General features: G+C 66.4%; 88 protein-coding genes and 2 tRNA genes (1 of these 90 running past the window's edge). 71 read left to right on the top strand and 19 right to left on the bottom strand.

Going from position 1 to position 101,415, the window contains the following annotated elements; all coding sequences use genetic code 11:
• From ED208_RS12475 to ED208_RS17140, 3 genes are all read right to left on the bottom strand, one after another.
• Positions 1-127, bottom strand: a 127-nt coding sequence (locus ED208_RS12475; RefSeq protein WP_148044722.1) for a hypothetical protein, incomplete at its 3' end; no start/stop codon positions are given.
• A gap of 92 nt (positions 128-219) precedes the next feature.
• Positions 220-2,229, bottom strand: a complete 2,010-nt coding sequence (locus ED208_RS12470) for an acyltransferase family protein (protein WP_123212231.1) — start codon at positions 2,227-2,229, stop codon at positions 220-222.
• 18 nt (positions 2,230-2,247) lie between these two features.
• Positions 2,248-3,480, bottom strand: a complete 1,233-nt coding sequence (locus ED208_RS17140; RefSeq protein WP_148044752.1) for a glycosyltransferase family protein — start codon at positions 3,478-3,480, stop codon at positions 2,248-2,250.
• A 648-nt stretch (positions 3,481-4,128) separates the two neighbouring features.
• Here ED208_RS17140 and gmd point away from each other — a divergent pair.
• The 3 genes from gmd (at position 4,129) to sat (ending at position 7,626) form a co-directional block, all read left to right on the top strand.
• On the top strand, positions 4,129-5,244 hold the full coding sequence (gene gmd / locus ED208_RS12465; protein ID WP_123212230.1) for a GDP-mannose 4,6-dehydratase: 1,116 nt from the start codon (positions 4,129-4,131) through the stop codon (positions 5,242-5,244).
• A gap of 3 nt (positions 5,245-5,247) precedes the next feature.
• Positions 5,248-6,237 (top strand): GDP-L-fucose synthase, encoded by a 990-nt coding sequence (gene fcl, locus ED208_RS12460; protein ID WP_123212229.1) that lies wholly within the window; start codon positions 5,248-5,250, stop codon positions 6,235-6,237.
• A gap of 204 nt (positions 6,238-6,441) precedes the next feature.
• Positions 6,442-7,626, top strand: coding sequence for a sulfate adenylyltransferase (gene sat / locus ED208_RS12455; RefSeq protein ID WP_123212228.1), 1,185 nt, complete (start codon positions 6,442-6,444; stop codon positions 7,624-7,626).
• 90 nt (positions 7,627-7,716) lie between these two features.
• Here the strand turns inward: sat and ED208_RS12450 are convergent, their stop codons facing one another.
• Complete coding sequence (locus tag ED208_RS12450) at positions 7,717-8,496, bottom strand: inositol monophosphatase family protein (RefSeq protein WP_123212227.1); 780 nt, start codon at positions 8,494-8,496, stop codon at positions 7,717-7,719.
• Between the two features lie 41 nt (positions 8,497-8,537).
• Between ED208_RS12450 and ED208_RS12445 the strand changes: the two genes are divergently transcribed.
• Genes ED208_RS12445 through ED208_RS12435 form a run of 3 tightly spaced genes read left to right on the top strand, consistent with a single transcriptional unit; the run spans position 8,538 to position 11,226 of the window.
• Complete coding sequence (locus ED208_RS12445) at positions 8,538-9,368, top strand: RNA methyltransferase (protein ID WP_123212226.1); 831 nt, start codon at positions 8,538-8,540, stop codon at positions 9,366-9,368.
• A gap of 8 nt (positions 9,369-9,376) precedes the next feature.
• Positions 9,377-10,087 carry a serine O-acetyltransferase gene (gene cysE, locus ED208_RS12440; RefSeq protein WP_436286625.1) on the top strand — a complete coding sequence of 237 codons (711 nt, stop codon included), beginning with the start codon at positions 9,377-9,379 and terminating at the stop codon, positions 10,085-10,087.
• Between the two features lie 5 nt (positions 10,088-10,092).
• Positions 10,093-11,226 carry a cysteine desulfurase family protein gene (locus ED208_RS12435; RefSeq protein WP_123212225.1) on the top strand — a complete coding sequence of 378 codons (1,134 nt, stop codon included), beginning with the start codon at positions 10,093-10,095 and terminating at the stop codon, positions 11,224-11,226.
• Here the strand turns inward: ED208_RS12435 and ED208_RS12430 are convergent.
• A complete protein-coding gene (locus ED208_RS12430; protein ID WP_123212224.1) occupies positions 11,223-11,870 on the bottom strand; it encodes a hypothetical protein in 648 nt (215 codons plus the stop codon). The two genes, ED208_RS12435 and ED208_RS12430, sit on opposite strands and share 4 nt — an antisense overlap.
• A 275-nt stretch (positions 11,871-12,145) precedes the next feature.
• On the opposite strand from ED208_RS12430, the gene ED208_RS12425 reads away from it, so the two are divergent.
• The 14 genes from ED208_RS12425 to ED208_RS12360 all read left to right on the top strand — a co-directional run bounded on the left by ED208_RS12425 (position 12,146) and on the right by ED208_RS12360 (position 26,028).
• A complete protein-coding gene (locus tag ED208_RS12425) occupies positions 12,146-13,699 on the top strand; it encodes an aminotransferase class V-fold PLP-dependent enzyme (protein WP_123212223.1) in 1,554 nt (517 codons plus the stop codon).
• A complete protein-coding gene (locus tag ED208_RS12420) occupies positions 13,696-14,016 on the top strand; it encodes a HesB/IscA family protein (RefSeq protein WP_123212222.1) in 321 nt (106 codons plus the stop codon). The genes ED208_RS12425 and ED208_RS12420 overlap by 4 nt, the downstream gene beginning before the upstream one ends.
• A 144-nt stretch (positions 14,017-14,160) precedes the next feature.
• Entirely contained in the window at positions 14,161-14,592 is a 432-nt protein-coding gene (ndk, locus tag ED208_RS12415) for a nucleoside-diphosphate kinase (RefSeq protein ID WP_123212221.1), read from the top strand.
• Between the two features lie 19 nt (positions 14,593-14,611).
• Positions 14,612-15,748 carry a dual-specificity RNA methyltransferase RlmN gene (rlmN, locus tag ED208_RS12410; protein WP_123212220.1) on the top strand — a complete coding sequence of 379 codons (1,137 nt, stop codon included), beginning with the start codon at positions 14,612-14,614 and terminating at the stop codon, positions 15,746-15,748.
• A complete protein-coding gene (gene pilW / locus ED208_RS12405) occupies positions 15,745-16,476 on the top strand; it encodes a type IV pilus biogenesis/stability protein PilW (protein WP_123212219.1) in 732 nt (243 codons plus the stop codon). Before rlmN ends, pilW begins: the two co-directional genes overlap by 4 nt.
• 102 nt (positions 16,477-16,578) lie before the next feature.
• On the top strand, positions 16,579-17,508 hold the full coding sequence (locus ED208_RS12400; RefSeq protein WP_123212218.1) for a RodZ domain-containing protein: 930 nt from the start codon (positions 16,579-16,581) through the stop codon (positions 17,506-17,508).
• 30 nt (positions 17,509-17,538) lie between these two features.
• Complete coding sequence (gene ispG / locus ED208_RS12395; protein ID WP_123212248.1) at positions 17,539-18,627, top strand: flavodoxin-dependent (E)-4-hydroxy-3-methylbut-2-enyl-diphosphate synthase; 1,089 nt, start codon at positions 17,539-17,541, stop codon at positions 18,625-18,627.
• A 37-nt stretch (positions 18,628-18,664) separates the two neighbouring features.
• On the top strand, positions 18,665-19,942 hold the full coding sequence (hisS, locus tag ED208_RS12390; protein WP_123212217.1) for a histidine--tRNA ligase: 1,278 nt from the start codon (positions 18,665-18,667) through the stop codon (positions 19,940-19,942).
• Between the two features lie 105 nt (positions 19,943-20,047).
• Complete coding sequence (locus ED208_RS12385; RefSeq protein ID WP_123212216.1) at positions 20,048-20,677, top strand: YfgM family protein; 630 nt, start codon at positions 20,048-20,050, stop codon at positions 20,675-20,677.
• A gap of 26 nt (positions 20,678-20,703) precedes the next feature.
• Positions 20,704-21,867, top strand: coding sequence for an outer membrane protein assembly factor BamB (gene bamB, locus ED208_RS12380; protein WP_123212215.1), 1,164 nt, complete (start codon positions 20,704-20,706; stop codon positions 21,865-21,867).
• Positions 21,864-23,705 (top strand): ribosome biogenesis GTPase Der, encoded by a 1,842-nt coding sequence (gene der / locus ED208_RS12375; RefSeq protein ID WP_366512229.1) that lies wholly within the window; start codon positions 21,864-21,866, stop codon positions 23,703-23,705. The genes bamB and der overlap by 4 nt, the downstream gene beginning before the upstream one ends.
• 155 nt (positions 23,706-23,860) lie before the next feature.
• On the top strand, positions 23,861-24,430 hold the full coding sequence (gene efp, locus ED208_RS12370) for an elongation factor P (protein WP_123212214.1): 570 nt from the start codon (positions 23,861-23,863) through the stop codon (positions 24,428-24,430).
• Positions 24,431-24,551: 121 nt separating this feature from the next.
• Positions 24,552-25,568, top strand: a complete 1,017-nt coding sequence (gene recA / locus ED208_RS12365) for a recombinase RecA (RefSeq protein WP_123212246.1) — start codon at positions 24,552-24,554, stop codon at positions 25,566-25,568.
• 7 nt (positions 25,569-25,575) lie between these two features.
• Positions 25,576-26,028, top strand: a complete 453-nt coding sequence (locus tag ED208_RS12360) for a regulatory protein RecX (RefSeq protein WP_123212213.1) — start codon at positions 25,576-25,578, stop codon at positions 26,026-26,028.
• Between the two features lie 65 nt (positions 26,029-26,093).
• On the opposite strand, the gene ED208_RS12355 is transcribed toward ED208_RS12360, so the two are convergent.
• A complete protein-coding gene (locus tag ED208_RS12355; protein ID WP_123212212.1) occupies positions 26,094-26,699 on the bottom strand; it encodes a phosphatase PAP2 family protein in 606 nt (201 codons plus the stop codon).
• Between the two features lie 143 nt (positions 26,700-26,842).
• On the opposite strand from ED208_RS12355, the gene alaS reads away from it, so the two are divergent.
• From alaS to ED208_RS12255, 20 genes are all read left to right on the top strand, one after another.
• Positions 26,843-29,467, top strand: coding sequence for an alanine--tRNA ligase (alaS, locus tag ED208_RS12350; RefSeq protein ID WP_123212211.1), 2,625 nt, complete (start codon positions 26,843-26,845; stop codon positions 29,465-29,467).
• Positions 29,468-29,541: 74 nt separating this feature from the next.
• Positions 29,542-30,768: an aspartate kinase gene (locus ED208_RS12345; protein WP_123212210.1), complete on the top strand. Its 1,227-nt coding sequence runs from the start codon at positions 29,542-29,544 to the stop codon at positions 30,766-30,768.
• Positions 30,769-30,875: 107 nt separating this feature from the next.
• A complete protein-coding gene (csrA, locus tag ED208_RS12340) occupies positions 30,876-31,070 on the top strand; it encodes a carbon storage regulator CsrA (RefSeq protein ID WP_123212209.1) in 195 nt (64 codons plus the stop codon).
• A 96-nt stretch (positions 31,071-31,166) separates the two neighbouring features.
• Positions 31,167-31,260: transfer RNA gene (locus ED208_RS12335), tRNA-Ser, on the top strand.
• A gap of 25 nt (positions 31,261-31,285) precedes the next feature.
• Positions 31,286-31,362, top strand: a tRNA-Arg gene (locus ED208_RS12330).
• A 154-nt stretch (positions 31,363-31,516) separates the two neighbouring features.
• Positions 31,517-31,801, top strand: coding sequence for an FmdB family zinc ribbon protein (locus tag ED208_RS12325; protein ID WP_123212208.1), 285 nt, complete (start codon positions 31,517-31,519; stop codon positions 31,799-31,801).
• Between the two features lie 83 nt (positions 31,802-31,884).
• Positions 31,885-33,669, top strand: coding sequence for an aspartate--tRNA ligase (gene aspS, locus ED208_RS12320; RefSeq protein ID WP_123212207.1), 1,785 nt, complete (start codon positions 31,885-31,887; stop codon positions 33,667-33,669).
• A 44-nt stretch (positions 33,670-33,713) separates the two neighbouring features.
• Entirely contained in the window at positions 33,714-35,036 is a 1,323-nt protein-coding gene (locus ED208_RS12315) for a hypothetical protein (RefSeq protein ID WP_123212206.1), read from the top strand.
• Positions 35,037-35,176: 140 nt separating this feature from the next.
• On the top strand, positions 35,177-36,289 hold the full coding sequence (gene nadA, locus ED208_RS12310) for a quinolinate synthase NadA (protein WP_123212205.1): 1,113 nt from the start codon (positions 35,177-35,179) through the stop codon (positions 36,287-36,289).
• Between the two features lie 104 nt (positions 36,290-36,393).
• Positions 36,394-37,668, top strand: a complete 1,275-nt coding sequence (glyA, locus tag ED208_RS12305) for a serine hydroxymethyltransferase (protein WP_123212204.1) — start codon at positions 36,394-36,396, stop codon at positions 37,666-37,668.
• Positions 37,669-37,671: 3 nt separating this feature from the next.
• Positions 37,672-38,187, top strand: coding sequence for a transcriptional regulator NrdR (nrdR, locus tag ED208_RS12300; RefSeq protein ID WP_123212203.1), 516 nt, complete (start codon positions 37,672-37,674; stop codon positions 38,185-38,187).
• Positions 38,184-39,428 carry a bifunctional diaminohydroxyphosphoribosylaminopyrimidine deaminase/5-amino-6-(5-phosphoribosylamino)uracil reductase RibD gene (ribD, locus tag ED208_RS12295; protein WP_233575061.1) on the top strand — a complete coding sequence of 415 codons (1,245 nt, stop codon included), beginning with the start codon at positions 38,184-38,186 and terminating at the stop codon, positions 39,426-39,428. The genes nrdR and ribD overlap by 4 nt, the downstream gene beginning before the upstream one ends.
• Positions 39,429-39,541: 113 nt before the next feature.
• A complete protein-coding gene (locus tag ED208_RS12290) occupies positions 39,542-40,153 on the top strand; it encodes a riboflavin synthase (protein ID WP_123212201.1) in 612 nt (203 codons plus the stop codon).
• Positions 40,150-41,289 carry a bifunctional 3,4-dihydroxy-2-butanone-4-phosphate synthase/GTP cyclohydrolase II gene (gene ribBA, locus ED208_RS12285; protein ID WP_123212200.1) on the top strand — a complete coding sequence of 380 codons (1,140 nt, stop codon included), beginning with the start codon at positions 40,150-40,152 and terminating at the stop codon, positions 41,287-41,289. The genes ED208_RS12290 and ribBA overlap by 4 nt, the downstream gene beginning before the upstream one ends.
• A 26-nt stretch (positions 41,290-41,315) precedes the next feature.
• The gene (ribH, locus tag ED208_RS12280; protein ID WP_123212245.1) at positions 41,316-41,831 is read left to right on the top strand and encodes a 6,7-dimethyl-8-ribityllumazine synthase; all 516 of its coding nucleotides are present in this window, start codon (positions 41,316-41,318) and stop codon (positions 41,829-41,831) included.
• Positions 41,828-42,289 (top strand): transcription antitermination factor NusB, encoded by a 462-nt coding sequence (gene nusB / locus ED208_RS12275; protein WP_123212199.1) that lies wholly within the window; start codon positions 41,828-41,830, stop codon positions 42,287-42,289. Before ribH ends, nusB begins: the two co-directional genes overlap by 4 nt.
• Positions 42,290-42,317: 28 nt before the next feature.
• The gene (gene thiL / locus ED208_RS12270) at positions 42,318-43,280 is read left to right on the top strand and encodes a thiamine-phosphate kinase (RefSeq protein WP_123212198.1); all 963 of its coding nucleotides are present in this window, start codon (positions 42,318-42,320) and stop codon (positions 43,278-43,280) included.
• A 6-nt stretch (positions 43,281-43,286) separates the two neighbouring features.
• Positions 43,287-44,078, top strand: a complete 792-nt coding sequence (gene murI, locus ED208_RS12265; protein WP_123212197.1) for a glutamate racemase — start codon at positions 43,287-43,289, stop codon at positions 44,076-44,078.
• Complete coding sequence (locus ED208_RS12260; protein ID WP_233575060.1) at positions 44,071-44,577, top strand: phosphatidylglycerophosphatase A family protein; 507 nt, start codon at positions 44,071-44,073, stop codon at positions 44,575-44,577. The genes murI and ED208_RS12260 overlap by 8 nt, the downstream gene beginning before the upstream one ends.
• Positions 44,578-44,693: 116 nt before the next feature.
• Positions 44,694-46,490 (top strand): acyclic terpene utilization AtuA family protein, encoded by a 1,797-nt coding sequence (locus ED208_RS12255; protein WP_123212195.1) that lies wholly within the window; start codon positions 44,694-44,696, stop codon positions 46,488-46,490.
• An 87-nt stretch (positions 46,491-46,577) separates the two neighbouring features.
• On the opposite strand, the gene ED208_RS12250 is transcribed toward ED208_RS12255, so the two are convergent.
• Positions 46,578-49,970 (bottom strand): Rne/Rng family ribonuclease, encoded by a 3,393-nt coding sequence (locus ED208_RS12250; protein WP_123212194.1) that lies wholly within the window; start codon positions 49,968-49,970, stop codon positions 46,578-46,580.
• Between the two features lie 611 nt (positions 49,971-50,581).
• On the opposite strand from ED208_RS12250, the gene ED208_RS12245 reads away from it, so the two are divergent.
• Positions 50,582-51,652 (top strand): RluA family pseudouridine synthase, encoded by a 1,071-nt coding sequence (locus tag ED208_RS12245; RefSeq protein ID WP_233575059.1) that lies wholly within the window; start codon positions 50,582-50,584, stop codon positions 51,650-51,652.
• A 180-nt stretch (positions 51,653-51,832) separates the two neighbouring features.
• Entirely contained in the window at positions 51,833-52,498 is a 666-nt protein-coding gene (locus ED208_RS12240; protein ID WP_233575058.1) for an HAD-IA family hydrolase, read from the top strand.
• 19 nt (positions 52,499-52,517) lie between these two features.
• On the opposite strand, the gene ED208_RS12235 is transcribed toward ED208_RS12240, so the two are convergent.
• Both ED208_RS12235 and ED208_RS12230 read right to left on the bottom strand, forming a co-directional pair.
• A complete protein-coding gene (locus ED208_RS12235) occupies positions 52,518-53,540 on the bottom strand; it encodes a cation diffusion facilitator family transporter (RefSeq protein ID WP_123212192.1) in 1,023 nt (340 codons plus the stop codon).
• Positions 53,537-54,124, bottom strand: coding sequence for a Maf family protein (locus ED208_RS12230; RefSeq protein WP_123212191.1), 588 nt, complete (start codon positions 54,122-54,124; stop codon positions 53,537-53,539). Before ED208_RS12230 ends, ED208_RS12235 begins: the two co-directional genes overlap by 4 nt.
• A 34-nt stretch (positions 54,125-54,158) precedes the next feature.
• Here ED208_RS12230 and ED208_RS12225 point away from each other — a divergent pair, with 34 nt between their 5' ends.
• From ED208_RS12225 to ED208_RS12210, 4 genes are read left to right on the top strand one after another with little or no spacing between them, the layout of a single operon-like run.
• Complete coding sequence (locus ED208_RS12225) at positions 54,159-54,692, top strand: YceD family protein (RefSeq protein ID WP_158608537.1); 534 nt, start codon at positions 54,159-54,161, stop codon at positions 54,690-54,692.
• 56 nt (positions 54,693-54,748) lie between these two features.
• Entirely contained in the window at positions 54,749-54,958 is a 210-nt protein-coding gene (rpmF, locus tag ED208_RS12220) for a 50S ribosomal protein L32 (protein WP_123212189.1), read from the top strand.
• 38 nt (positions 54,959-54,996) lie between these two features.
• The gene (gene plsX, locus ED208_RS12215) at positions 54,997-56,013 is read left to right on the top strand and encodes a phosphate acyltransferase PlsX (RefSeq protein WP_123212188.1); all 1,017 of its coding nucleotides are present in this window, start codon (positions 54,997-54,999) and stop codon (positions 56,011-56,013) included.
• Entirely contained in the window at positions 56,010-57,200 is a 1,191-nt protein-coding gene (locus ED208_RS12210) for a multidrug effflux MFS transporter (RefSeq protein ID WP_148044751.1), read from the top strand. The genes plsX and ED208_RS12210 overlap by 4 nt, the downstream gene beginning before the upstream one ends.
• Before the next feature lie 13 nt (positions 57,201-57,213).
• Here the strand turns inward: ED208_RS12210 and ED208_RS17135 are convergent, their stop codons facing one another.
• Positions 57,214-57,717 (bottom strand): hypothetical protein, encoded by a 504-nt coding sequence (locus ED208_RS17135; RefSeq protein WP_148044750.1) that lies wholly within the window; start codon positions 57,715-57,717, stop codon positions 57,214-57,216.
• A gap of 137 nt (positions 57,718-57,854) precedes the next feature.
• On the opposite strand from ED208_RS17135, the gene ED208_RS12200 reads away from it, so the two are divergent.
• Complete coding sequence (locus tag ED208_RS12200) at positions 57,855-58,208, top strand: DUF4870 family protein (protein ID WP_123212185.1); 354 nt, start codon at positions 57,855-57,857, stop codon at positions 58,206-58,208.
• A gap of 15 nt (positions 58,209-58,223) precedes the next feature.
• On the opposite strand, the gene gspF is transcribed toward ED208_RS12200, so the two are convergent.
• From gspF to gspC, 4 genes are read right to left on the bottom strand one after another with little or no spacing between them, the layout of a single operon-like run.
• Positions 58,224-59,453, bottom strand: a complete 1,230-nt coding sequence (gene gspF, locus ED208_RS12195; RefSeq protein WP_123212184.1) for a type II secretion system inner membrane protein GspF — start codon at positions 59,451-59,453, stop codon at positions 58,224-58,226.
• 11 nt (positions 59,454-59,464) lie between these two features.
• Entirely contained in the window at positions 59,465-60,967 is a 1,503-nt protein-coding gene (gene gspE / locus ED208_RS12190) for a type II secretion system ATPase GspE (RefSeq protein WP_123212183.1), read from the bottom strand.
• A 13-nt stretch (positions 60,968-60,980) separates the two neighbouring features.
• On the bottom strand, positions 60,981-63,182 hold the full coding sequence (gspD, locus tag ED208_RS12185; RefSeq protein ID WP_123212182.1) for a type II secretion system secretin GspD: 2,202 nt from the start codon (positions 63,180-63,182) through the stop codon (positions 60,981-60,983).
• A 31-nt stretch (positions 63,183-63,213) separates the two neighbouring features.
• Positions 63,214-64,131, bottom strand: coding sequence for a type II secretion system protein GspC (gspC, locus tag ED208_RS12180; protein WP_123212181.1), 918 nt, complete (start codon positions 64,129-64,131; stop codon positions 63,214-63,216).
• A gap of 152 nt (positions 64,132-64,283) precedes the next feature.
• On the opposite strand from gspC, the gene ED208_RS12175 reads away from it, so the two are divergent.
• The 10 genes from ED208_RS12175 to ED208_RS12130 all read left to right on the top strand — a co-directional run bounded on the left by ED208_RS12175 (position 64,284) and on the right by ED208_RS12130 (position 77,281).
• On the top strand, positions 64,284-66,518 hold the full coding sequence (locus ED208_RS12175) for a CHASE2 domain-containing protein (protein WP_123212180.1): 2,235 nt from the start codon (positions 64,284-64,286) through the stop codon (positions 66,516-66,518).
• Positions 66,519-66,697: 179 nt separating this feature from the next.
• Positions 66,698-67,045 (top strand): ATP-dependent Clp protease adapter ClpS, encoded by a 348-nt coding sequence (gene clpS, locus ED208_RS12170; protein ID WP_123212179.1) that lies wholly within the window; start codon positions 66,698-66,700, stop codon positions 67,043-67,045.
• Between the two features lie 2 nt (positions 67,046-67,047).
• Positions 67,048-69,336 carry an ATP-dependent Clp protease ATP-binding subunit ClpA gene (gene clpA, locus ED208_RS12165; protein ID WP_123212178.1) on the top strand — a complete coding sequence of 763 codons (2,289 nt, stop codon included), beginning with the start codon at positions 67,048-67,050 and terminating at the stop codon, positions 69,334-69,336.
• Between the two features lie 75 nt (positions 69,337-69,411).
• The gene (locus ED208_RS12160; RefSeq protein WP_123212177.1) at positions 69,412-70,035 is read left to right on the top strand and encodes a DUF1134 domain-containing protein; all 624 of its coding nucleotides are present in this window, start codon (positions 69,412-69,414) and stop codon (positions 70,033-70,035) included.
• A gap of 211 nt (positions 70,036-70,246) precedes the next feature.
• Positions 70,247-71,395, top strand: a complete 1,149-nt coding sequence (locus ED208_RS12155; RefSeq protein ID WP_366512236.1) for a glycosyltransferase family 4 protein — start codon at positions 70,247-70,249, stop codon at positions 71,393-71,395.
• An 81-nt stretch (positions 71,396-71,476) separates the two neighbouring features.
• Entirely contained in the window at positions 71,477-72,742 is a 1,266-nt protein-coding gene (locus tag ED208_RS12150; RefSeq protein ID WP_123212175.1) for an O-antigen ligase family protein, read from the top strand.
• Entirely contained in the window at positions 72,720-73,820 is a 1,101-nt protein-coding gene (locus tag ED208_RS12145; RefSeq protein ID WP_123212174.1) for a glycosyltransferase family 4 protein, read from the top strand. Before ED208_RS12150 ends, ED208_RS12145 begins: the two co-directional genes overlap by 23 nt.
• Before the next feature lie 3 nt (positions 73,821-73,823).
• Complete coding sequence (locus ED208_RS12140) at positions 73,824-74,936, top strand: glycosyltransferase family 4 protein (RefSeq protein ID WP_123212173.1); 1,113 nt, start codon at positions 73,824-73,826, stop codon at positions 74,934-74,936.
• A gap of 66 nt (positions 74,937-75,002) precedes the next feature.
• Positions 75,003-76,253: a lipopolysaccharide biosynthesis protein gene (locus ED208_RS12135; protein ID WP_123212172.1), complete on the top strand. Its 1,251-nt coding sequence runs from the start codon at positions 75,003-75,005 to the stop codon at positions 76,251-76,253.
• A complete protein-coding gene (locus ED208_RS12130) occupies positions 76,250-77,281 on the top strand; it encodes a glycosyltransferase family 2 protein (RefSeq protein ID WP_123212171.1) in 1,032 nt (343 codons plus the stop codon). Before ED208_RS12135 ends, ED208_RS12130 begins: the two co-directional genes overlap by 4 nt.
• Positions 77,282-77,296: 15 nt before the next feature.
• On the opposite strand, the gene ED208_RS12125 is transcribed toward ED208_RS12130, so the two are convergent.
• Complete coding sequence (locus ED208_RS12125) at positions 77,297-78,169, bottom strand: Wzz/FepE/Etk N-terminal domain-containing protein (protein WP_123212170.1); 873 nt, start codon at positions 78,167-78,169, stop codon at positions 77,297-77,299.
• Between the two features lie 299 nt (positions 78,170-78,468).
• Between ED208_RS12125 and ED208_RS12120 the strand changes: the two genes are divergently transcribed.
• The 4 genes from ED208_RS12120 (at position 78,469) to ED208_RS12105 (ending at position 83,500) form a co-directional block, all read left to right on the top strand.
• Positions 78,469-79,242 (top strand): glycosyltransferase family 2 protein, encoded by a 774-nt coding sequence (locus ED208_RS12120; protein WP_123212169.1) that lies wholly within the window; start codon positions 78,469-78,471, stop codon positions 79,240-79,242.
• 102 nt (positions 79,243-79,344) lie between these two features.
• Complete coding sequence (locus tag ED208_RS12115; protein WP_123212168.1) at positions 79,345-80,766, top strand: mannose-1-phosphate guanylyltransferase/mannose-6-phosphate isomerase; 1,422 nt, start codon at positions 79,345-79,347, stop codon at positions 80,764-80,766.
• A complete protein-coding gene (locus ED208_RS12110) occupies positions 80,763-82,115 on the top strand; it encodes a phosphohexomutase domain-containing protein (protein WP_123212167.1) in 1,353 nt (450 codons plus the stop codon). Before ED208_RS12115 ends, ED208_RS12110 begins: the two co-directional genes overlap by 4 nt.
• A gap of 242 nt (positions 82,116-82,357) precedes the next feature.
• On the top strand, positions 82,358-83,500 hold the full coding sequence (locus ED208_RS12105) for an MraY family glycosyltransferase (protein ID WP_123212166.1): 1,143 nt from the start codon (positions 82,358-82,360) through the stop codon (positions 83,498-83,500).
• Positions 83,501-83,787: 287 nt separating this feature from the next.
• Here ED208_RS12105 and zapE read toward each other — a convergent pair whose 3' ends face one another.
• From zapE to ED208_RS12090, 3 genes are read right to left on the bottom strand one after another with little or no spacing between them, the layout of a single operon-like run.
• A complete protein-coding gene (zapE, locus tag ED208_RS12100) occupies positions 83,788-84,867 on the bottom strand; it encodes a cell division protein ZapE (RefSeq protein WP_366512235.1) in 1,080 nt (359 codons plus the stop codon).
• Positions 84,868-84,872: 5 nt separating this feature from the next.
• Positions 84,873-86,201, bottom strand: a complete 1,329-nt coding sequence (locus tag ED208_RS12095; protein WP_123212165.1) for a D-arabinono-1,4-lactone oxidase — start codon at positions 86,199-86,201, stop codon at positions 84,873-84,875.
• Positions 86,198-86,911 carry a lysophospholipid acyltransferase family protein gene (locus ED208_RS12090; RefSeq protein ID WP_158608536.1) on the bottom strand — a complete coding sequence of 238 codons (714 nt, stop codon included), beginning with the start codon at positions 86,909-86,911 and terminating at the stop codon, positions 86,198-86,200. The genes ED208_RS12095 and ED208_RS12090 overlap by 4 nt, the downstream gene beginning before the upstream one ends.
• Positions 86,912-86,964: 53 nt before the next feature.
• Here ED208_RS12090 and xerD point away from each other — a divergent pair, with 53 nt between their 5' ends.
• Positions 86,965-87,912, top strand: a complete 948-nt coding sequence (gene xerD, locus ED208_RS12085; RefSeq protein WP_123212163.1) for a site-specific tyrosine recombinase XerD — start codon at positions 86,965-86,967, stop codon at positions 87,910-87,912.
• Between the two features lie 350 nt (positions 87,913-88,262).
• Complete coding sequence (locus ED208_RS12080) at positions 88,263-89,117, top strand: DsbC family protein (RefSeq protein WP_158608535.1); 855 nt, start codon at positions 88,263-88,265, stop codon at positions 89,115-89,117.
• 67 nt (positions 89,118-89,184) lie between these two features.
• On the opposite strand, the gene clpB is transcribed toward ED208_RS12080, so the two are convergent.
• The gene (gene clpB / locus ED208_RS12075) at positions 89,185-91,788 is read right to left on the bottom strand and encodes an ATP-dependent chaperone ClpB (protein ID WP_123212161.1); all 2,604 of its coding nucleotides are present in this window, start codon (positions 91,786-91,788) and stop codon (positions 89,185-89,187) included.
• Between the two features lie 217 nt (positions 91,789-92,005).
• On the opposite strand from clpB, the gene ED208_RS12070 reads away from it, so the two are divergent.
• From ED208_RS12070 to ED208_RS12035, 8 genes are all read left to right on the top strand, one after another.
• Positions 92,006-93,307, top strand: coding sequence for an SLBB domain-containing protein (locus tag ED208_RS12070; RefSeq protein ID WP_123212160.1), 1,302 nt, complete (start codon positions 92,006-92,008; stop codon positions 93,305-93,307).
• On the top strand, positions 93,304-94,731 hold the full coding sequence (locus ED208_RS12065; RefSeq protein ID WP_123212159.1) for a GumC family protein: 1,428 nt from the start codon (positions 93,304-93,306) through the stop codon (positions 94,729-94,731). The genes ED208_RS12070 and ED208_RS12065 overlap by 4 nt, the downstream gene beginning before the upstream one ends.
• Positions 94,728-95,591 (top strand): CpsD/CapB family tyrosine-protein kinase, encoded by an 864-nt coding sequence (locus ED208_RS12060; protein WP_123212158.1) that lies wholly within the window; start codon positions 94,728-94,730, stop codon positions 95,589-95,591. The genes ED208_RS12065 and ED208_RS12060 overlap by 4 nt, the downstream gene beginning before the upstream one ends.
• Positions 95,592-95,597: 6 nt before the next feature.
• On the top strand, positions 95,598-96,554 hold the full coding sequence (locus tag ED208_RS12055; RefSeq protein WP_123212157.1) for a glycosyltransferase family 2 protein: 957 nt from the start codon (positions 95,598-95,600) through the stop codon (positions 96,552-96,554).
• Between the two features lie 129 nt (positions 96,555-96,683).
• A complete protein-coding gene (gene asnB, locus ED208_RS12050) occupies positions 96,684-98,510 on the top strand; it encodes an asparagine synthase (glutamine-hydrolyzing) (protein WP_123212156.1) in 1,827 nt (608 codons plus the stop codon).
• On the top strand, positions 98,507-99,802 hold the full coding sequence (locus tag ED208_RS12045) for a lipopolysaccharide biosynthesis protein (RefSeq protein ID WP_123212155.1): 1,296 nt from the start codon (positions 98,507-98,509) through the stop codon (positions 99,800-99,802). The genes asnB and ED208_RS12045 overlap by 4 nt, the downstream gene beginning before the upstream one ends.
• Positions 99,799-101,157 (top strand): O-antigen ligase family protein, encoded by a 1,359-nt coding sequence (locus tag ED208_RS12040; RefSeq protein ID WP_123212154.1) that lies wholly within the window; start codon positions 99,799-99,801, stop codon positions 101,155-101,157. Before ED208_RS12045 ends, ED208_RS12040 begins: the two co-directional genes overlap by 4 nt.
• Positions 101,144-101,415: the start of a WecB/TagA/CpsF family glycosyltransferase gene (locus ED208_RS12035; protein WP_123212153.1), read on the top strand. Its footprint extends 472 nt past the window's final position; only the first 272 of its 744 coding nucleotides appear in the window; the start codon lies at positions 101,144-101,146; its stop codon lies off the right edge, out of view. The genes ED208_RS12040 and ED208_RS12035 overlap by 14 nt, the downstream gene beginning before the upstream one ends.

Raw genomic sequence — 101,415 nt, 5'->3', positions numbered from 1 at the left:
CGCCACGCCGCAGCATCGCCACCTTGCGCTCGTCCACGTCCACGCACAGCACGTCGTTGCCAACCTCGGCAAAACAGACCGCCGTGACCAAGCCTACGTAGCCAGAGCCGAATATGGTGATGTTCATCGTTGAGTGTCGTCTTGTGGGATGTGGTCAAACGTGGACTGGCTCCCCTGAGCGCGAAGGCAAAGGTGAACCGGGGGGAATGCGCGCGCCTCTTACTCGCGAATAGCGGGCCAAACATCGGCCAGTTTAGCCCCCAGTTGCGGCGCCAGCGCCTTGGAGAATGTCGCTGTGATGTGATGGCGATCCCGATATACCAGCCAGTTGCCGATGATGGGCGCGCACTCGGTTGAAGTGCAGAAGAATGGGGTCATATCGATGTAGCTCGCGCCAAACGCCGCCGCAGCCGCTTTCTCGGCCTTCTGAGCTTCTGAGTGGAAGGCGTCTGTTGGCGAGCGTCCACAGACGTTGGCGCGGTCGAGGTGAGCCGACAGGCATATGGCCGGTGTATCGAGTTGCTCGGGGGTGTCTGCGATCACCGCCACTTTGGTTCCCGGCGGTACTTTTTCTAGTGTGCGCGCTAGCCCCATTTGCCACGCTTCTTCGAAAGTCTGGCCGTCCGGGACGAGATTTGTTGATTGCAGGTTTGAGATGATCAACAAATCCGGCTTGATGTAAGCGATTCTGGCGAGTGCGGCCTGCCGCCAAGACTCGCATGCAAAATAGCGGACGCCTTTGAGTGTTCGAGGCGTATCCACGGACGGACAGGCGGATTTCGTGAGGGGTATCAGCTTGATGTTGGATGCCACGGCGATTTCGTTGATTGCCGGGAACCACTGCGCTGCATGCGAATCGCCGAAAAGCACGATGGTCTTTGGGCTGAGCTCATTCCCGAATACACAATCCTTCGGTCGCGTTACCTCAAAGCCGACATGACAGCCGCTCTTGTAGAGACTGGGATTGTCCTTGCTGGCCTCCCGAAGAGACGGCTTCAGATTGCTTGGAACGAAGTCAGTGAACTGCGGCTCCGCTGAAAGCGCTGCTTCAGGAGCCTGTCGCCCGGAATGAAGATCGCCAGTCTGATCGAGCCTGCCCTTCACGTGCGCAGCGCCTGCGATCACGCCAGAAGCCAATAGCGCGCCCGTGATGATTTTCCATGGAGGCGCTTCAAGGAGCTGCTTGCTACGACGGAATGGTTCCTCCACAAGCCGGTAGCTCGCCATCGCCAGCAGCAAGGTCACTGCGGTAAGCCCTATGTAGCTCCATTCGCCCAGCGGCTGTCTCAAGGTGGCCGCAGGAATAATGAAAACGGGCCAGTGCCAAAGGTAGATGGAGTACGAATGTGTCCCCAGGAACTGAAATGGCCGAAGAGCTAGCAGGCGGCTTACATGATTTTCAGGGTTTATTAGTCCGGCGAAAATAATGGCGGCCGTCCCAAACGCCGGGATAGTCGCTGCAATGCCTGGGAACTGCGTTTCTTTGTCAAAAATAACTGCGGCGCCAAAAACAAGAGCGAGACCGACCGTAGCCAGAGCCGAACTGGTAAATCCGCTGCTTTGCAAGCGGCGGGGGCGTTGCGCCATAACGGCCACTAGGCCGCCGGTCCCCAACTCCCAAGCGCGGGTGGGTAGTCCAAAAAAGGCCCAAGAAGTATTGACGGGAGTCGCCCAGGCGCAAAGCGCTAGCGAAAGCGCGACGACCGCAGCAACCGCCCAGGTGAGCGAGGCGCCCCGTTGGCTGGTTAGCTTCCAGAAGATAGCCAGGAACAAGGGCCAAGTGAGGTAAAACTGCTCTTCGATTCCCAGCGACCAATAATGCTGGAACGGAGATGGTGAATCTTCCGCTAAATAATCTGAGCCTTTAATGGCAAGATAGATATTGGGAATGTATAGGGCGGTCGCGGCGACATTTTCAGAAATCTCAGCGGAACGCAGGGGGGGTAGGAAGGCATAGGCGAACAGGGCGCTCGCTGCCAGTACAAAAAACGCTGCCGGAATGATACGTAGAATCCGGCGTGCGTAAAACGCCGAGAAGCTGATATGATTGTTTTTCTGTAAAGAGCCGAGAAGGTGGCTGGTAATTAAGTATCCGGAGATGACAAAGAAAACATCAACACCGACATAGCCCCCGCCGAGCAGAGAAAAGTTTGCATGGAACAAAACAACGAAGGAGACGGCGACGGCTCGTAGACCTTGGATGTCTGGGCGAAATTGATCTGTTTTCATTATTATATTTTGCAACGATTAACCAGCCTGACCGCGTCTTGTCTGGCTGAGCTTGACGCGCTTAATCGTCAGCTTAATGCCCTTGAGGACATAGTACAGCGCTCGAAGAAAGCCCACCCCGGGCCGAGTCTCGATGGCGTCCAGAAAATTCTTCCATGCCTGTCGCGATGCCTCTGGGGACAGATTTTTTGAGTAGACGCTGAAGGCGTCTTTTGCAAGTTTTTCCCTGGTTTTCGGATCGGCAAGGTCATCAACTTCGATACAGGCGCCCGCTCTCTCAAGATCCTCATACTTTGCTCGATGAGTGAAGTTCTGGTTCAGGAAAACCCGCCAGTTTTCCTCGGTAATGGCCACCAGGGTTGCCGTGCCAGACGGACCAACTACGGGAACGAACGTCGGAAGCCCAAGAGCCATGGCTTCAATGGCGGACCGACCGATGCCGCAGAACGCACCAAATCCATGAAGTGCGCGTGCTGCAGAATTTACAGAGTAATCATCGTCAATAATTTTGACTGCGGCGCCAGATGCCTTATTTTTCAATTCCTCCAGCATGGGCTTGTCTTGTGAGACGCCATAATGGAAGAAGTAAAAGTCATGCGGATGACTGCATATATATTGATAGATTAGATCGAGTGGCTTCCTTTTTTCTTCGGATATTCGCATGACACAGACTAGCGTTTGCGCGCCAATCTTATTGCCGATATGCGGATAAACGGCTTTCTCCAGATACTCCTCATCTCGCGGAGGTGGGGTTACCCGCCCTGGCGCGACGAGAATGTCGTGCTTGGTACCATTGTTGGAGAACAATTTTCTGTCTTCGTCATGAAAAACTACTAACGGGACTTCTTGAAATATCTTTGTCCACTTCGGGCTGCCGCCGCCGGGCTTGATGTGGGCGAAGAGTACATCGAGGCCGCGAGCTGCAAGCATCATGGGTACGCTGCTGAATACCCAACCAACCGAGATAAAAATTGGTTTGGAAGCGGCCTGGTGGACGATCTCCTTTTCAGCGCCTGCGAGTGCTTTCAACCCCTTAATGTCGAAGGGAGAGTCCATCCGGATGTGGCGGTGATAGGACACATCGTCGAATACTGAAGAGGGCACATCGCCGAAAGTGATTACAAAGACTTCTCGATCTGATTGCAGGCTTTTTGATATTTCTTTTACTGAACGGTAGTGGCCGCCAATTCCAGTATTAATTCCCGAGAAGGAGGAAATAAAAAAAACCAAAGTGTTCTTCGACGGGATCATTTGTTGCTTTTCTTGCGGTGCATCCCGCAGTGTAATTTACAGGGATTGTTATCTAATGCCACGAGCGGTAGCCATCACCCAAGTCGGTGGGGACACAAGGGGGCGACCTAGATGTGCGCTGCGTGTTGAGGCCTGGATGGTTACATGGAGAACTATTGTGCGTTCGAATTAGTACAGAGCGTGCGCTGGCGCCCAGCAATAGTCGTTCCCTTGGCCGTTGATGGCTGGCTGCAGCACAGCGCTTTTGGTCCATGCTCGTGATCGTATAAACAGGGCACCACGGCCGCCACCGCAGCAAGTCTACCCGGTAGGGCCAAGTCGCGGACGGGCGCTCCGGCCAAATGACGAGACGGTGGTCACGTCTGGGATATGCGAAGCCCACGTCTGCGGATCACTGACCTTGAAGGCCATGTGCTCTGCCCACGAGGCTCCACGCCGATTGGCGATGTCGCTGGTCTCCTTGGAATTGGGCTGCGGTGCGCGAAAACTGGGGCTGCGCGTTGACGGACGTCGTTGGCTCCCGCCGGGAGGCCCAGGCTGGAGGTGCTCTTTTGGCTGGAGTCTTTCGTCTCTAATCCCAGGGGCTGTCACAATCCGAGCTCTTAGTCACTCACATCGCCCAATGACTGTTCCGAAGGGCCGCTATTCATGAAAAAAGCGCTAATCACCGGCATCACCGGCCAAGACGGCTCCTACTTGGCCGAGCTGCTGCTCGCCAAGGGCTACGAGGTCCATGGCATCAAGCGCCGTGCCTCCTCGCTCAACACCGAGCGGATCGATCACATCTACCAGGATCCGCACGAGCCCAATCCGAAGTTGCGGCTGCATTACGGGGACCTCACCGACACTTCCAACCTCATCCGCATCCTCCGGGAGACTCAGCCGGACGAGGTCTACAACCTCGGGGCGCAGTCGCACGTTGCGGTCAGCTTTGAGGCGCCGGAATACACGGCGGATGTGGATGCCATCGGCACCTTGCGGCTGCTGGAGGGAATCCGCTTCCTGGGGCTGGAAAAGAAGACACGCTTTTATCAGGCCTCGACCTCGGAGCTTTACGGACTGGTTCAGGAGATTCCGCAGAAGGAAACCACACCCTTCCACCCGCGCTCCCCGTATGCGGTGGCCAAGATGTACGCCTACTGGATCACGGTGAACTACCGGGAGGCCTACGGCATTTATGCCTGCAACGGCATCCTGTTCAATCACGAGTCGCCGCGCCGTGGGGAGACCTTCGTGACGCGCAAGGTGACGCGTGGTCTGGCGAACATTGCCCAGGGACTGGAGTCCTGTCTCTACATGGGCAACATCGACTCCCTGCGTGATTGGGGGCATGCCAAGGACTATGTGCGCATGCAGTGGATGATGCTGCAGCAGGAGCGGCCGGAAGACTTCGTGATCGCCACCGGAATCCAGGTGTCCGTGCGCGAATTCATTCGCCGCAGCGCCGCGCAGCTGGGGATCAGCCTGGAGTTTCGTGGTGAGGGCGTCGAGGAGCTGGCGGTGGTCGCCGCCATCGAGGGCGACAAGGCGCCGGCGCTGAAAGTGGGGAATGTGATTGTCCGCATCGACCCGCGCTACTTCCGTCCCGCCGAGGTGGAAACCCTGCTGGGCGATCCTTCCAAGGCCAAGCAGAAGCTGGGCTGGGTACCGGAGATCAGTCTCGACGAGATGCTGGCCGAGATGGTCGCGCACGATCTCGACAAGGCGCGCCAGCATGCGGTGCTCCGCAATGCGGGATTCAAGGTTTCGGTGAGCCACGAGTAGCCCATGAGTTCCGTCTCCGTGGAGCGAAAGATCTACGTCGCCGGCCATCGCGGGATGGTTGGCTCGGCCATCCTGCGCCGGCTGCAGGCCCGGCAGGCGGCCGGTGAACGACTGCAACTGCTGACGCGCAGCCACGCGGAACTGGATCTCACCGACCAGGCCGCAGTCCGTGATTTCTTCGCCAGCGAAAAGCCCGATGTAGTCGTGCTGGCGGCGGCCAAGGTGGGCGGCATCCTTGCCAACAACAACTATCCGGCGGAATTCATCTACGAAAACCTGATGATGGAGTGCAACCTCATCCATCAGGCCTATCAGGCGGGCGTGCGGCAGTTGCTGTTCCTTGGCAGCTCCTGCATCTATCCCAAGTTCGCGCCGCAGCCGATGCCGGAAAGCAGCCTGTTGACCGGCGTGCTGGAACCCACCAACGAACCGTATGCAATCGCCAAGATCGCTGGCATCAAGCTCTGCGAGTCCTACAACCGCCAGTACGGGACCGACTACCGCTCGGTGATGCCAACCAATCTGTACGGCCCCAACGACAACTTCCATCCCTCGAACAGCCACGTCGTGCCGGCGATGCTGCGGCGCTTCCACGAGGCGGTGGCGTCTGGTGCGAGCGAGGTCGTGGTCTGGGGCACGGGCACGCCCAAGCGTGAGTTCCTGCACGTCGATGACATGGCCGAGGCCTCGCTGTTCGTGCTGGAGCTGGACCGCGCCAGCTATGAGGCCAACGTCAGCCCCATGCTGTCGCACATCAACGTCGGCACCGGCCAGGACGTGACCATTCGCGAGCTGGCGGAAACCATCGCCCACATCACCGGCTTCACCGGCAGTCTGCGCTTCGATACCGACAAGCCGGACGGCACGCCTCGCAAGCTCATGGACGTGTCGCGGCTGGCTGCCATGGGCTGGCGCGCCCGGATTTCCCTGGTCGATGGCCTCCGCGACGCCTACGACTGGTTCCTCGCGCATGCCAACGAGGCGCGCGGCTGAGGGGGGCATCGGCAGATTGGGGGCCTCGGCCAAGCTTTTGGCTGCATCGGTGGTGCGCTCGCTAGCTGACGCCGCGCCCCCTTCGGTGTGACGGACGAATCTCCACATCGACCTCGTCCGTTCGAAGCTGCTCGCCCGGCACGGGCTACGTTTACCCTATGCCGCCTTTCCGGCTACTCCCAGTTCTAACCCGAGACGCGCCCGATGATTGCCCCGCACGGTTCCCCCACGCTCAACCCGCTGTATGTCGCCGATGAGCAGCGTCGCGCTGCCCTGCTGGCGGAAGCCTCGCAACTGCCCGACCTGCTGCTCAACTCCGCGGCAGCGGCCAACGCGGTCATGCTCGCGGCGGGTTACTTCAACCCGCTCAAGGGCTACATGAACCTGGCGGATGCCCTGTCGGTGACCAAGGATCTGAAGACCAGCGATGGCCTGTTCTGGCCGGTGCCGATCCTCAACCTAACCAAGCAGTCCGGCTTGAAGCCGGGTCGCTATGCGCTGCGCGACCCCAATATCGAAGGCCATCCGGTCCTGGCGATCATGGATGTGCAGGCGGTCGAGACGGTCAGCGACGAGCAGTTGCAGGGCATGGCCAAGGAGATTTTCGGCACCCTCGACGCCAAGCATCCCGGCGTGCAGACCTTCCTGGGCCTGGGCAATCAGCTGCTGTCGGGCCCCATTGAGGTGCTGAACTTCAGTTACTTCCGTGACGAGTTCCCCGACACCTTCCGCACCGCTGCCGAGATTCGCGAGGAGATCGCCCAGCGCGGCTGGAACAAGGTGGTGGCCTTCCAGACCCGCAATCCGATGCACCGCGCGCACGAGGAGCTGTGCCGCATGGCGCAGGAGCGCCTGTCGGCCGACGGCATCGTCATTCACATGCTGCTGGGCAAGCTCAAGGAGGGCGACATTCCGGCGCCGGTGCGCGATGCCTGCATTCGGCAGATGGTGGAGCACTATTTCCCGCCCAACACGGTGATGATCACCGGCTACGGCTTCGACATGCTCTACGCCGGCCCGCGCGAGGCGGTGCTGCACGCGGTGTTCCGCCAGAACATGGGTGCCGACTACCTCATCGTCGGCCGTGACCACGCTGGCGTGGGCGACTACTACGGTCCCTTCGATGCCCAGACCATCTTCGACGAGAAGGTGCCGGCCGATGCCCTGAAGATCCAGATCTTCCGTGCCGACAACACCGCCTACAGCAAGAAGCTGAACCGGGTGGTGATGATGCGCGAGGCGCCGGATCACAACCCGGAGGACTTCATCGCGCTTTCGGGCACCAAGGTGCGGCAGATGTTGGGGCAGGGCATTGCCCCACCGCCGGAATTCTCCCGACCGGAAGTCGCCAAGGTGCTGATGGACTACTACCAGAGCCTGGGCGGCTGAGTTCTGGAAGACGGGGCGGGTGCGGCGGCCGGTTTCCGGCCGCGCGCCCTGCCTTGAATGGGCGGCCGTTGTGGAGGCCGCCCGCGTTAATCAGTCGACCTTGCCCAGCAGATCCTTCAGCGGCTGTAGCAACTTGGGCGTGGCGGCAAGAATGTGGCCGTGCTCCAGCAACTCACCCTCCCGCAGGCCGGTCACGCCACCGCCGGCCTCCTGGACGATGACGATGCCGGCGGCGATGTCCCAGGGCTTGAGATTGAGCTCGAAGAAGCCATCCAGGCGGCCGGCCGCGACATAGGCGAGATCCAGCGCAGCAGCGCCGGCGCGGCGCAGGCCGGCACTGTTTTCGGCCACGCGGCGCATCATCGGCAGATAGGTGTCTAGCGTCTCCGGGTTGCGGATCGGGAAGCCGGTGCCGATCAGGGCATCTTCCATCTCCTTGGCCTTGCTGACCCGGATGCGCTTGTTGTTGAGCGTGGCGCCTTCGTTGCGGCTGGCCACGTAGAGGTCCTGGGTGCAGGGCGCATAGATCACGCCGTGCTCCAGGCGGCCGCGCACTTCCACGCCGATCGAGACCGCGAAGTGCGGCAGGCTGTGCAGGAAGTTGGTGGTGCCATCCAGCGGGTCGATGATCCAGCGCACTTCGCCATCGCGGCCGGAAGCACCGCCTTCCTCGCCGAGGATGGCGTGCTCGGGGTAGTGCTTGCGGATGATCTTGACGATCTCGCTTTCCGCGCCACGGTCCACCTGGGTCACGAAGTCGCTCTTGCCCTTGCGCTCGATCTTCAGCGCATCGACGCGGTCGTAATTGCGCATGATGAAGTTGCCGGCGGCGCGGGCGGCGAGGACGGCGATGTTGGCGAGCGGCTGCATGGCAAAAAGCGAGTGAAGGCAAGCGTTTAGAATACCACGCTATGGCTACTCTCCCTCTCGAACGCCTGCCCACGCGCAGCGATTCCCTGTTTGATCCCCGGCTCGCCAACTTCCGTGTGGTGCTGAGCCACACCCAGCATCCGGGCAATATCGGCTCGACCGCGCGGGCGATGATGAACATGGGCCTGCGCGACCTGGCCCTGGTCGAGCCGGAGCGCTATCCGCACCCGCAGGCGCGCGCTCAGGCTTCCGGAGCCCTGGTGGTGCTGGACGAAGCCCGGGTCACCAAGACCCTGGAAGAGGCCGTCGCCGACTGCGCCTGGGTGGTGGGCACCTCGGCCCGCGCGCGCCATCTCGGCGACGAACCGTTGACTCCGGAAGCCTTCGCCGAGCAGGCCGTCGCGCGCGCCGAGCATGGCCGGGTGGCGCTGGTGTTCGGTTACGAGCAGACCGGCCTCACTAACGAAGAGCTGGACCGCTGCAACGCAGTGGTCGCCATCCCGTCCAACCCCGGCTACTCCTCGCTGAATCTGGCTCAGGCGGTGCAGGTGCTCTGCTACGTGCTGCGCCGGGCGGCGATTGCCGAAGTGCCTCGGGTCTCGGCCAAGGCCGATCACCCCTGGTACCAGCCGCCCACCGCCGAGCAGGTCGAGCAGTTCTATGAACACCTGGAGCGGGTGCTCTTGGCGACCGGCTTCCTCGACCCCGACAACCCGCGTCTGCTGATGCGGCGCCTGCGCACCCTGTTCAACCGCTCGCAGCCCGACCTCAACGAGCTGAATCTGCTGCGCGGCATCCTCACCACCGTTGAAAAGCCCAAGCGCCGGCGCAATAACGCCGATCTCCTGTTGCCGCCGTTGGCCGAAGGCTAGCTTCCATCATGGGCATCCTGTCCACCATCGCTGAGGACGTCCGCAGCATCCGCCAGCGCGATCCGGCGGCACGCTCCACCTGGGAGGTGCTGACCTGCTACCCGGGACTGCATGCGGTCTGGGGACACCGGGTCTCGCACTGGTTGTGGACGCACGGCTTGAAATGGCCGGCGCGCTTCAACTCGCACCTGGCGCGCTGGTTCACCGGGATCGAAATCCACCCGGGCGCGGTGATCGGTCGGCGTCTGTTCATTGACCACGGGCTCGGTGTGGTGATCGGCGAGACGGCGGTGATCGGCAACGACGTCACCATCTACCAGGGCGTGACCCTAGGCGGCACCAGCCTGGAAAAAGGCGTCAAGCGGCATCCCACCCTGGAAGACGATGTCGTGGTCGGCGGCGGCGCCAAGGTGCTGGGCGGATTCACCGTCGGCGCTGGCGCGCGCATCGGCTCCAACGCCGTGGTGGTGAAGGCGGTGCCGCCCGGGGCGACCGCCGTCGGCATTCCGGCCCGCATCATCAGCGATCCCGACACCCAGGCCGCGCACGGCTTCGACGCCTACGGCGTGACCCGCGACATGCCCGATCCGGTAGCCCAGGCCATTCAAGCGCTGACTCAGCGGATCAGTGCCCAGGAGGCCGAGATCCGGCGGCTGACCTCGACCCTTCAGGCGTCCGGCGCGCAGGGCAACGCGGAGTTGGACGGGGCGGCGCGCTAAAGGCCATGCCCGCCTATCTGGATCACAACGCCAGCACCGCAATTGATCCGCGGGTGCTCGAGGCGATGCTGCCCTACCTGTCTGGGCCGTATGGCAATCCTTCCAGCCTGCACCGCTACGGTCGCCTGGCACGGGACGCGGTCGAAAGGGCGCGTGCGCAGGTTGCGGCTCTGGCCGGTGCCCAGCCGGGCGAGCTGATCTGGACCAGTGGCGGCACCGAGGCCAACAACCTGGCGCTCAAGGGCCTTTGCCAGGGGGCTGCCAGTGGCCGCCTGTTGTACGGCGCCACCGAGCATCCAGCCGTCATGGAGGCGGCGGAGAGTTTGCGCGCCGAGGGATGGCCAGTGGAGGTGATCGCCGTCGACGACCAGGGCCGGATCGACGGCGCGGCTTTTCGCGGTCAGCTGGTCACCGGTCCCCTGCGGTTGGTGAGCCTGATGCGCGCCAACAACGAAACCGGGGTGATCCACGATCTCGCTCCCTGGGCGACGGAGATCCACGCGGTCAGCGGCTGGCTGCACGTCGATGCGACCCAGGCGGCCGGCAAACTGCCGCTGGACATGTCGGCGCTGGGTGCCGATCTGTTGACCCTCTCCAGCCACAAGATCTACGGCCCCAAGGGGGTTGGTGCCTTGCTGGTGCGGGCGGAAGTCGAGTTGCATCCGCAATTGCACGGCGGCGCTCAGGAAAAGGGCCTGCGGGGCGGTACGGAAAACCTGCCGGCCATTGTCGGCTTCGGCGCCGCTGCGGAACTCGCGCAGCAGGAACTGGAGGCACGCATCCGCCACCAGCAGGTCTTGCGCGAGCGTCTCGACGCCGGCCTGCGGGCGCTGCCTGGGACGCGCTTGTTCGGCGAGGGCGTGCCGCGTTTGTCCAACACCAGCCAGTTCGCGCTGGAAGGCTGGGACGGCGAAGCCTTGCTGATGCACCTCGACCGTCGCGGCTACGCGGTCAGCAGTGGCTCCGCCTGTGCCAGTGGCAGCGGCGAGCCCAGCCATGTGCTGCTGGCCATGGGCGTGGAGCCGATGCTCGCGAAGGGCGCGGTGCGCGTGAGTCTGGGCAAGGACAGTCAGGCGGCCGAAGTGGATGGCCTGCTGCGCGCACTCGACGAGTTGCGCCTGAGGGGCAGCGCCGCCTAGCGGCGGTTGCTCGACTCCGGCCCGTCTGCCGCCGCGAAACGACCCTGGGTCGGACCCATTGGCGGGTTGCTCCGGGGAGCCGACTCCTGCTGCCGGCGGCTGTAATCCAGCAGCAGCAGCTTGCGACGCAGGCCCAGAGCCCGGGTGACGGCATCGCTGAGCAGGTCGCCCCGGGTGCTCAGGGTTTCGCCCTGTTCGATGCGCTCGACCAGTTGCTGGATCAGCAGGCAGGGCACCACGTCGCCGCGCAGTTGGCCGTCGGCCTCGCGGCTGAAGCGCACCAAGCCGCGCAGGGCGTCGAGGAAGGCCCGCAATTCAGCGAAGGAGCCGAGTGCCCAGACGGCCCTTGCGAGGGTTTCAGGATCGTGGCGCAGCTGGTTGGCGATGAACTCGCCCAACCTTAGCGGCTGCCCGTCGGCGTCGAGATTGCTGCTGAAGCTCAGGCCGGTCTGCAGGCCGCCCTCGCTGTCGATCAGCCGGTAGATCGCCTCGTGCGGCTTGATACTGCGCGGGTCCAGGCCGGAATGGCGGCAGGCATCGGCGACAAAGGCTTCGGAGTTGGCACTGCGCGGGGCGGCAGCGCCGGCGGCGACGAAATCGTCGAGCTGTTGTCCGAATTGGCTGAGTCCTTGACTGCTGGTCATCGCTCCCTCGCGCCCCGCTGTTGTTCTTGATTGGGCGGGGATAATTCTTATAAACGATTCATTTACAGCTGTAGGGTTCGAATTCGGGTTGACGTTCGGGACCGGTGCTGCAAGTTGCCAGGATGAGCGTCCTAGTGGATTGAAAAGATAGTGGTTTTTGTGAAAGTGCGAACTCTGTCTCGTATTTCTCTTGAGTCCCCGATCAAAGCGGGCCGCCGGCGAATTCTGGCGTAGTCCTTGACGCCGCCGCCGGCTGCCGCTGCACTGCGCGCCTCATGAATGCCATCTATCTCGATCACGCCGCCACCACGCCGCTGGCGCCCGAGGCCTATGCCGCGATGCAGCCCTGGCTGCAGGAGCAGTACGGCAATCCCGCCTCGGATCACGCCTACGGAAGGCGGGCGAAGCAGGCGGTCGAACGCGCTCGGGCGCAGGTGGCGGCCCTGCTGGGGGCGACGGCCGAGGAGATTCTCTTCACCTCCGGGGCCACCGAGTCCAACAATCTCGCGATCAAGGGGGCGCTGGAATTTCGTGGCCTGGAGGACGCGCACCTGGTCACCGCCCGCACCGAGCACAAGTGCGTGCTCGACAGCGTGCGCTACCTGGAAAGTCGCGGCCTGCGCGTCACCTGGCTCAAGCCAGACGCCAGCGGCGTGATCCCTGCCGAGGCGGTGCTGGCCGCACTGACGCCGGCCACCGCCATGGTGTCGCTGATGTGGGTGAACAACGAGCTGGGTAGCGTCAACCCGGTGCAGCAACTGGCGCCGCTGCTGCGCGAGCGCGGGGTGCTGTTCCATGTCGATGCCGTACAGGCGGCCGGCAAGCTGCCGATCAATCTGGCCGAGACGCCCATCGACCTGCTGTCGGTGTCGGCGCACAAGATCTACGGGCCCAAGGGCGTCGGCGCGCTGTTCGTACGCAAGCGACCGCGCGCGCGGCTGAGTCCGCAGATGCACGGCGGCGGACACGAGCAGGGCATGCGCTCCGGCACCCTGGCGACACACCAGATCGTCGGCATGGGCGAGGCCTTTCGCCTGGCAGGCGAGCGGCAGACTGCCGACGCCGCCCTCTATGCAGCGCTGCGCGACCGGCTCTGGGCCCGGCTGTCGGCCCTGCCGAGGGTGCTGCGCAATGGCAGCGCCGAGGGCGCGCCGCACATCCTCAATGTCAGCTTCGCCGGCGTCGAGGGCGAGGCGTTGCGGGCGATGCTGCCGGCGCTGATGGTCAGCTCCGGCTCGGCCTGTTCCAGCGCCACCCGCGAGCCCTCCTACGTGCTGCGGGCGCTGGGCCGCGACGACGCGCTGGCCAATGCCTCGCTGCGGTTCTCACTGGGCCGGGCCAACAGCGAGGCGGAAATCGACCAGGCCGCCGCGCAGGTGATCGAGGCGGTGCTCTGGCTGCGGGAGATCAACGGCGAACCGGTGGGGGAGGGCGCGGCGGCGGTTCCGGGCGACAACGTTTACGACTATCCACCGGCCATCTGGCAGCATTTTTCCAGCGCCGGCGAGCATGCCGGGTGCTTTCCCGCCGGGACTCCGGGGCTATTGAGTCTGCGGGCCGAGAATCGCGCTGCGGCTTCCACGCTGGGTCTGCAACTGCGCCTGGGCGAGGACGGGCGAGTCGAAGAGGCGCGTTTCCAGGCTCTGGGTTGTCCGGTGGGCATCGCCGTCGGCAGTTGGCTGGCGCGCCAGACGCTGGGCCAGACGCCGGCCGCATTGCGGGCTCTGGATGTCCGGCAACTGCGCGTGGCGCTTGAAATTCCCGAGGACAAGCTCCACTGTGCCCTCATGGGCGAAGACCTGCTTCGCCAGATTCCCACAGGCCCATGATCCAGCTCACCGACTCCGCCGCCAAGCGCATCACCGCCCAGCTCGCCAAGCGTGGCAAGGGCGTCGGTCTGCGGGTGGGCGTGAAGAAGTCCGGCTGCTCGGGCTGGGCCTATGTGCTCGACTATGCCGATGAAGTGGCGGCCGACGACGCGGTCTACGAGGCCGGTAGCGCCAAGGTGGTGGTCAAGCTGGAGCACCTCGACAAGCTCGACGGGCTCACCCTCGATTTCCAGCGCGAGGGCCTGAACGAGGCGTTCAAGTTCATCAATCCCAACGTCAAGGCCCAGTGCGGCTGCGGGGAAAGCTTCGCGGTGTAAGGCCGGATGTGCGCCAGGATGGTGCGCTGCATCAATATGTAGCGGTCGCGGGTTACAATAGTGAGCTAAGCGATACTTTTGGCCCGAATGGGCCTGTCCGTTTTGGACTCGCGAGTTTTCGTAACCTCCCGCAGGACTTCATCCATGGCCATTGAACGCACTCTCTCCATCCTCAAGCCCGACGCCGTCGCCAAGAACAAGATCGGCGCCATTATCGCCCGCATCGAAGACGCCGGCCTGAAGGTCGTCGCCGCCCGCATGATCCACCTGACCCAGGCCGAAGCCGAAGGCTTCTACGCCGTGCACAGCGAGCGCCCGTTCTTCAAGGACCTGGTCAAGTTCATGACCTCCGGCCCGGTGCTGGTGCAGGCCCTGGAAGGCGAGAACGCCGTGCAGGTCTACCGTGACGTGATGGGTGCCACCAACCCCAAGAACGCCGCGCCGGGCACCATCCGCGCCGACTTCGCCGATTCCATCGACGAGAACGCCGCCCACGGTTCCGACAGCCTGGAAAACGCGAAGAACGAAATCGCGTACTTCTTCCGCAGCATCGAGCTGTGCCCCCGGACTCGCTAATACGGGTCCCGCTCAGGTCGTGACCGAGACCGCGAACACGCCCAGCCCCAGCCCGAAGAGCCCGACCAATCTGTTCGGGCTGGATCGGGAGGCGCTGCGCGCGTGCTTCGCGGCGATGGGCGAAAAGCCGTTTCGCGCCGATCAGGTGATGCAGTGGATCTACCGCCGGGGTCTCGACGACTTCGACGGCATGACCAATATCGCCAAGGATCTGCGCGAGCGGATGAAGCAGCACTTCGAGATCCGTCACCCCGAGCTGGTGACCGAGCAGACCTCGAAGGACGGCACCCGCAAGTGGGTGCTTCGGCTCGACGGCGGCAATGCCGTCGAGACCGTCTACATTCCGGAAACCGACCGCGGCACGCTGTGCATCAGCAGCCAGGTGGGTTGCGCCATGGACTGCTCGTTCTGCTCCACCGGCAAGCAGGGGCTCAACCGCAACATGACCACGGCGGAGATCATCGCCCAGGTCTGGTTCGCGGCCCGCGCGCTGGGTGGCGACTTCCAGAACGAGCGGGTGATTTCCAACATCGTGTTCATGGGCATGGGCGAGCCGCTGGCCAACTACCAGCCGGTGGTGACCGCGATCCGCATCCTGCTCGACGATTTCGGCTTTGGCCTTTCCAAGCGCCGGGTCACGGTCTCGACCTCCGGCCTGGTGCCCTTCATCGAGCGGCTGAAGGAAGACGTCGACGTCGCCCTGGCGGTGTCGCTGCACGCGCCCAACGACGGCCTGCGCAACGAGTTGGTGCCGATCAACCGCAAGTACCCGATCGCCGAGTTGATGGAGGTCTGCCGTCGCTACACCGACGGCAAGAACCACAAGGCGCACATCGTCTACGAGTACGTGATGCTGGACGGCGTCAACGACAGCCCGGCGCACGCCAAGGAGCTGGCGCGGCTGCTGGGCGACATGCCGGCCAAGGTCAATCTCATCCCCTTCAATCCCTTCCCGCAGGCCGGTTACCAGCGCTCTTCCTCCGAGCGTATCGCCGCCTTTGCCGACATCCTGCGCAGCCGGCGCATCGTCTGCACCACCCGCAAGACCCGGGGCGACGACATTGATGCCGCCTGTGGACAGCTGGTCGGCAAGGTGGCGTCCAAGCAGAAGCAGCGCCTCTCCGATGTGCGGGTTCGCACGGAGCCGGCGGCATGAAGCGTCTGATCGCCGTCCTGCTGCTTGGTCTGCTGAGCGCCTGCGTCACCGAGTACGGTGCCGGCGAAAAACCGGTCGAGCCGAATTTCCGCGAGGCGGCGCGCGCCAACACCCAGTTGGGGATCGAATACGCCCGCAAGGGGCAGTTCGATCTGGCGATGGAAAAGCTCAAGCGGGCCCTGGAGCAGGACTCCGGCTACGCGCCGACGCACGGCGCGCTGGCCCTGCTCTATGCCAAGCGCGGCGAGGAGGCCCTGGCCGAGCAGCACTACCGGCGCGCGCTCTCGCTGGATCCCAAGGAACCCTTCACCCGCAACAACTTTGCAGTGTTCCAGTGCGGCCGCGGCAAGGTCCGCGAAGGCGAGCATCTCTTGCTGGAGACCGCCAACGACCGAAGCTACGGCGCCCCCGAGGCGGCCTGGACCAACGCCGGCATCTGCGTGCGGCGCAACGACCCGGCCAAGGCTGAGCGCTACTTCCGCGAGGCGCTGAACGCCAATCCCAACTACCCCGATGCCTTGCTGGAGATGGCGGTCCTGGCTGCCCAGAACCAGGACTGGCTCCGGGTGCGCGCCTTCATCCAGCGGCGCGATCGCGCAGCACCGGCGACGGCGCAGTCCTTGCTTCTGGCCTTGCAGGCCGAGCGGTCGCTGGATGACAGGGCCGCCGCCAGCCAACTCGAACTACGCCTGCGCAACGAGTTTCCCGAGGTGGCGATCCCGCGTTGAACAGCCGCCCCGGCGGCGGAACCCGGCGCTCGCGCCGGCGCCATTACTGACTACAATCGCGAGCTGACCTCGCCACGCTACAGGCCGACCTCTTCCTTCACCATGACCGATCTCAATTCCGAAGCCGGCGACCAGTCCGGCCTTGCCGGTCCGGGCCGCCTCATCCGCCGCGCCCGCGAGCAGGCCCGCCTTTCCATCGAGGACCTGGGCGCCCAGATCAAGCTCGCGCGCGGCACGCTCGATGCCCTGGAGCGCGACGATTTCGCGACGCTGTCGGAGCCGGTCTATGTACGTGGCTACTACCGCAAGCTGTCGAAGGTGCTGCCGGTCTCCGAGACCGAGTTGCTGGCGGCCTACGAAAAGCTGGTCGCCCCCCGGGTGCCGCCGCCGCCGTCCAAGCTGATCCTGGCCGGCGAGCAGGACCTCGGCGGTAGCCGTCCGGTCGGACTCAAGCTCGGCGTGGGCATCGTCCTGATCGGCGTGCTGCTCGGTCTGCTGGCGTTCTGGGGCAGCCGGCGCAGCGAAGAGACCGCCAGCGGCAGCGTGGTGGTGGTTCCGCCGCCGGCGCCGGCGGTGGAAACCCCTGGCGAGCTGGTGCCGGTGCCGACCACGACCGCTCCGGCGGCTACTTCGGCCAGCCCGGAAGCAGCGGTGTCGGTGGATCCCAGCCAGCCGCCGCCCGCCGCTCCCGCCGCCAGCCTGACCCTGGCGCCGTCATTGGCGCAGTCGCCGGTTCCGGGCCTGGGTTCGACCGTGCCCAGCGCGCCCGCCGCCGCCCGTCCGGCCGGCGGCCGTGGCGAGGTGCAGTTGCAGTTCAACGCCACCTCCTGGACCCGCATCGAGGACGCCACCGGCAAGTCCCTGCTGTCCGGCGTGATCCAGGCCGGCGACCGCCAGACCATCACCGGCGAGGCGCCGTTCGCGATCTTCCTGGGCAATGCGCCGGGCGTGAGCATCCAGTTCAACGGCCAGCCGGTGGACATGAGCCAGCACACCAAGGGCAACAACACCGCCCGGTTCACCCTTCCCTGATCACGCTGCCCTGAGGCACCCCCGATGGCGATGATGGCCAAGCACACGATCACCCGGCGGAAGTCGCGGCAGATCCGTGTCGGCTCGGTGCTGGTGGGCGGCGACGCCCCGGTCACGGTGCAGACCATGACCAACACCAAGACCGAGGACGTCGCCGCCACCGTCGCGCAGATCCGTGCCGCCAAGAAGGCCGGTGCCGATCTGGTGCGGGTTTCGGTGCCGACCATCGCCGCCTGCGAGGCTTTCGGCGAGATCCGCAAGCAGGTCGATCTGCCGCTGATCGCCGACATCCACTTCAACTACAAGTGCGCGCTCAAGGCCGCCGAGATGGGCGCTGATTGCCTGCGCATCAATCCCGGCAACATCGGCAGCGACGCCAAGGTCGCCGAGGTGATCGCCTGCGCGCGCCACCACGGCGTGCCGATCCGCATCGGCGTCAACGCCGGCTCGCTGGAAGCCGAGTTGCAGACCAAGTACGGCGAGCCCAATGCCGACGCCCTGGTCGAGTCGGCCTTGCGCCACATCGAGATCCTGAAGAAGCACAACTTCGAGGACTTCAAGGTGTCGCTGAAGGCCAGCGAGGTGTTCATGACCGTGCAGGCCTACCGCAAGCTGGCCACGCTCATCGACCAGCCGCTGCACCTCGGCATCACCGAGGCCGGCAGCCTGCGCAGCGGCGCGGTGAAGTCGTCCATTGGCCTGGGCATGCTGCTCGCCGACGGCATCGGCGACACCATCCGCATCTCGCTCGCCGCCGATCCGGTGGAGGAAGTGAAGGTGGGCTGGGACATCTTGAAGTCCCTGCACCTGCGCCATCGTGGCATCAATCTGGTCGCCTGCCCGAGCTGCTCGCGGCAGATGTTCGACGTGATCAAGACCGTTAACGAGCTGGAGTCGCGGCTGGAAGACGTTTCCGAGCCCATCGACCTCGCGGTCATCGGCTGCGTGGTCAATGGCCCCGGCGAGGCCCGTGAAGCGGCGCTGGGCGTCGCCGGTGGCCGCCCGAACTCGATCTATGTCGACGGCAGCATCCAGCACAAGGCCCACAACGAGCAGCTGGTCGACGAGCTGGAAAAGCTGGTGCGCGCCAAGCTCGCCGAGCGCAAGGCCACGGCCTGAAGCGCCTTCGCCGTCGCCTTCCTCAAAGAGTTTTCCCATGAGCAAATCCATCCAGGCCATCCGTGGCATGAACGACGTGCTGCCCGCCGATTCGGCGCTCTGGCGGCATGTCTTCAATACCGCCGCCGAGGTGTTCGGCGCCTATGGCTACGGCGAGATCCGCCTGCCCATCGTCGAGCGCACCGAGCTGTTCAAGCGCGCGGTGGGCGAGGTCACCGATGTGGTGGAGAAGGAGATGTACGCCTTCGCCGACCGCGGTGGTGAGGAGATCGCGCTGCGCCCCGAGGGCACCGCCGGCTGCGTGCGCGCCGGCATCGAGCATGGCCTCTTGCACAACCAGCAGCAGCGCTTCTGGTACGCCGGCCCGATGTTCCGCTATGAGCGGCCCCAGGCTGGCCGCTACCGGCAGTTCCACCAGATCGGCGTCGAGGCCTATGGCATGGCCGGGCCGGATGTCGATGTCGAGGTCATCGCCCTGTCGGCGCGCCTGTTCAAGCGCCTGGGCTTCCGCGACCTGACGCTGGAGATCAATTCCCTGGGGGGCAAGGAGGCGAGGGCGGCCTACCGCGCCGCGCTGGTCGCCTTCCTGGAGCGCCACGAGGCCAGCCTCGACGAGGACTCCAAGCGTCGCCTGCACAGCAACCCGCTGCGGGTGCTGGACTCCAAGGTGCCGACCACCCAGGCCATCGTCAGCGAAGCGCCGAAGCTGCTGGACTATCTGGAGGCCGACTCGCTCAGCCATTTCGAGGGCTTCCAGCAGGGGCTCGCCGATCTCGGCATCGGCTACGTGGTCAACACCCGCCTGGTGCGCGGCCTCGACTACTACACCAAGGGCGTGTTCGAGTGGACCACCCGCCAGCTCGGCGCCCAGGGCACGGTCTGCGCCGGCGGCCGTTACGACGGTCTGGTCGAACAGATGGGCGGCGCGCCGACGCCGGCGGTGGGCTTTGGTGCCGGGGTCGAGCGCCTGATCCTGCTGTTGCAGGCGCAGGCGGTGAACCTGCCTTCGGCGGGCTCCCAGGTGTATTTCTGCACCCTGGGCGAGGCCGCCGAACGCGAGGCCCGCAAGTTGGCCGAGACCTTGCGCGAACAGCTGCCCGGCCTGCGCCTGGTGCTCAATGCCGGCGGCGGCAAGCTCAAGAGTCAGCTCGGCCGCGCCGACAAGTCCGGCGCCAGCCTGGCCCTGGTGCTGGGCGAGGCGGAACTGGCCCGGGGCGCGGTTCAAGTAAAATCGCTGCGTCAGAGCCTGCCGGACCAGGAACTGGCGCTGTCCGAGCTGGTCGCTCGCCTGCCGGGCTTGCTGCCGGCGGCCTGATCGCCAATCACCTCGCGGCGCCGCTGTTCCCCGCTGCAAGGACTCCAGACAACTTTTCCGCATCCGCCCGGTCGGATGCCTTCACCACTAGACGAGAAGCACACGATGTCGCACTACGACGACGAAGCGCAGGCCGAACAGATCAAGAACTGGTGGCGCGAGAACTGGATGCCGCTGGCGGCCGGCCTGGTGCTGGGCCTCGGCGGCATCTTCGGCTGGGAACAGTGGAAGGACCATCAGCAGGTGCGTGCCGGCGAAGCCGCGCGGATGTTCGAGGACCTGAAGACCGCGCTGGTGGCCGACAAGGCCGACGAGGCGCGCAGCATCGGCGACAAGCTCAAGACCGACTACGCCAACACCCCCTATGCCGCGCAGGCGATGCTGCGCCTGGCCCAGCACGCCGTGGAGCGCTCGCGCTACGACGAGGCGCTGCCGCCGCTGGCCTGGGTTGCCGACAACGCCGCCGATCAGGAGCTGCGCCCGCTGGCCAAGCTGCGCGAAGCGCGAGTGCTGGCGCAGCAGGGCAAGTTCGACGAGGCGCTGAGCCGCCTGGACGGCGTTGGCGAAAGCTATGCCGCCCTGGTCGAGGAACTGCGCGGTGACATCAAGCTGGCCCAGGGCGACCGCAAGGCCGCCCGGGGTGCGTTCGAGAAGGCGCTGGCGGCCAGCGATGCCGCCGCCGCCAATCGTGAGACCCTGCAGCGCAAGATCGACGATCTTGCCGACGCTGCCTGAAGCCTGCTTCCAGGAAATCCCCGCACATGAAGTTCGCCCTGTCTTACCGCGCGCTGGCCCTGGGCCTGGTCGTCGCCGCCACCGGCCTTGCTGCCTGCTCCGAGAAGGTGAAGCTGCGCGAGCCCGCCAAGCTGCAGGACATCGACCAGCCGAAGCTGAAGGTCGAGCACGACTGGTCGCGGAGCATCGGCGAAGGCGCCCAGGGTCGACCCTCCGGTCTGCGTCCGCTGCTGGAAAGTGACGCCCTCTACGCCGCCGAATCCGGTGGCGACGTCTACGCCCTCGATCCGGTCAGCGGTCGCGAGCGCTGGCGCGCGCGCACCAAGGCGAGGGTGGTGGCCGGCCCCTCGGTGGTGGGTGACCTGGTGCTGGTCGGCACCCTTGATGCCGAAGTCATCGCCCTGCGCCGTGCCGACGGTAGCGCGGTCTGGCGCGCCCAGGCCTCCAGCGAAGTGCTGGCGCCGCCGGCCGGCTCTGGGGATGTCGTCGTCGCCCGCTCGATTGACGGCCGTGCCTACGGCTTCTCGGCCGCCGACGGCAAGCGCCTGTGGAGCTTCGACCGCACCGAGCCCAACCTCAGCCTGCGCGGCCTGTCGGCGCCGGTGGTGGAAGGCAACCGGGTGCTGATCGGCATGGACAACGGCCGCCTGGCGGCGGTGCGCCTCGACGACGGCCAGGCGGTGTGGGAGCAGCCGATCTCCAGCCCCAGCGGCCGTACCGAGCTGGAGCGCCTGACCGACATCGACGCCGCCCTGGTCTCCACCCTCGACGGCGTGCTGGTCGCCAGCTATGGCGGCGACGTGGCGCTGATCGAACCGGCCAACGGCGAGAGCCGCTGGCGCCGCATCGTCAAGTCCTACGCCGGCCTCGCGGTGGGCAAGGACAACGTCTACGTCAGCGACGCCGACGGCGTGGTCTGGGCGCTGGACCTCGCCACCGGTGCCGCCGCCTGGAAGAACGAAAGCCTGAAGTACCGCCGGCTGTCGCCGCCGGCCTTCTTCGCCGGCCATGTGGTGGTCGCCGACTACGAGGGCTATGTGCACTTCCTCGACCCCCGTGATGGCAGCGTGGTGGCGCGCAGCCGCGCCGGCAAGGAGCCGATCCTGGCGCCGCCGGCGGTCAGTGACGACCGCCTCTACCTGCTCAACGTGGACGGCAAGCTCAGCGCGCTGCAGGTCAAACCCCGTTGAAACTCAGCCCCAACAAAGGCGGCAAGGGACGTAGCAAGAAGCCGCGTCCGGGTGCCAAGGTCAAGGTCGCCGCGCCGCGCAAGAAGGCCGCCAAGCCCGAGACCGCCGCTGCCGCGCCGGCCGCCAAGTACCAGCCCTGGAAGAAAGCCAAGGCCAAGGTTTCGGTCGACGAGCGTCTGGCCGAAGAGACCGGCGTCAAGCCGCGCAAGCCGGCGGCGCCCAAGCCTGCCGCCAAGCCGGCCCCCGCGCCCGAGCCGCTGCCGCCGGCCCGGCCGCGCGGCTTCGTCGCCCAGGCGCTGCAGGATCTCGACCTGCTGGCGAGCGGCGAAAAGCTGGAGGACGTGATCGAGGAGTACCAGCTCGACGAGTTCGCCGAGGACGAGGAATACCAGGACGAGGAAGCCCTCGCCGAGGGCGACGACGAGTCCGCTGCGGTGGAGCTGGTGGAAGCACCGCCGCTGCCGGTGGTGGTGCTGGTCGGCCGCCCCAATGTCGGCAAGTCCACGCTGTTCAATCGCCTGACCAATACCCGCGATGCCTTGGTCTACGACTTGCCGGGGCTCACCCGCGACCGTCAGTACGGTCAGGGGCGCTTCGAAGGCAAGAGCTACATCGTGGTCGATACCGGCGGCCTGTCGCCGGCCGAGAACGATGCCCTGGCGATGCTCGCCGAGGAGCAGGCACAGATCGCCCTGGAGGAAGCCGACCGGGTGTTCTTCCTGGTCGATGCCGAGTCCGGCTGCCTGCCGGACGACGAGGCCATCGCCCGCCGCCTGCGCAAGCTGGGCAAGCCGGTGACGGTGCTGGTCAACAAGGCCGAGGGCAAGCCGGTGCTGCGCACGGCGGCCGAGTTTCATGTGCTCGGCCTCGGCGATCCCCGCCCGGTCTCGGCCGAGCATGGCGACGGCATCACCGCCCTGCTGCGCGAGCAACTGGCCGGTTTTCCCGAAAGCCACGAGTCCTATCAGGACGACGGCATCATCCGGGTGGCGGTGGTCGGTCGCCCGAACGCCGGCAAGTCCACGCTGGTGAATCGCCTGCTGGGCGAGGACCGGGTGCTGACCGCCGACGTCGCCGGCACCACCCGCGACGCCATCCGGGTGCGCTTCGAGCGCGACGGCCACCGCTACGAGCTGATCGACACCGCCGGCATCCGGCGCCGTTCGCGGGTCAGCGAGGTGGTGGAGAAATTCAGCATCGTCAAGGCCTTGCAGGCCATCGAGGACGCCCATGTGGTGATCCTGGTGACCGACGCCCACGACGAGATCTCGACCCAGGACGCCAAGCTCATGGGCCTGGTCGCCCAGCGCGGCCGCGCCCTGGTGCTGGCGATCAACAAGTGGGATCACCTGGCCGACGACAAGCGCGCCTGGATCAAGAGCGAGATCGACTTCCGGCTGCCGTTCCTGGACTTCGTGCCGCCGCACTTCATCTCCGCGCTGCACGGCTCCGGCCTGCGCGAGCTGATGGAGGACGTGGTGCTGGCCTACGAGTCCACCACCATGGACATCCCGACCCCGGAACTGACCCGGGCGCTGGAGGCGGCGGTGGACCGTCACAGCCCGCCGGCGGTGCTGGGGCGGCGCATCAAGCTGCGCTACGCGCACCAGACCGGCACCAACCCGATCCGCATCCTGGTGCACGGCAACCAGACCGAGAAGCTGCCGCTGTCCTACCACCGTTACCTGATCAACGAGTTCCGGGCGGCGTTCCAGTTGAAGGGCGTGCCGATCCTGCTCGAGTTCAAGACCGGCGAGAACCCGTTCAAGGGCAAGCGCAACGTGCTGACCAACCGCCAGCTCAAGAAGCGCCGCCGCACCCTGGAGCGGTTCCGCTGACCCCGGGAGGCCGGGCTTCGTCCTGAAGCCGGCCACCCCGGCCTCGTGCTAGCATTTCGGCCCTCGAAGTCGGGACCAGCGGCGTGTTCACAAGCGCCGTCCAGAAGCTTTCCGCGCCACGCGGACCAACCACATTTTTCAAGCAGACCCAGATCATGGCCAGCGTCAGCACCAACGAAATGAAGGCGGGCACCAAGGTGCTCATCGACGGCAATCCGTTTTCCATCGTCGACAACGAATACCGCAAGCCCGGCAAGGGCCAGGCCACCAACAGCCTGAAGATCCGCAACCTGCGCAATGGTCGCGTGATCGACATCACCCTGAAGTCCGGCGACACCCTGGAAGTCGCCGACGTCGAGGACGTGGAACTGCAGTACGTCTACAACGACGGCGAGTTCTGGACCTTCATGGACCCGGTCAGCTTCGAGCAGACCATGGTCGGCGCCACCCAGATGGAAGAAGCCAAGCTCTGGCTCAAGGGCCAGGAGACCTGCCGCATCACCCTGTTCAACGGCCAGCCGCTGCAGGTGCTGCCGCCCAACACCGTGGAGCTGCAGATCGCCGAGACCGACCCCGGCCTGCGTGGCGACACCTCGGGCGGCGGCGGCAAGCCGGCCACCCTGGAAACCGGCGCCGTGGTGCGCGTGCCGCTGTTCGTGCAGCAGGGCGAAGTCATCAAGGTGGACACCCGTACCGGCGAGTACCTCGGCCGTCTGGGCAAGTGACTTGCGCCTAGCGCAAGTCATCCCCGCGAAGGCGGGGATCCAGTTTTTGCTGTGAGCACGGCGCGTCTTTCGAGGCGCGCTCGTCATTTAAGGGAACCACGAAAGGGGACTCACCATGGCCATCGACGACAACCGCAAGAAGGCATTGGAAGCCGCGCTCTCGCAGATCGAGAAGCAGTTCGGCAAGGGCGCGATCATGCGCATGGGCGTGGACGAGCGCCCGGAGGTGGAGGTGATCTCCACCGGCTCCATCACCCTCGACTCCGCGCTCGGCATCGGCGGCGTGCCGCGCGGCCGCGTGGTGGAAATCTACGGACCGGAATCCTCCGGTAAAACCACCTTCGCCCTGCACGTCACCGCCCAGGCCCAGAAGACCGGCGGCGTCTGCGCCTACATCGACGCCGAGCACGCGCTCGACGTGACCTACGCCGAGAAGCTGGGCGTGCAGGTTGGCGATCTGCTGATCTCGCAGCCGGATACCGGCGAGCAGGCGCTGGAAATCGCCGACATGCTGGTGCGCAGCAACTCCATCGACGTGATCGTCATCGACTCGGTCGCCGCCCTGGTGCCGAAGAGCGAAATCGAAGGCGAGATGGGCGAGGCCAGCGTCGGCGTGCAGGCGCGCCTGATGAGCCAGGCGCTGCGCAAGCTCACCGGCTCGATCAACCGCAGCAAGACCCTGATCATCTTCATCAACCAGCTGCGCATGAAGATCGGCGTGATGATGCCCGGCCAGTCGCCGGAAACCACCACCGGCGGCAATGCGCTGAAGTTCTACGCCTCCATGCGCCTGGACATCCGCCGCATCGGCGCGATCAAGAAGGGCGACGAGGTGATCGGTAACGAAACCCGCGTCAAGGTCGTCAAGAACAAGCTGGCGCCGCCGTTCAAGCAGGTGGTGTTCGAGATCATGTACGGCGAGGGCATCAGCCGCGAGGGCGAGCTGATCGACCTTGGCGTCGAGCACAAGCTGGTCGAGAAGTCCGGCGCCTGGTTCGCCTACAAGGGCGAGAAGATCGGCCAGGGCAAGGACAACGCCAAGGCCTATCTGCGCGAACACCCCGAAGCGGCGGGCGAGATCGAGGCGGCGCTGCGCGCCAAGCTGCTCCCAGGCAAACGTGAGAAGTCGGAAGCCTGAGGAACCCTTGACTCCGGAAGCCGCCCGCCTGAAGGCGATGCGGCTTCTGGGCCGCCGGGAGCATTCGGCGTGGCAGCTTTCGCGCAAGCTGAAGGCCAAGGGCGTTGAAAGCGAGGTGGCGGAGGAAGTGATCGGCTCGCTGGCCGATTCCGGCTGGCAGAGCGACCCCCGCTATGCCGAGGCCCTGATCCGCAGCCGCATCGCCCAGGGCCACGGCCCGCTACGCATCCGTGCCGAGCTGTCGGTGGCCGGCCTGGACGAAAGCCTGATCCGCGAGGCCCTGGACGCCGCCGACTGCGACTGGACCGCCCTGGCGGTCGAAACCCAGGCGCGCAAGTTCGGCGGCCCGCCGACCAACCTCGCCGAAAAGCAGAAGCAGTACCGCGGCCTGGCCCAGCGCGGTTTCACCGGCGAGCAGATCCGGGCGGCGCTGAAAGGCGATTTCGACCAGGACGACTAGACACCGTGGCGAGCTGGCGACGGCTAGCCCAACCGATCCCGCTGCGGTTCGCGGCGCTCCGACAACTAGTTGTTCGAGCAGGGCGGCAGAAGCGCGGCGTACTCGTGGCTGAGCCGAGCCAGGTAGGCCTCGAACGTCGGATGCCAGTTGAGCGTGTGAAACAGCGTTGCGCCCAGAGCGGCGCCGACGATGGCCGCCAGCAGCGGAAACCGGCTGTGGTCCCGACCCCGGCTGGCCAGGCCAAACCCGAAAAGCACACTGGCGCCGATGGCGATGCCGAACAGCACCTCGGGCCCGGTATGCGCCCGCACCACCACCCGCGAGTAGCCAATCGCGGCGATCCACAGACCGCCGGCCAGCGCGATCAGGCCGGCCTGCCAGCGGGGTCGCTGGCTCTGGGCCAGTAGTGCGATGCCGCCGTAGATGAAGCTGCCGAAGCCGGCGTGGCCGCTGGGGCTGCGCATCGCCAGCTCGGTCAGCGGGCAGCCGTTGAAGTAGACCTTGAGCAGGGCGATGAGCGCGGCGCAACTGCCCAGGGCGATCAGCCAGAGCAGGGCCATGCGCCGGGCGCCGGTCCACAGCAGCCAAGCGGCGACGAACAGGCCGAGCAGGCTCAGCAGTGCGAAGTCGCCGAAGCCGGTGAGCCTGGACAGGAGTAGCTTGAGTGTCATCCGCACTCTGAGTGCACGAGGCGCGCCAAGTTCAGGCGGGCGGTCTGGCGGAATTGGGGAGCCGATCCGGGATCGTCCCCGCTGGGGCAGCACCGGCGCGCCTTGGCTTGTAAAATGCGGGACTTTTTTTGAGCCCCGCCGCCATGACCAGCAACGAACTGCGCGCGAAATTCCTCGCGTTCTTCGCCTCCAAGGGCCACGAGATCGTGCGTTCCAGCCCGCTGGTGCCGGGCAACGACCCGACGCTGCTGTTCACCAACGCCGGCATGGTGCAGTTCAAGGACGTGTTCACCGGCCAGGATCACCGCCCCTACAAGCGGGCCGCCTCCAGCCAGAAATGCGTGCGCGCCGGCGGCAAGCACAACGACCTCGAAAACGTCGGCTATACCGCGCGTCATCACACCTTCTTCGAGATGCTGGGCAACTTCAGCTTCGGCGACTACTTCAAGAAGGACGCGATCCACTACGCCTGGGAATTCATCACCAGCCCGGCCTGGCTGGGCATCGACAAGAGCCGCCTGCTGGTCACCGTCTACCACAGCGACGACGAGGCCTTCGGCATCTGGCGCGACGAGATCGGCGTGCCCGAGGCACGCATCGTTCGCATCGGTGACAACAAGGGCGCGCCCTACGCCAGCGACAACTTCTGGGCGATGGGCGACACCGGCCCCTGCGGTCCCTGCACCGAAATCTTCTACGACCACGATCCCGACGGCTCCAAGGGTATCTGGGGCGGCCCTCCGGGTTCGCCGGAAGAGGACGGCGACCGCTGGATCGAGATCTGGAACGTGGTGTTCATGCAGTTCGAGCGTCACAAGGACGGCCGTCTGGAAAAGCTGCCCAAGCCCAGCGTTGATACCGGCATGGGCTTGGAGCGCATCAGCGCGCTGATGCAGGGCAGCAACGACAACTACCAGACCGACACCTTCAAGCAGTTGATCGGTGCGGTCGCTGCCCTGGCCGGCCAGCAGCCCTACGCGCAGGCCTCGCAGAAGGTGATCGCCGACCACATCCGCGCGACGAGCTTTTTGATCGCCGACGGCGTGCTGCCGTCCAACGAGGGGCGTGGCTATGTGCTGCGCCGGATCATGCGGCGCGCCATCCGCCACGGCTACAAGCTGGGGCTGAACGAGGCCTTCTTCTACAAGCTGGTCGCCCCTCTGGTGGCGGCGATGGGCGAGGCCTTTCCCGAACTGGTCGAGAAGCAGGCGGCCATCGAGAAGGCGATCCGACAGGAGGAAGACAGCTTCGCGACCACGCTCGACAAGGGCATGAAGCTGCTCGACGAAGCCATTGCCAAGTTGCAGGGTGAGACCACCATCCCCGGGGAGGTGGTGTTCAAGCTCTACGACACCTACGGCTTCCCGCTCGACCTCACCGCCGACATCGCCCGCGAGCGCAATCTCAAGCTCGACGAGGCTGGCTACGAGCGTGAGATGGAGGCGCAGCGCGAGCGTGCCCGCGCCGCCAGCAAGTTCTCCAGTGCCGAGGGCCTGAAGTACGAAGGCGCCGCCACCGTTTTTCAGGGCTACGACCAGCTGTCGCTGAGCGATGCCAAGGTGCTGGCGCTGTATCGCGGCAGCCAGCCGGTCGAGTCGCTCGCCGTCGGCGACGAGGGCACCGTGGTGCTGGATCGCACGCCGTTCTACGCCGAGGGCGGTGGCCAGGTCGGCGATGCCGGCCGGATCGCAGGCTTCGCGGTGGCCGATACCCAGAAGATCGCCGGTGGTGCGTTCGGCCATCACGGAAAGCTGGAGCAGGGTTCGATCAAGGTCGGGGATCTGGTTGCTGCGACGGTCGAAACCAGCCAGCGCCGCGCCACCGTGCGCAACCACTCCGCCACCCATCTGATGCACCGCGCGCTACGTGAGGTGCTGGGCAGCCACGTCGCCCAGAAGGGCTCGCTGGTCAATGCCGAGCGCACCCGTTTCGACTTCAGCCACGGCCAGGCGGTGACCGCCGAGGAGATCGCCGAGATCGAGAAGCGGGTCAACACCGCCATCCTCGCCAACGTCGAGGTCGCGGCCAGGCTCATGGGCTTCGACGACGCGGTGAAGTCCGGCGCCATGGCCCTGTTCGGCGAGAAGTACGGCGCCGAGGTGCGGGTGCTGAGCATGGGCGACTATTCGACCGAACTCTGCGGCGGCACCCATGTCGCCCGCACCGGCGACATCGGCCTGTTCAAGATCGTCAGCGAAGGCGGCGTCGCCGCCGGCATCCGCCGCATCGAGGCGGTGACCGGCGAAAACGCGCTGGCCTATGTGAGCGAGCTGGAAAGCAAGCTCAAGTCTGCCGCCGGCCTGCTGCGCGCCGGCGCCAATGATCTGGGCGCGAAGATCGAACAGACCCTGGACCGCGTGAAGCAGCTCGAAAAGGAGCTGGCGGCAGCCAAGGGCAAGCTGGCGGCCAGTGCCGGCAACGACCTCGCTGCGCAGGCGGTCGAGATCAAGGGTGTGAAGCTCCTGGCGGCGGTGGTCGAGTCCGACGCCAACGGCTTGCGGACGCTGCTCGACCAGCTCAAGAACAAGCTCGGCTCCGGCATCGTGCTCCTGGGCGCGGCGGGCGAGGGCAAGGCCAGCCTGATCGCCGGCGTCACCGCCGACCTCACCGCGAAGGTGAAGGCGGGCGAGCTGGTGAACTTCGTCGCCGGCCAGGTCGGCGGCAAGGGCGGTGGCCGGCCGGACATGGCGCAGGCCGGTGGCACCCAGCCGGAGAATCTGCCGGCGGCGGTGGCCAGCGTGGCGGCTTGGATCGAGGCAAAGCTGTAGGCGCGGGCTTGCCCGCGACCTGCGGATTATTTTGGAGAGGGTGATCGCGGCCTAGGCCGCTCCTACATAAAAACATGGCACTGATCGTTCAGAAATACGGCGGCACCTCGATGGGCTCGGTGGAGCGCATCGAGCACGTGGCCAGCAAGGTTGCCTCCTTCATCGCGCGTGGCGACCGGGTGGTGGTGGTGGTGTCGGCGATGTCCGGCGAGACCGACCGCCTGCTCAAGCTGGCGAAATCCATCAACCCGCGCGGCAACCAGCGCGAGTTCGACCAGATCGCCGCGACCGGCGAGCAGGTCACCATCGGCCTGTTGGCGCTGGCGCTGGAGAAGCAGGGGCTGAAGAGCCGCTCCTACACCGGTCCGCAGGTGGCGATCCGCACCGACAGCGCGCACATGAAGGCGCGCATCCAGTCGATCGACGCCGACAAGCTGCTGGCCGATTGCGCCGCTGGCATCGTGCCGGTGGTCGCCGGCTTCCAGGGCATCGACGCCACCGGCTCGGTGACCACCCTCGGCCGTGGCGGCTCGGATACCACCGGCGTGGCGCTGGCGGCGGCGCTGAAGGCCGACGAGTGCCAGATCTACACCGATGTCGACGGCGTCTACACCACCGATCCGCGCGTCGAACCCAAGGCCCGTCGCCTGGACCGCATCACCTTCGAGGAAATGCTGGAAATGGCCAGCCTCGGCAGCAAGGTGCTGCAGATCCGCTCGGTGGAATTCGCCGGCAAATACAAGGTGCCGTTGCGGGTGCTGTCCACCTTCGTGGAAGGCCCGGGCACGCTCATCACTCTTGACGAGGAAACCAAAGTGGAAGACCCGCTGATCTCCGGCATTGCCTTCAACCGCGACGAGGCCCAGTTGACCGTGGAGGGCGTGCCTGACCGCCCGGGCATCGCCGCCGCCATCCTCGGGCCGATTGGCGACGCCAACATCGAGATCGACATGATCGTGCAGAACGTCGCTGCCGATGCCACCACCGACTTCACCTTCACCGTCAACCGGGTCGACTACGACCGCGCGCTGGAAGTGGCCAAGAAGGTTGCCGCCGAGCTGGGTGCCAAGGGCGTGCGCTCGGCGCTGGACATCGTCAAGGTCTCGCTGGTAGGCGTGGGCATGCGCAGCCATGCCGGCATCGCCAGCCAGATGTTCAAGGCGCTGGCGGCGGAGGGCATCAACATCCGCATGATCTCCACCTCCGAGATCAAGATCAGCGTGGTGATCTCCGACAAGTACCTGGAGCTGGCCGTCCGCACCCTGCACAAGGCGTTTGGCCTGGAGGGCGCGACCGCTTAGCGGCCAAAAGCCGTCGCCCGCACTTTTTTTGGTGTTTGTTGACCACTAAACGTCAGCCCGTGCGTTAGGGACACTTCACTCGATGGAACGGTCCCTGGAGAAACGGAATGCTCATCTTGACGCGGCGGGTCGGCGAAGCTCTGAAGATCGGTGACGACGTCACCGTGACGGTGTTGGGGGTCAAGGGCAATCAGGTGCGGCTGGGTATCAATGCACCGCGCACGGTGGCAGTGCATCGCGAGGAGATTTTCGAGCGCATCGCCGAAGAGGCGGGGGCGGCATTGGAGCAGCCGCGTCACTGAAAGCGGGGTGGGCCCGGAAAATAATCTGGGCCGGCGCCTTTACCGGCTGCCATGCTTTCAGTAAGATGCGCGCCTCGCTGGGGAGACCCGGTGCTCGGAGAGATGGCCGAGTGGACGAAGGCGCTCCCCTGCTAAGGGAGTATAGGGCTTTAAAACCTTATCGAGGGTTCGAATCCCTCTCTCTCCGCCATTCTCGGATTTAGTTGTTGTTGCATGCGCCCGTAGCTCAGTTGGATAGAGCACTTGGCTACGAACTAAGGGGTCGGAGGTTCGAATCCTTCCGGGCGCACCATTTGTTGTTTGGGTAAGGCGGTCTCACCGCCGACGAAGAAGCCGCCTCCGGGCGGTTTTCTTTTGTCCGCCGCCATGCAAGGGCGGGGCAGGGCTTGAAAGCCGTTTGCCGAGCCCCATCGCTGGCTCCGTCCAGTTGATTTCAGGATTGCTCCATGCCGATCTACGAATACTCCTGCCAGGCCTGCGGTGCGCAGACCGAGATTCTTCAGAAACTGTCCGATCCGCCGGCGACCGATTGTCCGGCCTGCGGCAAGCCGGCGCTGAGCAAGTCGGTGTCGGCCGCCGGTTTCCGGCTGGCTGGCGGCGGTTGGTACGAAACCGACTTCAAGACCGGCGCCAAGAAGAATCTGGCCGGCGACAGCAATACTTCCTCGGCTGCCAGCGGTGAGTCCAGCGCTGCTCCGGCGCCGGCCTGCGCCAGCGGCGCCTGCGGCTGAGCGACTGCCCAGCGGGCTGCGCGCACTGGGGGACGGGGCGCGGCTACAATGCGCGTCCCGCGTAAGTAGCCCACAAGCCCAGCATGCTGCGTTCCCATTACTGCGGCCAGGTCAATGAGACCCTGGTCGGCCAGACCGTCTCCGTTTGCGGCTGGGTGCATCGCCGCCGCGACCATGGCGGCGTCATCTTCATCGACCTGCGCGACCGCGAAGGTCTGCTGCAATGCGTGTTCGACCCGGACGCGGTCGAGGCCTTCGGCGCCGCCGACAAGCTGCGCTCCGAGTATGTCGTGCAGATCACCGGCCGCGTGCGGCCGCGCCCGGCCGGCACCGAGAACGCCAACCTCGGCAGCGGCAAGATCGAATTGCTGGGCAAGGAAGTCACGCTGCTGAACAAGGCTGAGACGCCGCCGTTCCACCCCGACGACGAGACGGTCGGCGAGGAAACCCGCCTCAAGTACCGCTACATCGACCTGCGCCGCCCGCAGATGCAGAAGAACCTGCGCCTGCGTCACGAGGTGGTGAAGCGCATCCGCAACTTCATGGACGCCAAGGGCTTCGTCGATGTCGAGACGCCGATCCTGACCCGCGCCACGCCGGAAGGTGCGCGCGACTACCTGGTGCCCAGCCGTACCCACCCCGGCAGCTTCTTCGCGCTGCCGCAGTCGCCGCAGCTGTTCAAGCAGTTGCTGATGATGTCGGGCCTGGATCGCTACTACCAGATCGCCCGCTGCTTCCGCGACGAGGACCTGCGCGCCGACCGCCAGCCGGAATTCACCCAGCTCGACGTCGAGACCAGCTTCCTCAGCCAGGCCGAAATCATGGCGATCATCGAGGAGCTGGTGAAATACCTGTTCCTCGACGTGCTGGGCGTCGACCTCGGCACCCTGCCGCACATGAGCTACGAGGAGGCGATGCGCCGCTACGGCTCCGACAAGCCGGACCTGCGCAACCCGCTGGAGCTGGTCGATGTGAAGGACCTGCTCAACGACGTCGACTTCAAGGTCTTCGCCGGCCCTGCCAACGATCCCAAGTGCCGCGTCACCGCCTTGCGCGTGCCCGGCGGCGCCAAGCTGCCGCGCAGCAAGATCGACGCCTACACCGAGTTCGTGAAGCTCTACGGCGCCAAGGGCCTGGCCTACATCGTCGTCAACGAATGGAGCAGCAAGGGCCGCGACGGCCTGCAGAGCCCCATCGTCAAGAACATCCACGACCGTGGTCTGGCCGGCGTCATCGAGCGCACCGGCGCGCAGGACGGCGACCTGATCTTCTTCGGCGCCGACAAGTCGCAAGTGGTCAGTGATGCCCTGGGCGCGCTGCGCCTGAAGCTCGGCAACGACCTGGGCCTGACCGAGAAGGGCTGGAAAGCGCTGTGGGTGGTCGACTGGCCGATGTTCGAGTGGGACGAGCGCGAGGGTGGCCGCTGGGTCTCCCCGCACCATCCCTTCACCGCGCCCAAGCAGTTCGACGCGCAGGCGATCCGGAACAACCCGGGTGAGATCGTGTCCCAGGGTTATGACATCGTCCTCAACGGCATTGAACTCGGCGGCGGCAGCGTGCGCATCCACAGTTCGGAAGTGCAGCAGGCGGTGTTCGATCTCTTGGGTATCACGCCGGACGAGCAGCAGGAAAAGTTCGGCTTCCTGCTGGAAGCGCTCAGCTACGGCGCGCCGCCGCACGGCGGTCTGGCGATCGGTATCGACCGCATGATCATGCTGATGGCCGGCGGTAGTTCGATCCGCGAAGTGATTGCCTTCCCCAAGACCCAGACCGCGCACGATCCGCTGACCAATGCACCGGGGGCGGTCGATGCCAAGCAGCTGCGCGAGTTGCACGTGCGCAGCACGGTTACCGCGCCCGCCGCCTGAGCGCCCTAAGAAATCTTGACCCAAGTTTGCCTGGAGCTGATCCGATGACGCTTTCCTCTCTCCGCCGTGGTTTCCAAGGCTTGGCCGTGGCCGGCGGCCTGATGTTGAGCGCCTGCGGAGGCGTCGGTGATGGCATCGCGCCGGTGAAATCCGCACTGTTGCCGCTGGGCGGCGTCGAAGGCGCGGCCAGCACCAAGGCCTACACCTGCCTGAATACCTCGGTGCAGTTGGTGGTGACCTTCAGCAACGGCGCGCGCGGCGACTTCAGCTCGCGGGCGGTGTGGAGCAGCAGCAATCCAGAGTTCGTCAAGGTCAGCAATGCCGACTTGCCGGTGCCCGGTCAGGAAGGTTCGTTCTACGGGCGTGGCGTGCTGATCCCGGTGGCGGCCGGCACCAGCACCATCACCGCCAAGTACCTGGATTTCAGCAGCTCGATCCAGGTGGTGGTGAGCGATCCCACCAATGTCCGGATCATCCCCGCCGAGGCGGATGTCGCGGTCGGCGCGCTGTCGGATCTGTCGCTGTCGGCCGATCTGGACGGTGTTACCGGTGCCATCGACAGCCTGGCGACCTGGAGCTTCGTGACCGCCAACGACAGCGTCGCCACCATTGCCTCCGCCACCGGCGTAATCACTGGCGTTGCCGAGGGCGGTCCGCTCAGCGCCAAGGCCAGCATTCCCGGTTGCACCGCTTCGGTGTTCAGCAACGTCACTGCTCCGGTCAGCGTTTCCAAGCTCGACAGCCTCGCGCTGACCAAGGAATTCACCGACCGCAGCCAGTTGCTGGTGGGCACCACCGAGCGCATCACTGCGACTGGCACCCTGGCCAACGGCAAGACCCAGGATCTGTCCGGGCAGGTGGCGTTCACTTCCTCCGACAGCGCCTCCATCACCTTCCTGGTCGGCAGCCTGCGCAACCTGGTTTTCGCCTCCAAGGAATCGGCCAGCCCGATCAACCTTGGCGCCACCTTTACCTACGGCCCCACCGGCAGCACGACCACCGTGACCGCGCCGACCCTGCCGATCACTCCGGTGGCGGGCACGCTCTCCAAGGTGACGGTGAGCCCGGTGACCTCGGACATCGCGCCCGGTGGCACTCTGGTGTTGAAGGCGACCGGCGAGTACACCACCACCGCCACCATTCCCACCCAGGACATCACCCGCCACGTCACCTGGAGTTCGGCGGACACCACCCTGGTGACGGTGCAGACCAACAGCGGGACCGTCAATCCGCTGGCCGGCGTCGCCCAGGCCAGCAGCACGGCGGAGACTGGCAAGACGGTGGTGATCACCGCCGCCAATTCCAACGCGACCACCCAGACCAGCGCCACCAGCACGCTGACCATCCAGCCGGCCGCCAGCCCCTGATCCGGGCCGGTCTCCACCGCCACCGGTAGGGGGTGGTGGAGGCTTCCGCTACAATAGCTAGGTTTCTCTCGGTTCCCCGGCCCGGTGCCGGCCGCCCCTATGACTGCTACGCAGGCGCTCGCGCGCCGGGGAGTGCAGCGATGACCGCCGCCCTCAAAATCGACCCCAAGCTGGACAGCTACAGCTTTCTGAGCGACGAGGAATGCGACGCCAAGATCGTCGCTGCCAAGTCCAAGCTCGGCAAGCGCCTGGCCATCCTCGGCCATCACTACCAGCGCAACGAGGTGTTCAAGCACGCCGATTTCTCCGGCGACTCCTTGAAGCTCTCGCAGATGGCGGCCAAGACCGATGCCGAGTTCATCGTCTTCTGCGGCGTGCACTTCATGGCCGAGGTGGCGGACATCGTCACCGATGGTCAGCGCACGGTGATCCTGCCCGACCTCGCCGCCGGCTGCTCGATGGCCGACATGGCCAATCTGGTGAAGGTGAAGAAGTGCTGGGAGGAGATCAGCAGCGTGCTCGACCCGGATCAGCACGTCACGCCGGTCACCTACATCAACTCCGCCGCCGACCTGAAGGCCTTCTGCGGCAGCCACGGTGGCATCGTCTGCACCAGCTCCAACGCCAAGGCGGTGCTGGAATGGAGCTTCGCGCGGCGCGACAAGGTGCTGTTCTTCCCCGACCAGCATCTGGGTCGCAACACCGCCTACATGCAGATGGGCATCCCCTTGGAGCAGATGGTCACCTGGGATTTCATGAAGCCGCGCGGCGGACTGACCGACGAGCAGATCCGCAACGCCAAGATGATCCTGTGGAAGGGCTTCTGCTCGGTCCACCAGATGTTCCACCCCAACCACATCGCCAAGTTCCGCGAGCGGGTGCCGAACGGCCTGGTGATCAGCCACCCCGAGAACGACCTCGAAGTCTGCGGGAAGAGCGACTTCGTCGGCTCCACCGAATACATCCTGCGCACCGTGCGCTCCAGCCAGCCGGGCACGCACTGGCTGGTCGGCACCGAGCTGAATCTGGTCAACCGCCTGGCCGACGAGATGAAGGCCAAGGGCGTCACCGTCGAGTTCATGTCGCCGATGGTGTGCATGTGCTCGACCATGTTCCGCACCGACCCGCAGCATCTCGCCTGGGTGCTCGACAGCCTGGTCGAGGGCAAGACCGTCAACCAGATCCGGGTGCCGCGCGAGATCGCCCAGCCGGCGCGCGCGGCGCTGGACCTGATGCTGGAAGTGGTCGACTGAATCCTATTGCGGATTGCGGATTTCGGATTGCGGATGGACGGCAATCGCGAAACCAGCGCTCCGCCTCGCTTCTTCAATCCGAAATCTGCAAACCGAAATCCGCCATGTTCAAGAACGCTCCCAGCCTCGCCGTCGCTGACCCCGAACTGTTTGCCGCCATCACCGCCGAGAACGGCCGGCAGGAAGCGCACATCGAGCTGATCGCCTCCGAAAACTACGCCTCGCCGGCGGTGATGCAGGCGCAGGGCAGCCAGCTCACCAACAAGTACGCGGAGGGCTATCCGGGCAAGCGCTACTACGGCGGCTGCGAGTTTGTCGACATCGCCGAGAACCTCGCCATCGAGCGTCTCAAGCAACTCTTCGACGCCGATTACGCCAACGTCCAGCCGCATTCCGGCGCCCAGGCCAATGCCGCCATCTTCCACGCCCTGGTCAGCCCCGGCGACACGGTGATGGGCATGAACCTCGCCCAGGGCGGTCATCTCACCCACGGGCACCCGGCCAATTTCTCGGGCAAGAACTACAAGATCGTGCCCTACGGCCTCGATCCCGAAACCGGCCTGATCAACTACGACGAGCTGGAAAAGCTGGCGCTGGAGCACAAGCCCAAGCTGTTGATCGGCGGCTTCTCCGCCTACTCGCGGATCAAGGACTGGAAGCGCATGCGCGAGATCGCCGACAAGGTCGGCGCCTACTTCTGGGTCGACATGGCACACATCGCCGGCCTGGTCGCTGCCGGTGAGTACCCGAGCCCGCTGCCCTACGCCCACGTGGTCACCAGCACCACGCACAAGACCCTGCGCGGTCCCCGTGGCGGCATCATCGTCAGCAAGGGCCAGCCGGAGGAGTTCAACAAGAAGTTCCAGTCGGCGGTGTTTCCGGGCATCCAGGGCGGCCCGCTGATGCACGTCATCGCCGCCAAGGCGGTGGCCTTCAAGGAGGCGCTGGACCCGAGCTTCAAGGTCTACCAGAAGCAGGTCGTCGCCAATGCCCGCGCCATGGCCAAGGTCTTCCTGGATCGCGGCTACAAGGTGGTTTCCGGCGGCACCGACGACCATCTCTTCCTGCTCGATCTGGTGGCCAAGAACGTCACCGGCAAGGACGCCGAGGCCAAGCTCGGCGAGGCGCACATCACCGTCAACAAGAACGCGGTGCCCAACGATCCGCGCTCGGCCTTTGTCACCTCGGGCCTGCGCATCGGCAGCCCGGCCTCGACCACGCGCGGCTTCAAGGAGGCCGAGATGGCCCAGGTCGCCGGCTGGATCGCCGACATCGTCGATGCCATGAGCGCCGGCGTGGAGGTCGATGCCACGGTCGCGCGGGTGCGCGAGCAGGTGGCGACGCTGTGCGCGCGCTTCCCCGTCTACGCGGCGAAGTAAGCGATGCAGTGCCCGTTCTGCAAGGCGCCGGATACGCGGGTCATCGACTCGCGGCTGGCCGAGGACGGGACCCAGGTGCGTCGCCGCCGCGAGTGCGAGAAGTGCTCGGGCCGCTTCACCACCTTCGAGAAGGCGCAGGTGGCGATGCCCTACGTGGTCAAGCGCGACGGCGTCAACGAGCCCTTCGAGGAAGACAAGCTGCGCAAGGGCCTGCAGATCGCCCTCTACAAGCGGCCGGTGTCGGCCGAGGCCATCGACCACGCCATCGAGAACATCCTGCGCAAGCTGCGCCAGACCGGCGAGCGCGAGGTCGCCAGCCACCGCATCGGTGAATGGGTGATGCAGGAGCTGCACGACCTCGACCACGTCGCCTATGTGCGCTTCGCCTCGATCTACCGCAGTTTCGAGGACGTCAACGCCTTCCGCGAGGAAATCGAGCGTCTGCAGAAGATGCCCAGCGCCGAGGCGCGCAAGAGCCAGTTGCCGCTGATCGACGAGCCCGAGCGTCGGCGGAAATGAAACCAGCACCGGACGCGGCCGCCCGGTTGATGGCGCGGGCGCTGCGCCTCGCCGAAGCCGGGCGCTACAGCAGCCATCCCAATCCGCGCGTCGGCTGTGTGCTCTGGCGCGATGGCGAGATCGTCGGCGAGGGGGCCCATCTGCGCGCCGGCGAGCCGCACGCCGAGGTCCACGCCCTGCGCCAGGCCGGCGAGCGCGCCCGAGGTGCCACCGCCTTCGTCAGCCTGGAACCCTGCAATCACCACGGTCGCACGCCGCCCTGCACCGAGGCGCTGATCGCGGCCGGCGTCAGCCGCGTGGTCGCCGCCATGGAAGATCCCAATCCCCTGGTCGCCGGCCAGGGTCTGGCGCGCCTGCGCGCCGCCGGCATCGCGGTGGAGGTTGGCCTGTTGCAGGCCGATGCTGAGCGTCTGAATCGCGGCTTCGTCTCGCGGATGCGCCGCCAGCGGCCGTTCCTGATCCTCAAACTGGCCGCCAGCCTCGACGGCCGCACCGCGATGGCCAGCGGCGAGTCGCAGTGGATCACCGGTGCCGAGGCGCGCGCCGACGTGCACCGCCTGCGCGCCGAGGCCGGCGCGGTGCTGACCAGCAGCGACACCGTGCTCGCCGACGATCCGGCGCTGACGGTGCGGCTGCCAGCGGACTATTGGGCGGGTCGCGGCCTTGCCATCCCTGGCGCGACCGGGCGGGGCTCGCCAGCCGCGCCGACTGCATCCCTGGCTTCGCATGCCGGAGGCGACAACGCCATTCACGGCGCCGTTGCCGGTCTGCGCCAGCCCGACCGCATCGTGCTCGACAGCCGTGCCCGCGTGCCGGCCAGCGCCAAGGTCTGGGCCGAGGGCGCGCGCCGTTTCCGCGTTACCACTGCGGCCCATGCCGCCGCACCGGTGGCGGCCGGCGTCGAAAGCCTGGCGGTGGAGCCCGACGCCTCGGGGCACATTTCCCTGCCAGCGCTGCTGCCCCTGCTCGCGCAGCGGGGCGTCAACGAACTGCTGGTCGAATGCGGGCCGCGGCTCGCCGGTGCCTTGCTGGCTTCCGGCCTGGTCGATGAACTGCTGCTCTACCTGGCGCCCGCGCTGCTGGGCCACGAGGGCAGGGCGCTGGCCGACTTGCCCGGCTTGCAGCGACTCGACCAGAAGATCGCGCTGCGTTATATCGACGTCCGCCAGGTCGGGCGCGATCTGCGCATCCTGGCGACACCGGAACCCTTGTCCCCTCCCCCGCGGGCGGGGGAGGGTTAGGGTGGGGGCGGTGACTCTCAATCGGCGCTTTGTCGTGGGGCGAAACGCCCCCATCCCAGCCTTCCCCCGCAAGCGGGGGAAGGAGTTTCGCCCACGTTCTGGATAGCTACCGCATGTTTACCGGAATCATCGAAGCCCAGGGCCGTATCGCCGCCGTTGAACCGGTCGGTGGCGACCTGCGCATGACCATCACCGAGCCTGGTGGCTACCTCGCCGACGCGAGGCTGGGTGACAGCATCGCCGTCAACGGCGTCTGCCTGACCGCCGTCGCCTTCGTCCCCAGCGGTTTCGTCGCCGACCTCTCGGCCGAGACTCTGGCCGCGACTACCGCCGGCCGCTGGGACGTCGGCCAGGTGGTCAACCTGGAAAAGGCGCTGACCCCTGCCAAGCCGCTGGGTGGCCACCTGGTCAGCGGCCATGTCGATGGCATCGGCCAGTTGGTCGGCAAGCACGAGGAGGCGCGCGGCTGGCGCCTGGAATTCGAGGCGCCACAGGCCATCGCCCGCTACATCGCCCGCAAGGGCTCGATCACCATTGACGGCATCAGTCTGACGGTCAACGCCGTCGCCGGCCGGCGCTTCGGGGTGATGATCGTGCCGCATACTTGGACGCACACCAGCCTCGGCGGCCTCGCCGCCGGCGGTGCGGTGAATCTGGAAGTGGATTTGATCGCGCGGTATCTGGAGCGCCTGCTGACCGCGCGCGAAGAGGAGAACAAGGCATGAATGCCCAGGTAAAGCCCCCAGCCAGCGAACTCAATCGCGGCCTGCACAGCATCCCCGAGATCATCGCCGACCTGAAGGCCGGCAAGATGGTGATCCTGATGGACGACGAGGACCGCGAGAACGAGGGCGACCTGCTGATGTGCGCCGACGCGGTGCGGCCGGAAGACATCAACTTCATGGCGCGCTTCGGTCGCGGCCTGGTCTGCCTGACGCTCACCCAGGAAAAGTGCAAGGCGCTGCGCCTGCCGCTGATGGTGAGCGACAACGGCTCCGGCTTCGGCACCAACTTCACGCTGTCGATCGAGGCGGCGCAGGGGGTGACCACCGGCATTTCGGCGCACGACCGCGCACACACGGTGCGCACCGCAGTGAAGTCCGACGCCAAGCCGGAGGACATCGTCCAGCCGGGCCACATCTTTCCGTTGATGGCGCAGAACGGTGGCGTGCTCAACCGCGCCGGTCATACCGAAGCCGGTTGTGATCTGGCGCGGCTGGCCGGCCGCACGCCGGCGGCGGTGATCTGCGAGATTCTCAAGGACGACGGCACCATGGCGCGCCGGCCCGATCTCGAAGCCTTCGCCAAGGAGCACGACCTCAAGATCGGCACCATCGCCGACCTGATCCGCTACCGGCTGGACAACGAGCACACCGTCGAGCGCGTCGCCGAGACCCATGTGCAGACCGAGTTCGGCGAGTTCCGTCTGGTCACGTACCAGGACACCGTCGACAACACCATCCACCTGGCGATGGTGAAAGGCGCGGTGGTGATGAACAAGCCGACCCTGGTGCGCGTGCACATCCGCAACATGCTGCAAGACGTGCTGGCGGTGCGCCACGGCGATTTCTCCTGGCCGGTGCGCCGGGCGCTGCAACGCGTCGCCGAGGAAGGCGAGGGCGTGGTGGTGCTGCTGCGCCGCCCGGAGTCGCCGCGCGAACTGGTGCAGCAGATCGTCGGCCTCAACCGGCCCGAGGAGGGCGCCGAGCCGACCGGCCCGGTGCTGCGCACCTACGGCCTGGGCGCGCAGATCCTCAACGACCTGGGCGTGCGCAAGATGCGCGTGCTGTCCAGCCCCAAGAAGATGTACGGCCTGTCCGGCTTCGGCCTGGAAGTGGTCGAGTACGTCGCCTGCGACTGATGTCCGATTCGATCCCGATTGAAACCATGAGCAAGACCGGTTACGCCGCCCCCGCCAAGCCCGATGCCGTCGAGTTTTCCGACGTGCGTATCGCCCTCGTCGCCACCCGCTGGAATGTCGAGGTGGTCGACGCTCTGCTGGCCGGTGCCCGTGCCTGCCTCAAGGACTGGGGCGTGCCCGCAGACAGCATTGGCGAGTTCCGCGCGCCCGGCGCCTACGAGCTGCCGCTGGCGGCGGCGACCCTGCTGCGCTCCGAGACCGGCTACTGGGACGGTGTGGTCGCGCTCGGCGCGGTGATCCGTGGTGATACCCCGCATTTCGACTTCGTCGCCGGCGAGTGCGCGCGCGGCCTGATGGACGTGCAACTCGCCACCGGCAAGCCGGTGGGCTTCGGCGTGCTCACCGTCAACACCCCGGCGCAGGCGGTGGAGCGCGCCGGCCCCGGCGAGGGCAACAAGGGCTACGAGTGCGCGCAGGCGGTGCTGGAGATGATCCGGCTTGCGCGCGAGGCCAATGCGGGAGCCGAGGGAGACGCCGAATGAGCGAGGAGAACGCAACGCCCTCGGCGCCGGTCAGCCGCCGTGGCCTGGCCCGCCGCGTCACTGCCCAGGCCCTGTACCAGTGGCTGGTCAACGAGACTTCGCCGGAGCAGTTGCTGCGGCAGTTCCGCGAGCAGGACGAAGGCCTGGGCCGCGCCGACCCGGCCTACTTCGAGGCGCTGCTGCGCGGCGTGGTCGAGAATGCGCAGCCGCTGACGCTGTCGGTGGTGCCACATCTGGATCGCCCGCTGCAGCAGCTCGATCCGGTCGAGCACGCCATCCTGCTGCTCGGCGCCTACGAGCTGGCTCACGAGCCCTCGGTGCCCTGGCGGGTGATCGTCAACGAGGCGGTCAATCTCGCCAAACTCTTCGGCTCCGAAGAGGGCTACAAGTTCGTCAACGGCGTGCTCGACAAGCTGGCGCGGCAGTTGCGGCCGGCGGAAGTGCAGGACGGCAAGTAGGCGCGCGGCGCCCCTTTCAGGAGCGGCGGTGGACGAGTTCGGGCTGATCCAGCGCCATTTCCAGGATCTCACCAGCGCCCGCGCCGGCGTGGTGCTGGGCATCGGCGACGATGCCGCCCTGTTGCAGGTTCCGGCCGGCTACGAACTGGTGGTGAGCACCGATACCCTGGTCGCCGGCCGCCATTTTCCGCACCAGACCGCGCCCGAAGCGGTGGGTTGGAAGGCGCTGGCGGTGAATCTCTCCGATCTCGCCGCCATGGCTGCGGAGCCGCGCTGGTTCACCCTGGCGCTGAGCCTGCCCGAGGCCGACGAGGCCTGGCTCAGCGGCTTCGCCGGCGGCTTGCGGGCGCTGGCCGAGCCCCATCGCGTCGCCCTGGTCGGCGGCGACACCACGCGCGGGTCGCTGGCGATCACCATCACCGTGCTGGGTCTGGTTCCGGCCGGGCAGGCGATCCGCCGCAGCGGTGCGCGCGTCGGTGATCTGGTCTGCGTCACCGGCACTCTGGGCGATGCTGCTCTGGCGCTGCGGCGTCTGGATGCGGCTGCGCAGGGCGACGCGGATCTGATGCTGCGCGAACGCCTGGACCGGCCGACACCGCGCCTGGCCGCCGGTCTGGCGCTACGTGGCCTCGCCAGTGCCGCGCTGGACCTTTCCGACGGCCTCGCCGGCGATCTGCGCCATCTCTGTGCCGCCAGCGGCCTGGGCGCCGAGCTGGACCCCGAGGCCTTGCCGCAGTCGCCGGCCTTCGCCGAACTGAGCCGCGAGCTGAGCGGCGACCAGCGATTTGAATTGCAGGCGCAGGGCGGCGACGACTACGAGCTGTGCGTCTGCCTGCCACCGGCGCGGCTCGCGGAGGCGCAGGCGCGGCTGGCGGCCTTGAACCTGCCGCTCACCGTGGTTGGCCTCATGCAGGCTGAAGCGGGCCTGCGGCTGCGTTACGCTGATGGGCAAAGCAGTCCAATAACCGCCACCGGCTACCGCCACTTCTGAGCTCCCATGTCCATCGCACCCATCGGCGTTTTCGATTCCGGCCTCGGCGGCATCACCGTGCTCAAGGAGCTGGTGCAGCGCCTGCCGCAGGAGGACTTCCTCTACATCGCCGACTCCGGGCACTGCCCCTACGGCGGCAAGAGCGCCGACCAGATCACCGCGCGGGCACGGGCGGTCACCGAGGCGCTGCTGGCGCGCGGCGCCAAGCTCATCGTCGTCGCCTGCAATACCGCGACCATCGCCGCCATTGAGACCCTGCGCGCCGAATACCCGGTGAGCTTCGTCGGCATGGAGCCGGCGGTGAAGCCGGCCGCCGCGCGTACCTACAGCGGCGTGATCGGGGTGCTCGCTACCGGGGCCTCGATTGCCGGCGAGAAACTGCACAAGCTGATCCGCGAGCATGCCGGCGGCGTGCGGGTCATCACCCAGCCCTGCCCGGGGTTGGTGGAGCGGGTGGAACTGGGCGATCTCAACGGCCCGCAGACCCGCGCCCTGGTCGAGGAATACACCGCGCCGTTGCTGGCGGCTGGTGCCGACGTGCTGGTGCTGGGCTGCACCCATTACCCCTTTCTGCGGCCGCTGGTCGCCGAGGTGGTGGGGCCGCGCATCGCCATCCTCGATACCGGCGAGGCGGTGGCGCGCCGCACCGAGGCGCTGCTGCAGGCCGAGGGTTTGCTGGTGGTGTCGCCGCTGCCGGGCAAGGTGCAGTGGTTCAGCACCGGCGATGCCGATGGCATGGCGATCATCGCCTCGCGGCTCTGGGGCAAGACCGTGCAGGTCGAGGCGCTCAGTGACTGAATCGCGCCAGCCGCGCGAGCCGGATGCGCTGATCCTGAGCACGCCCGAGCATCTGATCGCCTTCGGTTTCGGCACCGGCCTGGCGCGCAAGGCGCCGGGCACGTTCGGCACCCTGGTCGGACTGCCGTTCTACTTCGCGCTGCACGCGCTGCCGCTACCGGCCTATGCGCTGGCCTGTGCGCTGCTGTTCGTCTTCGGCTGCTGGATCTGCGGACGCAGCGCGCATCTGCTGCAGGTTCACGACCACGGCGGCATCGTTTTCGACGAGATCGTCGGCTTCTGCATTGCCGCCGCGCCGCTGCTGGTCTACCCGGCGGTCTCTGCGTGGTGGCTGCTGGCGGTGTTTGCCCTGTTCCGCTTCTTCGACGTGCTCAAGCCCTGGCCGATCCGCTACTTCGACGAGAAGTTGCACGGCGGCTTCGGGATCATGTTCGACGACGCCCTCGCCGGGCTCGCCTCGGCGCTGCTGCTCTGGGCTGCGCTGGCCCTGGTTTCCTAGCATTCGGTAAGCCAACTTATTCTGGTGCCTGGGCACCGGATCGTTCACACTGCGTCGGCGCTTCTGGCCCGTTGGGCGGGCTTTGAAGGCTTATTAATCAAGCAGCTGAGGGCGATATGAAGAACAGTGTGCGGATCGGCGGAGCTTCCGCTTTCTGGGGCGATACCAACACCGCAGCGGCTCAGCTGGTGTCGAAAGGAAACGTCGATTACCTGGTCTTCGACTACCTCGCCGAAATCACCATGTCGATCCTTGCCGCCAAGCGCATGAAGGATCCCAAGGACGGCTACGCCACCGACTTCGTCGAGCATGTGATGGCGCCGCTGCTGCCGGAGCTGAAGGCCCGTGGCATCAAGGTGGTGGCCAATGCCGGCGGCGTGAACCCGCTGGCTTGCAAGGAGGCGCTGGAGGCCGTCGCCGCCAAGGCTGGCATCGCGCTGAAGGTGGCGGTGGTGCTGGGCGACGACCTGCTGCCGCGCCGCAAGGAATTCGCGGCGGCGGTGGAACTCGACACCGGAAAACCGCAGCCGCCGACCCTGGTCTCCATGAACGCCTATCTGGGCGCCATCCCCATCGCCCGTGCGCTCGACGCCGGCGCCGAGGTGGTGATCACCGGCCGCTGCGTGGACTCCGCCGTGGTGCTGGGGCCGCTGATGCACGAATTCGGTTGGGCCGAGGACGACTATCCGCGCCTGGCCGCCGGCTCCATCGCCGGTCACATCATCGAATGCGGCGCCCAGTGCACCGGCGGCAACTTCACGGACTGGGAACTGGTGCAGACCGGCTATGCCGACATGGGCTTCCCCATCGTCGAGGTCGAGCCCAGCGGCGAGTTCGTGGTCAGCAAGCCCGAGGGAACTGGCGGCCTGGTGTCGGTACACACGGTGCTGGAACAGATGCTCTACGAGATCGGCGACCCGCGCGCCTATCTGCTGCCGGATGTGAGCTGTGATTTCACCCAGGTGCGGCTGGCCCAGGTGGGCCCGGACCGGGTGCGGGTCAACGGCTGCCAGGGTTCGGCGCCGACCGCCAGCTACAAGGTCAGCGCCACCTATCCGGCGGGCATGCGCTGCGCGGCGCTGTTCATGATCGGCGGCATCGACGCCGCCCGCAAAGGCCGCGCCTCGGCCTCGGCGGTGGTGGAGAAGGTGCGGCGGCAGTTGCTAGAACAGAAGCTGGGCGACTTCAGCGGCGTCGACATCCACTGCATCGGCGCCGAGGAGAGCTACGGCCCGCACGCCCGGCCGGCTGCGGCCGCCACCCGCGAGGTGGTGGTGAAGATCGCCGTCCAGCATCCCAATCCCAAGGCGCTGAAGCTGTTCGCCCGCGAGATCGCCCAGGCGGCGACCGGCATGGCGCCCGGCTTCACCGGCTACTTCGGCGGCGGCCGGCCGGAGCCGCACATGATCCCCAAGCTGTTCTCCACCCTGGTGCCCAAGGCGCAGGTCGGCGTCGAGGTGGTGGTAGGCGAGCAGCGCTTCCCGGTGGCAGTGCCCACCGGGGGTGGTCATGTCGCACCCGCCGAGGAGCCGGAACTGGCTCCGGCGGTGGACCTCAGCGATACCGTCAGCCTGCCGCTGATCCGCCTGGCGCTGGCGCGCAGCGGCGACAAGGGCGACCACGCCAACATCGGCGTCATCGCCCGCAAGCCGGAATACCTGCCCTATATCGAGGCGGCGCTGAGCGAGGACGCGCTACGTCGCTACTTCGCCCACGTGCTCGCCGGCGGTGAACAGGGCCGGGTGCAGCGCTGGCGTCTGCCCGGCAGCCACTCGCTCAACTTCCTGCTGCACCACGCGCTGGGCAATGGCGGTGCCGCCTCGCTGCGCACCGATCCCCAGGGCAAGGCTTTTGCGCAGATGCTGCTGGATTTCCCGGTGCTGGTGCCGCGTGCCCTGACGCAGGCGGACTAGCGCAGCGGATCGGGCTCCGCCAATCAGAGGGAAACAAAAAAAGCCCGCCGGGAGTGAACCCCGGCGGGCTTTGTGCTGCAGGCGCGCTTAGACCGGATCGGTCTTCGGCGCGGCCGCGTCGGCGGCTTCCGTACTCGCTTCCAGGGTAGCAGGCGGAGCTGCCTCTACCACCGGAGCCTCGGCGGGTTCCGCCGGTGCCGGCGCCGGACGCGGCGGGCGGGCCGAGGGGCCGTTCTCGCCGGTGACCAGCAGGCGCGGCAGGAAGTCGCTGCTGGCGGCGCTGGAACTGGTCAGCGGACCACTGGCGACCGGCCGCGTCACGGTGGCGTTACCCCCGGCGGAGACCAGCAGACGCGGCATGAAGTCGCTGCTGGCGCTGCGCGGCGGCAGCGGGGTGCTGGCGCTGATCACGGCCGGGCCGCTGTGGCGGCCGTCGCCGCCGCTGACCACCAGGCGCGGTTGGTAGTCGCCGGCCTCGCTGGCGCGCGCGATCACGGCGGCTCCGGCGAGCGGAGTAGCGGCGGCTGCCGCTGGGCGCGCCAGCTCGCTGCTTTCCGGACGGCGCGGACGGCCTCCGGCCCCGGCTTCCGCCGCCGGCTTGGCTGCAGCCGGTTCGGCGCTCTCCAGCAGAGAGGCTTGCACCGGTGCGGCGCTGATCGGGCTGGGGGGCGGGGTAGCGGTTTCGGTGGAGACTTCCGCTGCCACGACCGGTGCCGGCACTGCAGGAATCGCGGCGGCGGCAAGCGGCTCAGTCAGCGCGACCGGCTCTGCCGCCGGATTTTCGCTCAGCTCGCCGACTTCGACGGCGTCTTCAACCGACTCGGCCGCGTCATTGGCTGTGCCTTCGGTGCTCGTGCGCTCGCCATTGCGGCCGCGACCGCCACGGCGACGGTTGCGGCGTCCGCGCAGGCTGCGGCCACCCGGAACCGTGTTGTCACGCTCGCCAGCTTCGCCGTCGACCTCTTCACCGGTCGTGGCTACGGCTTCGGCGGTAACGCCGGCCTCGACCACCGACGCGGCGGCCGTGCTGGCGACCGGGGCGGTGCCACCGATCAGGCCCGGACGGAAGCCGGTTTCCGGCGGCAGCGGCGGCAGTTCCACCGGCGCCGTCGCGACCGGCGCGGCCTCGGCGGCCGGGTTGGCGCTCAGCGCGGCGGCGGCTTCGCTGCCCGGACGCGGCGGACGACCGCCACCGTCACGCGGCGGACGGCCGGGATTGGCGGCATTGTCCTGGCGCGGCGGACGGCCAGCGGCCTCGGCGCCATCGCGCGGCGGACGACCACCCTCATTGTTCTGCGGGCGCGGCGGACGGCCACCCTGCTCGCCGGCTTCGCGCGGCGGCCGGCCTTCCGGACGCGGACCACGCTCAGCCTGCGGCGGACGTGGGTTCTGCGCCTGCGGTTGGCCTGCGGCGGCCGGTGCTGCCGGCTGGGCCTGCTGCGGGGCGTGGCGGCCATCGCGGCGTTCGCCCTGCGGACGCGGCTCGTTGCCGTTCTGCGGGCGGCCGCCATCGCGGCGCTGCTGGTTGTTCTGGGCCTGCTGCGGCTGGCCGCCGGGCTGACCGGGACGACCGTCGCGGCGCGGCTGATCCTGGCGCTGGCCGTCGCGGCGGCCCTGTTCGTTGCGGTTGCCGTCACGGCGACCGTCGTTGCGGCCGTCCGGGCGGGCGCCGCGCTCCTCGCGCTTGCCATCCCGCTTGTCTTCGCGGCGCTTGCCCTCGATGACCGGCTTGGCGCCGAAGCCGAAGACGTAGGCAAGACGCGCCCAGAAGCCGTCCTTGGTGGTGGTCACCGCCTGCATCGCCGGCGCGGCGGCTGCCACGGCGACCGGCGCGGCCGGTGCGGCCGCCACGACCACCGGCGGCGGCGTGGCCGGCTTGATGCCCTGCACCGCCGCTTCCGCCACCGGCTTGCCGGCGGGGACGGTGACGATCGGCATGCTCAGGCGCTCGTCGGCCTTGAAGTCGGTGGGGATCTTGTAGCTGACCGCGTTGTTGTTGTCCTGGTCCAGATGGTCGCCACGGATGCGGTTGATCTGGAAATGCGGCGAGTCGAGGGTCTCGTTCGGCACCAGGGTGACCGCCACCTTGCAGCGCTTCTCGATCTCCTGAAGATTGGCGCGCTTCTCGTTGAGCAGGAAGGTGCCGACGTCCACCGGGATCTGGGCGACCACACGGGCGGTCTTGTCCTTCATGCCCTCTTCTTCGATCAGGCGCAGGATCGACAGCGCCAGCGACTCGACGCTGCGGATGTGGCCGATGCCGGAGCAGCGCGGGCAGGTGATCTGCATGTGCTCGGCGAGCGTCGGGCGCAGGCGCTGGCGCGACAGTTCCAAGAGGCCGAACTTGCTGATCTTGCCGAGCTGGATGCGGGCGCGGTCCATCTCCACCGCGCGCTCCAGTCGCTTCTCGACCTCGCGCTGGTTCTTGTTCGACTCCATGTCGATGAAGTCGATCACCACCAAGCCGCCCAAGTCGCGCAGGCGCAACTGGCGGGCGATTTCGTCGGCGGCTTCGCAGTTGGTCTTGAACGCGGTTTCCTCGATGCTGCCGCCGCCGGTGCTCTTGGCGGAGTTGATGTCGATGGAAGTCAGCGCTTCGGTGTGGTCGATGACGATCGAGCCGCCGGAGGGCAGGCGCAGCACCGACTCGTGGGCGGCCTCGATCTGCGACTCGACCTGGTAGCGGCTGAACAGCGGCACCTCGTCACGGTAGAGCTTGAGCTTGGCGAGGTCGGCCGGCATGGTCGCCTCCATCTGCTCCTTGGCCTGGGTGTAGACCTCGTGGTGGTCCACCCACACCTCGCCGATGTCGGGGCGCAGGTAGTCGCGCAGCGCGCGCAGCACGATGTTGTTTTCCTGGTAGACCAGGAACGGCGCCGGCTTCTTGGCCACCGCCTCGGTGATTGCCTTCCAGATCTCGGCGAGGTAGTTGCAGTCCCACTGCAGCTCCTCGGCACTGCGGCCGACGCCGTTGGAGCGGACGATCACGCCCATGCCGCTGGGCAGTTGCAGGGCTTCCAGGGCTTCCTTGGTTTCCTCGCGGGCCTCGCCCTCGGCGCGGCGGGAGATGCCACCGGCGCGCGGGTTGTTGGGCATGAGCACCAGGTAGCGGCCGGCCAGGCTGACGAAGGTGGTCAGGGCGGCGCCCTTGTTACCGCGCTCTTCCTTTTCAACCTGGACGATCAGCTCGGTGCCTTCGGCCACCAGCTCCTTCATGTTGCTGGAGTTGTTGGGCGCGCCCGGCTTGAAGTAGCTCTTGTGGATTTCCTTGAGCGGCAGGAAACCGTGGCGCTCGGCGCCGTAGTCGACAAAACAGGCTTCGAGCGAGGGCTCGACGCGGGTGATGCGACCTTTGTAAACGTTGGATTTTTTCTGTTCGCGAGCGGCGGTTTCAATATCCAGGTCGATCAGACGCTGGCCGTCCACGATCGCCACGCGCAGTTCCTCGCGCTGCGTGGCGTTGATCAAAATGCGTTTCATGTAAGTAAGACCTTGGGTGCGCGCCCGGGGGGCTGGCAGTGCGGATCAGTACCCGTTGCGGCACGCCTGGCATATGGGGCGTGGACGGCTCGGCACGGCCTCGGGTTCCCGCCGACGCGCGCCCGGCAGCGACGCTCAGGCCGCAGAACGCGGCGAGCAGGCTGCACAGGGCAAGCAGGGTGGGGAAGTCGGGGTGCACGTCGTTGGGTCTGGTTTCGCGCCGCGAGTGCGGGCGTTTTTTGGGGTGAAGCGAAACCCCGCGCAAAGACAGCGGCGCGGGCGTGAAATCGAATGTTGAAGCTGGCTTTGGGCTTAAGGGCTTTCGTCGCTTATGCTGCGAGCCAATCTTCTTATTGAGCCGCTGCCCGAAATCGGTGCGGCGGGTAATAGTGCCACAATCCCCCCGCTCAAAAAAACCGCAGACCCGTTCAGCCGCGCCGTCGGGCAAAAAAGCGGCTCCAGCGGCCCGTCGCGGTGCCGGTCGGCTCGAAGCCGGTGCCGGCAAGCCGCCCCGCAGCAAGCCCGCTCGCGCCGCCAAGCCAGCCGCCGCTGGCAAGTCCGCCCATGGTGCTAAGCCCGCCCGGAATGCCAAGCCGGCCCGCAGTGCTGCGTTGTCGACGCCGGGGCGGCCGAAGCCGGCCGGCCGCGCTGCCGCGGCGCCCGCCGCCGCTGCCCGCGGGCGGGCCAAGCCCAAGTCCGACGCCCTGCGCCCGGCCTACGGTTCGCTGCGCACGCCCAAGGAGCCGCTGCCGCCGCCGGAGCGCCAGGAGGTCCGCCATGTCGGCATCGACGCCAGCTCTGACGGTCAGCGGTTGGATAACTTCCTGCTCAAGCAGCTGCCGGGCGTGCCGAAGTCGCACATCTACCGCCTGCTGCGCTCCGGCCAGGTGCGCGTCGACGGTGGCCGGGTGAAGGCCGACCGCCGGCTCTCGGCCGGCGAGCAGGTGCGCATTCCGCCGATCCGCATGGCCGACCCGCGCGAGCCGGTGCGGCCGCCGGACCGGGTGCTCAACGAGCTGCGCGAGGCGGTGATCTTCGAGGACGCCAACTACCTGGTGCTGAACAAGCCGCACGGCATCTCCGCCCACGGCGGTACCGGCCAGCTGTACGGCGTGATCGAAGCGATCCGTGCCTGGGACAAGTACGAATACGTGGAGCTTTGCCATCGCCTGGACCGCGACACCTCCGGCGTGCTGCTGCTGGCCAAGACCCGGCCGGCGCTGTTGCGCGCCCAGCGGGCATTCAAGGACGGCGACATCGTCAAGCGCTACTTCGCGCTGCTGATCGGCAAGTGGCGGGGCGAGGACCGCGACGTCGACGCGGCCCTGGTCAAGACCCGCCTCGGCGACCAGCACCATGTGCAGATCGACGAGGACGGCAAGCCGTCCAAGAGCCGCTTCTCGCCGCGCGCCAAGTACCGCGACACCACGCTCTGCGAGGTGGAGATTTTCAGCGGCCGCACCCACCAGATCCGCGTTCACGCCCTGGCGCTGGGCCATCCGGTGGCCGGTGACGCCAAGTACGGACAGCGCGACGACAACCTGCCGCTGCGCGAACGCGGCCTGAAGCGCATGTTCCTGCATTCGCACTTCCTGCAGCTGCCGGCGACCGCCGAGTTCCCCAAGCTGCTGCTGAACGCGCCGATGCCGGACGAGCTGCGCAACTTCCTGCAGAAGCTCTGAATCCGGTTGCTGCCCGATGTCGCGGCCTTATGATCTGCTGATCTTCGATTGGGGTGAGCCGGATCAGACGATCTGCCTTGAATGGCAGATCGTCCCGGCGAACGCCCGGTCATGGATGGCCGGGCAGGGGGTGCGCGAGCGACTGCGGCCGCGCCAGGGATGGCTCGAACGGAGTTCGTCTTGAACCGACCCTACGACCTGCTGATCTTCGATTGGGACGGCACTCTGTCCGACTCCGCCCAGTTGATCGTCGACTCAATGCAGGGCGCGATTGCCGCGCTGGGGTTGCCGCCGCGCCAGGACCAGCAGATTCGCGAGCTGATCGGCCTGAGTCTGAGCGACGGCATGGCGCGCCTGTATCCCGAGGCGGAGCCCGGCGAGGTGCTGCGGTTGCTGGAGGGCTATCGCCAGCAATGGCTGGGTCCGGCCGGCGGCGGCGCCAACGAGGCGCCGCTGTTCGACGGTGCCCAGCGCTGTCTGGAGCGTCTGCACGGCGATGGCTACTGGCTGAGCGTCGCCACCGGCAAGTCGCGCCCCGGACTCAATCGGTCGCTGCGCCATCATGCTGAGTTGCGACCGTTGTTCATGGTTACCAAGACCGCCGACGAGACTGCCAGCAAGCCCGATCCGCTGATGCTGCGGGAAATCCTCGCCGAGCTGCAGGTGCCGGCCGAACGGGCGCTGATGATCGGTGATACCGAGTACGACGCGGCGATGGCCGCCGCCATTGGCATGCCGGCGCTGGGTGTCGCCTGCGGTGTCCACGAGGCCGGACGCATCCGCCGCGCCGGGGCGCTGGCGGTGATCGACTCGGTGCATTCGCTGCCGGACTGGCTGCGCGGCTGAGGCCGGCGCGGACGGTTCCCTAGTCGCGGTGATCGCAGGCAGCGTCGCCGCAGCCGGCCGCCGGCTCCAGCTGGATGGTGACGTGGGTGATGCCGTGGCGCTCCAGCGCGCTGCGGATCGCGGCGATCAAGGCGGCGGAGCTGACGCTGCCATCCGGGACCGCGTGCAGGGTCATCAATTTTTTGGTCTGCGACAGCGACCAGGCATGCAGATGGTGGACGCTGACCAGACCCGCGACCTCGTCCGGCAGTGCATTGGAAATCTTCTGCAGATCCATGCCGCGCGGCGTGCCTTCGAGCAGGATGTGCGCCGCCTCGCGGGTGATGCGCAGGCCGATGCGCAGCACCAGCGCGGCAGCCAGGAAGGACAGCAGCGGGTCCACCAGCTGCCAGCCGGTGGTCAGGATCACCAGGCCGGCGATCAGTGCCGCGACCGAGCCGAGCAGATCGGACAGCACATGCGCGGCGGCGCCACGGCGGTTGAGGTCCTCGGTGTCGCCGCCGTGCAGCAGGGCCAGCGAGATCAGATTGGCGGCCAGGCCGACGCCGGCGATCAGGGTCATGGTGCCGCCGTCGATGGCGCGCGGCTGGTAGATGCGGGTCGCCGCCTCGTAGGTGATCCAGGCGCTGGCGGCGAGCAGCAGCAGGCCATTGATGAAGGCGGCCAGCACCGGCAGGCGCACGTGGCCGTAGCTGTGGTTGGCATCGGCTTCGCGCAGGGCCTGGCGGGCGGCGAGCAGGGCCAGGCCCAGCGATCCGGCATCGGCGAGCATGTGGCCGGCGTCGGCGATCAGGGCCAGCGAGCCGGACATCAGGCCGCCGATCACGCCGACCACCATCGCCGCCACCGTCACCAGCAGAGCCCCCAGCAGGCGGCGGTGCGAGGCCTGCGCGGCGTGGTGGTGATGGTCGTGATGATGGTGATGGCGATGGTGGTGGCCGTGGCCGTGGTCGTGCCGTGGCGGCGCGCCGTGGGACGGGTGCGCGTCGCCGTGGTCTGGCGAGGCCGGAGGGGTAGCTTGAGGGTGCAAGGAGGAGGTCATGGCAGTCGCAATCCGGCGCCGCGCAGCAGTTCCGCGCAGGCGATCAGGGGCAGGCCGATCAGCGCCGTGGGATCGCGGCTCTGGACTTCGGCGCAGAGGCTGATGCCGAGCCCTTCGATCTTGGCGCTGCCGGCGCAGTCGTAGGCGGGTTCGGCATCGAGATAGCGCTCGATCTCGGCCTCGCTGAGCGGGCGCATCCGCACGGTGGTCTGGTCGAGCGCGGCCTGCTGCACCGAGGGCTGCCGGCGCCGGAGCACGACCGCAGTAAAGAAATCGGTGGTCTTGCCGGCCAGGAAGCGCAATTGCTCGCCGGCCTGCTCGCGGCTGCCCGGCTTGCCGAGCAGGCGGCCCTCGCAGACGGCCACCTGGTCGGAGCCGATCACCCAGGCCTCCGGGTGCCGGCTGGCAATCGCCTCGGCCTTGGCTACCGCCAGCCGCCGCGCCAGCTCCGGGCCGGATTCTCCGGGCAGGGCGGTCTCGTCCACGTCCGGGCTGGCTTGTTCGAAGTCGAGGCGCAGCCGCGCCAGCAACTCGGCGCGGTAGCGCGAGCCGGAGGCAAGAATCAGTCGGGTCGAGGAGCTCACTACAATGTCGGCCGGGCAGAAAGGTGCGAAGTGTATGCGAGACGCGGGAATTCCCTTAAAGCTGGATGTCGCCGAGGCGGTGGCGCGGGAGCTGGCGCTGCAAGCCAGTCTGCCGCTGGCCGAGCTGCCGCGCCTGGCTGCGGCGCTGGTGGATGCCGATGGCCAGCTCCGGGTTGCCCTGCGCTTTGTCGCGGACGTCCAGGCGCTCGGACGCTTGCAGGGTGAGCTTGGCGGCGAGTTCCGCCTGCTCTGTCAGCGTTGTCTGCGGCCGATGTCGTGGACCCTGGATGCGCGCTTCGATCTCTGCCTGGTCGGCAGCGAAGCCGAGGAAGAGCGCTTGCTGGAAAGCTGCGAGCCGGTGCTGGCGGAAGGCGGTCAGCTGGTCTTGCGCGAGACCCTGGAGGATGAGGCCTTGCTGGCCCTGCCAATCGCCCCGCGCTGCGCCAATACCGACTGCGCGGCCAGGCCGGGGGAGACAAGCCGCCCGGAAGTAGGCGATAATGATCGACCTGGCGACACGCGCCCGAACCCTTTTCTCGCTCTCAAGGGCAAGTTCCCGGCGCGCTAGGGAGGGCTTTCAGGGCCCGCGTTACCGCCGAATTTGCAGATTCCCCGGAGCTTCACATGGCCGTTCAGCAAGACAAGAAATCCCGCGCCCGCCGCGGTCACCGCCGCAGCCACGACGCGCTCACCGCGCCGGCGCTGTCCATCGACCCGACCTCGGGCGAGACGCACCTGCGTCACCACGTCACCGCCGACGGCTACTACCGTGGTCGCAAGGTGATCGACAAGGCGGCCAAGGCGGCCGCCGCTGACGAGTCCGCCGAAGCCTAAGCGGCCGGTTTCGCCTCGACCCACCCCAGCGCAAGCGGATGGCCGAGTCGATACACCTCAGCATTGACGCCATGAGCGGCGACCACGGTCTGAAGACCACCGTGGACGCTGCTCTTTTGGCGTTGGCCGTTGATCCTCGCCTGCATCTCGCTCTGGTTGGCGATGAAGCGCAGTTGCGTGCCGCGCTAGGCCGCAAGTCTTCGGCGCGACTGCATCTGCGGCACGCCAGCGAGGTGGTGGCGATGGACGAGTCGCCGTCCAAGGCGCTGCGCAACAAGAAGGATTCCTCGCTGCGGGTGGCCATCGACCTGGTCAAGTCCGGTGCGGTGCAGGCGGCGGTATCGGCCGGCAATACCGGCGCCTTGATGGCGACCGCGCGCTTCGTGCTCAAGACCCTGCCGGGCATCGACCGTCCGGCGATCTGCGCGCCGATGCCGGCCACCCAGGGTTGCCCCTACATGCTGGATCTCGGCGCCAATGCCGAGTGCTCGCCCGAACAGCTCCTGCAATTCGCGGTGATGGGCGCCGCTCTGGCCACCGCCATGCAGGGCATCACCCGGCCCCGGGTGGCGCTGCTCAACATCGGCGAGGAAGAGATCAAGGGCAATGACACCATCAAGGCCGCTGCCCAGCTGTTGCAGGGTTCCGGGCTCAACTACACAGGCTACGTCGAGGGGGATGGGATCTTCCGTGGCGAGGCCGATGTGGTGGTTGCCGATGGCTTTGTCGGCAATGTCGCGCTGAAGTCGGCCGAGGGCGCGGCGAAGATGATCCGCGACTTCATGAAGGCGGAGTTCACCCGCTCCAGCTACACCATGGCGGCGGCGCTGGTCGCCAAGCCGGTGTTGAACCGTCTGGCCGCGCGCATTGATCCCCGCAACTACAACGGTGCCAGCCTGCTGGGTCTCAATGGCCTGGTGATCAAGTCGCACGGCAGTGCCGACGCCACCTCTTTTGCCAATGCCATCGCGGTGGCGGCGCGCGAGGTGGAGCACGACATCAGCGGGCGCATTCGCAGCCTGCTTGCCGCCGCCCAGCCCGCCGTCACGGCGTGAGGTCCGCGACGGCTGGCCGGCTCGCCCCTCTGCTCGCTGCCCTGGCGATGCTGGGGCCGTTTTCCATCGACACTTTCTTCCCGGCCTTCCGCGCCATGGGCGCCGATTTCGGGGTCAGTGCGGCGGCGATGCAGCAGACCATCAGCGTCTATCTGATCGCCTACGCCGGCATGTCGCTGTTCCACGGCCCGATTTCCGACGCCTACGGCCGGCGCCGGCCGATCATCGCCTTCACCCTGCTGTTCGCACTGGCATCGGCCGGTTGCGCGCTGGCACCAAGCTTCCACGGCCTGCTGGCCTTCCGTGCCCTGCAGGGCGTTGCCGCCGGCGCTGGCCTGATCGTCGGCCGCGCCATCATCCGTGACCGCTTCGCCGGTCCGGACGCGCAGCGGCTGATGTCGCACATCACACTCATTTTCGGCGTCGCGCCAGCGCTGGCGCCGGTGGTGGGTGGATGGCTGCTGGGCCTCGGTGGCTGGCGCAGCCTATTCGCCCTGCTCGCCGCGTTCTCGGTACTGGTGGCCCTCTGGTGCCTGCTGGCCTTGCCGGAAACCCATCCTGCCAAGGCGCGCAGTCCCTTCGCGGCGCGGCCGCTGGCGCGCCTCTACGGGCGGATGCTGCGCGACCGGCTGACCCGTCGTTTGATCCTGGCGACCATGTTCAATTTCGGCGCGCTGTTCCTATACATCGCGAGTGCGCCGGCCTTGATCCTCGATGTGCTGCAACTCAACGAGAGACAGTTCGCCTGGCTGTTCGTGCCGGCCATTGGCGGCATGATGACGGGCGCCCTGCTGTCGGGGCGTCTGGCTGGGCGCCGCACGCCGATTCAGACCGTGGGCTTGGCCTATCGGTTGATGGCGCTGGGCACGGTCGTCAACCTCGGCGTGGCGCTGCTGCTGGCGCCAGGGCTGCCTTGGACGGTATTGCCTATCGGGCTGGTCGGTATCGGAATCTCCTGCGCCTTTCCAACCCTAGCGTTGCTACTGCTGGACCGCTATCCCGATCACCGGGGTGCGGCATCCAGCCTGCAAGCCTTTTTCATGCTGCTGTTCAACGCCATGACCGCCGGCCTGCTCGCACCTCTGCTGGCCCATCACCCGCTGGCACTGGCTGGCGCCGCTGCGGCATTGAGCCTGCTGGGCTTCATGGTGTGGCGCATGGCCCTGGGGCTGTTGCCGCCCGCCTGAGCGCTGTCCTCGATTACTTGCTCGGCAGGCGCCAGTCGCTGAGCTGGCCTTTTTCAAACAGCAACTCCGCCCGGGCGCGGGGGCCGCACTTGCCGTACTCCCATTTCACATTGCCGCCACCGGCGGTGTCGTAGTGCTCGGGCCCTAGTAGGCTCTCGACCGCCACCGGGCTCATGCCTTTCTCCAGCTCCATCCAGAGTTCGGGATCCATCCACTTGGCATAGGGCACGTCCTGGAACAGGCTGGGTCGGCAACCGCTGCGGCTGTAGGGTTCTTCCTCCACCACCACGATCTTGTTGGCCGGCTTCGGCGCCAAACCGGGGCTCGCCGTCGGTGCAGTACTGGCGGCTTCGGGAGCAGCCGGGCCACGTAATGCCTTCTCCAGTTCGAGGACGCGTGCTTGCAGGCGGCTGATCTCGGCCTGCTCCGCCAAACAGCTCGCCGGATCTGCGGCGGCCATCAGGGGCAGGATGCTCAGGCCTAAGAGGGGGGCGAGGATCAATGTGGTTACTTTCATGATGTAGGTCGCGGTTCCGGCTTTGCGGTTATTGTGCGTCAGTACGCTGCCTGAGGGCGGCCGTGTCAGCAGGGACAGTCCTTGCGGGAGTTCAATTCGCCCACAACCACCAGACCAACACGCCGAGGGAAGACACCGTGGATAGCACCAGCAACGCCGTCACCGTCGAGGCCGGTACCGAGGCCGAGCGCAATCTGTTGTTGATCACCTACATCCTGCACGCCCTGGCGCCGTTCAACGGCCTGACCTCGGTGATCGCGGTGATCATCAGCCACATCAAGATCAACGAGACCAGCAGCGCCTTCGTGCGCAGCCACTACAGTTGGCTGATCCGCACCTTCTGGTGGGGGCTGCTGTGGTCGGTGATCTGCGGAGTGCTGACCTTCGTGCTGATCGGCGCCTTCGGCTTCGTGGTGCTGGGCGTCTGGTGGCTGTACCGGGTGATCCGCGGCTTTCTCAACTACAGCGACCGCAAGCCGATGCCGGTGTGAGCCGGTTCTGATCGACTACTTGACCAGGGTGTTGAGGTCGAAGATCGGCAGCAGGATGGCCAGCACGATCAGCAGCACGATGCCGCCCATGGCCAGGATCAGCACCGGCTCGAAGATGCCCATCAGGGCCGCGATCAGGGTTTCCACCTCGCGTTCCTGATTGTCGGCGGCGCGGTCGAGCATTTCGTCGAGCTTGCCGCTGGCCTCGCCGCTGGCGATCAGGTGCACGGTGATCGGTGGGAACAGCTTGCTGGCCTCCAGCGAGCGCGCCAGCCCGGCGCCCTCGCGCACCCGCTTGGCGGCCTCCTCGATGGCGTCGCGCATCGGCAGGTTGCCGACCACCTGGGTGCCGATGCGCATGGCGTCGAGGATGGGCACGCCGGCGCCGAACAGGATGCCCAGGGTGCGGGTGAAGCGGCCGGTGTTGGCGCCGCGCGTCAGCCGGCCGATCAGCGGCAGCTTGAGCTGGCGCTGATGCACCCGGCGGCGGAAGGCATCGCCGCGCATCGCGCGCGCGAATAGCCAGCCACCCAGCGCCAGGGCGATTACCAGGAAGACCCCGTAGTTCCGCAGGAAGCCGGAGGTGGCGATCATCATCTTGGTCAGCACCGGCAGATCGGCGCCGATCGAGTCGAACACTTCCACCACCTTGGGCACCACATAAGTCAGCAGCAGCGAGACCACGCCGATGGCGACCAGAGTGAGGATGGCGGGGTAGAAGGTGGCGAGCAGGATCTTGCTCTGCATCGCCTGCCGGCGCTCGACGTAGTCCGCCAGCCGCTCCAGCACATGGTCGAGCTTGCCGGCCTGCTCGCCGGCTTCGACGGTGGCGCGGAACAGGGTGGGGAAGGCCGAGGGAAACTGGGCCAGCGCGCTGGCTAGGCTGTCGCCCTCGATCACCCGCGAGCGGATGCCGAGCACGATGCGCTTCACCTTGGCACTCTCGCTCTGCTGGGCGACGGCGGTCAGCGCCTCGTCCAGCGGCAGGCCGGAGCGGAACAGGGTGGCGAGCTGGCGGGTGAACAGCGACAGCTCGGTGGACGACAGCGAGCCGCCGCTGGTCTTGACCGTGCCGCCGCCGTCGCCGCCAGTCTTGCCGCGCTGCTCGGCGACCTCCTTCAGCTCCATCGGCGTCAGCCCGCGCTCGCGCAGCAGGGCGCGCGCCTGGCGCGCGGTTTCGGCCTCGATCAGGCCTTTTTCCTGCTTGCCACGGGCGTTTAGCGCGCTGTATTCAAAGGCGGCCATGCAGGCGCTCGTCAGTCTTCGATGGTGACGCGCAGCACTTCGCGCAGCGTGGTCTGGCCGGCCAACACCTTCCGGCGGCCGGACTGCAGGATGCCCGGGCCTCGGCTGCGGGCATAGGCTTCCAACTGCTGCTCGGAAGCACCGTCGTGGATCATTTCCTCGAGCTTCTTGTCGACCTCGATCAGCTCGTGGATGCCGCTGCGGCCGGCATAGCCGGTGTGGCGGCAGTGCCCGCAGCCCTGGCCCTGGTAGAGCGTCAGCGGTAGCTCGACGTTGGCGACGCCGAGCTGTTCCTTCTCGGCGCGGCTGGCCTCGTAGGGTGTCTTGCACTGGGGGCATAGCGTGCGCACCAGCCGCTGCGCCATCAGTCCGACCAGCGAGGAGCTGAGCTGGTAGGGCTCCATGCCCATGTCGCGCAGGCGGGTGATCGCGCCGACGGCGGTATTGGTGTGCAGGGTGGACAGCACCAGGTGACCGGTCTGCGAGGCCTGCACCGCGATCTGCGCGGTTTCCAGATCACGGATTTCGCCGACCATCACCACGTCCGGGTCCTGACGCAGGATCGCGCGCAGGCCGCGCGCGAAGGTCATCTCCACCTTGGCGTTGACCTGGGTCTGGCCGACGCCGTCGATGTAGTACTCGATCGGGTCCTCGACGGTCATGATGTTGCGGCTCTTGTCGTTGAGCACGCTGAGCGCCGAGTACAGCGTGGTCGACTTGCCGGAGCCGGTCGGGCCGGTCACCAGCAGGATGCCGTGCGGGCGGAAGATGATGCGTTTGAGGATGGTGATCTGCTGCTCGTCCAGACCCAGCAGTTCCAGGTCGATGCGCTCCGACTGCTTGTCGAGGATACGCATCACCACCCGCTCATAGATGGTGCCGGTGGGGATGGTCGAAACGCGTACATCGACCTTGCGGCCGCCGAAGGCGCGGCTGATGCGGCCGTCCTGCGGCAGGCGCTTCTCGGCGATGTCCAGGCGCGCCATGATCTTGATGCGGCTGACGATCTTCGGCGCCAACTGTTTTGGCGCGCTGATCACCTCGCGCAGCACGCCGTCCACCCGGAAGCGCACGGTGATACCGCGCTCGTAGGTCTCGACGTGGATGTCGGAGGCGTTCTCCTTGATCGCTTCCACCAGCAGACCGTTGATGAACTTGATGATCGGTGCGTCGTCGTCCGACTCCAGCAGGTCCTGCGCTTCGGCCAGCGCCGCCGAAAGGTCGTCGGCCTCGACGTTTTCTTCCTTGAGGCCGGTCGCTAGCGCCGCGGTGGCGCCAGTAACGCCCTCGTAGGTCTTCTGCAGCAGCTTGTCGAATTCTTCCGCCGAGACCGTGGCTAGCTTCACCGGCCGGCGCAGGAAGCGGCGCGCCTCGGCCAGCGAGGCCACGCTCACGCCAGGCCGCGCGAACACGGTGACGTGCTCGCCGGCGGCCTCGCCGACGATCAGGCCGTGGCGCTTGGCGAAGGCGAAGGGAGGGCGGCGGAGGGCGTCGCCCGAAACTTCCGTGGACATGGTGAGCAGCGGGTCAGCGCGAGCCAGCGGGCGCGGCGGTGGAGGGACGTTCCGCCGGGATCACCAGCACATTGGGTGCCAGCTTGCTGCGGTCCACCGTCGCGGCCGGAGCCGGAGCCGGCGTCGGCGCGGCGGCGGCCGGCGGCGGGATCGGAGTCGGTGCCGGACTGCTGCTCGCGGACGGGCTGCTGGGGGCCGGCGTCGACGCTGGATCGACGCTGGGGCTGTCGGCCCGTAGCGCGGCCGGCGGGGTTGCCGAGGGTGGCGCGGTGTTGTCGCGGATATAGGCTTCCAGCTCGGGCATGACGATGCGCGAGCCGCCGATCAGCGGCACCTTGCTCTTCTCGGCGGCCCGCACCTGGATATCGCGTACCGAGTCGTACTTGCGTTGGGTGTAGAAGTCGCCCTCTTCCTTGCTGCGCAGGATGGTCGGGTGGATGAACACCATCAGGTTGCGCTTGACCTTGGAGACGCTGCGCGACTTGAACAGGTTGCCCAGCACCGGGATGCTCGACAGCAGCGGCACGCCGGACACGCCGTCATTGAGGTTGTCGTCGGTGAGGCCGCCGAGCACCAGCACCTGGCCGCTATCGACGTTGACGGTGTTGGTGATGGTGCGTTTGTTGGTGACCAGGTTGGCGGTGCCGGCGCCGCCGCTGGCGACGCTGGAAGACTCCAGCTTGATCTTCAGCTTGACCGAATTGCCCTCGTTGATCTGGGGCGTGACGCCGAGCTTGAGGCCCACGTCCTTGCGCTCGATGGTCTGGAAGGGATTCACCGTGCCGCTGGTGGTGGTGTTGCTGTTGCTGTAGGAGCCGGACAGGAAAGGCACTTCCTGGCCCACCGACACTTCCGACTCCTCGTTGTCCAGCGAGGTCAGGGTCGGTGTCGACAGCACATTGGTGTCGCCGTCGGAGCGCAGCGCCTTCAGTAGCACCGCGAAGCTGGTGCCGCTGCGGCCCTCGTTCTGGATCACCGCACCACCGATGTTGATGCCCTGGCCGAGCGCACCCAGGCCGGCCAGCGGATTGCCGGTGGTGGCGACGCTAGTGAGCGCCGAGAGGGTGGAGGAGTCGAGGATGCTGGCGGCGGCGCCGCCATTCGGGTTGTAGACCGCGAAATCCAGGCCCAGCTGGCTGGAGCGGGTCACCGACACCTCGGCGATGATCGCCTGCACCAGCACCTGCGGGCGCTGGATGTCGAGCTGGGCGATCACATTGCGGATCTGCCGCATGGTCTTCGGCGGCGCGGTGATGACCAGGGCGTTGGTGTCCTTGTCGGCCAGCACGCGGGTCTTCTCGAAGCCGCCGCTGCCGGAGCTGGCGGACGAGGCCGGCGTCGCCGGCGCGCTGCTGCCGCTGGCACTGCTGTTGGCCTGCTGGGCATAGCCTTCGAGGATCGGCGCCAGGTTTTCCGCCGAGGCGTAGCGCAGGTAGACCACCTGGGTGGCGCCGTCGTTGTCCTTCAACGGCGAGTCCAGGCGCTGGATGATGCTGATGATGCGGGCGCGCTCGGTTTTGTCACCGCCCACCAGCACGGCATTGGAGCGCTCGTCGGCGATCACCGCAGCGGCGCTGGCGGTGGGATCGGCCTGCTTGTTCTGCTGGATCATGGTGGTGAGGATGCGCACCACCTCGGCCGCCGCCGCGTTCTCCAGCGGTACGCTCTCGATGTCGCGGTCACCACCGTTATCGAGCTTGTTGATAATGTCGGCGAGGCGCGCGACATTGCCGGCGCGGTCGCTGATCACCAGCATGTTGTTGCCGGGGTAGGCCGCCAGGTGGCCCCACTGCGGCACCAGCGGGCGCAGGATCGGCACCAGCTGCGCGGCCGAGACGTTCTGCAGCGCGAAGACGTGGGTGACCACGTCGTCGAGCGGCATGCCGGCGCCGCTGCGGTTGGCGATGCCGGCGTCGGAGCGGGCATTGGTTTCCGGGATGATCTTCACCGCGTTGCCGGCCGGCACGGCGGCGAAGCCCTGCACCTGCAAGACCGCGAGGAAGGTCTCGTAGACCGCCTTCTTGTCCATCGGCGTGGCGGAGATCACCGTCACCTTGCCCTTCACCCGCGGGTCGACGATGAAGTTCTTGCCGGTGACCTCGCTGACGGTGGAGATCAGGGTGTTGATCTCGGCGTCCTTGAGGTTGAGGGTGACGTCGGCGTAGGCACTGCCGGCGAACAGGGCGGCGGCGAGGGCGAGCGGTAAAAGGCGCATGTAAGGACCTGCGGAGTAGGCGGGGCGAGCGTCAGGGGTTTACGGACAGATTGACGCTCTGGGTGGCGCCGTTGCGCTCCACCGCCAGATTCAGTGAAGAGGCGGTGGAAAGGCTTTGCAGCAATTGTAGTGCCTGCCCCGGATCGTTCAGCGGCGTGCCGTTGATGGCGGTGACCACGTCGCCGGGCTTGAGGCCGGCGGCATTGAAGGCGCCGCGTTCGGGGCCGGGGTAGACGCGATAGCCGCGCACGCCGCTTTCCCCGGCGATCGGCTGCACGCGGATGAAGCTGGCGGCCTTGCTGGGGTCGGTCATCACCTGCTGGCGGATCTGCGAGAGCATCTCCGCAGCGGCGGGCGTGCCTTCCTGGCTGTCGCCCTGGGCGACGGCATTGAGCAGGGGCGCATTGCTGGGCGCGTCCTTGTCCAGGCGCAGCGTTTCCAGACGGCCATTGCGGGACAGGATCACCCGGTCCGGGAAGATCGCCTGCAAGTTGACGCCGGGCGAGACGTCGTCGCCGATGCGGAACGGGGCTTCGTCGCCGCCTTCGCGGGAGATCAGGGCCAGCGATTCGGCATCGCTGCTGCCGGCCAGGATGCCGAGCAGGGTGAAGTTGAGCTGGGTATCCGGGGCGTTGGCCAGCGAGGCGGCGTCGGACACCGCACCGGCCCGGTATTCGCCGAACAAGTGGCTGCTGGCTAGGCCGTCGTTGTTGACCGCCGGCTTGGGTGGCGTGGGATCGACATAGGCGGGAGCCGGCTTCCAGCGCGCCGCCTCGGGCGTCGGCACCGCCAGCCAGACCAGACTGGCCAGCTGCCAGGCGATCAGCAGGCTCAGCAGCAGCACCGCCAGCGGCGGCAGGCGTTGGCCGTGGCGTTGGTAGAGCAGCCGGGCCCTCGCCAGGACGTTGGCCAGGGCGGGCGGCAGCTTGGGCAGGGAAGTTGCAGTCATCGGCCGATCATAACGCGCGGCCCTTGCACTGGGACACGTTGCCGACCCGGCTTTGTAAAGACGGCGTTGCCGGCGCCGCGCAGGCTGCGCTACCGTCCCGGCATTACAGGGCCGGCTCCAGCCTGCCAAGAACGTAAAGACCGGGAGTTGTCATGAGCACGCGCACGCTGATCCGTCTCGGTCTCGCCGCAGGACTGTTCCTGCTGTTCCTCGCCCATGTCGCGCGTCTGCTGCCGCTGGGCCTGGTCGATGCCCTGGAACGGGCCACCTACGACGCCCGCGTGGTGCTGACCATGCCCAACACCGTCGATCAGCAGGTGGTGGTGATCGACATCGACGAGAAGAGCCTGGCGGCCGAGGGGCAGTGGCAGTCCTGGACCCGCGACAAGTTTGCCCGTCTGGTCAGCCAGGCCTTCGACCGTTACCAGGTGCGCGCCCTGGGTTTCGATATTGTCTTCGCCGAGCCGGACACCCGAGGTGGACAGGATCTGCTGAACCGGCTGGCCCGGCAGGAACTGGCCGACCTGCCGGGCTTTGCCGAGCGCGTCGTCGGATTGGCGCCCAGCCTCGACTACGACGGTCAGTTCGGCGCGGCGCTGAAGGGCAAGGCGGTGGTTCTGGGCATGGTGTTCAAGCAGGCCGGGGAGGCCGATCCCACCGCCGGTGTCGGTCGCCTCGGCCCGGCGGTGGTCGATGCCAACACCGTCAAGCTGCTCGACATCCCCTTTGTCGAGCAGACCGGCTACACCGGCAATCTGCCGGTGCTGCAGGACAACGCCGTCAGCGCCGGCTTTTTCGACAACTCGCAGTCGCTGGAGGTGGACGGCGTGTTCCGCCGCATCAGCCTGGTGCAGCGCTATCACGGGGCCCTGTACCCGGCGCTGGCGCTGGAGCTGACCCGCCAGGCGCTGGGCGCGCCGCCGGTACAGTTCGAGTTCGACCCGCCGGAGGCGCGCAGCGCCGCCAATCTGGAAGCGCTGCGGATCGGTGCGGTGCGGGTACCGGTCGACGAGCGGGTGACGGCCTACGTGCCCTACCGTGGCCGCAGCCCCAGTTTCGACTACATCTCCGCCACCGAGGTGATCCACGGCACCGCCGATGCTGCGCGTCTGCGCGGCAAGGTTGCCCTGGTGGGCACCACCGCCGCCGGCCTCAAGGACTTGCGGGTGACGCCGGTGGGGCAGGCCGATCCCGGCGTGGAAGTCCACGCCAATCTGGTGTCGGGCATGCTCGACGGCCGGGTCAAGCACAAGGCGCCCTACTACGACGGCATCCATGCGGTACTGCTGCTGCTGATCGCCCTGGCTCTGGCGCTCGGCGCCACCCGCCTGTCGCCGCTGGCCAATGGCGCGCTGACCCTGGGGCTGATCGCCGGCCTGATCGCGCTGGCCTTCGGGCTCTGGAGCGGCGCCAACTTCATCATTCCGCTGGGTACGCCGGTGCTGTTCGCGCTGGTGTTGTTCCTGCTGCTGAGCTTTTACGGTTACTTCATCGAGTCGCGCGGCAAGCGCGAGATTTCCAAGCTGTTCGGCGAATACATCCCGCCAGAACTGGTGGAGGAGATGGCCGCCAACCCGCAGGCGGTAAGCATGGAGGGCGAGAAACGGCAGATGACGGTGCTGTTCTCCGACGTGCGTGGCTTCACCACCATTTCCGAGAAGCTGGACTCCAAGGAGCTGACCGATCTGATGAACCGGTTCCTGACCCCGCTGACCAAGGTCATCCAGCAGCACCGCGGCACCATCGACAAGTACATGGGCGACGCCATCATGGCCTTCTGGGGCGCGCCGCTGAAGGACGCGAACCATGCCAGCAACGCGCTGAAAGCCGGCCTGGAGATGACCCAGGCGGTGCGCGGTCTCGATGCCGAGTTCGAGAAGAAGGGCTGGCCCAAGCTCTACATCGGCGTTGGCCTCAACACCGGCGAGATGGTGGTCGGCAACATGGGCTCGGAGTTCCGCCGCGCCTACACGGTGATGGGCGATGCGGTGAACCTGGGTTCGCGCCTGGAAGGGCTGACCAAGGAGTACGGGGTCTACATGATCGTCAGCGAGGCCACCCGCAACGCCGGGCCGCAGGACTGGGCCTACCGCGAGCTGGATTCGGTACGGGTGAAGGGCAAGAACGAGCCAGTCGCTATCTACGAGCCGCTGGGGCCGAAGGACCAGCTGGACCCGGGGCTGCGCAACGATCTGGCCCGCCATCGTGGGGCGATGAAGCTCTACCGCGCCCAGCTCTGGGACCAGGCCGAGGCCGAGTTCTTCAACCTGAGCCAGGGGGGGCGGGCACACCGCATCTATGAACTGTTCCTGGAGCGCATCCTGTTCCTGCGCGACAACCCGCCGGGGCCGGACTGGGACGGCGCTTTCACCTTCACCCACAAATAGCGCCGATCCGGCGCCGGTTGTAGCGCAGTCCCGGCGGGCCTTTTCTCCACTTGGTTTAGCACCCGTCCAGCGTTTCCCTGTGGTTGGCGGGTGGCTGCCCCGGAGCGTTGCGGCGCGCCGATGTTGGCCGTGTGATTGTCGACCCTTGAGTGCGGCTCGACGGACGCTATATTGAGGCCATGAGCCCGCCTAAGAATCCGCAGTCCCAGGACCATGACCACGAGGAGGGCCGGGGTAGCGGCCTGGCCGTGGCGCCGGCCAAGCCCAAGCTGCAGCCGCCGCCGCAGTTCCGGGTGGTGATGATGAACGACGACTTCACCCCCATGGAATTTGTGGTGCAAGTCTTGCAGCAATTTTTCAACCATTCCCGTGAAAAGGCGGTCCAGATCATGTTGACCGTGCACCAGCAGGGCAAGGGCGTCGCCGGGATCTACCCGGTGGAAATCGCCGAAACCAAGGCGGCGCAGGCCAATGCCTATGCCCGCAAGAACCAGCATCCGCTGCTCACCGTTCTGGAGAAGGTCTGACCATGCTCAGCGAAGAACTGCAAAAAGCCTTGGACGCGGCCTTTGTCCAGGCCCGGATGGAAGGCCATGAACTGCTCACCGTCGAGCACCTGCTGCTGGCACTGCTTTCCGACGCCAATGTCTCCGAGGTGCTGACGGCGTCCGGTGGCGATCTCGACAAGCTGGAGCAGGCGCTCAAGGACTATCTCGCCCAGAACCTGCACGCCAACAAGGAGCAGGCGGGTTCCATCGACACCCAGCCGACGCTCTCCTTCCAGCGGGTGCTGCAGCGGGCGATCTACAACGTCCAGGCCTCGGGCAAGAAACAGGTCACCACGCTCAATGTGCTGGTGGCGATCTTCGCCGAGAAGGACACCCACGCGGTCTACCTGCTCGGCGAGCAGGGTGTGACCCGGCTCGACGTCGTCAATTACATCAGCCACGGCATCGCCAAGAAGGCCGATGGCTCCAGCCCGGCACCGCAGGAGTCGTCCTCCGACGGCGAGGGTGAGGATGGTAGCCGCGAGGACAGCAAGCAGTCGGCCTTGTCGCAGTACGCGGTCAACCTCAACGAGCGCGCCCTGCAGGGCAAGATCGACCCGCTGATCGGCCGCGATCTGGAAATCGAGCGGGTGATGCAGACGCTCTGCCGCCGCCGCAAGAACAATCCCCTGCTGGTCGGCGAGGCCGGTGTCGGCAAGACCGCCATCGCCGAAGGCCTGGCCTGGCTGATCACCGAAGGTCGGGTGCCGGATCTGCTGCGCGGCTCGGTGATCTATTCGCTCGATCTCGGTGCCCTGATCGCCGGCACCAAGTACCGCGGCGACTTCGAGAAGCGCTTCAAGGCGGTGGTCAACGAACTGGTGAAGACCCCGGGTGCGGTGGTGTTCATCGACGAGATCCACATGATCATCGGCGCCGGTTCGGCCTCCGGTGGGGTGATGGACGCCAGCAATCTGCTGAAGCCGATGCTGGCCTCCGGCGAGCTGAAGTGCATCGGTAGCACCACCTACCAGGAATACCGTGGCGTGTTCGAGAAGGACCGTGCGCTGGCGCGGCGCTTCCAGAAGATCGACGTCGGCGAGCCCTCGGTGGAAGACACCGTGAAGATCCTCGAAGGCCTCAAGACCCGCTTCGAGGAGCACCATGCCATCCAGTTCACCAGCGGCGCGATCCGCTCGGCGGTGGAGCTGGCGGTGCGTCACATCACCGACCGGCAGCTGCCGGACAAGGCCATCGACGTCATCGACGAGGCTGCCGCCCGCCTACGCCTACTGCCGGAAAGCAAGCGCCGCAAGACCGTACAGGTGCGCGACATCGAGGAGACTGTGGCGAAGATCGCCCGCATTCCGCCCAAGGCGGTGTCGACCAACGACCGTGACAAGCTGGCCACCCTGGAGCGCGATCTCAAGCTGACCATCTTTGGCCAGGACCACGCCATCGAGCAGCTCGCCAGCTCGATCAAGCTGGCACGTTCCGGCCTGGGCAATGCCGACAAGCCGATCGGCGCCTTCTTGCTCGCCGGTCCCACCGGCGTCGGCAAGACCGAGGTGACCAAGCAGCTGGCGCAGTTGCTGGGCATCGAGCTGGTGCGTTTCGACATGAGCGAATACATGGAGCGCCACACGGTGAGTCGCCTGATCGGTGCGCCGCCGGGCTATGTCGGCTTTGACCAGGGCGGCTTGCTGACCGACGCCGTGCTCAAGCAGCCGCACAGCGTGGTGCTGCTCGACGAGATCGAGAAGGCCCACCCGGATGTCTTCAACCTGCTGCTGCAGGTGATGGATCACGGCACGCTCACCGACAACAACGGCCGGCATGTCGATTTCCGCAACGTGATCCTGGTGATGACCACCAACATGGGTGCCTTCGACGCCGCCCGAAACAGCATTGGCTTCGTCGAGCAGAACCACGCCCCGGATGCGCTGGAGGCGATCAAGAAGGGCTTCACGCCGGAGTTCCGCAACCGTCTGGACGCGGTGATCCCGTTTGCCGCGCTGGGCCAGGCGCAGATTCTGCGGGTGGTCGAGAAGTTCCTGATCCAGCTCGAGGCGCAGCTGGGTTCCAAGGGCGTGGTGCTGGAAGTGGACGAGGCGGCCAAGCTCTGGCTCGCCGAGCGCGGCTACGACCCCAAGATGGGTGCCCGGCCGATGGCGCGGGTGATCCAGGACCAGATCAAGCGGCCGCTTGCCGAGGAACTGCTATTCGGCAAGCTGCAGCACGGCGGCAGCGTCACCGTGAGGCTCGCCGACAGTGGTTTGCGTTTCGACATCACCGGCAAGGAGAAGGTCTCGGCGCTGGAGCCGGTCTGAAGTCGTGCCGGCGTTCAGATTGCTGTCGGTTTGCCGTCGCTACAATGGCGTACAACTCCCCACCTTGGATTCGCCATGCGCGCTCGCCATTTCGCAATCGCTGCCCTGAGCCTGTTGTCCGCCTGTACCAATGTGCGTGGCACTGACGATGGCCGCCAGCCGCAGACAGTCTCCGACCGGGCCAGCAACCGCGTGCCGGAGGCTCCGACCGAAACCCGCACCTACACCCAAGACGAGGTGCTGGATGCGGCCAAGACTTTCTTCGGCGGCACCTCTGAAGGCTTAGCCAAGGCGGTGGAGCGGGTGTTTTCCGAGTACGGCGCACCGGTGGCCTACATCCAGGGCGAGGAAGGGGCCGGCGCCATCGGTGTTGGCCTGCGCTATGGACAGGGCTATCTGGCTTACAAGGGCGGCGGTCGTGGTCCGGTGTTCTGGCAGGGTCCCAGCGTCGGCTGGGACTTCGGCGGCAACGCCTCCAAGGTGTTCACCCTGGTCTACAACCTCAATCGCACCGAGCAGCTGTTCCAACGCTTCCCGGGTGTCGAGGGCAGCATCTACGTGGTGGCCGGTTTCGGGCTGAACTACCTGCGCAGCAACGAGGTGGTTCTGGCGCCGATTCGCACAGGGGTCGGCCTGCGTGCCGGCGCCAACGTCGGTTACCTGCATTTCACCCGCGAGCCGAGCTTCCTGCCGTTTTAGAACAGCCGCTCCAAAGCGGCCCCGCGTCCGTTCGCAAAATTTAATGGCGACGCACGTCACAAGTTGGCGTATCTGCTACCCTGATTTATGGGGTTGGGGCGGGGCGTTGGCGCTGAAAGGGCCATGACGCTGGGTCTGTGACGTGTGTTACGTCACATCCTTCTCAAGGCTAGAATCTGCAGGGGCAGGGGATTTAATGTCGTTGAAAAAATTGAAAGTGGCGGTAGTCCACGATTGGCTACCGCTGTACGGCGGTGCAGAACGAGTTTTAGAGCAAATACTGCTGCTCTTTCCACAGGCAGATTTGTTTACTCTCGTTGATCTGCTGGAAGGTGACAACCGACAGCATATTCTTCATAAAAATCCGAAGACCTCTTTCGTTGATCGCTGGGCGTTTACTAGGAAACGCTATCGTTCCTTTCTGCCGCTCATGCCTTTGGCGGTGGAGCAGTTTGATTTGTCCGATTATCAGTTGGTTATCTCCAGCAGCAGCGCTGTCGCCAAGGGGGTCATTACTGGGCCGGATCAACTGCATATTTGCTACTGCCATAGTCCCATTCGTTATGCGTGGGATTTGCAACATCAGTATCTAAGGGAATCCGGGCTGGAAAGTGGTTTTTTGAATTGGTTGGCCCGTTGGTTTTTGCATCGTATCCGTCTGTGGGACGTGCGTACTGCCAACGGAGTTGATCACTTCGCCTGCAATTCCGAGTTTGTTCGTCGACGCATCTGGAAAGTTTATCGACGTGAGGCTGAAGTTATCCATCCGCCAGTCGACATGACTAGCTTCCAATGCCAGGCCGTCAAGCAAAATTACTATGTAACGGCCTCCAGAATGGTGCCTTATAAGCGCATCGATTTGATTGTCGAGGCATTCGCAAATATGCCCGATCACAAATTGGTGGTGATCGGCGATGGTCCGGAATTTTCCAAGATTCGCTCCAAGGCGGGCGCGAATGTGGAGTTGTTGGGACATGTGCCATATGAGGTCTTGTACATGCATCTACGCAACGCCAAGGCATTCATGTTCGCTGCCGAGGAAGACTTCGGTATCACTCCGGTGGAAGCACAGGCCTGTGGTACCCCCGTGATCGCCTATGGCAAGGGTGGCGCGCTGGAAACCGTACGCGGAATTTTTACCGACGCACCGAAGCGGGATCGCATGACTGGAGTCTTCTTCAGCGAGCAGACGGTGGATTCTATTGTTGCTGCCGTGCAACGTTTCGAGCAGGTTCTCCCCGAAATCCGGGCCGAGGATTGTCGCAGCAACGCAGAGCGCTTCTCTATACAGAAATTTAGTGAAGTATTCGCGCAGTTTGTTGAGCGCAGTTGGGGTGATTTCGAGAAGACCGCTCGCTAAAAGCTGTTATGGATTGGCTTGGGTTGCACCAGCCAAAATGTCTGAGACTGAGGTCGTGGTGATCAGGGAGTCGGTCCGCTGGTGTTGACTGCGACGAAGGGTGAATCGGAGATGGCTGGTGATCCCGGAAAGACCTTGTTTCGGGTAGAGCCTCACGTCAGTTACTTCATCACTATGCTGCTCGCCTTGGTGATGGCTTTTGCCGCGTCTCCGGCCTTGAACCTAGGTGGAACTCGAGCCATACCGGCCATGCTGGTCTGTGGACTATCGAGTATCGGCGTGACGCTGTTTATGCTGGTCCGCCATGATGTCCCAGTCGCTCGAGGCCTGATGACCTGCTATCTGGCGCTGGTAGTCAGTGCCTCGTTTTCCTTAATTGGTGGGGGGCTTTCAGGAGCGACTCCTTCGTTGCCGAAGTTCCTAGTCCTCAACTATCAGTATCTGTTCATGCTGGTGGCCTACGTGTTAGCCGCGCATGTCGATTTCGAACGCCTGCTTCTCTGGGTCACTGCCTGGGGTGCTGCGTTTGGCTTGCTGGTCTTTCTGCAGTCGGCGGGGGTTGTGCCAGGTGCCAATGCCGAGCCGATCATGGGCAGCGCGTTTCGGCGTGGGCAATTGTTCTTTGACCAGCCGAACGGAACGGCGGCTTATTTGGCGATCATGTTGCCGCTCACCTTCGCCATCAAGACGCCCCACTTGGGTTGGAAGCGTCTTGTGTGGCCGATACGGGGACTACTGGTGCTGGGCTTGATGTCCGCCTTTTCACGGTCGGCAATGGCGGCGATCATTGTTGGTGGAATCTGCGCGTGGTTCTTGCGCGATGGCGCTTTAGTGCTGTCGCGGCGCCTGTTGTTCGCGTTGTCTTTTTTTCTATTCTGCACGTTGTCTCTGAACGCCAAGGTCTATGAACTGGTGGAGTTGCTGACGGTTGGCGGGAGTGTTCTGGAGAACGATTTTTCTGCGGTCGAGCGTTTGGGATTGGGTTCTGCGGGGATTCAAATGTTCTACGCCCACCCTTGGTTTGGTGTTGGTATCGGAAACTACCCGGAAGTGCTAGGGCATTACGATTCTCGGCTCGACTCCGCATTGGGTATGCCGCACAACGCCGTTATCCACTTCGCCTGTGAGCAAGGTTTCTTGGGGTTGGTGGCCTTTTTTATCATGGTGATTTTGGGAATTTTCTGGAGCTCCGGTTCTGACAGCAAGCTATCACCCATCCTGGCTTGGTCGTTTTGGACGGCAGTTGCAAACTCACTGTTCGGATGGCCCTTCATTCACGGAATCGGCGAACTTCTAATGTTGATAATCGGATTCATGGCATTTCATGCGCGTCGTACTGATCTCTAAAGCCATGACCGTAGCAGCGACCCACAGCAAGGCTGAACTGCTGGGGCAGTCGATGAACATGACTTTGATTACTCCGGATCGCTGGCCGGGATACGTGCCAGAAGCAATCGCAAGACCGCGCAATTTTCAGCATCGGACCTTGCGTGTTGTTCTGAATGGGCACAATCACTTTCATTATTACCGTGGTCTCGGGGCGCTGCTTCAGTCGCTGCGCCCAGATCTAGTTCATATCGATGAAGAGCCCTATAGCCTAGTAACCACGCAGGCATTGCGGGTCGCACGGAGAATGGGAGCGAGGGCGATTTCGTTCACTTGGCAGAACATTCGCAAGACCTATCCGCCACCTTTTTCCTGGATGGAGCGCTATGTGTACCGCGCGGCCGACGCCATTGTCTGTGGGAACCAGGAGGCTGTGGAGGTTTTGCGAAGTAAGGGCTTCGCGGGGCCAACTCCTGTGATCCCGCAGTTCGGTGTTGATATGCCTGCAATTTCTGAGTTTCCGGTGACCAGTCGATCGGGTGGGTACACGATTGCCTACGCCGGGCGTCTAGTTTCAGAGAAAGGCCTGGATGTACTACTGCAGGCTTTGGCGCGGGTGCTTGATGTTCGGCTGCTTCTGGTCGGCACTGGCCCGGAACGCGAAGCGCTGGAACGCTTGACAGCGCACTTGGGTTTGGCCGATAGGGTAACTTTTTTGGGTGGGCTCCCATCGACGCAAATGACTGCCTTTTTTCAGTCTGTCGATGTGCTGGTACTGCCCTCGTTGACTCGCTCCAATTGGAAGGAGCAATTTGGCAGGGTCTTGATAGAGGCCATGGCTTCCGGGGCGGCAGTGATTGGTAGCAATTCCGGCGAAATTCCCTCTGTGATTGGCGATGCGGGCTTGGTGGTGGCCGAGGGTGACGCCGCAGCCTTGGCACTTGCGATTGAGCGTTTGCGCGACGATGACTTCCGCAATGAAATGCGCCGGCGAGGGAAGGAGCGGGCTCTAAGTTTCACGCAACAGCGCATCGCCGACGCGACGCTGGACGTTTATCGGCAGGTGCTAGGCCAACCGCCGGTGCCCGCCCGGATCTGATCCATGGCCCCTCCCCAAAAACGGAAGCTGCTGATCAATGGTCGGTTCGCCTCGCAGCAGGTGACTGGCGTTCAGCGTTGTGCCTGGGAGTTGTTGCACGGCATTGATCGCTGGCTGGCAACCGACACCGGTTTGGCCGCGACATTAGAGGTAATCGTACTGCTGCCGCGTGATGCCCTTTGGGACGATCAGAAATTTGAGGTTGTTACCGCGCGCCGCTGTGGTCGTCTTCGCGGTCACGCTTGGGAGCAGTTAGAGCTACCGCTATATACCAGAGGGTGCCGTCTGCTGAATCTGTGCAATACCTATCCGATTTTGGCCAGTCGACCAACGGTTATTTTTCATGACGCCGCCGTGTTCGCCCGGCCACAAGGCTATACACGTGCCTTCGTGCTCTGGTACCGCAGCCTGATGCGAGTGGCGCGCTGGCGGTCTTCGATACAGATTGCGACCGTCTCGCAGTTTTCCAAGCAAGAGCTGGCGGGTCTGGGACGCTTGCCTGCGGAGCGCATTGCTGTGATCCCTAATGGTATTGATCACTGGCAAGCGGTGGAGCCGAATTGGGAGGTTCTGGAACGTTTGGGTCTGCGCCGGGGCGAATATTTATTGGCCGTCGGCAGCCAGAATCCCAATAAGAACACAGGAGCCTTGTTGCAGGCGTTTCAGCAACTGGATCGCACTGATCTGCAACTGGTTCTGGTGGGTGCCGCCAACAAGGCTGTATTCGGTCATGTCGGCTGGCAAAATCAGTATGGCGAACGCTTGGTCTGGGCCGGCTATGTCGACGATGCGGCACTGGCGGCTCTCTACAGCGGCGCCGCGTGCTTTGTCTTTCCGTCGATTTACGAGGGGTTCGGCTTCCCACCGTTGGAGGCCATGTACTTCGGATGTCCCGTTGTTTGCTCGCGCGCAGCCTCGCTGCCGGAAGTGGTGGGTGATGCCGCGCTGCTGTGCGAACCCCAGCGGCCTGAATTTATTGCAGAGGCTATACGGACCGTACTCGACGAGACGGGGCGGCGGGAGCGGATGAGTCGTCTGGGGCGTGAGTGGGTGCGGCGCTATCGATGGCGGACCTCCGCGCAGGCGTTGATGACCTTGGTCGATCATGGACGCTGAATTTCGTGCCTACTTGTGTAGGCGCCGATCTGTGGCGGTATTGCAGTGCTTGGGGCTGTGAAAAGTATGAAGTTCAGGACCTTAGTCGAACGGTACGCGACCTTTGCCGGCGCACGGTTTGTCCTTCTGCTGTCGCGCTGGACTGTGCTTCTCTACGCTGCAAAGAAGCTGCCCCCAGATGATTTCTCGGCACTGACAGCTTTGCTATCGACCGTCGAGATATTGCGCGCGATCAGTGATGCCGGGGCCGACAACGTGATCTATGCCCGTCTCGGGGGACGGGGGGGGCGGATTCCCGGCCTATTGAAGGTGGCCGCATTGGTGCGTTTTTCGCTGAGCGGACTGCTGTTCCTGCTCGCCTTGCCGATCTGTTGGTTGATCGGACATGAGTCAGGGCTGTTGGTCATCGCGAGTCTGATTCCGGCCTCGGCGCTGCAATTTACGAGTGTGGCGCTGCTGCAGAAGAATGGCAGGTTCGGCACCCTATCGGGCATCGTGTTCGCCATCCTGGGTATTTCCGGTTTAGTGGTGCTGGCGGTGCTCCAGTTGCAACCAAGTCTTGGTCAGACCGCTGTCTTGGTCGTGGTGGCTGACTTGGCTGCGGCTCTTCTTGCGGGATTTTGTGTGCGGCGACAGCTCTGGGATTTGTTTCGAGTCCGCAGGGGGGGGCTGATGCGTGGACTGCGTCAGGTGGTTCCCAAACTGTTCCAGACTGGCGTCGTCAGCGTTGCCGTGGTGTCCTACAACCGCCTTGATGTTTTGGTTGTGCTGCCTCTCTGCGGTGTTTTGGCTCAATCAGCCTACTCTGCGGGATTTCGCTTCGTCGAACCAATCTACAACGTGTTTGCCATTGCCTCGCTCGCATTGCTGGCCGAGTTGGGTAGCCAGGGGCGCAACCAGAGTGAACAACTCGTGCAAGGCTTGTTATCTTCCTCCGCGCCACTGGTGTTGTCGCTGATGCTCGCGTTTGCCGTCGCGGCGGCGGCGACCGTTTACTGGGCGATGGAACAACTGCTCGGACTTTCGCCGGCCGCCGCCGCTGTCGCGGCGGTACTGGCGGCCAACATGCCGCTGCGTCTGGCAAGTACGTTCATCGCTGTCGTCTTGCAGCGGCTGGGCTATTTCCGGGCGTTGATGAACGTGACCTTGATCAACGCGATCTGCATTTTTTTGTTCGCGATTCTTCTTTCCAGCCGATTCGGTGCGGTGGGTGCGGCTATTGGGGCGGTCGTAGGGGAGTGCGTGAATGTGGCGTTGCTACTGCGGCTGCTTCCGAGCGTCCGGACCTCGGCCGGCCTCGCGGATGGCAGGCCATGAGAATTAGCTTTCTCATCAATAACTTTAACTACGGCCGCTATGTGGGACGTGCCATCGAATCGGTGCTGGCGCAGGATCATCCCGACTGTGAAGTCATTGTTGTGGATGATGGTTCGACCGATGAATCGGTGGATGTTATTCGCGGGTACGGTGAGCGAATCCAGACTTGTTTCAAGCCCAATGGTGGTCAGGCCTCGGCTTACAACGAGGGTTTTCGTCGTTCATCCGGCGATCTGGTCGTTTTCCTGGATTCCGACGACGTCCTGTACCCGGGATTGGCGACGGAACTGTGCCGATGCTGGCGTCCGGGCATCTCCAAGATTCAATATCGTCTGCGTCTGATTGATGCTGAAGACAGGCCTCTGGGTGGATTTACCCCCGGATATCTTTTTTCGGGTGATCTGCGTGGGGTGGTGTCAGCATTCGGTGACTACGGTTCAGCGCCTGGCAGCGGTAATGCTTACGCGCGTGACTTTCTGAACAAGATCATGCCCCTGCCGGAGGCCCGCTGGCGGATTGGTGCCGACAACTTGCCAATCATGCTGGCGCCATTTCATGGGCGGATCGGCGTATTGCCAGGTGATGGTGTCGGGGGAGGCTACCGTCTCCACGCGACGGTTGGAGGGGCGGTTAACAACACGCTGGCCGACCTAGCCGCTCTGGTTCGACGCAGCCTCGAGTTTCGGGCTGATATGCGTATGGAACTTCAAGCGCGAGGCTGCCTGTCGCAACAGACTGACTGGCTGACGCCTCCGCATACCTTGAAGAAACTGATCCTCCAGGAAATGGCCCCCGGCGATCTTGCGGATCCCGGTTTGCGTCGGCGATGGGCACTGGCCAAGCATGCAACACGCTCTATCCACCTTTGGCCAGCGCGAGGCAGACTGCGTAAAGCGGTCTACTGGATTTGGGTGATCGGCATGCTTTGTCTGCCGCGTGCTTGGGCTTGGAACCTAGGGCGTAAGAGTTTCAGTCCGCGTGTGCTGCTTCCTCGCTGGCTTCAGCGGAGATTGTCTGGAGGCAGTTAGAGTCGGCTTGGGGTTCTATTTGTTTGGGCTAGCCAGCAAGGCGTAGAGCATGGCCAGAACCATGCCCGCGAGTAAGCCGAGAAGCACCAATAGACTGCGGCGGGGCCAGGACTTCTCCTGAGGAACCACCGCCGGATCGACCACCTTGAATGCGTATTCTGCGCTGCCTTGCGCCAGCATCACGCTTTTGATTTCACTTTCCAGGAGGCGGTAGATGGATTGCCGGAGCTCGACGATGCTGGTCTTGCTAAGTTGCTCTTCCAGATAGCGGATGTTCTGGTTGCTAGTGTTGATCGCTTTCTGTCGGAGCATGTCGTTGGTGCGCTGGACCAGGGCATTGGCCCAGGTGGCCGCTTCGACCGGGTCGTGCCACTCGATGGATAGAGTCACCAAGCCAGTTTTCTTGTCCTCATCAACCATCCGAATCTTGCTGTTGAATAGTTTGTTGCCGTCCCAGAGGGTAGGTGCGCTGGTATCGATGAAGCTAGGTTTCCAATTGCTTGTGCCGGTGTCCCAGCGTTGGTAGAACAGGCGTGGCAGCAGGTTGTTGCTGCGGATGTACTCTTCGGTCAGTTCACGGGAACTGAGTGTTGCCAGTGCAACCCCCTTGTTGCCGCCAGCGCCTACATTCACACCAGCCAGGGCTGCCAAACCGCCGAACTGGCCGGCGAGACCGGCCAAGGCGCCGCTGTTAGCCTGATCTTCCGCCGGCGCGATGAGAACCTCGGCCACATAGAGCGGGGTCGCGGTGAAGGCGAATAGTCCGGCGATCAGCGCGGCGAGGCAGGCGCAAGTGGCAATCAGCCTGCGTCGGGAGTGGAGTGTGGCGAGAATCTCAGAAAGCCGGATTTCGCCTCTTAAGTTGTGATAATCGCTGGAACTTGGCATCTAGGGTGGGCTGGCTTCGAGGAGTGGCCTAGCACAAGGCGCCCGCTGTAGACGCCCTCGCTGGCAGTATTTTTTGTAGTGCGGTGAGCATATCACCTGCCCGGCAAACTTCCGTCAACCAGGGTTATTCAATACGCTGTTGAGTCTGCAAGCCGGCCTGCATCCCGGTGAGCGCAGACACTTAATTCAGGCTTGTCGGATTGAGTTTGGTCTCGGGATTCCCATCCCCACGTTTCATGTCATGTGATGGGTCAATTTAAAACGGTCATTCAAGGGTGGTGGATGAGGCCACCTGTTTTATGGTCACCAAAATCAGCATCATCACCGTCTGCTACAACAGTGCATCGACCATTCGAGACACGCTGCGGTCGGTCGCCGACCAGACCCATCCGCATATCGAGCACATCATTGTCGATGGTGGTTCCAGCGATGAGACTGTGTCTCTAGTACAGCAATACCGCCGTCATTCTGGACCGCTTGTTTCCGAGCCGGATAGGGGAATTTACGATGCCATGAACAAGGGGCTGGCGCTGGCCAGTGGCGATGTCGTGGGTTTTCTCAACTCCGACGACGCGTACGCCGACACGAACGTGCTGAGCCGAGTCGCGGAAGTATTCGCCATGCAGACCGTTGATGCCTGCTACGGCGATCTGGTTTACGTCGCCGCCAACAATCCCAACCGGGTGGTGCGCTACTGGCGCTCGCGCCCATACCAGCCGGGCCTCTGTTCGCGTGGTTGGATGCCGGCGCATCCCACCTTTTACGTGCGCCGTCAGGCCTATCAGCGGTACGGTGGGTTCGATGACTCCCTGCGCATTGCAGCGGACTTCGAAATCTGTTTGCGTTTGCTCGAAGTGCAGCGGCTGCGGGTAACATACCTGCCTGGGGTGTTGGTGAGGATGCGGACGGGTGGGGTTTCCAACGCAAGTCTGCGGAATGTAGTTCGCAGCAACCGGGAAGTTGCCCAGGCTCTGCGGAAGCATGGCTTTCCTGCCGGTCTGCCACTGATTCTGGGAAAGTTGGCCTCCAAATTGGCACAGTTGCGCTGGTCGCTGATGGCTCCTCGGGTGTAGAGGCCGAATCTAGAACCAAGGGTCCTCGAACCTGAACTCCATACGCTGTTGCCAACGCGCGAACCTCGCGCCACAACCCAGACAAATTAAGACCTGCTCTCAATGCACGCCCAGCTCGTCCCCGTAATCATGGCCGGTGGCACCGGTACCCGTTTGTGGCCACTGTCGCGCGAACAATTTCCTAAGCAGTTCATTGCTCTCACTGACGAGCGCAGCCTTCTGCAAGTTACGGCCCTGCGAGCCTCCCGGATCGTCGAGGCCGCCCCGCCGCTGGCGATTTGCGGGGAGGATCAGCGTTTCCTGGTGGGCGAACAACTGCGCGGCTGCGGTATGCTATCCGAGGTGCTGATCGAGCCTGCTGGCCGCAATACCGCACCGGCGGCTGCTTGCGCCGCCTTGCGTGCCCAAGCTCGTTATGGCGATCAGACTCTGGTTCTGCTGATGGCGGCTGACCATGTGATCGCCGACGAAGAAGCGTTCGTGCAGGCCGTCGAGCTGGCTTCCGGTGTGGCACGGCAGGGCAAGATTGCCGTGTTCGGCATCCGTCCGACCCGGCCGGAGACCGGCTATGGCTATATCCGTATTGGCGCCGAGCGCGAAGACGGGGCCTACGAGTTGGCGGCCTTTGTCGAGAAGCCGGATCGCGAGCGCGCGGAGGCTTTCTTGCGTGAGGGCGGCTATTACTGGAACGGTGGGCTGTTCCTGTTCCGCGCCGACGTCATGCTCGCTGAGTTGCAGCGCTTCGAGCCGGAGCTGCTGGCGCAGGCGCGGCTGTCGCTGGAGAAGGCGCGTTCTGACCTCGATTTTGTCCGTCTCGACCCCGAGAGCTTCAAGGCCTGCCGCAACGAGTCCATCGACTACGCGGTGATGGAAAAGACCGACAAGGCGGCCGTGGTGCTGCTGGATGCGGGTTGGGACGATGTCGGGTCCTGGACCTTTCTCGATCAGCAGCCCAAGGACGACTGCGGCAACGCCGTGCGCGGCGACACCTGGTTGCACGAGGCCCACAACAACCTGGTGCACGCCGAGTCGCGGCTGGTGGCCTTGGCGGGCGTCAGCGACACCATCGTGGTCGAGACCAAGGACGCGGTGCTGGTCACCACCCGCGAGCGCGCGCAGGACGTCAAGAAGATCGTCGCCCGTCTGAAGGCCGAGGGCCGCTCCGAGGCGGTCCACCATCCCACCGTCTACCGCCCCTGGGGCAGCTACGAGACCATTGCCATGGACGAGCGCTTCCAGGTCAAGCGCATCGTCGTCAAGCCGGGGCAGAAGCTGAGCCTGCAGATGCACCACCACCGCGCCGAGCACTGGATCGTGGTGAAGGGCACGGCCGAGATCACGGTGGGCGAGAAGGTGTTCATGCTCACCGAGAACCAGTCCACCTACATTCCCCTGGGTGAGAAGCACCGGCTGGTAAACCCTGGCCGGGTGCCGCTGGAGCTGATCGAGGTGCAGTCGGGCTCCTACCTGGGCGAGGACGACATCGTCCGCTTCGAGGACATCTACGGCCGGAGTCCCAAGTGAGCCGGCTGCCCGCCTTCAAGGCCTATGACATCCGTGGCCGGGTGCCAGACGAGCTGAATCCGGATCTCGCCTACCGGCTCGGTATCGCCTATGCCGAGCTGTTCGCTCCCAAGAAGGTCGCGCTGGGGCGCGACATCCGCCATTCCTCGCTGCCGCTGTTGCAGGCCCTGGCACAGGGCTTCGTCGCGCGCGGGGTCGAGGTGCTGGACATTGGCCTGGGGGGCACCGAGGAGGTCTATTGGGCGGCCCAGCAGCCCGGGGTGGACGGCGGCATCATGGTGACCGCCAGCCACAACCCGATGGACTACAACGGCATGAAGCTGGTGCGCGGTGGCGCGGTGCCGATTTCCGGCGACTCCGGCCTGCGCGAGCTGGAAGCGCGGGTGGCCGCCTCCACCGCCACGGTGCCGGCGGGTGCTCCGGCGATGACCAAGGTCGACTTCCGGCCCGCGTACGTCCAGCACCTCCTGGGGTATGTCGCGGGCCAGGCGCTGAAGCCGCTGAAGATCGTGGTCAACGCCGGCAATGGCACCGCCGGTCTGGTAATTGACGCGCTGGCGCCGCATCTGCCCTTCGAGTTCATCCGCGTCCATCACCAGCCGGATGGCGATTTCCCCAATGGCATCCCCAACCCGCTGCTGCCGGAAATGCGCGCCGACACCGTCGCCGCCGTGCGTGAGCATGGCGCCGACTTCGGCGTCGCCTGGGACGGCGACTTCGACCGCTGCTTCCTGTTCGACGAGCACGGCGGCTTCATCGAGGGCTACTACATCGTCGGCCTGCTGGCGGAAGCCCTGCTGCTGAAGGAGCCGGGCGCCAAGATCATCCACGACCCGCGCCTGACCTGGAACACCGTCGACATGGTGCTCGCCGCCGGTGGTGTGCCGGTGCAGAGCAAGACCGGACACGCCTTCATCAAGGAGCGCATGCGCGCCGAGAACGCCGTGTACGGCGGCGAGATGAGTGCGCACCACTACTTCCGCGACTTCGCCTACTGCGACAACGGCCACATCCCCTGGCTGCTGGTGGCGGCGCTCATCGTCCGCAGTGGCAAGACCCTGTCGCAGCTGGTCGAGGACCGCATGCGCGCCTATCCGGCCTCCGGCGAGATCAACCGCCACGTCCGCGACGTACGCGCCACCATCGCCCGCATCGAGGCCGAGTACGCGCCTCGTGCGCAGCGGGTCGAGCAGGTCGATGGCCTGTCCTGCGATTACGGCAGCTGGCGCTTCAACCTGCGCGGCTCCAATACCGAGCCGGTGCTGCGCCTGAACGTCGAGTCGCGCGGCGACGCCGCGTTGATGCGGCAGCAGACCGAGCAGCTGCTGGCGGCGATCGACGCCGGCTGAGATCAGCTCCGCCGGCCCGGCGGAGCTGACAATTTCTGCTGCATTTGAGCAAAAACCAGCCCTGGGACTGACAGTCGCCTCGGGGCAAACCCTTCGTGCCTGGGGTCGGTCAACCGGGCTCCTGTTACTGCGTTTGCCTAGTAACAGCTTTCCTGGAACGCCCAAATTAACCAGCTGCCTGACACCGCTGGCGGGTTTTGTGCTGATCCAGCCACGACGTGGTTCGGGTTTTTGAGGCAGACATGCTGGCGTACATCGTTCTCGGCTCGCTGACGAGCTTCTGGTTCACCTGGCTGACCATCCTGCTGGCGCACCATCACCAGGTCGGTTCCGACGAGGCTTCGGGGGTGCAGAAGTTCCACGATCATTGGGTGCCGCGCCTCGGTGGGGTGCCAGTGTTCGTGGCCTTCGTGACCACGCTGCTGCTGGCCGCCTGGCTCAGCAACTCCCAGGTCGACGCCTCGGTGCGCCTGCTGGCCTGCACGCTGCCGGCCTTCGGCATCGGTCTGTTGGAAGATGTCACCCGCAGGGCCGGCGTCAGCCCGCGCCTGCTGTTCACCATGATCGCCGCCGCCATCGGCTGGTGGCTGCTCGACGGTCGCCTTCAGCGCCTCGACCTGCCGCTGGTCGATGAACTGCTGCTGGCCTTCCCGCTGGCGGCGTTCGCGCTCACCCTGTTCGCCGCCGGCGGCGTCGCCCATGCGGTCAACATCATCGACGGCTACAACGGGCTCAGCGGCTTTGTCATCGCCGCCGCTTTCGCCGGCATGGCTCTGGTGGCCTGGCAGGTCGGCGATGCCTTCGTGCTGCGGGTGTCGGTGCTGGCGGTGATCTCGGTGGCCGGTTTCCTGGCCTGGAACTTCCCCTACGGCCGCATCTTCCTGGGCGACTCCGGCGCCTACTTCCTCGGCTTCCTGTTCGCCGAGATGGCGATCCTGCTGGTCTACCGCAACCCCGGCGTGTCCGCCTGGTGCCCGATGCTTCTGATGGTCTACCCGGTCTGGGAGACGGTGTTCTCGATGATCCGCCGTGGCAGCGAGGGCGGTCTGCACCGCATGGGGCAACCCGATGCCCTGCACCTGCACCAGCTGGTCTACCGCCGGCTGATGAAGCGCTACATCGGCTCCCGCGATCCGCAGCACCGCATCCTGCGTAACTCCCTGACCTCGGTCTACCTCTGGGTACTGGCCTTGATGAGCATCGTTCCGGCCGTGCTGTTCTGGGACCAGCCGGTGACCCTGATGCTGTTCGCGGTCTTGTTCGTGGTCAGCTACGGCGTGTTGTACACCGGCATCGTGCGCTTCCGGGTGCCGCGCTGGATGGTGGCCGCGCCGCTGGACCCGGCCCGCACTCTGCGTTCGGCACCGGCCGCCGCCAACCGCTAGGGCCTGTCACCAATTAGAACATCGCTGCGGCGGAAGGCGGTTTTGGGGCAGTGCAAGGAAGCAAGAGTGCGCAAGAGAGGACCTATTGAAACTCTTGCTGACGTAGCAATGCCCCAAAACCGTCCCGCCCCAAGGGGTTGCTGGCCAAAAGCGCGTCATGCCGCGTTGCCCGCCTAGCAAAGGCGTCCAGCCTTTGCGTCGGCTCGCGCCTTGCCTGACGCGCTTTTGACCAGCAACGCAGCGACGTTCTAATTGGTGACAGGCCCTAACCTCCCCGGAGGCCGTGCTCAGGGTTTGTGCGGCTGCTTCAAGTATTCGAGCGAGCGCATTTCCTGCAGCCGCGAGCGGGTGCGGGCGAACTCGAACAGCAGCCGCTCACCGCGATACAGCTGCTCCAGCGGCACGTCGGCGGCGACGATCAGTTTGACGCCGCGGTCGTAGAGTTCGTCGACCAGGGTGATGAACCGGCGCGCCTCGTTCTCGTCCGCCACGGTCAGCTGCGGCACCCGCGACAGCAGCAGGGTGTGGTGCAGGTGCGCCAGCTCAATGTAGTCGGCGGCGCCGCGCGGCCCCTCGCAAAGCTCGCCGAAATCGAACCAGACCACGCCCGGCGCCCGCTGGCGCGCGGTCAGTTCGCGGCCGTGAATGTCGAGGTTGACGCAGTGTTGGCCGTCCTGGCCCGCGAAGCGGCGGAAGTACAGGGCCAGCTTCTCCTCGCAGGCGCTGTCGCAGGGGCTCAGATAGAGCTGGGCGTCGGTCAGATAGCGCAGCCGGTAGTCGACGCCGTGGTCGACGTTGAGCACCCGCACATGGCGTTTCAGGGTCTCGATGGCGGGCAGGAAGTTCTGCCGCTGCAAGCCGTCCTTGTAGAGCCCGTCGGGCACGATATTGCTGGTGGCGATCAGGGTGACCCCGCGCGCGAACAGCGCCTCCATCAGCCGTCCGAGGATCATCGCGTCGGCAATGTCGGAGACGAAGAATTCGTCGAAGCACAGCACCCGCACCTCGTCGGCCAGTTCCTCCGCGACTTTGCCCAGGGGATCGCGCATGTCGGGGTAGCGGCGCCGGCGCTCGTGCACGTCGAGCATGAAGCGGTGGAAGTGGGTACGCCGCTTCCGCGAGAACGGCAGGGCCTCGTAGAACAGATCCATCAGATAGGTCTTGCCACGACCGACCCCGCCCCAGAAGTACAGGCCCGGTACCGCCGGCCAGCGCAGGCGGCTGCTGCCGAGCCGGCGCTTGGGCGGCTGGGCGAGCAGCTGCTCGTACACCGTCTGCAACGCATCGACCGCCAGTGCCTGCGCCGGGTCGGCGCTGAAGCCCTCGCGTTGCAGATCCTGCTGGTAGCGTTGCCGGGGACTCAGCAGCTCGGTCACGGCAGGCTCACTCCAAACAGGCGGCCGAGATAGTCGTTGAGAAACACGCCGCGCGGGTCCAGCCGCGCGCGCAGCGCCAGGAAGTCCCGCCAGCGCGGATACAGCGCCGCCAGGTCGCCGCCTTCCTTGCCGTGTCGGGAACCCCAGTGCGGGCGGGCGTCGTAGCGGTCCAGCACGTCGGCAAAGGCGCGGGTGACCGCCGGCATCGGCGCGCCACGGAAGCGCTTGAGCCGGATGAAGGCGGAATCGCGCCGGTAGGCCGGCGACAGCCAGACCTCGTCGGCGGCGACGAAGCCGACTTGGACGGCCGCGTAGCCTCGGGCGCCGAGCAGGTTCAGCAGCCGCTCCAGTTGCGCCAGTGCCTCCGGCAGGTCGCCGACCGCCAGCTGGTATTCCAGCAGCTCCGACTGGCGTAGCAGCGGCGGGACTGTCGGCTCGGGGGCGAGGTCGATACGGTCGGTCTCCGGCAGGGCCTGCATGGCCAGCCGTTGCGCGCTCCCGGCCACACGCGGCAGGCGCTGGCTGGCGCGCGCCAGCAGCCAGTGGCCGGCATTGCGCATCAGCCATTCGCGGCCCTGGGCGCCCAGCGCGGCGGCACGCGGCGGCTGATCCTGCGCCGGCAGGGCGACCTGGACCCGGGTGGCGCCAGTGCCCGGGAACCACTCGAAGGACAGGTGCCGGGCCTTGGCGCGCAGTTCCGGCAGGCGCGCCAGGGTGTCTTCCAGCGCGCTCTTGAACTGCCGTACCCGCAGCGGCTTGGCCAGCTCGCAGCTCAGCTCGACATGGCTGACCACGCCCAGCGCGCCCAGCGAGAGCCGCGCGGCGTCGAACAGCTCGGCGTTTTCCTCGGCACAGATGCGGCGGAACACGCCGTCGGCGGTGGTCAGGCCGACCGCGCTGACGCAGGCAGAAAGATTGTGCTGGGCGGGACCGGAGCCGTGGGCTCCGACGCTCACCGCGCCGCCGACGGTCGCCGCCGCCGGCCAGCCATCGACCGGCAATGCCAGGCCGCGCGCGCGCAGCCATTCGGCAAGTGCACCCAGGGTGGTGCCGGCGCGTACCCAGACGCGGCCGCGCTCGAGATCGGAGGATTCGACGCCGCGAAAATGATCCAGCGCCAGCAGGTTTTCGTCGGTGCGCCAGAGCTGGTTGGCGGCGGTACCGCCGCCGGCCACGCGCAGGCGCTCGCCGTCCTCGGCGCAGCGCAGCACCTCCGACTGGATCTGCTCGACGCTGTGCGGACGGGCGATGTGATAGGGGTCGGCGAGCGCCGCGCCGCGCACGAAGCGGGTGTGGTGGGTGGACCGGAGCGAGGGCAGTTTCATGGGTGTGGCGTCACCGCCAGACGGTCGGGCTCGCCGCAGCGGGCCAGGATCCTGGCGCGCACCGCGTCGCGCAGCCGATGCGCCGCGTCGCGGCTGCTGTCCTCGGGGTGCAGGGGCGGCAGGATCTCGATCTCGATCTGGCTGCGGCGGGGAAGGCGGGCGCCTTCGGGCAGCACCCGGCGGGTGCCACGGATCACCACCGGCAGCACCGGCACGGCGGCACGGCTGGCGATGGCGAAGGCGCCGGGCTGGAACGCCAGCAGGCCCGGTTCGGCCTTGAAGGTGCCCTCGGCGAAGATCGCGAAGGACTCGCCTTCGTGCAGACGGCGTAGCAGGTCTCGGGTGGCGACCGCCGCCTCGCGCGGCGAGCCGCGGTTGACGAAGCTGACGCCCATCCGGCGGATGGTCGCTCCCACCAGCGGCCAGCTGGCGGCGCCGTGCTGGACCAGAAAGCTGAAGCGGTCTGGCAGCGCTGCGGTCAGCACCATGCCGTCCAGATAGCTGGCGTGATTGGCGACGCAGACGCAGGGGCCTTCCGGCAGGTGTTCCAGGCCACGGACCCGGATCGGGCAGCCGATCAGGCGCATGATGCCCTGGGTGCCGGCGCGGCCGATGGCGCGGCGGCTGCGCAGTGTCGGGCCGGCGATGATCAGCAGGCACAGCGGCAGGATGGTCAGCGCGAACGCACTGGTCGCGTAGACGCCGTACAAGCGACCGAGGAGAGAGCGAAGAACACGCGAGGGCATCTCCCTATTATAGAGAGATGCCTCCGCCAGCCGACTTGCCGCCGCTCACCGCCGCCGACCGCGCGCTGCTGGCGGATTTCGCCGACATGCTGCTGCTCGAGCACGGCCTTTCCAAGAACAGTCTGGCGGCCTACCAGTCCGATCTGAATCTCTACGGCCGCTGGCTGGCGGCGCGCGGCCGCACGCTGCTGGAGGCCGACGAGGCGGAGCTGCGCGACTACCTGGCCGACCGCCAGCGCCAGGCCAATCCGCGTCAGGCCGGACAGGGGTTCAAGGCCCGCTCGCAGGCACGGCATCTCACCGCTGCCCGTCGTTTCTACCGCTGGCTGGTGCGCGAGCGTCGTCGTGCCGACGATCCCACCCGCCTGCTGGAGGCGCCGGGCCAGGGCCGGGGCCTGCCCAAGACGCTGGCGCCGGCCGAGGTCGAGCGTCTGCTGTCAGCGCCCGACGACAGCCCGCAGGGCCTGCGCGACCGCGCCATGCTGGAACTGATGTACGCCAGCGGCCTGCGGGTCAGCGAGCTGGTCGCCCTGCCGCTGCCCCGGGTCAACTTGCAGCGCGGGCTGGTGCTGGTGCTGGGCAAGGGTGGGCGCGAGCGTCTGGTGCCGATGGGCGAGGTGGCGCAGCAGGCGATCCAGCGCTGGTTGCAGGAAGCGCGTCCGGACTATGCCCGTTCCTCGCGCAGTGACGCCCTGTTCCTCAGCAATCGCGGCGAGGCGATGACCCGTCACAACTTCTGGCATCGCATCAAGCATTACGCGCGGCTCGCCGGCATTCCGGCGGCGTCACTGTCGCCGCACACCCTGCGCCACGCTTTCGCCACCCACCTGCTGGAAAACGGCGCCGACCTGCGCGCGGTGCAGAGCCTGCTCGGCCATGCCGACCTGTCCACCACCCAGATCTACACCCACGTCACCCGCGCCCGCCTCAAATCCCTCCACGCCCAACATCATCCGAGGGGGTGAGCCGTTTTTCTTGCCAAAGGCAAGAAAAACGGCGAACGCCCGGCCATGGATGGCCGGGCCGGGGGTAATTCAGAACTAGGCAGCCGCGCCATGGACGGCGATGACGAGCCAGGTCCGGAGCGGGCGAACGCCCCACCATGGATGGCCGGGCCGGGGGTAATTCAGAACTAAGCAGCCGCGCCATGGACGGCGATGACGAGCCGGGTCCGGAGCGGGCGGACGCCCGGCCATGGATGGCCGAAATCACGACAAAAGCCGCAGGCAGGCAGCCCAGCGGATCCACTGACCGAGAACCGACCCCAAGCGGATTTGTCATACTCTCGCCGCTACGATTTTCCCGTGACCTCGCAATGCTCCTGTTCCGCCCGGGCCGCCTGGCCCTGATCTGCGCTTCCATCTCCCTCGCTGCCACCACGGCCTCCTGCGCGCCGCCGATGCCGGAGCCGGGTTCTCCTCAGGCCCAGCCGCCGGCCAAGACCGAAGCGGCGCCGCCGACCGCAGCGGTGAAGCAGGAAACCCCGGATGCCGCCGAGCTGCGCGCGCGGCTGACCAAGGCGATGCCCGATCTGGTGCTGGACTCGGTGCACCCGGCCGCCATTCCCGGCCTCTACGAGGTGCGTCGCGGCTCGATGTTTGGCTACGTCAGCGCCGACGGCAAATACCTGATCTCCGGCGACCTGGTGAACCTCGAAACCGGCGAAGAGCTGACCGAGAACAGCCGCCGCCAGCTGCGCCTGGATGCCCTGGCCCAGCACGGCAGCGAGTCCATCGAGTTCTTCCCGCCCAAGGGCCAGCTGCAGAACGTGGTGACGGTGTTCACCGACGTCGACTGCGGCTACTGCCGCAAGCTGCACAGCGAGATCGCCAGCTACAACGATCTCGGCATCGGCATCCGCTACATGTTCTACCCGCGCAGTGGTCCGGGCAGCGAATCCTTCAAGCAGGCCGAGTCGGTCTGGTGCTCGATGGACCGCAAGGGCGCGCTGACCAAGGCCAAGCAGGGCGTGCATCTGCCGGCGGCGCCGGAAGGCTGCAAGACCCCGGTGCTGGCCGAGTACACCCTCGGCGGCGAGCTGGGCTTGCGCGGCACGCCGATGATGGTGCTGCCCAACGGCGAAGTGGTGAACGGTTACGTGCCGGCCGACCGCCTGGCCCAGCGCCTGGCCGAAATCAGCTTGCCGGCGGCCGCCAAGAGCGCCCCCTGAAAGAGCGCAGGAAACAAAAAACGGCCGGTCATCATGACCGGCCGTTTTTGTTTGCCCGCTGTAGACCTCAGCCGCGCCCGAAGCTCAGGGCACCGTCCTTCACGCCGACCTGCACGGTGTCGCCGGCGGCGAACTTGCCGTCGAGGATTTCCCGCGCCAGCGGATTCTCGACCTCTGCCTGTACCGCGCGCTTGAGCGGCCGCGCGCCGTAGATCGGGTCGTAGCCGGCTTCGGCGAGGTGGTCCAGCGCCGCGTCGGAGAAGTGGATGCCGATGCTGCGCTCCTTGAGCCGCGCCACCAGGCGCTGGGTCTGGATCGCCGCGATGGCGCGGATCTGCTTGGCCGCCAGCGGATGGAACACCACCGCCTCGTCGATGCGGTTGATGAACTCCGGCCGGAAGTGCTGACCGACCACCGCCATCACCGCCTCGCGGATCGCCGCGTAGTCGCCGCGCGTCGCCTCCTGGCTCATCATCTCCTGGATCAGATGCGAGCCGAGGTTGCTGGTCATCACGATCACGGTGTTGCGGAAGTCGACGGTGCGGCCCTGGCCATCGGTCAGGCGGCCGTCGTCGAGCACCTGCAACAACACATTGAAGACGTCGGCATGGGCCTTTTCGACCTCGTCGAACAGCACCACCGAGTACGGCCGGCGGCGCACCGCCTCGGTGAGCGTGCCGCCCTCGTCGTAGCCGACGTAGCCGGGCGGCGCGCCGATCAGGCGGCTCACCGAGTGCTTCTCCATGAACTCGCTCATGTCGATGCGGACGATGGCCTCCTCGGTGTCGAACAGGAAACTCGCCAGCGCCTTGCACAGCTCGGTCTTGCCGACGCCGGTGGGGCCTAGGAACAGGAAGGAGCCAATCGGCCGGTTCGGGTCGGATAGCCCCGCGCGTGAGCGGCGGATGGCATTCGCCACCGACACCACCGCCTCGTCCTGACCAACCACGCGTTCGTGCAGCGCCGCCTCCATCCGCAGCAGCTTGTCGCGCTCGCCTTCCAGCAGCTTGCTGACCGGGATGCCGGTCCAGCGGCTGACCACCTCGCTGATCTCGTGCTCGCTGACGCTGGTGCGCAGCAGGCGGTTGGCCTGGGCCGGCGAGGGCGTCGTCGACTCGCTGGTCTGCACGGCGGCACGCTTCTCCAATTCGGGAATGCGGCCGTACTGCAACTCGGCCATGCGCGCGAGGTCGCCGGCACGGCGCGCGGCTTCGAGGTCGATGCGCGCTTTCTCCAGTTCTTCCTTGACGCTGGCCGAGCCCTGCACGGTGGCCTTCTCGGCCTTCCACTGCTCTTCGAGATCGGCGTACTCGCGTTCGAGCTTGCCGATCTGCTCCTCCAGGGCGGCAAGCGAGCGCTTGGCGCCCTCATCGTCCTCCTTCTTCAGGGCTTCGCGCTCGATCTTGAGCTGGATCAGCCGGCGGTCGAGCCGGTCCAGCGCCTCGGGCTTGGAGTCGATCTCGATGCGGATGCGGCTCGCCGCCTCGTCGACCAGGTCGATGGCCTTGTCCGGCAACTGACGGTCGGTGATGTAGCGGTGGCTGAGCTTGGCCGCCGCGATCAGCGCACCGTCGGTGATGTCCACGCCGTGGTGCACCTCGTAGCGCTCTTTCAAGCCACGCAGGATGGCGATGGTGTCCTCGACGCTCGGCTCGCCGACCAGTACCTTCTGGAAGCGCCGCTCCAGGGCCGCGTCTTTCTCGACGTACTTGCGGTATTCGTCCAGCGTGGTGGCGCCGATGCAGCGCAGCTCGCCACGGGCCAGCGCCGGCTTGAGCATGTTGCCGGCGTCCATCGAGCCCTCGGCCTTGCCGGCGCCGACCAGGGTGTGGATCTCGTCGATGAACAGGATCACCCGGCCTTCCTGCTTGGCGAGGTCGTTGAGCAGGGCCTTCAGGCGCTCCTCGAACTCGCCGCGGAACTTGGCACCGGCGATCAGGGCGGAGAGGTCGAGCGTCAGCAGGCGCTTGTCCTTGAGCGATTCCGGCACCTCGCCGTTGACGATGCGTTGCGCCAGGCCCTCGACGATGGCGGTCTTGCCCACACCGGGCTCGCCGATCAGCACCGGGTTGTTTTTGGTGCGGCGGGCAAGGATCTGGATGGCGCGGCGAATCTCCTCGTCGCGGCCGATCACCGGGTCGAGCTTGCCGCTGCGGGCGCGCTCGGTGAGATCGACGGTGTACTTGTCCAGCGCCTGGCGCTGGTCCTCGGCATTGGCGGAATCGACCTTGGCGCCGCCGCGCACGGCGGCGATGGCCTTCTCCAGCAATTCCTTGCGGCCGCCGGCGGCCTTCAAGGCCTCGGCGAGCGGATCGCGGCCATCGAGCGCGGCGAGAAAGAACAGCTCGCTGGAAATGAACTGGTCGCCCTGCTTCTGGGCCAGCTTGTCGCAGAGGTTGAGCAGACGCGAAAGCTCAGCCCCGACCTGCACATTTCCGTCGGCCTGGCCGACGGTGGGCAGGCGGTCCAGGGCCTGGCTGAGCTTGCTGCGCAGCAGGTCGACATTGATGCCGGCCTGCTGCAGCAGCGGCCGCGCGCCGCCGGCTTCCTGATCGAGCAGGGCGAGGGCGACATGGGCGGGTTCGATGGCGCTGTGATCGCGGCCGACAGCCAGGCTTTGCGCGTCGCTCAGCGCCTGCTGGAACCGGCTGGTCAGTTTGTCCATGCGCATGGGGGCATGACTCCTAGAAAAAGTTTGGGGCCCGCCGGCGCTTTCTCGCCGCACGGGTACGGGCTCAACATAGGCCCCCCGCAGGCCCATTCAAGCCCGGTACCCGGCCGGGGCGGTTGCCGGACCGGCCACAACAACTTGTGGCTGCCGACCGTCGGGACCACAAGGGCTTCGTGATAATCTCGAACATCACGATCTTCCCGGCGTGCACGGGGGTATGGGCAAGACGGCGGGCAAGCAGCGACGGCATCGGTTCGGGCTGGGCATGGTGGCCCCGGCCCTGGGCTTGTTGTGCTCGGCCTGCGCCTGGCTGATGCCCGTCGCCGAGGTGCCTCCGCCCTGGGAGGCCGCTGGCCTGCCGGCGCCCGCCGCCGCCGATGTCGCAGCAATGCCGATGACGACCGGCGAGATGGCCCCGCCGCCGGTATTGCGGCGTTTGCCGGAGCGCCTGCCACCGTTGCAGCCGCCTCCGCCGGAGATCGTCAGCCAGGACGCCAGCCCGCGACGGCCGGCGATCTACCTCGCCAGCGATCCCCTGGGTTCGCTGCCGGACTGGCCGGAGGCGCCCGCCGAAGCGGTCGCGCCGTCTTCGCCTGCACCGGCATCTGCACCCGCACCCTCGCCGCCGACCAGCCCGCCTGCGGCACGTCCGCCGCAGTCGCAGCCTCTGCCGGCGGTGGCCGCGCCGTCCGCCGCGCCACTCGTCGCCGCGATCACACCGGCCTGGCGGCAGGCGGTGATCCCGGAAGGCAGCAATCGCACCCCGGTGGGGCACATGCCGCCGCCCGCTGCCATGCCCGGCTTCGTGATCGGCGCCGGCGACACCGTGGACATCAGCGTGCTGGGGCGGCCGGAGCTGTCGGCCACCGGCAACGTTTCCGGCGACGGCCTGGTCACCACCGCCCTGATCGGCGCCGTGCCGGTGCTGGGGCTGACGCCGCAGCAGGCGGCGCAGCGCATCGCCCAGGCCTACAAGGACGGCCAGTACCTGGTCGATCCGCAGGTGACGGTGACGCTGCGCGACTACCAGAGCCAGCAGCTGTCGGTGCTCGGCGAGGTGAAGTCGCCGGGTCGCTTCCCGATGCGCACCCGGCTGTCGATCCTCGACGCCCTGGCGCTGGCCGGCGGCATCAATGACGGCGGCGCCCAGCTCGCCTACATCCTGCGCCCCGAGGACAGCGTGGTGACCCGCTACGAGATCGACCTCGACGCGCTGTTGCAGGCCGGGGCCGGCCAGCAGTATTTCGAGCTGCTCGCCGGCGACACCGTGGTGGTGCCCAAGGCCGAGCTGTTCTACATCTACGGCGAGGTGAAGTCGCCCAATGCCTACAAGCTCAAGCCGGGGCTCACCGTGATCCAGGCGCTGTCGCTGGCCGGCGGGCTCACCGACAAGGGCAGCGACCGCCGTATCGACATCCGCCGTCGTGATGATCAGGGTGGCCTGCACACCGAGGCGGCGACCCTCAGCGACGCGCTGCTGCCCAACGACGTCATCTACGTACGGGAGAGGCTGTTTTGAGCGACCCGGCCATCCAGCCGAGCCCGGCGCTGCTGCCGGCCGCCTATCTCACGCCCGGCATCTCGGCGGGGCAGGTGTGGGCGGCGCTGCGCTACTACCGCTGGATCATCCTCGGCAGCATGCTTGGCTGCGGCCTGCTGGCCGGGGTGCTCAGCAAGCTGGTGCTGGACAAGGTCTACGAGGCCAATGCCTCGCTGTACGTCGATTTCGAGGTCAACGACCCGGCCAGCGGCCGCGACTTTCCGCAGATGCTGGCGACCAGCTACATGTCCACCCAGAAGGCGCTGATCGAGAGCCCCAGCGTGCTGCTGCCGGTGATCGACCGGCTCGGTTGGGTCGGCAAGCCGGAGTTCGCCAAGGGCTATGTCGCCAGCCGCGACGGCGAGCTGCGCCAGTACCTGATGGAAAAGGTGCTGGCCGAAAAACTCAGCGTTGCGCCCTACAAGGACAGCCGGCTGATCAGCATCAGCTGGCAGGGCAAGAACCCCGCCGAGGTGGCGCGCGCGGTCAACACCATCGCCGAGACCTACGCCGATCTGCACCTCAAGCGCAGCCTGGAGCCGGCGCAGGCCCGCGCCCGCGAGTACGCCGAGCAGCTGGAGAGCCTGCGCAAGGCGGTGGACGCGGCGCAGGCCAAGGTCAGCGCCTTCCGCGAGCGCAGCGGCCTGATCGACCTCGACGCCCGGGTTGATGTCGAGGCGCAGAGCCTGCTCGATCTCAACCAGCGCCGGCTGCAAGCGCAGGAGGACGCCCGCAGTGCCGCGCTGCGTCGCCAGGAGTACGAGCGCCAGCGCCGGGCCAGCGGCGCCGGCGAGGCCAACATCGAATTCCTGGGCAATTCCTACATCCAGAACCTCAAGACCCAGCTGAGCAGCCAGGAGGCGCGGCTGGCCGAGCTGTCCAAGACGCTCGGGCCACGGCACCCGGAGTACGTCGCGGTGGCCACCGAGATCGCCAGCCTGCGCGCCCGTCTTAGCCGGGAGAGCGAGCTGTTCCAGGACAGCGTGCGCGGCGATGCCGCACGCGCCAGCGGCGGTGCCGCCGGCGTCGCCGAGGCGGCGGCGACGCAGCGCGAGCGGCTGCTGGAGACCCGTCGTCTGCAGGAGGAAGGTGCCAGCCTGCTGCGCGAGCTGGAGGCGGCCAAGACCGTCTACGACCGCGCGGTGCAGGGTTACGAGACGGTGCTGCGCTCCAGCGCCACCAAGTACAGCAACGTCTCGGTGGTCAGCACCGCGCCGGTGCCGACCAAGCCGATCAAGCCCAAGGCCCGGGTCAACCTCATTCTCGGCCTGCTGGCCGGTGGTCTGCTGGCGATGGCGGGCTGCCTGGGCTGGGAACTGCTGCACCGGCGCGTCCGCTGCGCCGAGGACATGGAGCGGGAGATGGCCGAGCCGGTGCTGGCGGAACTGGGGACGCTGAAATGAGCCTGGTTCCCGGCCGCCAGTTCGCCAATACCGAAGACCCGGCGCACGTCGCCCAGTACCTGATCCGCTACGCCGGCCTCGGCGAGGACGCCTTGCAGGCGATTGCCGAGCTGCGCGCCCGCGAGGAACTGCGCTTCTCCGAGGCGGCCCTGCGCCTGGGTCTGGTCACCCAGGCCGATGTCGATGCCGCGCTGGGCGCCAGCCGCAACCTGGAATCCGGCCGCCCGGCGCGTGCCCAGGCCGATGCGCAGCTGGTGGTTGCCCACGATCCCTTCCACCCGCACAGCGAGCAGATCCGGGTGCTGCGCACTGCGGTGCTGATGCGCCAGGGCGAGGCCGCTGCCAATGTGCTGGCGGTGGTCAGCAGCCAGCGCGGCGAGGGCCGCAGCCGGCTGGCGGCGGAGCTGGCGATCAGTTGCGCCCAGCTCAACCAGCCGACGCTGCTGGTCGACGCCGACATGCGCAACCCGGGCCTGCACCCACTGTTCGGGCTGGACAATGCGCGCGGGCTCGCCAACGCCCTGGCGGAGACCGCGCCGCCGCAGCTGCACGGGGTCAACGGCCTGCCGCAGCTGAGCTTGCTGACCGCCGGACGCGCGGCCGGCAACCCGCTGGAGCTGCTGTCGTCCGACGCGCTCGATGCCCTGCTGGTGGGCTGGCGGCGCCGCTACCGGCACATCGTGTTCGACACCCCGGCGGTGGCCAGCTATTCCGACGCGCTGGCGGTGGCCAACCACGCCGGCGCGGCACTGCCGCTGGCGCGCCTGCACCGCACGCCGACGCGCGACTGGAAAACCCTGATCCAGCGCCTGCACAGCACCCGCGCCCGGGTACTGGGCGGCGTCCTCAATCGAATCTAGCGACACATGTCCTTCCCCCCCAGCGTCCGGGTCAGCGTCTGCATCTGCACCTACCGGCGGCCGGAGCAGCTGGGCTGGCTGCTGGCCGACCTGATCGCCCAGAGCCGCCGTCCCGACGAGGTGGTGGTGGTCGACAACGAGGCCGCAGGCAGCGGCCTGGCCAGCGTCGAGGCGGCACGCGCCGGCGCACCGTTTCCGATCCTGTACGAAATCCAGCCGGTGAAGAACATCTCGCGCACCCGCAACCGCGCCGTGGCGCTGGCCGGCGGTGACTGGCTGGCCCTGCTCGACGACGACGAGCGCGCGCCCGCGCACTGGCTGCAAACCCTGCTCGACACCGCCGCCCGCTTTGGCGCCGACGGGGTGATCGCGCCGGTGGTGTCAGTGGTGCCGGAAACGGCGCCGGCCTGGATACGCCGGGGTAGCTTCTACCAGCCGGCGCGCGACACGCCGACCGGCGAGATCATGCCGCTGAACAGCGTCGGCATCGGCAATGCCCTGCTCTCGGGCCCGCACTTGCGGGCGCTGGCAGGGCCGTTCGACGAGGCCTATGGCCTCACTGGCGGCGAGGACAGCGACCTGCTCACCCGACTGGTGCAGGGCGGCGCGCGGCTGGTGGCCTGCCAGGAAGCGGCCGTCACCGAGCCGGTCGTCGAGGCGCGCCTGAACCTGCGCTGGATCCTGCTGCGCGCGGTGCGCGGCAACCAGGACTACGCCCGCAACTGGCGGCGTGGCCGCTTCGGCGTGATCCGACCCTGGTCGCCGCTGCTGTTCTACCTGCGCGCCGCCGTGCAGCTGGCGGTGGCGGCGACGCTCTGTCTGCTGTGCCTGCCGCTGGGCCGGCACCGCGCTGCGCGCTGGTTGCAGCTGGCGGCGGGCAATTTCGGCAAGCTCTCGACGCTCTGGGGCTGGCACTACCAGGAATACGCGGCACCCGCAGCCGGCCGCCGTGGTCCCGCCTGAGCCGCGCCGGCACCGCCGCGAGCCTATGCCCATGCACCTTCATCCGCGATTAGCTCCTGTAGGCTACCGACGCCCACTCCACGCGGTGCCGCGCCCGGTGCCCGCCCAGTCTCCGGACGCCAACTGACCATGTGCGGAATCGCCGGCATCGCCGCCTACCACCCTCGCGCAGCGCAGGTCGATGAGACCGAGCTGCTGGCGATCCGCGACCGCATGCAGGCGCGCGGACCGGACGGTGCCGGGCTCTGGCTGTCGCCCGACCGCCGCATCGGCCTGGGGCACCGGCGGCTGGCCATCCTCGATCTCTCCGAGGCCGGACGGCAGCCGATGGCGAGCCCGGACGGGCAGGTGGTCATCAGCTTCAACGGCGAGATCTTCAACTACCCGGCGCTGCGCGCCGAGCTGCTCGCCGCCGGCGTGCCGCTGCGTTCGAGCTGCGACACCGAGGCGATCATCCACCTCTACCTGCGCGAGGGCACCGCCGCCTTCCGGCGCCTGCGCGGCATGTACGGCATCGCGCTCTGGGACGCGCGTGTCGCCAAGCTCTATCTGGTGCGCGACCCGCTGGGCATCAAGCCGGTCTACTACGCCGACGACGGCCTGAGCCTGCGCTTCGCTTCGCAGGTGAAGGCGCTGATGGCCTCGCCGGCGGTGTCGGCGCAGCGCGATCTCGCCGCCACCGCCGGCTTCTTCGTGCGCGGCGCCATCCCCGAGCCGCGCACCTGGCTGGCCGACGTCAAGGCGCTGCCGCCCGGGCACTGGCTGGAGGTGAGCGACGGCCGTCGTGGCGAGCCGGTGCCGTTTGAGACCATCGAGGAGGTCTACCGGCAGGCGCCGGCGCCGGGCCTGGGTACGCTGGAAGCCCTGGCCGAGACCATCGCCGGCTCGGTGGCCGCGCACCAGATCGCCGATGTCGAGGTGGGCCTGTTCCTGTCCTCGGGTCTGGATTCGACGTTGCTGTTGGCGCTGGCCGCGCGTGCCGGCCGGCCGATCCAGAACAGCCTGACCCTGGTGCCGGATGTCTATCGCGGCACCGCCGACGACGAGGGCCAGTACGCCGAGCGACTGGCGCAACGCTACGGCGCCAGGCACCACAATCTGGTGCTGAGCGCGGCGGAAGTGCCGGACCTGCTCGAACGCTACTTCGCCGATGTCGACCAGCCCACGGTCGATGGCCTCAACACCTGGCTGATCAGTCGCGCCGCCGTCGGCCTGGGTCTGAAGGTGGCGCTGTCGGGCCTGGGCGGCGATGAGATGCTGGCCGGCTATCCCTCGTTCCAGCAGGCGCCGTTCGCGGCGCGCTTCGGGCGCTGGCTGCCGTTCCAGAAATTCGCCCGCGAACGCCTGCTGCCCTGGGCGGCACCGGCCATCGGCCGGCACCTGTCGACGCCGAAGTGGCCGGCGCTGCTCGGCTACACCGACGGCCTGGCGCCGTCCTATCTGATGATGAAGGCGCTGTTCCTGCCCTACGAGCTGCCGCTGCTGATGGGCCGCGAGGCGGCGCAGGAGGCGCTGCGGCTCTGGAATCTCGATGCCCAGTTGGCCGCCGAGAACGCCACCGTCGCCGGTTGGCAGCCGTTGGCGGCGGTGTCCTACCTGGAATCGCGGCACTACATGCGCAACCAGTTGCTGCGCGACTCCGACTGGGCCGGCATGGGTCATTCGCTGGAAATCCGCACACCGCTGGTGGACCGCGAGGTGTTGCGCGCCGCTGCCGCCGCGCTGCAAAGCGGCGCGGTCAGCAACAAGCGGGCGGTGATCCGGCAGATGCTGCCGGAGCTGGAGAGCCAGATCCTCAACAAGCCCAAGACCGGTTTCACGCTGCCGATGAACCACTGGCTGCAAACCCTGCCCAGCCTCGCCGCCTGGCGCCGGGTGCCGCTGTTGACCGCCGGCAATACCTACGGCGGCCGCCGCTGGGCCTATGTGGTGGCTCAGCAGATGGGCCTGCTGTGAGCGAGGGAGGCGATGCGCCGGGCGAGGGGGCAGGGCGCTCGCGCTGGCTGAAGCTGTTCAGCAGCGCGGTGGTCGACCAGGCCCTGCTGTCGGCCGCCAACTTCCTGGTCGGCCTGCTGCTGATCCGCAATTGCAGCGACGAGGACTACGGCCACTACGTGCTCGGCTTCACCGCCCTGCTGCTGCTCACCGGCCTGCAGGGCGCCTACATCGGCGGTCCGCTGGCAGTGCTGGCACCACGGCAGTCGCCGGAGCGCAAGCGGCAGATGCTGGCCAGCCTCTACCGTCAGTCCGGGCGCTGGGTCGCCCGCGTCGCCCTCGGCCTGGCCTTGCTCTGCGGTGCATTCGGCCTGTTCGGCTGGTTCAGTCTGCCGCTGGCGCTACTCGGCGCGGTGTACTGCCTGGTGGCCAACTTCGCCCTGCAGCGCGAATACCTGCGCACCGGCCTGATGATCTACGAGCGCCCGCAGGCGGTGCTGCGCGCCGATCTGGTCTACGTGCTGCTGCTGGTGGCCGGTGTCGCCGCAGCCGCCCTGCTGACCCGGCCGGCGGCGCCCTGGGCGTTCGCGGCGATGGCGCTGGCGGCGCTGGTCGGCGCCCGACTCGCCTACCGCGAACTGGCGCGCGCGCCCGGCCTGCACGGCGAGGAGCTGTCCGGCCTCTGGCGCGAGCTGGCGCCGCTGGGTGGCTGGGCGATGGCCGGCTGGCTGGTCTACTGGTCGTTCAGCCAGGGCTACAACTACGTGGTCGCCGGCACCCTCGATCTGGCGGCGGTGGCGGCGCTCAACGCCGTGCGCCTGCTGCTGATGCCGGCCAATCTGATGGTCAGCGGCATCAAGCAATTGCTGCTGCCGATGGCGGCGCGCTGGCACCAGAGCCTGGGCCTGGACCCGATGCTGCGCCGCCTGCTCGGCTTCGCGGCGGTGGTGATGGCCCTGAGCCTGATCTACTTCGGCCTGCTCTGGCTGCTGCGCGACTGGGTGTTCGCGGTGCTGCTCAAGAAGCAGTTCGCCGACCGTGACCAGATGCTGCTGCTGTGGATGCTGATGTTCCTGATCTCCGGCCTGCGCGACCTGCTGATGACCGGCCTGCTGGTGCGCGAGCGCTTCCGCAGCATGACCGGGCTCAGCTCGGTGGCGGCGGTGCTGGCGCTGCTGACCTGCTGGCTGGGCGCCCAGTACTACGGGGTGGCGGGCGCGATCCTGGGCCTGGTGCTGGGCGAGGCGATCAACCTCCTCGGCGTGCTCTGGCTGACCATCCGCGAGCGGCGGTCGCCGGACCTGCGGTCATGACCGCCGCCAGCGGCTGGGTCGCCGACCGGCAGTTCCGCTGGCTCACCGCCGGGCTGGTGCTGGTTTCGCTGTGGCTGCTGGAACTGCCGGACGGGCTGAGCTGGGCGACCGTCGGCCGGCCGGACGCCGATGCCGACGGCAACAACCTCATCGCCAAGCTGCAATGGCTGCCGCTGTTCGGCCTCGGCGCGCTGCTGATGCTGTCGCGCTTCCGGTTGGGCATGGCGCTGCTGCCGCACCTCAACCCTTTCCTGCTGCTGCTGGTGCTGTGGGTGGTGGCTTCGTCGCTGTGGTCCTACGACGCCTCGCTGAGCTTGCGGCGGGCGATCAAGGTGGTCGGCGTGCTGTTGATCTGCTGGGGCGTGGTGCTGGCCTGCTGGGACTACGGCCGCTACGAACGCTTGCTGCGCTGGGGCATGCTGGCGCTCCTGCTCGCCTCGCTGCTGTTCCTGCTGCTCAAGCCGCGTCTGGGCATCCACCAGTCCGACGAGAGCGAGCCGCTGCTGGCCGGCAGCTGGCGTGGCCTGACCGTGCACAAGAACAGCTTCGGCGCCCTGGCCAGTCTGGCGACAGTGTTCTGGACCCATGCCCTGCTCACCACCGAGCGCAAGGCGGTGGCGGCCTTCGGCCTGCTGATCTGCCTGGTCTGTCTGATCGGCGCCCGCAGCAGCACCGCCCTGGTCTGCGCCCTGGCCTCGATCGCGCTGATGCTGGCCGGGCTCAAGACCCGACTGGTGCAGCGACCGGGCGCCTTCCTGCTGTTCGCCGGCGCGCTGTTCCTGGTGCCGCTGCTGTGGTTCGTGATCCTCAACGGTTTCCCCAGCATCGACGAGGCGCTGGGGCCGGTCACCAAGCTGCTGGGCCGCGACCTCACCTTCACCGGTCGCGTCCCGCTCTGGGATGCGCTGCTCGACGAGATTCCCCAGCACCCCTGGCTGGGCGTCGGCTACCAGGCCTTCTGGGGGCCGCCGGGCACGCTCTCCGACGCCGCCCGCGCCAAGGCCGGCTGGACCAGCGCCAACGGCCACAACGGCTATCTCGATACCACCAACGAGCTGGGCCTGATCGGGCTCAGCCTGTTGCTGGCGGCCATTGCCTTCGACCTGCGCCGCGCGGCGCGGCTGGCGACGCTGTCGGCCAGCGTGTTCGCGCTGCACACGGCGGTGCAGTTCTACCAGCTGGTCTCGAACCTGTCGGAGACCATGTTCTTCCGCACCATCTCGCTGACCTTCATGCTCACCGTGCTGTCCTCGCTGCACCTGGCGCGGATCAGCCTGGATCTCGACCTGCGTCGCCGTCACGGCGACGCCCTGACTTCCGCCAGTCCGCCCGGGGTTTCCCATGCGCATCCTTGACGTGCCTTACGACAATCTGGCCTTCGAACCGGCGGTCGAGCGGGTGCTCGGCTACTACGGTATCGGCCGGCCGGTGTTCATCACCTACCTCAACATCGACTGCCTGCGGCTGGCGGCGGAGAACGCCGAATACCGCGCCCTGCTGCAAGGCGCCGACACCGTGCTGCCCGACGGCACCTCGCTGAAGATCGCCACCCGCATGACCGGCCAGCGCAAGGCCGACCACTACATCGTCACCGACGTTTTCGTCGCCGCCAT

The organism is Stagnimonas aquatica (genome assembly GCF_003730135.1).
Lineage (GTDB): Bacteria > Pseudomonadota > Gammaproteobacteria > Nevskiales > Nevskiaceae > Stagnimonas > Stagnimonas aquatica.
The sequence above is the reverse complement of the archived record's forward strand: the minus strand, read 5'-3'. Positions and strand labels throughout refer to the sequence as shown.

Excerpts from the sequence above, each read along its gene's own strand:
- ED208_RS12235 (WP_123212192.1), bottom strand. The coding sequence starts at position 53,540 with ATGACCTCCTCCTTGCACCCTCAAGCTACCCCTCCGGCCTCGCCAGAC.
- xerD (WP_123212163.1), top strand. The coding sequence starts at position 86,965 with ATGCCTCCGCCAGCCGACTTGCCGCCGCTCACCGCCGCCGACCGCGCG.
- rpmF (WP_123212189.1), top strand. The coding sequence starts at position 54,749 with ATGGCCGTTCAGCAAGACAAGAAATCCCGCGCCCGCCGCGGTCACCGC.
- ED208_RS12250 (WP_123212194.1), bottom strand. The coding sequence starts at position 49,970 with ATGAAACGCATTTTGATCAACGCCACGCAGCGCGAGGAACTGCGCGTG.
- ribBA (WP_123212200.1), top strand. The coding sequence starts at position 40,150 with ATGAATGCCCAGGTAAAGCCCCCAGCCAGCGAACTCAATCGCGGCCTG.
- alaS (WP_123212211.1), top strand. The coding sequence starts at position 26,843 with ATGACCAGCAACGAACTGCGCGCGAAATTCCTCGCGTTCTTCGCCTCC.
- ED208_RS12115 (WP_123212168.1), top strand. The coding sequence starts at position 79,345 with ATGCACGCCCAGCTCGTCCCCGTAATCATGGCCGGTGGCACCGGTACC.
- ED208_RS17135 (WP_148044750.1), bottom strand. The coding sequence starts at position 57,717 with ATGAAAGTAACCACATTGATCCTCGCCCCCCTCTTAGGCCTGAGCATC.
- ED208_RS12470 (WP_123212231.1), bottom strand. The coding sequence starts at position 2,229 with ATGAAAACAGATCAATTTCGCCCAGACATCCAAGGTCTACGAGCCGTC.
- ribD (WP_233575061.1), top strand. The coding sequence starts at position 38,184 with ATGAAACCAGCACCGGACGCGGCCGCCCGGTTGATGGCGCGGGCGCTG.
- plsX (WP_123212188.1), top strand. The coding sequence starts at position 54,997 with ATGGCCGAGTCGATACACCTCAGCATTGACGCCATGAGCGGCGACCAC.
- glyA (WP_123212204.1), top strand. The coding sequence starts at position 36,394 with ATGTTCAAGAACGCTCCCAGCCTCGCCGTCGCTGACCCCGAACTGTTT.
- ED208_RS12120 (WP_123212169.1), top strand. The coding sequence starts at position 78,469 with ATGGTCACCAAAATCAGCATCATCACCGTCTGCTACAACAGTGCATCG.
- bamB (WP_123212215.1), top strand. The coding sequence starts at position 20,704 with ATGAAGTTCGCCCTGTCTTACCGCGCGCTGGCCCTGGGCCTGGTCGTC.
- ED208_RS12430 (WP_123212224.1), bottom strand. The coding sequence starts at position 11,870 with ATGACCAGCAGTCAAGGACTCAGCCAATTCGGACAACAGCTCGACGAT.
- ED208_RS12145 (WP_123212174.1), top strand. The coding sequence starts at position 72,720 with ATGCGCGTCGTACTGATCTCTAAAGCCATGACCGTAGCAGCGACCCAC.
- csrA (WP_123212209.1), top strand. The coding sequence starts at position 30,876 with ATGCTCATCTTGACGCGGCGGGTCGGCGAAGCTCTGAAGATCGGTGAC.
- ED208_RS12400 (WP_123212218.1), top strand. The coding sequence starts at position 16,579 with ATGACCGATCTCAATTCCGAAGCCGGCGACCAGTCCGGCCTTGCCGGT.
- hisS (WP_123212217.1), top strand. The coding sequence starts at position 18,665 with ATGAGCAAATCCATCCAGGCCATCCGTGGCATGAACGACGTGCTGCCC.
- ED208_RS12445 (WP_123212226.1), top strand. The coding sequence starts at position 8,538 with ATGGCTACTCTCCCTCTCGAACGCCTGCCCACGCGCAGCGATTCCCTG.
- clpA (WP_123212178.1), top strand. The coding sequence starts at position 67,048 with ATGCTCAGCGAAGAACTGCAAAAAGCCTTGGACGCGGCCTTTGTCCAG.
- ispG (WP_123212248.1), top strand. The coding sequence starts at position 17,539 with ATGATGGCCAAGCACACGATCACCCGGCGGAAGTCGCGGCAGATCCGT.
- aspS (WP_123212207.1), top strand. The coding sequence starts at position 31,885 with ATGCTGCGTTCCCATTACTGCGGCCAGGTCAATGAGACCCTGGTCGGC.
- ED208_RS12255 (WP_123212195.1), top strand. The coding sequence starts at position 44,694 with ATGAAGAACAGTGTGCGGATCGGCGGAGCTTCCGCTTTCTGGGGCGAT.
- ED208_RS12130 (WP_123212171.1), top strand. The coding sequence starts at position 76,250 with ATGAGAATTAGCTTTCTCATCAATAACTTTAACTACGGCCGCTATGTG.
- pilW (WP_123212219.1), top strand. The coding sequence starts at position 15,745 with ATGAAGCGTCTGATCGCCGTCCTGCTGCTTGGTCTGCTGAGCGCCTGC.
- ED208_RS12070 (WP_123212160.1), top strand. The coding sequence starts at position 92,006 with ATGGGCAAGACGGCGGGCAAGCAGCGACGGCATCGGTTCGGGCTGGGC.
- ED208_RS12125 (WP_123212170.1), bottom strand. The coding sequence starts at position 78,169 with ATGCCAAGTTCCAGCGATTATCACAACTTAAGAGGCGAAATCCGGCTT.
- ED208_RS12325 (WP_123212208.1), top strand. The coding sequence starts at position 31,517 with ATGCCGATCTACGAATACTCCTGCCAGGCCTGCGGTGCGCAGACCGAG.
- ED208_RS12105 (WP_123212166.1), top strand. The coding sequence starts at position 82,358 with ATGCTGGCGTACATCGTTCTCGGCTCGCTGACGAGCTTCTGGTTCACC.
- asnB (WP_123212156.1), top strand. The coding sequence starts at position 96,684 with ATGTGCGGAATCGCCGGCATCGCCGCCTACCACCCTCGCGCAGCGCAG.
- gspE (WP_123212183.1), bottom strand. The coding sequence starts at position 60,967 with ATGTCCACGGAAGTTTCGGGCGACGCCCTCCGCCGCCCTCCCTTCGCC.
- ED208_RS12160 (WP_123212177.1), top strand. The coding sequence starts at position 69,412 with ATGCGCGCTCGCCATTTCGCAATCGCTGCCCTGAGCCTGTTGTCCGCC.
- gspC (WP_123212181.1), bottom strand. The coding sequence starts at position 64,131 with ATGACTGCAACTTCCCTGCCCAAGCTGCCGCCCGCCCTGGCCAACGTC.
- gmd (WP_123212230.1), top strand. The coding sequence starts at position 4,129 with ATGAAAAAAGCGCTAATCACCGGCATCACCGGCCAAGACGGCTCCTAC.
- gspD (WP_123212182.1), bottom strand. The coding sequence starts at position 63,182 with ATGCGCCTTTTACCGCTCGCCCTCGCCGCCGCCCTGTTCGCCGGCAGT.
- ED208_RS12055 (WP_123212157.1), top strand. The coding sequence starts at position 95,598 with ATGTCCTTCCCCCCCAGCGTCCGGGTCAGCGTCTGCATCTGCACCTAC.
- fcl (WP_123212229.1), top strand. The coding sequence starts at position 5,248 with ATGAGTTCCGTCTCCGTGGAGCGAAAGATCTACGTCGCCGGCCATCGC.
- ndk (WP_123212221.1), top strand. The coding sequence starts at position 14,161 with ATGGCCATTGAACGCACTCTCTCCATCCTCAAGCCCGACGCCGTCGCC.
- ED208_RS12040 (WP_123212154.1), top strand. The coding sequence starts at position 99,799 with ATGACCGCCGCCAGCGGCTGGGTCGCCGACCGGCAGTTCCGCTGGCTC.
- gspF (WP_123212184.1), bottom strand. The coding sequence starts at position 59,453 with ATGGCCGCCTTTGAATACAGCGCGCTAAACGCCCGTGGCAAGCAGGAA.
- ED208_RS12135 (WP_123212172.1), top strand. The coding sequence starts at position 75,003 with ATGAAGTTCAGGACCTTAGTCGAACGGTACGCGACCTTTGCCGGCGCA.
- ED208_RS12355 (WP_123212212.1), bottom strand. The coding sequence starts at position 26,699 with ATGACACTCAAGCTACTCCTGTCCAGGCTCACCGGCTTCGGCGACTTC.
- murI (WP_123212197.1), top strand. The coding sequence starts at position 43,287 with ATGTCCATCGCACCCATCGGCGTTTTCGATTCCGGCCTCGGCGGCATC.
- ED208_RS12060 (WP_123212158.1), top strand. The coding sequence starts at position 94,728 with ATGAGCCTGGTTCCCGGCCGCCAGTTCGCCAATACCGAAGACCCGGCG.
- sat (WP_123212228.1), top strand. The coding sequence starts at position 6,442 with ATGATTGCCCCGCACGGTTCCCCCACGCTCAACCCGCTGTATGTCGCC.
- ED208_RS12290 (WP_123212201.1), top strand. The coding sequence starts at position 39,542 with ATGTTTACCGGAATCATCGAAGCCCAGGGCCGTATCGCCGCCGTTGAA.
- ED208_RS12140 (WP_123212173.1), top strand. The coding sequence starts at position 73,824 with ATGGCCCCTCCCCAAAAACGGAAGCTGCTGATCAATGGTCGGTTCGCC.
- clpS (WP_123212179.1), top strand. The coding sequence starts at position 66,698 with ATGAGCCCGCCTAAGAATCCGCAGTCCCAGGACCATGACCACGAGGAG.
- ED208_RS12345 (WP_123212210.1), top strand. The coding sequence starts at position 29,542 with ATGGCACTGATCGTTCAGAAATACGGCGGCACCTCGATGGGCTCGGTG.
- ED208_RS12435 (WP_123212225.1), top strand. The coding sequence starts at position 10,093 with ATGCCCGCCTATCTGGATCACAACGCCAGCACCGCAATTGATCCGCGG.
- ED208_RS12225 (WP_158608537.1), top strand. The coding sequence starts at position 54,159 with ATGCGAGACGCGGGAATTCCCTTAAAGCTGGATGTCGCCGAGGCGGTG.
- clpB (WP_123212161.1), bottom strand. The coding sequence starts at position 91,788 with ATGCGCATGGACAAACTGACCAGCCGGTTCCAGCAGGCGCTGAGCGAC.
- ED208_RS17140 (WP_148044752.1), bottom strand. The coding sequence starts at position 3,480 with ATGATCCCGTCGAAGAACACTTTGGTTTTTTTTATTTCCTCCTTCTCG.
- ED208_RS12315 (WP_123212206.1), top strand. The coding sequence starts at position 33,714 with ATGACGCTTTCCTCTCTCCGCCGTGGTTTCCAAGGCTTGGCCGTGGCC.
- ED208_RS12080 (WP_158608535.1), top strand. The coding sequence starts at position 88,263 with ATGCTCCTGTTCCGCCCGGGCCGCCTGGCCCTGATCTGCGCTTCCATC.
- ED208_RS12095 (WP_123212165.1), bottom strand. The coding sequence starts at position 86,201 with ATGAAACTGCCCTCGCTCCGGTCCACCCACCACACCCGCTTCGTGCGC.
- ED208_RS12450 (WP_123212227.1), bottom strand. The coding sequence starts at position 8,496 with ATGCAGCCGCTCGCCAACATCGCCGTCCTCGCCGCCCGCGCCGCCGGC.
- nrdR (WP_123212203.1), top strand. The coding sequence starts at position 37,672 with ATGCAGTGCCCGTTCTGCAAGGCGCCGGATACGCGGGTCATCGACTCG.
- ED208_RS12175 (WP_123212180.1), top strand. The coding sequence starts at position 64,284 with ATGAGCACGCGCACGCTGATCCGTCTCGGTCTCGCCGCAGGACTGTTC.
- cysE (WP_436286625.1), top strand. The coding sequence starts at position 9,377 with ATGGGCATCCTGTCCACCATCGCTGAGGACGTCCGCAGCATCCGCCAG.
- ribH (WP_123212245.1), top strand. The coding sequence starts at position 41,316 with ATGAGCAAGACCGGTTACGCCGCCCCCGCCAAGCCCGATGCCGTCGAG.
- ED208_RS12425 (WP_123212223.1), top strand. The coding sequence starts at position 12,146 with ATGAATGCCATCTATCTCGATCACGCCGCCACCACGCCGCTGGCGCCC.
- nusB (WP_123212199.1), top strand. The coding sequence starts at position 41,828 with ATGAGCGAGGAGAACGCAACGCCCTCGGCGCCGGTCAGCCGCCGTGGC.
- ED208_RS12420 (WP_123212222.1), top strand. The coding sequence starts at position 13,696 with ATGATCCAGCTCACCGACTCCGCCGCCAAGCGCATCACCGCCCAGCTC.
- nadA (WP_123212205.1), top strand. The coding sequence starts at position 35,177 with ATGACCGCCGCCCTCAAAATCGACCCCAAGCTGGACAGCTACAGCTTT.
- efp (WP_123212214.1), top strand. The coding sequence starts at position 23,861 with ATGGCCAGCGTCAGCACCAACGAAATGAAGGCGGGCACCAAGGTGCTC.
- ED208_RS12385 (WP_123212216.1), top strand. The coding sequence starts at position 20,048 with ATGTCGCACTACGACGACGAAGCGCAGGCCGAACAGATCAAGAACTGG.